The sequence below is a fragment of the Lysinibacillus sp. RC46 genome (assembly GCF_041262385.1).
Classification (GTDB): Bacteria; Bacillota; Bacilli; order Bacillales_A; family Planococcaceae; genus Lysinibacillus.
In genome coordinates, this window is record NZ_JBGCCF010000001.1 from 230,686 (window position 1) to 346,028 (window position 115,343).

Consider the following 115,343-nt stretch of genomic DNA (forward strand, 5'->3'; position numbering starts at 1 on the left):
TAATCTCTTGTAACCTTACATTTTCTTTTTTAGCTGTTTTTATAGGTAAAGCTGCAGGTGCTGGAGCCGCATTACCTGGCTCCATTGAATCAATCCCTGCAACAACCTCAAAACTTTTCTTTTTAATGATTCCAAAAAACTTTTTTGTCACTACTACTTTCGAATTCAAAATGACAGCGTCCTCACCTAATTCAGCACGCACAAGCTTCATCGCTTCTGGTATGGAGGATGCATAATATTTTTTCATTTTCATTCAACATTCACCACCCCAACACTTTGAATTTCAACCGTAGCATCAAGTTCATTGTATGATAGAACTGGAATTTGCGGGAAATAACGCTCCGTTAGTTGACGTAAATACATACGAACTGCTGGAGAGCATAAGATAATAGCAGATTGTTCCATAAAGGAAACCCGTTCTACTTCTGCAGCAATAGTCTCCAAGACAGTTTGAGAATCTTGTGGATCCATCGCTAAATAATTTCCGTGATCAGTTTGTTGAATACTATCAGCAATCATTTTCTCTACTTTACCCGAAACAGTTATAACCTTTAGTGACGAGCTGTCTCCTACGTATTGAGAAGTAATCTGACGTGCTAATGCTTGACGTACATACTCAGTTAATATATCGGTATCGCTCGTTAACTTTGCATAGTCTGCTAGCGCCTCAAAAATAATTGGTAAGTTTCGGACTGAAACATTTTCTCGTAGGAGTTTACCCAGTACTTTTTGAATTTCTCCAGTCGATAACGGTGTAGGCGTCAGCTCTTCGACTAAAATTGGATGTGTTTCACGTAAATGATCAATTAACTGCTTCGTCTCTTGACGACCAAGTAATTCATAAGCATTTGCACGAATCATTTCGGTTAAGTGAGTCGACACTACGCTCGGTGGGTCAACAACTGTGTAGCCGAACATTTCTGCATCCTCTTTCACTTGCTCAGTAATCCATTTTGCAGGTAAGCCAAATGACGGTTCAACTGTGTCAATTCCTTCGATGGAATCATCATCTCCTGGACTCATTGCTAAATAATGATCAAGTAGAAGTTCACCACGCGCCATTTCGTTACCCTTTATTTTAATTCGATATTCATTTGGTTGTAATTGAATATTATCGCGAATACGGACAACCGGAATGACAATCCCTAATTCTAATGCTAACTGTCGACGTATCATAATGACTCTATCTAATAAATCGCCGCCTTGAGTAGCATCTACTAACGGTATTAAACCATAGCCAAATTCAAACTCGATTGGGTCCACATTTAATAAATTCACAACGTTTTCAGGGCTCTTCATGCCGTCAGTTGCCACTTCTTCCTCAATTTCAAGTAATTCTTCTTCATCCTCTGGTTTTTTATGATCCATCATATAAGCACCAGCAATTAGTGAACCACCAATTGGGATTGTTATCCAGATAGGGATAGGTGTGAAAAATCCAAGTAAAAGTATTGTTCCACCCGCTACATAAAGCAGTTTTGCTTGAGCAAATAACTGACCTGTAATGTCTTCACCAAGACTACCTTTAGAGGATGCACGTGTTACGACAATCCCTGTCGCTGTAGAGATCAGTAGCGCGGGAATTTGTGAGACAATACCATCTCCTACTGTTAACTTAGAAAAATGATTTGCTGCCTCTGCAAATGGAAGCTTCATCTGCACAACACCGATGATGATACCAAATAATAAGTTGATAATAACCATGACCATTGAGGCAATGGCATCCCCTTTTACGAATTTTGTGGCACCATCCATCGCTCCGTAGAAGTCCGCTTCACCCGCTACTTTCTCGCGCCGTTCACGTGCTTCCCTTTCAGAAATAACTCCTGCATTTAAATCAGCATCAATACTCATTTGTTTACCCGGCATCGCATCCAGTGTGAAACGTGCTGCTACTTCAGCTACACGCTCCGCTCCTTTTGTAATAACGATAAACTGAATTAACACAAGAATTAAGAATACAACTAAACCAACTAGTACATTCCCGCCGACTACAAAATCACCAAACGTTTCAACAACCGCACCAGCATCACCTTTGGCTAAAATGGCACGTGTTGTAGAAACGCTCAGTCCGAGTCGGAACAAAGTTAACAATAAAATAACTGAAGGGAAAATAGAAAAGTCTAATGCTTCCTTCATACTCATTGCTGTTAACAGTACTATTAATCCTAATGTAATATTAATGACGATTAAGAAACTTAACATCCACGGAGGAAGAGGAATGATGAGCATCGCAACGATTAAAATAACCGCACCTAAAACCCCTATATCGCGAACTTTCATTTGTGTCCCTCCTACAAAAAGCTTTAAATTTTCCGCTTAATTCGATAAACATAAGCAAGCACTTCGGCTATTGCTTTGAAAAACTCTTCTGGTACTTGATCGCCAATTTCTACTTGATCGTACATTGCTCGTGCTAATGGCCTATTTTCAACCATAATCACATCATGTTCTTTCGCAATCAGTTTAATCTTTTGAGCGATAAAGTCTGTACCCTTAGCAACGATGCGTGGGGCATCCATACTTTCCTCATCATATTTGATGGCAATCGCATAGTGAGTTGGGTTTGTTATGACAACATCGGCGTTTGGAATCTCTGACATCATTCGACGCATCGCCATTTCGCGTTGGCGTTGTTTGATTTTCGATTTTATCAGTGGATCGCCCTCACTATTTTTATATTCATCTTTAATATCTTGCTTAGACATTTTAAGATTTTTTTCGTAATCATGTTTTTGATACATCCAGTCTAAAAGGGATACACATAGTAAGACGAGCGAAGCAGCAATCCCCATGATACCAACAAGCTTACCCACTGTAATAAGAGTTATCCATGGGCTTTTAAAGGATAACGCCAAAACTTCCGGCAAATTCGTCCAAACTATAATTGTCGTAACGCCACCGATGAAGCCAATCTTTAATACCGATTTGAGAAGCTCTATAATGGCTTTAACAGAAAATATCTTTTTTAACCCTTTAATCGGGTCCATTTTTTTTAAATCAAACTTCATCGGCTCTAATGTAAATAGGAAACCGAACTGTAGGAAGTTACCTGCCAATGCTCCAACAAATGCAATTCCCATTATTGGGACAATAATAAAAGCCATTTGCACTAATGTTTCTGTAAATAAGCTCATCACACTATCAATCGTTAGTGTTTCTACGCGTATGTTATGAATAAAAGTTTGCCTGAAAAAAGCTAAAAGATCGTCTCGCATCGAACCTGCAAAGAAGAATAAAAAGATAAATACCATGAGCATGACAATCGCACTGGAAATATCCTGACTTTTGACGACCTGACCTTTTTTTCGAGCATCTTGTCGTTTTTTGGGCGTCGCCTTTTCCGTTTTTTCTCCCGCAAAATACTGTAAATCTAAATCCAGCAGTAGCAACATTTTATCCACCACCTAAAATAGCCATTAAATCACGCATCGCATATATCATAATTGTAATAAGCTTTTGTATCACTTGAACCATTACAGTCATCATTGTGAATAACACTAGAAAACTAACACCAATTTTAATAGGAAAACCAACAACAAAAATATTTAATTGTGGTACAGTTTTCGCCGTGATTCCTAGCGCCAAGTCGACTAAAAATAAAGTTGCTACAACAGGAGCAGCCATTTGAAAGGCAATCGCAAAAACAGCTGTAAATGTTGTGATGATAAACTCTATATAATTGGCATTTGCGAAATTTGGAAATCCTTGATCCATCGGTAAGAATTGATAACTATAATAAATTCCATCGAGAATCATATGATGTCCATTTATAGCTAGTAGAAAAAGTAATGCTAGCGTATTAAAAAATTGTCCTATCAATGGACTTTGTGCACCTGTTTGCGGGTCAATAATATTGGCAATGGCAAAACCCATTTGAAAATCTATAAAGCTTCCGGCAATTTGAATTGCCGACATGATGATATAAGCAACTAGACCGAGCAACAGTCCAATGAGCGCTTCTTTCATCACTAAAAGTATGTAATCACCATTAAATACAAATGGTTCAACGTCAATTGTGTAATACATCATCCAAGCTAAAACTAATGCGAGCGTTATTTTAACTTGTGGCGGAATCGTTCTGTACGAGAAAAAAGGCACAGTGACAAAAAATGCCGATACGCGCACAAGCACTAATAAGAAAACCGTAAAATGCGGGATTAATTCATTCATCTACTCACCCTATATAACGCGCTAAATTCTCAAAAATATCTCTCGCATAGCTAGTCACTTGTGATAACATCCAAGGACCGAAAAATACGATGGCTGCTAATACAGCGATGATTTTTGGAACGAATGCTAAAGTTTGCTCTTGAATCGATGTTGTTGCCTGAAAAATACTTACCGCTAAACCAGTGATTAAAGCAACTAATAATAGCGGACCGCTTGTTAGAAGGATAACCATAATGGCACGCTCTGCAATTGAAATAACCAATTCACCTGTCATACTGTATCATCCCCTAAAAACTTTGTAGTAATGATTTCATCACAAGGTACCAACCATCAACGAGTACAAATAATAAAATCTTAAACGGCAATGAAATCATAACCGGTGGTAACATCATCATCCCCATCGACATTAGAGTACTTGCAACAATCATGTCGATTACTAGGAATGGAATAAATATCATAAAGCCAATTTGAAACGCTGTTTTAATCTCACTCAATGCGAAAGCAGGTACGAGCATTGTAAGGGGAATTTCTTCTACTGATGCTGGCTTTTCTGCTTTATTATAGGTTAAAAATAAATCAAGATCCTTTTGCCTTGTATGCTTACTCATAAACTCTTTAAACGGCACACTGGCACGATCATACGCTTCTTCAATTCCAATTTTCTCAGAAAATAGTGGCTGCAATGCCTCTTTATTGACCTCTTGAAATGTTGGGGCCATGATAAAGAAAGTTAAAAACAAGGCAAGGCCCACAATGACCTGGTTCGGTGGCATTTGCTGTGTCGCTAACGCAGTACGAACAAACGATAATACGATAACTATTCGTGTAAATGATGTCATTAAAATTAAAATACTTGGTGCCAGTGAAAGAACTGTTAACAACAAAAGAAGCTTAACAGCGCTAGAGACATTTGTCGGGTCGCCGTTGGAAAAAACACTGATTACATCATTCATTTATCATCATTCTCCTTTTGCTTCCATTTCTCCAGTTCTTCACTACGCTCCTGTTTAATTTCGGAAATCTTTTTTTCAAATAGCTCACCAAAAGAGCCTTGTTTTTGCTGCGCTGGTGAACTTTCATTACTTTTTCTCTTAAACTTAGATAATACTTCTGCAATATACGGTGATGTTACTGCAAGTTCTTGTCGTTCATTATATAGTGCTAAAAGTGTTGCAACTTCATCAGGATCAGTAATTTCACGTAATAGCTGGACATCCTCACCGACCCCAACTAAATAGAGTGTTTTACCTACTTGTAATAGTTGTACCGACTTTTGAGCACCTAAAGATAAACCGCCTAAATTTTGTACTAATTGATTACGTTGAAAGTTCAAATTTCTTTTATTTAAAAACTTCATTAATCCATAAAATAAAGCTATAACAAAAATAAGCGCCAACACCATTTTTATGTATTCCCACGCAGATACGTCTCCAGCCGCTTGTAAATCTGAATCTTTCTCAGCAGCTGGAGTACTATCTTCTTTGCAATCTCCTTTTTTATTAATGCAGTCGTCGACAAATTTTGTGTTAGATTCTGCATACACAGGAGTTGTTGTAGGGTACAAAAACAGGAAGGATACAAGAAATGCGAAAATCATCGTTAGACGAAATGATTTTAACATTTGCATTCAATCATCCTAGAGCTTTTTGAATCGCTTCAATTACACGATCAGCTTGGAAAGGTTTAACAATAAAGTCTTTCGCACCAGCTTGAATTGCATCGATTACCATTGCTTGTTGTCCCATTGCCGAACACATAATTACAGTTGCATTTGGATCTGAACCTTTAATTGCTTTAAGAGCAGCAATACCGTCCATTTCTGGCATCGTAATATCCATTGTTACTAAATCTGGCTTTAATTCGTTGTACTTTTCAACAGCCTGTAAACCATCAGCAGCCTCTCCAACAACTTCAAACCCATTTTTCGATAAAATATCCTTGATCATCATGCGCATGAATGCGGCATCGTCTACAATCAAAATTCTTTTAGACATGGTTAACTCCTCCAATTGAAACTATCTTAAATTATTTAAACGCTCTGCTTGACTTAAAACATCTGTAATGCGGACACCGAAGTTTTCATCAATAACAACGACTTCACCTTTAGCGATTAAACGGCTATTTACTAAAATATCAACTGGTTCACCAGCCAATTTATCTAGTTCAATAATCGAACCACTAGATAGTTCTAATATCTCTTTTACAGAACGCTTTGTACGTCCTAACTCTACAGTAACTTGCAATGGAATATCAAGTAGCATATTTAAATTTCTAGCTTCAGATTGCGAGATAACATTTGGATCAAAACTAGCAAACTGTGCTTGTTGAACATTGACCGGTTGAACAGGTCTTGTTGCTTGCATCGGAATCTGTTGTTGCTCTTGATACATTGGTTGCTGCACAGGCGCTGCTTGCTGTTGATATACTGGCTGTGCAGGCGGTGGTGTTACAGGTGCTTGTGGTTGCATAGACGCCTGTGGTTGTACAGGTGTCGGTGCTACTGGCGCTTCAGGCGCTATAGTTGCAGCCACAGGTTCCTCGATCGATTCCGTTTCTCCTAATAGAGATTTTACAATGTTTTGGCTAAATTTCAGCGGTAATAATTGCATTAGATTCGAATCAATTAAATTACCAATTTTCAATCTGAAAGATACTTTTACGAGTAAATCATCTTCAGGAATATTTTCTCGTCCTTCGTTCTGAGAAATATTCATTAAATCAATAGTAGGTGGAGAAATATCCACTTTTTTATTAAATACTGTCGACATTGAAGTAGCCGCAGAACCCATCATTTGATTCATAGCTTCTTGCACGGCACTTAGCTGAATTTCACCTAAATCTGGTTTCGGATTTAAGCCATCTCCACCTAACATTAAATCAGCAATAATCGCTGCATCGGATTGCTTAATGACAAGTAAATTCATTCCTGTCAATCCGATTGTATATTCAACCTGTACGGCTACATAAGGATGAGGAAATTCCTCTTCTAATTTATTTCGGTTAATCATTGAAATACTTGGGGTAGTAATATCTACTTTTTGACCTAATAACGCTGACAGCGCTGTAGCAGAGCTACCAAAAGATATATTTCCTACCTCACCTAATGCATCTTGGGCAAACGAATCGAGGTAATCCTCTACTTTTAAATCATTAATTTCCTCATTTGTAGAAGCTTCAGTGCCGCTGTTTTTATCTTCCAACGTTTCGCCCCTTAATAACGCTTCAATTTCTTCTTGGGAGAGCATTTCATCACTCATCTTCGTCTCCTCCTTTCAAAGGGTCGATAATCTGGATTGCTAATTTTTTGCCTTGTTTTCCTGGTTGAACTGTAAATTTCGGTAATGTCCCTACTTTTAACAGTAGTGGATCTTCAATTTTTTGTTCTAATTGAATAACATCTCCAACTTGCATTGTGAGGAAATCCTCAATGGTAATGTCTGTAATACCTAGTTCAACGGAAACAGGTAGTTGTGCTTGTTTCACACGTGTTTCAAGCATTTTTGTTTGCTCTGGAGACATCTCTTTTGTATTCGTCTGCATCCAGTAACGAACAGAAAGATTTGGAACAATTGGCTCCAATACAACATGCGGGATACAAATATTAATCATACCGCTTGTCTCACCGATGATCGTGTTTAAGGAAATAACGACAACTGTTTCATTTGGTGAAATCATTTGTAAAAATTGAGGGTTGACCTCAAGCTCTACTAAGATTGGATCAATTTCCGCAACATTTTCCCATGCCTCGCGTAAATTGTCGAATGAACGTTCAAAAAGGTTTGTCATAATTTTAGTTTCTATTTCTGTTAAGTTATCTACATTACTATGACTCGCCCCACTACCGCCCATTAAACGATCTAACATCGAGTAGGCAATGTTTGGGTTTATTTCCATCAATATATTACCATCTAATGGCGGCACTTCAAACACATTAATGAGTGTCATATTCGGAATCGAACGTACAAACTCTTCAAATGGTATTTGGTCCACTGATGCAACAGTAATCTGCACATAGCTTCTCAGCTGTGCAGAAAAGAAGGTTGTCAGCAATCGTGCAAAATTTTCATGTATTCGGGTCAAACTTCGGATTTGATCTTTTGAGAAACGAAGTGCTCGTTTAAAGTCATAAACTTTAACCTTGCGCCCCTCGTCCTCTTTTTTTATGTCGTCCGCTGACATTTCCCCAGTTGATATTGCGGAAAGCAGCGCATCTATCTCAGATTGAGATAACACATCTCCTGCCATTTGCCCACCTCCATTTCAAGCAGTTTCTTTATTATTGGGTGATGAAGGAGGTAAAATAAACTTCCTGAATTTCTCCCTCTTGCATCAATTCATTAATTTTTGTTTTTAATGATTTTTGGAAAACTTGTTTCCCTTGCTTACCTTCTAAATCTTTTTGCTCCATTTCTGAAAGCTCTTGAATAACAATATTTTTCACTTGGAAATCACGTTTCGTTAATTCAGCAGCAGCATCTTTATTTGATGTTTGAATTTTTAACGAAAAGCGTACAATTTTGTTATCAGCTAGATTTGTAGTAATCTCCGGAATTTCAACAGAAGCTTCTACGATTTCATCAATAGTTGGCTCAAGAGACTTTGCCGGCTTATTAAATTGGGTAAATAATACAAAGCAAATACCCCCGATAAGTATGATTGCTACTAGTACGATGATAATCATCGTTAACACTTTGTTATTCTTCATCTTCTTCACCTCGTAGATGCGGGTTTGATAGTATTTGTATATTTTTATAAAAGGCTGTTACCTTTTGTCGCACCTCATCTTGACTCTGTAAAACAATGATTTTGGTTCCAGTCGTTAATGTAATGGTCGTATCCGGAAAAGATTCGACCGTTTCTATGTATAAAGCATTCAATGAAAATGCTTTGCCATTTAAACGTGTTAGTTCAATCATTGAAATAGGGCCGGGTCTAGCATGAGAGCCGGCCCGACCCTCCCTCATATGAAATTATGTTTTTAGTTTTGAGCACTTTGTAATCTTAACCGGTATTTTCTTTACCTACATATTAAGTATAAACCTCATACTAAAATCTAGCGTTTTAGATTCACAAGCTCTTGAAGAATTTCATCAGAAGTTGTGATAATACGTGTATTTGATTGGAAACCACGTTGCGCTACAATCATTTCAGTAAACTCCTCTGAAAGGTCGACATTGGACATTTCTAGGTAGCCAGCTTCAACGGTACCAATCCCTCCTACCGATCCAACTTGAGCGTATGGTTGTCCAGAGTTCGCTGAGGTTTGGTAGTAGTTACCACCCACTTTTTCAAGGCCACCAGCATTTGGGAACTTTGCAAGTATAAGTTGACCAGCATATTGTTTGTCACCTTTATAGTCTACATACATAACTGTACCATCTTTACCAATAGACATTGATTGCGCTGTTGTAGGGATACGAATCGGTGAAATTTCAGTTGCGAAATCCATACCCTCTGCGATATTACCTTCTATATCAGCTAGTCCATTATCTGCTTTTTGTTCGTCAGCTGCAGAACCATCGATTGAATCACCATCAGCAGAAATCGATAACTCATCACTTGCATGACCGACTAAATATTTACCATCGGCGTTCACTAAATATCCATTTCTATCCATATAGAAGTTACCAGCACGTGTATAGAGAATATTGCTGTAACCCTCAGCATCAAGGTTCCCATCTTCATCAGGTGCACCATTTGCATCACCTACCATGAAGAATCCATCACCAGATATAGCTAAGTCTAACTCACGAAACGTTGTTTGCATTGAACCTGTACCGTGAATTGTATCGATTGCAGCTAGTTGTGAACCTAAACCGATTTGTTTAGCGTTAACACCACCACGAGTTTGTGTAGGTGAAGAGGCACCTGCTGACGTTTGAGACATTAAATCTTTAAATACTACACGTCCTTTTTTAAAGCCGTAAGTATTAACATTAGCAATATTATTCCCAATTACATCCAGCTTTGTTTGGAAGTTTTTTAAACCTGAAATACCAGAATACATAGAACGTAACATAATGTCGTTCTCCCTTCGTCTATTAATTGTATGCTTCTATCAATCAGCACACCTAGGCCTCCTATTACAGGTCCAGCCTTTACAGCACGATTGTGCCATCAATATTTGTAAATATTTGCTGTTTCGCTTCCGTGCGGTCCATCGCGGTAATGACAGTTGCGTTTTTAGCGCTGACAATTAAAGCTGCTTGATCCATCAAGACTAATGGTTGTTTGACACCTTTTGAGTGTGCTTCAAATACCTTTTCTGATACAGCCTGCCATTCTTGTTCAGTAATCGCAATATTACGCTGGATTATACGTTCATGCGCATGCTTGCTCACTTTTAATTCTTGTTGCTTGGTAGCTTCCTGTAAATGAGCTTTAAACGATTGCTGTGTTTTTATTGGCGTTGGTTGTGTCTGGCGAATAGATGGATGTAATGGTACACGATGTATTGAAAACTGATCCATCATTCTTCTCCACCTCTATTCGCTTATTTCGGTAAATTCTTTTTGTGTTAATTTTTTGTCATTGTCTAATACGTAATAAATAACGCCATCTTTACTCGAAACAGAAACAATACGCCCTTGTAGTTCTTGCTCGCCGTCTTTATAGGTAACTTTTTTACCAATGAGCTTGCTTGCTTGTACAAGAGGAGATTCTTTTTCAGTATTGTTTTCACTCGAATTCGTTCCTGAACCACCTAAAATAGCTGAAATATTGCCAGGCGTTATTTCCTTACCATCAGCTAATACGAATACTACATCTCCGTCTACAAATTTCACCGATTCAATAATGCCTGTTCCTTCATTGATAATAGGTTTCTTGTCTTCATCCAACTCATCTGTTATCTCATGCCATTTTACTTCTTTACCAACAAATGTTGTATAACTCATAAGCTGTGTTTGTTGCTGTGAAGCTAGTAATGAATTCATCGCTTTTGTCATATTTTGCATTTGTTCTAAAGAAGAGAATTGTGCCAGTTGAGAAATGAATTCTCGGTCGTCCATAGGATTTGTTGGATCCTGATGTTTTAATTGTGCAATTAATAATTGAAGAAAAGAATCCTTACCAAGTTCTTGATTACCTGTTTCCCTAACTGGCTTCTTGTAATTCTGATAGTAAAAGTCATCCGTTATCTTTCCAGTCATTTTATCAGTCTTTGTATCTGCCATATTTACACCTCCTCACTTATTAGATAGTCATTAAAGGACTTGCCTTCATCGTCATTGTCGCTTTTTTGCTCTTCTTCTTCTTGCTGTTGTTGCTTAAAGAAATTATTGAAGAAGCTTTGATCGCGTTGTTGACGATCTGCATCTTGTAAGGATTGGGCAATATCAAGACGATCAACTTGAATATTTTGCTGTACAAAGGCTTGCTTTAATTGATGTGCCGTACTATCAAGTAATTCACGACCTTGAGCTGTTGAAGCGAGTAGACGGGCTGTGAGGACACCGTCATTTTGCACAAGTTCGATACGAATTGCTCCTAGATTTTCGGGATACAATTTCAATGTTAAGCGCGTAATACCCTGTGCATTAGAGATTTGGGCTCTGTTGATAATTGCTTGCATCTCTTTCAAAAATGCCTCAGACTGTGCTGGTTTTGCAGCCGGGAGTGTTACTTGGAACGTATCTGCTTTTGTTTGGACTGTATTGGAAGTTACCATCTCATTAGAACTAGTGTCTGTCTGTTTTGTAACTTGAACTTGTTGAACTACTTTCTGAAAGCCTTGTAACGGCAGTGTTACTGTTGTTTTCGTTGTTACTTGCTGTTCAGATAAAGTCGTCTCTACTTGTGTTTGCATCGTTGTCAGAAGACTCTTGATGTTAGTTAGCACGTTTTCTTGTGAAGCTGTTAAGTCTGTTTTTTGTCCAACTAGCTGTGCTAACTTTAACACTTGAAGTAATGGCGCTGTTTCCTTTGGAGTCACTTGTCCTTCGCCTTGTAAAGCTGCTACGATTTGCGTTTGAAGCATTGGTGCCTGAGCGTCTACTATTGCTAAAAGCTCCCATACATCTTTTGCTTCTTTATCTTCTCCTAGCAACTGTTGTACTAATTGTTGAAGTTGCTCGGTATCAATCCCCAATGCATCCATTAGGTTATCCAGATTTAACATTTCATCAATTGCAACAGCTTTGCCTTCATCACCAATTTGAAGCATTAACAAGCCATCGTCGTGTGGAATACCCAGTAAGTCTAGTACGTCTTCTATAGATTCAGCATTTAAAACTGCTGTCAAATCAGATGTATCTTTTATGTCTGTTGACTGTGTAGGCTGCTGTATTTGATTTGAAGAAGAAATAATCTGTCCAAAAACAGACCCAAACTTGTTCGACGGTCCATTTGCATTCACATTGGAATCACCTGATGTTGTAGGTTTTGTAGCTGCTGTTTTAGCTGGTATAGCCTTAGACATCATTTGCATCATTGCCACATCCATTTTTTCACCCCCCTTCAGATTTCCTTATTGTTTAGCCATCATTTCTGTATATTTAGCAGCATTTTGTGGATCCATTTTTTCTAAAATCGCAGCTAATTTATCTGGTTTTAAGTTTGTTAAAATACGAAGTGCTTCAGTATCGCTCATTTTAATAAGAACTGGCGCTGCTGCTTTAGGGGACATTTTATCAAATGTTTTTAAAATATCAGTAAAGTCACGCTTTACATCACTTTGCTCCCTATTTAATTTTTCAATTTCAAATTTTAACTGTTCATTTTCTGTCGTTAACTTTTCTTTTTCAGTTGTTGCCGTATCCATCTTTTTTTGAAGCTGTACGATTTCCGCTTCTTTTTCTTGTATTTCGGCCTGTAACTTTACAACTTTTGAATCATTATTAACGACAGCATCTTTTGCTTGTTGTTCTTCTGAAGGAACGAATGGTAAGCTTTGAACTGCCTTTTTCCCTAAATCAAAAACATTCGTATTCATTAGGGTTGCAACAACAAGTAGAACTGCCGCTACAAACATAATAGGTATTACAAACCACGTAAAAAACTTTCGCAAGCCTCCTGATTTACGTTTAGGCGGTTGTTCTACTAATTCTGCTTTAAGTCGATTGTCTGTTTTCGCCATGAAATCACCTGATTTCTCTCTTGTTATACGTAAGCAATGAAATCTCATCTAAAAAAATGCCTTCGATACGATCCTGTTCCTGCTGAAACACTTTAAAATCTTTCTCTCGCATTTTTTCAAATTTACGTACTTCCAAGTTTTTTTCTAATAATTTTTCTTCGTGCCAATTCATTTTTGCACGAGCTTGAACAACTTTTTGCTGTACATCAGTAATTGTTTTTTCGAGGCTATCAATAAACCGTGCATAGTGATGAACTTCTTCTATTGATGAACCTACAGCTAAACGCTCCTGCTGAAACTCTATTAAATCTTCTTTCTTTTTTAACAACTCATATAGCTTAGTTGCAATTTCTTCAAAAGAACGTACAGATTCTTTATAGGCAATTTCTGTTTCATTTTTTTCTTGCTCTCGAATGGTTAACACTTTTTCAAAACGATATATATAGCTTACCACCCTATTTTCCACCACCAATCGATAATGAAATTAACTCATTCTTACTTTCCTCTAGGGTCACCTTATCTAAATAGCCTTGCTTTAAATAAGCGGTAATGAGAGGTTCATAGTAAATGGCTTCATCAATTTCTTTTGATGTTCCTGTCTTATAGGCACCGATATTAATTAAATCCTCTGACTTGTCATATGTATAATAGAGCTCCCTTAATCGTTCTGCAGCCTTTTTGTGCTCTGGCTCTGCCACATGATTCATCAAACGGCTGACACTTTTTAATACATTAATAGCTGGATATTGACCTTTATTAGCAAGGTTTCGATCAAGGACTATATGACCATCTAAAATCCCTCGCACCGTATCTGCAATTGGCTCATTCATATCATCACCATCTACTAACACTGTATAAAAGGCAGTAATAGAGCCTTTCTCATTAGTACCTGTGCGTTCTAATAGTTTAGGTAAAATCGCAAATACAGATGGTGTATAACCTTTTTGAGCTGGTGGTTCACCTGTCGCAAGACCGATTTCACGCTGCGCCATAGCAACACGAGTCACAGAGTCCATCATCAACATGACATTTAAGCCGCGATTTCTAAAATATTCAGCAATCGCTGTTGCGGTAAAGGCCCCTTTAATTCGCATTAGTGCAGGCTGATCAGAGGTAGCAGCTACTACTATCGATCGACTTAAACCCTCTGGTCCTAAATCACGCTCTATAAACTCACGAACCTCACGACCACGTTCCCCAATTAGCGCGATTACGTTTAAATCTGCTTGGGTATTTCGCGCAATCATACCGAGCAATGTACTTTTCCCGACCCCAGAACCAGCGAAAATACCAACACGTTGTCCATTACCCACTGTTAGCATGCCATCAATTGCTTTAACACCTACTTCAAGTCTTTCATTTATCGGCGGGCGCGTTAGTGGATTGGGTGGGTCCTGCTCTGTCGGAACTGTCATTAATCCTTTCGGTAATACAGTTCCATCTATTGGATTCCCCATAGAATCAAGTACCTTACCGATTAGCTCAGGGCCCACTTTTACCTCAAGCGGTGCCCCTGTACCTTCGACTAGGCAGCCAATTGATATTTCTCGAAGCGAAGTAAAAGGCATTAAGACGACAATTTCATCTTTGAAGCCTACAACCTCTGCTAAGATGATTTGATGGCCGTTTTTAGAAGTTTCCACATGAATTTTACAGACATCACCAATAGAACTATCTGGACCTTGTGACTCAATCATCAAGCCGACAACTCTAGTTACTCTACCAAATTTTTTAAAGGTTGGTATTTGAGGAATTTGTTCGATTAATTGAGCCGTTTTCATCTAGATCATTCCTTACTTTCTAATATTTCATGTAGCTTCAATCTTAGTTCGTTCAATTGCTCATCAATACTTACAACAATACGGCCATGATTTGTTTCAATATAACAATCTGTTTCATTTTCTAACTCCTCATTTACAAAAATCATAAATGGTACGTCAGTTGGGAACATTTCAGCTAGTTCATCCCGATTAGCAGTAATTAGAGCATAGTAGGTAGGCGAAACATAAATTTTTATTTCTTTCATTTCTCTCGCTTCTTTAAGTCCTCTATGAACGATTGAAACAAATAATTCGTTGTCTCGCTCTAAAGATGCATCAATAATTCGCTCTGCTGTAGTTAAGCCTAGCTCTAAAATAATCGATTCCTGATCTTCAATATATTTCCGAGCATTTTCCCCTGCATGAATGATTATTTCATTGGCCGTTTGGAGAGATTGCGCCATCGCTTCATTAGCTTTGTTTATCCCGTCCTCATAGCCTTGACCAAATCCTTCATCATAAGCTTCTTGCACTCGATTAGGTCGTTCTTCTTCCCAACCTTGCTTTAAATGTTCAATTTCCTGAAAGAACATTTGCTTTTCTTGTTCAAAAGCCTCACGTTCAGCTTGTAAAGTAGCTCTAGCCTCTGCAAATAAACGTTCGCGCTCTTCTAGCACTTCTTCGATAGTAATTTGTTTTTGAGGTGGAACTTCTCCGTTCTCTACCTCTTGCATCTCAAACATGTCACGAATTTGAATTTTTTTGACATGATCGCCATTGGACTGTGTATATACAGAACGGATGATTCTAGACAATGACGTCATCTCCTCCACCACGTGCAATAATAATCTCACCAGCATCCTCTAAGCGACGAATGACAGCAACAATTCGAGATTGTGCCTCCTCTACATCACGCAGACGTACAGGTCCCATAATTTCCATTTCTTCCTTAAATGTCTCAGCCATACGTTGTGACATATTGCGGAAAATAATATCTTTTACTTCTTCGCTTGAAACTTTCATTGAAAGCAGTAAGTCTTCATTTTCACAATCACGAATAACACGTTGAATTGAGCGGTTGTCGAGCGTAACAATATCCTCGAATACAAACATACGTTTTTTGATTTCTTCAGCAAGCTCTGGATCTTGAATTTCGAGTGCATCGAGAATCGTTTTTTCCGTTTGTCGGTCTACACCATTTAACACTTCAACAACTGCGTCAATGCCACCCGTTTCCGTGTAATCCTGTGTAACGGTTGATGATAATTTACGCTCTAATACAGATTCAATTTCACTAATAACTTCTGGAGAAGTTGATTCCATTACGGCTATACGTTTAGCAATATCAGCTTGTACTTCCTGTGGTAATGAAGATAAAATAACACCCGCTTGCCCTGCCTCTAAATAAGATAGAATAAGGGCAATTGTTTGTGGATGTTCATTTTGAATAAAGTTAAAAATCTGTGCTGGATCAGCTCTACGCGCAAAGTCAAATGGACGCACTTGCAAAGAAGATGTTAGACGATTAATAATTGTTTGCGCCTGTTCTACACCAAGTGCTTTTTCCAATACTGTCTTCGCGTAACCAATACCACCCTGTGTAATATAGTCTTGCGCAAGTGCAATATTGTGAAATTCTTCAATAATTTCTTCTTTAACGTTTGCTTCTACTTTTTTAACGCTTGAAATCTCTAATGTTAAGCGTTCAATTTCCTCTTCTGTTAAATGTTTGTAAACAGAAGCTGAAACCTCAGGCCCTAATGAAATTAACAAGAGCGCGGCCTTTTGTTTTCCAGTTAATTCTTTATCTTTCTTGGACACAGTCGAACCTCCTAGTTAGTCTTCCGCAATCCAACTACGCAGTAACTTCGCAAAATCGTCTGGCTTATCTTTTGCCATTTTTTCAAGCTGCTTACGACGCATTGTAGCTTCCGTTTCAATTTCTTCATTAATATCTTCAATCATTAATTCTTCTTGTTCATCTAGGATACTAAGTTCTTCTTCTTCTTCCGCACGTTTACGTGAACGGATAATGAAGAATGCAAGCAATAATATTACAGCTAGTAATATGCCGCCGATTACCCAAACCCACCATGGAATAACAGATTTTTCACTAGCTGTCTCTGTTGCTTTACCATTTAAAGGATGCACTGAAACAGCTACTTTTTCATCGATTTGATCTTGAGTAAGTTCTGCTGCTACATCTTTAGAAATCGTCGTACGAACAATAGTACTTAAAATTTTCTGGATATCCTCTTGAACCCCATTTGGTAACGTTCCTGCGTCAGCTCCTGTCGGTGGTTCAACAATTACTTGGATACCTATATCTTGAACTTTATATGGTGCCTCTTGGATCTCTTTGCGTATACGGTTTACGTCATAATTAATTGTTTCTTCGGTATGCTCGGAATCCCCGTTACCCATGGTACCTTCGTTATAAGTGGTAAAGTTATCTGTTGTCGTTTCAGCTTCAGGTGTACCAGTAGCCGCAGCTGTACCAGAATATTGATCCGAAATACGTTGAGCACTAATTTCTATTCCTGCCATATTCTCTTCGTCAACCGGTGTAACTAGGTTTTCTTCACGATTTTCTTTTTTGAAATCAATGTCTGTTGTCACAGAAACTACTACTTTGTCTTGTCCCATAAGCGTACCTAGCATACTTTGAACTTGTCGCTGTAGGTCGCGCTCAACCAATTTCTTCGCTTGTAGCTGACCTTCAGCTGTCGTTGTTGAAGTTCCATCAGCAGTTGCAGCATGCAGATCAAAGTACTCGGAGAATTGGTTAGAAATAACAATGTTATCCGTGTTTAAATTCGGAACACTTTTTGCTACTAAATTGTACATAGTGGCAATTTGTTGCTCTGTAAATTTATAGCCAGGGTCTGTATTTAAAACAATAGATGCTGTCGCTTCATCTTTAACATCCTTTAAGAAAACGCCCTCTTCTGGAACGTTGATCATTACCTTTGCATCTTTTACACCATCTAGATTTTTAATGAGCTTTGCAACTTCTGTTTCAGTTGCTGCTTTTTTTAAGAGGTTAAACTCATTATCTGTCATACCAAATCCAGAGCCCTTTGCAAAAGAGTAATCAATCGACCCTGTTTGCGGATATCCGTCCGATGCCAACTGCACTAGCAATGAATCTACTTGGTCTTCAGGGACTGAAATCGATGTCCCTCCCGGTTCAATTTCATACTTTACACCTTGAGTGTCTAGCGCTTCCTTCACTTGTCCGATTTCTCTTGTCGATAAATCCTTATAAAGTGGTACATATGTAGTTTTTGTAGCAAAAATTGTAATAACTATAGCAAGTGCTACAACCCCTACTAAAGAACCAATCATCACAATTTTTTGTTTTTTACTACGACTTGTCCAAAATTGGCTGGTGTCGTTTTTTATTTTCGTCAATCGTTCATTCATTATGATCCTCCGGTTATAGTGAATAACCTATCCATCTAATAATTCGCGAAAACAGTGGTATCCCATAACATTCAATCAATATCATCACCATAACGGGTTGATTTCCGTTTCGATTAGTCTTTTTCCTAGGAGCGTCCGATGAGCCACACTTGTGGCAATCAGGATGTTGGTCAAGGCATTATCTCAAGACTTGATGCTTTTAACCTTCGCCACTTCTGTCTCCAGGGTATTATCTGTAACGTAATCCTTAAGGAGTCGTCAATCCTCTACATCAATCATTCATTTAAAAAAGTATAAATTATGGGATATATTCTTTACTTCAATAGTGAATGTAATCACTTGTTCAAATAAAGTTAGACACTCATTCGCATTATTTCTTGGTAAGCTTCAATCACCTTATTGCGAACTTCAATTGTTGCATTTAATGTAATGCTCGCTTTTTGTGATGCAATCATCACTTCGTGCAACTCTACATCTCCTCCATTAATTAACTTTTGAGTAAGATTGTCAGAAGTAATTTGTTGATCATTTACTTTCGATATTGCTTCTTTTAACGAGTTCGCAAAGCTCTGTTGTGCTTCATAAGGTGTCGTTTTAAGTTTATTTGTTTCATTTACAACCTGCATAGGTGTCATTTGTGAAACGGACGAAATTGTCATTATGTATCTTCCTTTCTTCTTATTTATCTTCCAATCTCTAAAGCCTTTGTCAGCATGGATTTATTTGCATTCAATACAGTTACGTTTGCCTCGTAGGAACGAGTAGCTGACATTAAATCTACCATTTCTTTTAATGGATCTACATTTGGCATATTTACATAGCCATCTGCATTTGCATCGGGATGAGTTGGATCATACACAAGTTTGAAAGGTGTTTCTGTATCCTCTTTTATTTGTGTAACTTTTACGCCGTTACCAACGCCACTTTTTGCGTTTTTACCAAGTGCTACATTAAAGAAATTTGAAAACTGTCCCTCTTGTGCTGTAAATGTCACAGACTTTCGACGGTATGGTTCCCACTCCCCATTCACTTGTTTAGATCGCGTTGAATCCATGTTTGCCATATTTGAAGAAATGACATCCATTCGTAAACGCTGTGCTGTTAAAGCTGAGGCAGTGGTATTCATTCCATGAAAAATAGACATCTATTACTTACCTCCTTTTATTACAGTATTTAGAGTATTTAACTTACCGTTCATACGTTCAATTAATGCGTTGTAATAAATTTGATTTTCCGCTAGTTTCGCCTGTTCAGCATCCATATCTACGGCATTACCGTTATTTCGATAACGTAAGCCATCAACATTATTCACTCCAGGCGTTGATTGTCGAATCTCGAAATCATAATGTCTACTATCAGTACGATATGCCGACAGTGACATTTGTTGTTCTTTCTCCAACATATCTTTAAAACTTACACTTTTCGCCTTATAGTTCGGCGTATCGACATTCGCAATGTTATTAGCGATCGTTTTATGATTCAAAGTTGCATAGGAAAGTCCGTTTTCCAAACTACTAATAGTTCCTCCAAACAAATCCAAAACACTCACCTCATTTATGTATTTCATTTTTTATCCAATAACACAATTGTAATTAAGATGATACCTAGTGTCTATTGTCTTTTGTCCCTTTTTAATAGTATATCAGACCTATTTTTATTCGCAAATAACCAGGACAATACTTCCGCACCCCTTGCTACTACAGGCTTCACAGGACACAACACATATCTAGTTAATTTACACTACTCAGACAGTGTTTACGGTTTTAGGATTGATTTTTTTCCTTTTTTTAACAAAATATCAGTAGACACAATGTCTATATTAGAGTTCCTTTTTACTATTTAAGTACAAGTTGTAAAAAATACTTAAAATTCAGAATAGTTATTCTAGACTGTCTTATAAGTATCAATTGGAGCATCTATTTTTTTCATTTATGCAAAAAGTAATGCATACTCAAAAAATCTAATTTAGGGAGAAAGCAATGATAATTGCGTCTATAAGGGTTGAAAACATACCTATAGGAGATGAGGAAAAGAATTAAAACATAGATTATTTCTCCCCCCTATTTAGTACTATAACATAGTTCGACTTAATTAGAGCATTGTAAATCAGCTGAAATTTTCGTCGATTTCTTGTCGAAATACGGAAAAGTTCAAAAAGGCATCTGGAACACAATTATTCCTGATGCCTTCATGTTACTAATGAATTTTAAGTGTCATATTAAATCTTTATGCAAAACGAGGGGGGTGATTTCTGTACCGACTTGGGGCGTCCAATGAGCTGCTTTTGTTTATCTGCGCAAAAAAGGAAGCATAGGACAGTTTCAGGTGTTTGGACACCTATAGAAAAGTAACTTAAATCCACATTTATCTCACCATCTATAGTGGTGGAAGACTTCTGTACCTGTCGTTTCACTAACGTTAAAAAAAGATATGAGAGAAGTTAAAAGGCATCTGGAAAATCCATTCCAGATGCCTGACATCGTTCCTAAAGAACGTTTTATTATTTCATTTTAATTTCAGCTAATGCATTTAAGAATTTACCGTTTAGTACTTTAATGTAAGTACCTTTCATACCTAGAGAGCGAGATTCGATTACACCTGCAGATTCTAGTTTACGTAATGCGTTTACGATTACTGAACGTGTAATGCCAACTCGGTCTGCAATTTTTGAAGCAACAAGTAGACCTTCATGGCCGTCAAGCTCTTCAAAGATATGTTCAATAGCTTCTAACTCACTGTATGAAAGAGAATTAATTGCCATTTGTACAACAGCTTTGCTACGAGCTTCCTCTTCAATTTCCTCAGATTTTTCACGTAAAATTTCCATACCAACTACTGTTGCACCATACTCAGCTAAAATTAAATCATCATCCTCGAATTGTGAAGATAAACGAGCAAGAATTAATGTACCTAGACGCTCACCACCACCAACAATCGGAACAATCGTTGTTAATGCATTTTGGAATAGCTCTTTGTTTTCAACTGGGAAAGCAGTATGTTCGTCATTAATATCTAGGTTTGAAGATGTTCCAGAAATTGTAAACAAGCTATGTGTATACGCTTCTGGGAATTGACGCTCTTCGAACATCTTTTTCATACGTTCGTTTTCAATTTGTTGATGAATTGAAATGCCTAAAAGCTTCCCTTTACGGCTCACAATATAAACATTACTGTCAATAATATCTCCTAATGTATCTGCCATTTCTTTAAAGTTTACCGGCTTACCAGCAGATGCTTGGAGCATCGAGTTAATTTTACGTGTTTTTTCTAATAAATTCATTATATGTTCCTCCTATAAATAATCCGAAGAGTATTTACTTAATATTCTAAAGTTTTTTATAACTGAATGAAACTATTCAGCCTTAGCTTACAATATAAACTGTGACAAATCTTTGTTTTTTACTATACCCGCAAGTTTTTGATCTACATATGCAGCATTAATTGGAATATTCGCAGGCGCAATTTCTGCAGCTTCAAACGATAATTCTTCCAATAAACGTTCTAAAATTGTGTGTAAACGTCGAGCTCCAATATTATCTGTCGCTTGATTGACCTCGGTTGCAATTTCTGCAATTCGTTCAATCGCGTCTTCCGTAAAGTTTATTTCCACGCCTTCTGTTTCTAATAATGCCTTGTATTGCAAAATAAGTGATTGGTCTGGCTCTTTCAAAATACGTACAAAATCTTGTTTCGTTAATTTTTCAAGCTCTACTCGAATCGGGAATCGTCCCTGCAATTCAGGAATTAGATCTGATGGCTTTGACATATGAAATGCTCCAGCAGCAATGAACAACATAAAGTCTGTTTTGACAGCACCGTACTTCGTCGTTACAGTAGAACCTTCAACGATTGGCAGAATATCACGTTGCACACCCTCACGTGATACATTCGCAGAGGAGTTACCATCCTTACTAGCGATTTTATCAATCTCATCAATAAAAATAATACCTGACTGTTCAGCTCTTGAAATAGCTTCTTGGGCAACTTCATCTGCATCTATAAGCTTATTTGCTTCCTCTATTGTTAGAATACGGCGCGCGTCTTTCACTTGTACACGGCGTTTCTTCTGCTTTTTAGGCATCAAATTAGATAACATATCCTGCATGCCACTGTTAGCTGACATATCCATGCCAGTTCCTTGTAACGCATCGAAAATAGAAGAATTTTGTTCCGTTACTTCAACTGTAACCCATTCATTTTCTAATTTACCATTGCGTAAATCGATAGCGATTTGCGCACGTTTGGAGCGTACTTCAGTTTCTTCAGAGGAATCGTCATTGGCTTGCGGTTCTTTCCCACCAAATAACATTTCAAATGGATTTTGCATAGACTGTTTTTTTCGTAAGGAAGGAACCAATAGCTTAACGATGGCTTCGTTTGCTAATTCTTCTGCTTGGTCCTTTACAGACTCCGTCATTTCTTCTTTTACAAGACGATGAGAAGCTTCTACTACATCACGTACCATTGACTCTACGTCGCGTCCAACGTACCCTACTTCTGTAAACTTTGTTGCTTCTACCTTCACAAATGGTGCATTCGTTAGCTTTGCAATTCTTCGTGCAATTTCTGTTTTTCCGACACCTGTAGGTCCAATCATCAAAATATTTTTTGGAATTACCTCAGCCTTCATCTCATCACTTAACAGTGAGCGACGATATCGATTACGTAACGCAATAGCTACCGCTCGCTTCGCTTCATTTTGTCCAACGATATAACGATCCAAATGCTCAGTAATTTGTCTTGGCGTTAAATTATTTTTTGTCATTAGTTAAGCGCCTCCACGATAATATTATGATTCGTAAACACACAGATTTCAGCAGCAGTTTCTAATGCCGCTTCTGCAATTTCGCGAGCAGACATTGTATCACCCGCATATTTTTTCAGAGCACGACCTGCTGATAATGCATAGTTTCCCCCAGAACCAATTGCCAAAACCCCATCATCCGGTTCAATTACCTCTCCCGTACCTGAAACAAGAAGGAGCGTACTTTTATCCATTACAAGCAGCATGGCCTCTAATTGACGTAGCATTTTATCACCGCGCCATTGCTTAGCTACTTCAACCGCTGCACGTTGTAAGTTGCCATTGTATTCATTTAACTTTCCTTCAAACATTTCAAAAAGTGTAAAAGCATCGGCAACCGATCCGGCAAATCCGGCAAGTACCTGCCCATTAAACAGACGTCTGACCTTCCTTGCTGTACCCTTCATTACAACCGCATTCCCTAGGGTTACTTGACCATCACCTGCCATAGCGCAAGCTCCATTATGATGAACCGCAAATATCGTTGTCGCATGAATTTGTCCCATTTGCCTTCCTCCTTAGCTTATTATGCCCTTGGATGAGCATTCATATATGTTTGACGAAGATGCTCTTTTGTTACATGTGTGTAAACTTGTGTAGAAGTTAAATGAGCGTGGCCTAATAACTCCTGCACCGTACGTAAATCTGCGCCATTATTCAATAAATGTGTGGCAAAAGTATGGCGAAGCATATGTGGATATATTTTCGTATGGAGCGAGGCCTTGTCAATCATTTCAGTTAAAATATGACGTACACCTCGAGGAGTAAGTTCCCCACCGCGCATGTTGACAAACAATTGCTGATGACTTGTGTTTTTCATCAATCGTGGACGAGCTTGCTCTATGTAATCCTGCATAGCTAAACTCGCAAATTGCCCGAATGGAATAATACGTTCTTTTCGCCCTTTTCCCATTACCCTAATAATTGAATAATGGAAATCAACATCTTCTACTTGAATAGATGTGAGCTCACTTACACGAATACCTGTCGCATATAACAGCTCTAATATAGCCGTATTTCTTAATGATTTCAAATCATCGCCAACATTCGCATCAAATAACTGCTTCAACTCTTCTTCATAGAAAAAACTAGGTAAGCGTGATTCTTTTTTAGGATGATAAAGTGATCGAAATGCCCCATCATCTAATCCGTACTGTCTATTTAGAAAGCGATAGAAGGAGCGTATTGAGGAGATTTTCCTTGATACCGATGATCTTGCTCTCTTTTCATCGTACAACTTCGTCACATAAAGACGTGCATGTATATACTCAACACTAGCTAAATCATTTACGCCCTCCGCCTGCAAAAACGCTAAAAAATCTAGTAGATCCGATTCATACTCTCGCACTGTATGAACAGAGAAGTTTTTTTCAATTTGGATATAAAGCATAAACTGCTCAAGTGCATCTTGGGACGAAACTAACATTAAAAGATTCACCACCAATGGATTTATTGATAATCTTCTCAAATTATGGGTCATCACCATAACGTGGGGTTGATTTCCGTTCCGGCTGGGCGCTTTGTAGCTGACGCTTCGCTTTCGCGCAGAGCTTCCTGGGGGCGTCCGTTGAGCCGCTTGGGACAACAGATGTTTTTTGCGCGAAAGCGTAGTGCTAACGAAGCGTCAGCAGCAGGATGTTGGTCACGAAGGCGTTATCACAGGACGTGATGTTTTTAGCCTTCGTTCCTCTATCGCTGATCCCCAAGGAGTCGCCCAGCCTCCACTCCAATCAACTTATATACATGGCATACGTTTTTTACAAATGCAATTCAACGTTGGCTGATGAGCCTAAAGTGCTTTCACTTGCCATTAAAAGAATGTCAATTTTCGATGATCCTCTTTAGTTTGTCACTTTGGGTATCGTTAATGTAGAAAACATACATATTGACACTATACCTATCTTCATCATATAGCAAGTGGAAATGTTTATATTTTGAGAAAATCTCCATACAAAATAATAAAATTCGTGTAAATTAGCATTTTGCCTACAAAAAAGAAAAAGCCTCTAAGAGTATATCAACTTTTAGAGGCTTTTTGCAATCAAATTGTTTGTGAATTCACAAAATTACGAATTGTGTTTATTGCACGTGTAGCATGCATCTCTGCACGCTCTGGTTTTGAACGACGTCCTGGTGGTAGTTCAGGGAAAATTCCAAAGTTGACGTTCATTGGCTGGAAGTTTTTAGATTGTGCTTCTGTTATATAACGCGCCATACTTCCTAACGCCGTTTCGAATGGGAAGATAAGTTGTTCTTGTCCTAATGCTAATCGAGCTGCATTTATACCAGCAATTAATCCACTACCAGCAGATTCAACATATCCTTCGACACCTGTCATTTGGCCAGCAAAGAAAATATTTTTTCGCTCGCGAAGCTGATAAGTTTTCTCTAGAACCTTTGGTGAATTAATGAATGTATTTCTATGCATAACTCCATAACGAACGATTTCAACATTCTCTAATCCCGGAATTAATTGCAATACTTCTTTCTGTGGTCCCCATTTTAAATGTGTTTGGAAGCCAACTATATTGTAAAGAGTTCCTGCTGCATCATCCTGACGTAATTGAACAACAGCATAAGGTCGTTTCCCTGTTTTTGGATCTTCTAGACCTACTGGCTTCATTGGTCCAAATAACATTGTTTTCTCCCCGCGAGTAGCCATTACTTCGATTGGCATACAGCCTTCAAAGTAAATTTCCTTTTCAAATTCCTTTAATGGCACAACCTCTGCTTCGATTAACGCTTGACGGAAACGATCAAATTCTTCCTTTGTCATAGGACAGTTTAAATAAGCTGCTTCCCCTTTATCATAACGAGATTTTAAATAAACTTTCTCCATATCGATGCTGTCTTTTTCAATAATTGGTGCTGCTGCATCATAGAAATATAAATAATCTAAACCTGTTAAGCTCTGAATTTTTTCAGCTAAAGCTTTCGATGTTAGTGGTCCTGTAGCGATCACAGTAATGCCTTCTGGAATTTCCGTGACTTCTTCATGAATTACTTCGACAAGAGGATGATTTTTCACCGAGTCTGTCACATAGCCCGCAAATTCATGACGATCCACTGCTAAGGCACCGCCTGCTGGTACTGAACATGCATCTGCTGCCTTCATAATAACAGAATCTAAAATACGCATCTCTTCTTTAATCACACCTACGGCATTTGTTAATCCATTTGCACGTAGTGAGTTTGAACAAACAAGCTCTGCAAATTTATCAGTATGGTGGGCTGGTGTTTGCTTTACTGGACGCATTTCATAAAGTCTAACTTTCACACCACGTTGAGCAATTTGCCAAGCAGCCTCACTGCCCGCAAGACCTGCGCCTATTACATTTACTACTTGTTCAGTCATGTTCTTACCATCTTTCTATCATTGAGTAGGTGTCTCTTCATAGTCACATTTCGTACACTGAATTTGCACACCTTTTTTAATTTTTTTCTCTACCAATAATGCACTGCATTTCGGGCATGGTCTACTAATTGGCTTGTCCCAAGAAACAAATTCACACTCAGGGTACTGATTGCAGCCATAGAATAAACGCTTTGTTTTACTCTTTCGTTCTACAATTTCGCCTGTTTCACAGGATGGGCATTTTACGCCAATAGGTTTCATAATAGCTTTTGTATTGCGGCAATCTGGGAAGTTTGAACAAGCCATAAATTTCCCATATCGTCCAAGCTTAAAGACCATTGGAGATCCACAAAGCTCACAATCCTCGCCGGCCGGTTCATCTTTTATAACAACCTTTTCCATAGCCTCATCTGCATGCTTTACATGGACCTCAAAATCCTTATAAAACTCACGGACAATTTCTTTCCACTGACGACTACCTTCTTCAATATCATCCAAATCTTGCTCCATTTGTGCTGTGAATTCGATATTTATTTCATCAGGGAAAAACTCTAATACGAGTTGGTGCACGATTTCTCCCAGCTCAGTCGGCATAAATCGTTTTGCATCTAATACGACATAGCCACGGCGCTGAATTGTATCGAGGGTCGGTGCATATGTGGACGGGCGCCCTATACCTAACTCTTCCATTGTCTTTACAAGACGCGCCTCTGAATAGCGTGGTGGTGGCTGTGTAAAATGTTGCTTTGGCTCAATTTCAAGAGATTTTACTTGATCGCCAACTTCCATTTCAGGTAGAAGCTTTGTTGTTTCTTCAGTTTGATCATCCGTACCCTCAATATATAACTTCATAAAGCCAGCAAATTTAACTTGTGAGCCGTTTGCACGGAATAAAACATCCCCATTTTGTAAATCAACAGCAACTGTATCAAGTACAGCCGGCGCCATCTGACTAGCGATAAAGCGCTCCCAAATTAAACGATATAAGCGCAATTGGTCGCGACTAAGCACTGCTTTTAATTCATCTGGAGTTCGTATCGTACTAGTTGGACGAATGGCCTCATGGGCATCTTGTGCATTGGATGCTTTTTTAGCCTGCTTCGATTCTGTGGAGATGAATTCTTTGCCGTATTTAGATTCAATGTAGGCAATTGCCTCTGTTTTTGCTGTATCCGAAATACGTGTTGAGTCGGTACGCATATAAGTGATTAAACCGACTGTTCCCTCTTTTTTACCCACATCGATACCTTCATATAATTGTTGCGCAAGCATCATCGTTTTCTTAGCACGGAAATTCAACTTACGTGCGGCCTCTTGCTGTAAAGAAGATGTTGTAAAAGCAGGTGCTGCATTTCGTTTACGTTCTTTTTTAGATACATTGACAACTTCAAAACTTGTACCTTTAACATTTTTTAAAATAGATTTTACTTGTTCTTCATTTGTTAATTTAATTTTTTCTTTGCCATTACCATAATAAAGCGCATCGAACGTTTTCTTACCTTTTTCAAAAGAACCTTCAATTGTCCAATATTCTTCCGGTTGGAAGTTTTTAATTTCATTTTCACGATCAATAATCATGCGTAGTGCTACAGATTGAACTCGTCCTGCTGATAATCCTTTTTTAACTTTTTTCCAAAGAATCGGGCTAATGTTATAACCAACAAGTCTGTCCAATATACGACGTGTTTGCTGTGCATCTACTAAATCCATATTAATAGGACGTGGATTTTTAAAAGATTCTACAATCGCATCTTTTGTAATTTCATTAAAAACGACACGACAATCTGAATGAATATCAATATTTAACGCAGTCGCAAGGTGCCAAGCAATCGCTTCTCCCTCGCGGTCTGGATCGGCCGCTAGAAAGACTTTCTTCACTTTTTTAGCTGCTGACTTTAAGTCCTGTAAAACAGGACCTTTACCACGAATAGTAATATATTTAGGTTCAAAATCATTTTCAGGACCAACACCCATTTGGCTACGTGGTAGATCACGAACATGCCCGATTGACGCTTTCACTTTATATTTTTTCCCTAAATATCGTTCAATTGTTTTTGCTTTTGCTGGTGATTCTACAATCACTAAATAATCCGCCATCTATGTCTCCCCCTTAGAGAGGTCTATTGCTAATTTTTTAAGTTACCTGTTGCAAAATGTATAACAGATTTTAAGATAATGCAACTTTTTTTCAATTTTTGTTAGAAAAGAGAGTAAGTGTTTCAACGATTTCGTGACCATTGCACACCGGAATAGCTCCTTCTAATAGTAGTTTATTTGTGCCTTTTGATTGCTCCGCATTAATTGGACCCGGCACAACAAATACATCTTTTCCTTGCTCTAATGCATAATCTGTTGTAATAAGCGTTCCACTTCTTAATGCTGCTTCGGTTACAACTAAAGCTTTGGACAATCCGCTAATTATTCGATTACGCATTGGAAAATGCCATTTCTCAGGCTTCATATACGGAGGATACTCTGTGACAAGTAACTGATGCTCCGCCATATGCTCAGCGAGAGGCTGGTTTTCCATAGGGTATAAATAATTAAACCCGTGACCAAGCACTGCAATTGTGGAACCACCAACCTTTATGGTTGTCTCATGAGCGATCGTATCTGCCCCTCTTGCAAGCCCGCTTACGACAGTATATCCGTGTTCAACAAGTGGTGGGACGATTAGATCCATCGCAATCTTTGTATAAGTTGTAGCCTTTCTAGAGCCTATAATGGCTACTTGTTTTTCGTCCGTTAATAGAGAATACCGACCTTTCACATACAATACAGTAGGTGGACTTGATATTTCAAATAATTGCGCCGGGTAAAAAGGATGATGAAAAGGAATAGGGGAAATATTGGCCCGTTCATAAGCTTCCCTAAAAGGGAATGTCATAATTTGTCGAAAACTCCGGGATATTTCCAATGCTCTTTGAGATGGTAGTTGCAGTGCTTTTGCAATCTCGTAAGGGGGCGCGTCTTCAAAATAACTTAGTATATCCACCGGGGACAGTAATTGCTGAAGTTTTTGAAGTGGTAATGGGTATATATAATGTAAAGCTAGTAATCTCTGTGTATCGACTGAAAAAATCATTTAAAAACCTCCTTTTAAATAGAAGAAATTAAATGACCGCATCTTTAATGACACAGCTTTTTTTAGGAAAGGTTCTTAAAAGTAAGTAGGAAGTGGGAAGTTCTTGAACACAATTCCGTTAGAAGCATATTAAAGCCGTGTCTACATAAAGTAAAAGATGTAGCCACAGTGTGCTACATCTTCCATTTTAATGGGTTTTACACTTTTCGTATAGCCCTTTTTCTTTGATTACTTTAATAAGTGTGTCACCAATGACAGATGGCGTTTCCGCTACTTCAATACCAGCAGCATTCATTGCCTTAATTTTCTCTGCTGCTGTTCCTTTACCACCTGAGATAATAGCACCAGCGTGACCCATACGTTTTCCTGGAGGTGCTGTTTGTCCACCGATAAAGCCAACGACAGGTTTCGTCATATTTTCTTTAATCCACTCAGCCGCTTCTTCTTCAGCTGTACCCCCAATTTCCCCGATCATTACAACTGCATATGTTTCTGGATCGTTGTTAAACGCTTCCAAAACATCGATAAAGTTTGTACCATTGACAGGGTCTCCACCGATACCTACAGCTGTAGTTTGGCCAATACCAGCTTGTGTTAATTGGTGTACAGCCTCGTATGTTAACGTACCAGAGCGAGAAACAACTCCTACATGCCCTTTTGTATGGATATACCCTGGCATAATACCAATCTTACATTCATCTGCCGTAATAACACCTGGACAGTTTGGACCTACTAGACGTGTCTTTTTACCTTCCATATAACGTTTAACCTTAACCATATCAAGGACAGGAATATGTTCAGTAATACAGATTGTTAATTCTAATTCAGCATCAACTGCCTCTAAAATAGCATCTGCCGCGAATGGAGCAGGTACATAAATAACTGAAGTTGTCGCACCTGTTGCAGCTACAGCTTCCACTACAGTGTTAAATACAGGCACTCCTTCGATTTCAAGACCACCTTTACCTGGTGTTACACCAGCTACAATTTTAGTACCATACTCAAGCATTTGCTTCGTATGGAAAAGCGCTGTTTCGCCCGTAATCCCTTGTACAATTACCTTCGTATCTTTATCAATAAATACAGCCATTGTTCTCCCTGCCTTCCTTAGCCTACTAGTCCCACAATTTTTTGTGCACCGTCAGCCATTGAATCCGCTGCAACGATGTTCAAACCAGATGCATTTAAAATTTCTTTTCCAAGTTCTACATTTGTACCTTCTAAACGTACAACTAACGGCACAGCTAGTCCAATTTCTTTGGCAGCTGCTACAACACCCTCAGCGATAATGTCACATTTCATAATTCCGCCAAAAATGTTTACAAAGATGCCTTTTACATGTGAATCAGAAAGGATGATTTTGAAAGCTTCTGTTACTTTTTCTGCCGTAGCGCCGCCACCTACATCTAAGAAGTTAGCGGGGCTTCCGCCATAATAGCTAATTGTGTCCATTGTAGCCATCGCAAGACCAGCTCCATTAACCATACAGCCAATATTGCCATCTAACGAAATATAGCTAAGGTCATATTTTGATGCTTCGATTTCCTTTGGATCTTCTTCATCAAAATCACGTAATTCGACAATATCTTTATGACGATACAACGCATTTGCATCGAAATTAAATTTAGCATCTAATGCCAAAACTTCTCCTTGCCCAGTTATAACAAGTGGATTAATTTCTACAATAGAAGCATCTTTGTCGATAAATGCTTGATATAAGCCTAACATTAATTTAACAGCTTTCCCTACTAGGTTAGCTGGAATATTCATATTGAACGCCATGCGACGTGCCTGGAAACCTGTTAATCCCACAACAGGATCCACAACTTCTTTGAAGATTTTTTCTGGATGTGATTCCGCTACTTCCTCAATATCCATGCCGCCCTCTTCTGATCCCATCACTGTTACACGGGATGTTGCGCGGTCTAATACTAAACTTAAATAGTATTCTTTTTGAATATCAGAACCCTCTTCAATATATAAGCGTTTTATTTCTTTTCCTTCAGGACCTGTTTGATGAGTTACTAAAATTTTGCCTAGTAATTCTTTTGCATATGTACGCACCTCGTCAAGGTTTTTAGCGATTTTTACGCCACCTGCTTTACCGCGTCCACCTGCATGAATTTGCGCCTTGACTACTGTCACATTAGAGCCAAGTTCCTTTGCTACTTTCACTGCTTCATCAGGGGAAAAAGCAACTTTTCCGTTCGGTACAGCTACACCATATTTTCTAAGAATCTCTTTCCCTTGATATTCATGGATATTCATAATACATCCTCCCATCAAACATTTGCATAAAATTGTTTTACTAACATAATCTATTCTAACGAAAGATTCTGATAAAGTCTACACTTTGTCTTTTATTCATTTTTTATCTTTTAATATGACGTTTTCTTCTGTTTAGTGTACTAAAACAGAGTTTTATGAAAATCAGAATTCTTCGTTTTTTCTGTATTTTTGCGCATATTGTTGATCTAATCGATATATAAATGCAAATACCTCAGCGACAGCTTCGTACAATTCTTCTGGAATTGACTCATTTAAATCTAATTGTCCAAGTAATTGAACAAGGTTAGGATCCTCATAAACCGGGACATCGTGCTCGTTCGCGCGTGCTAATATATTTTCCGCTATTTTCCCTTTTCCTTTTGCTACGACTGTTGGACTATCAAAACGTCCTAACTTATACGTGAGAGCGATAGCCTCTTTTCGAGTAAATTTTTCTTCACTCATATGCGAAAATCCACCCCACTATGTTCCTCCTGCTGTTCTACTACAGGGGTTATTTCAGGTTGGGCTTTTTCAAATTGTTTAATAAAAACGCCTGAAAGTTGATACTCTTTTTCAGCTAGTCCTTTTTTTAATGCTGCTTTTAGTGGTTCTGCAAGCGGAATAATATCATTATTTTCATTAAATACTGTCACAGAAACTACACGATTTTGAACCTGCATATCAATAACCGTCTCTTTCATAGATTCCATTTGTAAATAAAATAATATACGCGCATAATTGGCATCAATTTTACCATCTTCCTTCATGCGTCCATTCCACTGTAATGTTGCATCCATTTTCTTGCCGAAGAATTCCAATGGTACTTGCATAATAAGCTGGTGCTGATGGCCATTCTCTCCTGATGCTAGCTGCATGCCGTTCATACGTGCCATTAACATTTCCGCAGCTTCCTTCAGCTGCGGAGTAACATGTGTTTCCTGCAATAATGTATGTAGCTGCGGTTTTAATTGATGGGCAATCTGCTGTAAATCTGCTGACTTATTACTAAGTGTCGCTTCATAGCTAACTCCTAGATTTTTTAATACCGTTTTAAGTGCATGTTCCATTGCTTTACTGTCCATAGAATTTTGTACATGGGCATCTGCCTGCGTAACGATCTGTTGAATCATTGATTGCGGGGATTCAACACTATTTTTCATAAGACTTCGCATGAATGCTTCATTTTGTAGTGGAGTAGTAGCTTCATGCTTTAAAAGCGATAATAAATGGTCCTTTACTGAAAGAACATTGGCGTCTTGTGTAAATAAACGCTCCGAAGAATTTTCTGCAAACGCTTTTATAAGCTGTTCTTGCATCTGTTTTGCGAAAATCTCTAGCGTTTGTTTAGTTGCTGGTAGCTGATTAAATCGATCGATAAGTTGATTTAATGACTGCTTTTGTTCATTGGTAAGCAAACTTTGATTTGCTGTCCAAGATTTAAGCTGGTCAACAAGATGATTTATATTGTCAGATTTTGTCGTTAAAATGGTTTGAATAACTTCTCCAGCTTGTTGGAACTGATTTGACTGTATAGACTTTATATCGCTAAGACTTGACCAGTTTTGCAAAGTTGCCTGCTGAGGAAGTATCCCTGCCTCTTTTAAGATATTCATGGCTTGAATCTTTTCACTCATAGAAGCAGCATTATTCGTTAATATTTGTATGGACTTGGCAAGTACTAAACTACCTGTTTCTACTTCAAAAGGCTTTGCAATAGCCTGTACTTGTTGCATTAGATTTTGCTTAAGGTTTTCTGGTAAAGCTATATCCTTCGTTAAAAGTTGCGTAAAGTTTTCCATTACGGAAATCATGCCATTCGTTTTTTGTCCACTAATAAGAGCTTGAAAAACATCATTTGTCATCGGCATTTTAAGCTCCACCATTTTTTGAATGGCTTGCAGGGCATCCATCTTAGTAACACCCTCTGGTAATGCCTTTAACCACACTTCCGCCTGCATCAGCTGCTCTTTTGAAATCGGTAGCTGCGCTTTCATAAAATGAGCTAGAATTTGCTGCATCTCAGCTGTTTTGGGCAAATTCATTGATTCAAGTAACTGATTAATTTGTTGACTTTGAGAAGCCGTTTGCTCCATAGGGCCGGTAACAACTTTTAGTTCTGTTTGTGGGCTTGTACCAGTTACTTGGAAGAAGTGGGCATCACCTGCTTTTAGCGGCACTTCGAGTTTAGCAATAAATTTCTGCTGACCAACTTGTATTTCTGCCATTTGATCTGGATATAATTGTTTGATTGTTCCTTGAAATACTTGTCCTTGTTTTAAAGTAAGTGGCTGATTAGTTGGGGTTAAAGCAGTTTGTTGCATTTGAATCGGATTAAAAGATGTGGCTGTCATATACATACTCCTTTCATCAACTACTCCTTGGCGTAATTGGCGTCCTTTTTTAACGTGGGGACGATCTCTACTCCGACTGAACGCTTTCCTAGGGGGGCGCAGGCGTAGCTCAAATCAACTTATCCACATGATATACGTTTTAACAAATGTCATTTCTAATTTTCGCTTGGTGTGCCTGTTAAATGACATCCGCCGGAACATTAACTTATTTCAGCGGATGTTTGTACAATAAATATTTGTAGCTGTCGCTTTGCTTTCGCTACATAAAACATCTGTAGCTGTCGCTTTGCTTTCACTACATAAAACATCTGTAGCTGTCGCTTTGCTTTCACTACATAAAACATCTGTAGCTGTCGCTTTGCTTTCGCTACATAAAACATCTGTAGCTGTCGCTCCGCTTTCGCTACATAAAACATTGCTGAAACAAGTTAAAGCATTGACTTTATCGGCTCAAATGATTTGCGATGATGAATAGTTGGACCAAATTCTTCAAGGGCTATTAAATGCTGTTTTGTTCCATATCCTGCATGTTGAGCAAAACCATACATAGGAAATTCCTCGTCCAATTGATCCATATAATCATCTCGAGCCGTTTTTGCCAATATGGATGCAGCTGCAATAGCTAAGCTTTTCGCATCCCCTTTAATTATTGAATCCTGTGGAAAAGAGATTGGTAGCGTCATAGCATCGACTAGCACATAATTAGGTTTAATAGATAATGATTCTACACTTGTCTTCATCGATTGCTTCGTCGCTTCGTAAATATTTAATTCATCAATTTGTTGTGCTGATTGGAAATGGATAAAATAACATAATGCATGCTCTTTTACTAAAGCAGCATACGCATTGCGTTTATCTTTTGATAATTGCTTTGAATCATTTAATCCGACTAGAGCCTCACAGTTTACAGGTAAAATAACAGCAGCAGTTACTACTGGTCCAGCTAACGGTCCACGCCCTGCTTCATCTACCCCTGCAATTAAGGTATTTTCTCCTCCGTAGCTTCGATCGAAATCAATTTTCGCTTGATGTTCCTTCAATATCTGTTCCTTTTTCTCTTGACGCTTTTGCCAGCTTTGCCAAGCCTTTTGCACGCCTGCACGTTCATCGGTTGCTACCCCCGTCATCCAGTCCTGCCATTCCTCCGCTTCCTTCAATGCTGTAGTAATTTCTTTAATCGTTTTCATATATATACTCCCTTTTTGTCTACATCAACAGTTTAAAACATTTTGCGCTGATTGTTATCGAACATTCTACTAATATCAGCCATTTTTTCACTAGAAGGTAGTGGATTCTCTCAAAATATGGATCATCACCATAACGTGTGGTTGATTTCCGTTCCGGCTGGGCGCTTTGTTGCTGCCGCCGCTTTCGCACAGATAAAACATTTGCCGCTGACGCTTCGCTTTCGCGCAGAGCAAAGCTTCCTGGGGGCGTCCGATGAGCCGCTTCACTCGCACTGCTCGCTGCAGGGTCTCATCTGTGACGCTGATCCCCAAGGAGTCGCCCAGCCTCCACTCCAATCAACTTATATATAGCATATGTTTTAATAAAAGACATCCTCAACTTTTGGTGATAAACCAAAAATATGTATTCCCTTTTTTCTATATCAATAATAATATAATTTCTTTTTCTCGCTCTATATCATTTATCGGCAAAAAGAAGTATTCCTAAAAGAAAAACTGTCACGCTCACGATTTAAGGCGTGAGTATGACAGTTTTACGTTCGTTATCCCGCATTAACGGGCAGTAATTTATTTGTATCGAAAGCAAAGATTTTAGGTGAGGGATTCACTGCTCGTAAATGCCCGATTGGTGAAGACTAATAATCAGCGGAGATGAAAAACGCCCACTAATTAAAGTTTCGTATTATTACTGCTCTGTTTCATTTTCAAGTTGTTCGGCAACAAAGTCAAATGTTAGTTTGCCTAATTGTAACCCACGAATATCGCGAACGATTAGTTGAGCTACTTGATCATAATCGATTTCTCCTCCAGGACCGAAAACACGACGAAGTTTACCGATATGATCGAAGGTATCCACTAAATCTTCATGGATAAACTGGAAGCCATAGCGTTCTTCCATTCGTGCCGGATAATGAACGGATAAAAAGCGTAGACCATATACAGCTAAATCCTCCATATTCGTTATTGTATCCTTTATAGCACCTGTTAAGGCTAATTTAAAGCCTACTTCTTGATCTTCGAATTTCGGCCATAAAATACCTGGTGTATCGAGTAATTCTAGCTCCTTGCCTACCTTTATCCATTGTTGAGCCTTAGTTACCCCTGGAGTATTCCCCGTTTTTGCTATATTTTTCTTTGCTAGACGATTAATGAGCGTCGATTTCCCTACGTTAGGAATTCCAACAATCATTGCACGAATAGCTCTTGGCTTCATCCCACGTGACTTCATACGGTCAAATTTTTCTTTTAATATTTCTTGAGCAGCCTTTGTAACCTGCTGTAATCCTTTGCCTTCAAGGGAATTGATTGCTACTGCTTTATGGCCACGTTGTGCAAAATATTCAACCCATTTACGTGTTTCGTGCTCATCTGCCATATCTTGTTTATTTAAGATAAGGAGACGCGGTTTTTGATTAATCACTTCGTCTATCATCGGATTTCGGGAAGATAGCGGTAAACGTGCATCTATTAATTCAAATATAATATCAACTAGCTTTAATTTTTCTGTTACTTCTCTACGGGCCTTTGCCATATGCCCCGGAAACCATTGTATAGTCATATCTATACCTCCTAAACTAAAAGAAAAAGGGAGTGTTTAGCCCTCCCTTTCAAGAATTACTTTACAATTTTAATATCACTGAACGGCCAGAAAATCAGACTTGTATTACCAATAATCTCTTTCTGATCGACGACTCCAATAATACGACTGTCCTTACTGTATCGACGATTATCTCCCATAACGAAAACATAGCCTTCTGGAATTACATTATCTTTTAGGTTTACATCAATGTCTTTTAATGTAAAATCCTCGGTTAAAGTACCTTCTGTAATTTTTGATTTGTAAGCATCTAAATAAGGCTCATTTATCGGTTCACCGTTAATGTATAATTGGTCATTTTTATATTCCAATGTCTCTCCCGGAAGCCCAATAACACGTTTAATATAGTTTTTCTTCTCAGGAGCATGGAATACAACAATATCAAAGCGTTTTGGTTCACCTATTTTATAACCAATTTTATTCACAATCATACGGTCGCCATCTTCAAGGGTTGGCATCATGGATTGGCCATCTACTGCAATGGGTGTAAATAAAAAATAACGAATAATCGCTGCAATCGCAAATGCAATTAGAAGTGCCTTTGTCCATTCCCATAATTCATTCTTTTCCTTTATCTGTTTCTCCATCGAGATTTGCCCCCTTGTCTATCCTCATTTTAGTTGATAGCTATTTAAGATGACAAGCAAAAAGAAAAGGGGCTTGTTACACAAGCCCCTCACTTTTAAGTCATAATTATCGAATTTCTTTAATACGAGCAGCTTTACCACGTAGGTTACGTAGGTAGTAAAGTTTAGCACGACGTACTTTACCACGACGTACAACTTCTAAGTTAGCGATTTTTGGTGTGTGTACAGGGAATGTACGTTCAACACCTACACCGTAAGAAATTTTACGAACTGTGAAAGTTTCGCTAATACCGCCACCACGACGTTTAATTACTACACCTTCGTATACTTGGACACGTTCACGAGTACCCTCTACTACTTTCACGTGTACCTTAACAGTATCACCTGGACGGAAAGTTGGTAGATCAGTGCGAAGTTGAGCTTTTGTAATCTCTGTAATAATGTTTGACATTGTTTTTCTCTCCTTAGACAGATGCTCTTGCACGCAATCTATGCCACAGCGGAACACCGTAATTCAGTACTTCACATAGAAGTACAGATTAGATGTTATCATAAATATAGATAGCAATCAAGCATCTTTATCGTTGTTTTTAAGTTTTTCTAAATACAATTTTTGCTTGTCTGTTAATGGATAATTCTCGAGTAAATCAGGACGACGCTCGAATGTTCTTTTCAAAGACTCTTCCGTACGCCATTGCTCAATCTTTGCGTGATTGCCCGATAGTAAAACATCAGGTACTTTCATTCCGCGAAATTCAGCAGGGCGTGTATAATGTGGGTGCTCTAGAAGGCCCGTTGAGAACGAATCTTGTATGTGGGAATCCTCTTGTCCTAAAACCCCCGGCAGAAGTCGTACAACGCTATCTATAACCGTCATAGCCCCTAGCTCGCCACCAGTTAATACGAAATCTCCAATTGAAATCTCGTCTGTGACAAGATGCTGACGAATGCGTTCATCATAACCTTCATAATGCCCACATAAAAATACTAGTTCTTTTTCTTGCGCTAGCTCTTCTGCCTTTTTTTGAGTAAAGCGTTCACCTTGCGGACACATCAAAATGATACGAGGATTTTTCCCTTCTGTAATAGCCTCTACAGCGCTAAACATCGGCTCTGGTTTTAATACCATTCCCGCACCACCACCATACGGATAATCGTCTACTTGATTATGCTTGTTACCTGAAAATCCACGGAGATCAGTTACTTCCAGATTTACAGCACCTTTTTCCTGTGCTTTCTTTAATATGGATGCTCCAAAAACACCTGTAAACATATCCGGAAATAAACTTAACACATGAATATTCATCATAGAAGACCTTCCATTACATGTATCACTATTTTCTTCTCATTAACATCAATTTCCTTGACGATATCCTCGATATATGGGATGTAATGCTCTTTTTTAGTGCCCTTGACTACCCATACATCGTTAGCGCCTGTTTGAAGAATGTCAGTCACTGCCCCGATTGTTTCGCCTTCTTCAGATACAATTGTACAGCCAATTATTTCGTGGAAGAAATATTCATTTTCCTTTAATAAATCATCTGTCATTTGATCTTTCGTAATTTTGAGCATTCCTTCTTTGAAAGGCTCAACCAAGTTGATGTTATTCATTCCCTCAAAGGTTAACAAAATAAAGTTTTTATGACGACGCATTGATTCAATTGTTACCCACGTTGGCTTTTTATCGTCTTTTTTAAACGCCGCAAGCTTTATTCCTACTGCGAAGCGCTCTTCCTCAAAATCTGTTGTTGATAACACACGCACCTCACCGCGAATACCGTGTGTATTGACAATACGACCTACATTAAACCATTCCATTCAAATCTCACCTCATATCAATTACGCCTTGGCGGAATTGCGTCCGGATTTTGAATTGTGCCCGCACAATTCATTCCTTTAAAAATCCGTGACATCCGCCGGAGGCTTTATCTTCATTCAGCGGGTGTTTGACACCCACTGAAAAGGAATCACATCCTCATTCATCTCACCACCTAAGAGATGGGAGTCTTATGCTGAATGAAGATAAAAATGCTAAACATGCTCATCCCCGTCAAGCTCCTTGCTAATCAGATCAAAAAGCAACCTTCTCTCACGTTTCACCTACAAAAGCAGTTTAACTTTTGGTGGACGGTGTTATAGCTTAGACGTTGACCAGTCTTCCTCAATGTCATTATGTTCAATTATCTCTCAATGTAACTACGATAATAAAAAAAGGAAGGAACCGGCAAGCTCCTTCCTTTTAAGTCCAGATTTTACGCTTTACCTCAAGGCCACTTCGAATTCCTAAGCGCATGTAAACATACCTGTCAGGACTCTCCAGTGCTTGTTGCATGTAAAAGAGCGTGAAAATCTTTTCTTTCAATCCAATATATCGACGTAGGTCTTTTTTTGATGGTAACTACCCGCCGCTGAATAAACAATTGTACGAATCGCTTTCGCTACTCGCCCTTGCTTGCCTATGACTTTCCCTCGATCCTCTGGATGAACAAAAAGTTTATAAACAATTCGATTTGCATTTTCATCCGTCTCTATACGAACTTCTTCTGGATAATCGACTAACGGTAAAACGATTGCTTCAATCAGCTGCTTCAAAGACCTCGCCCCCGATTATTTACTGAATTTTTGGTTATGGTATTTTTCCATGATACCTTGTTCTGAGAACAAGTTACGCACTGTATCTGATGGTTTTGCACCGTCAGTTAACCATTTAAGAGCTTTCTCTTCATCAATGTTTACAGTAGCTGGTTTAGTTAGTGGGTTGTAAGTACCAACTGTTTCGATTGAACGACCGTCACGTGGTGAACGAGCGTCTGCAACTACGATACGATAGAAAGGAGATTTTTTAGCTCCCATACGTTTTAAGCGAATTTTAACTGCCATTTTAATAGCACCTCCGAATAAGTTTCACACAAGATAGTATATTATCAATGTTTAGGTTGTTTGTAAAGTGTTTTTTCTTAACACCTATAAAATATTATTTAAACAATGAATCGAAGCCTGGTAGTTTCATCTTTTTCTTTCCTTTGCCACTCGCCATGCCTGTCATTTGCTTCATCATTTTTTTCATTTCTTCAAATTGCTTCAATAGACGATTTACCTCTTGAATTGATGTCCCAGAACCCTTCGCTATACGCTTTTTACGGCTACCGTTAATAATTTCTGGATTCGTCTTTTCAGCAGGTGTCATCGAATAAATAATCGCTTCTACACGTCCCATTTGCTTATCATCAACTTTAACATTGTCTAAGCCTTTGATTTTCCCAGCACCTGGTAACATTTTTAAAATTTCGTCAATTGGTCCCATTTTCTTTACTTGCTGCAATTGTTCAACAAAATCATCGAACGTAAAAGACTGAGTTTTAAATTTTTCCTCTAGTTCTTTAGCCTTTGCTTCGTCAACATTTGCCTGAGCTTTTTCAATAAGCGATAGAACGTCACCCATTCCTAATATACGAGATGCCATACGCTCTGGATGGAATGGTTCAAGCGCATCCATCTTCTCACCCATACCGACAAACTTAATGGGCTTCTGTGTAACGGAACGAATTGATAGCGCCGCACCACCACGTGTATCACCATCTAGCTTTGTTAAAACAACTCCTGTAATACCGACCGCTTCATTAAAGCTTTCTGCCACGTTTACAGCATCCTGACCTGTCATAGCATCTACAACTAGGAATACTTCATCCGGCTCTTTTAACGCACGAATATCTTTTAATTCTTGCATTAAATCTTCATCGATATGCAAGCGACCAGCTGTATCGATAATAACGACATCATGATGTTCTTCTTTTGCCAATTCAATTGCCTGACGTGCAATTTCTACTGGAGATACATCGGTTCCTAATGCAAACACAGGTAGGGATAACTGCTTTCCTAATGTTTGTAACTGCTGAACAGCCGCTGGACGATAAACGTCTGCAGCAACTAGTAATGGCTTACGATTATATTTTTTACGTAACACATTTGCCAATTTACCTGTAGTTGTCGTTTTACCTGCACCTTGTAAGCCGACCATCATAATAACAGTTGGTGGCTTTGTATTAAATTTAATTGGGCTTTGCTCGCCACCCATTAATTCTGTTAATTCTTCTTGTACGATTTTAATAACTTGCTGACCTGGTGTTAAGCTTTGCATAACATCTACACCGACAGCACGTTCACTGACCTTTTTAACGAATTCTTTGACTACTTTTAAGTTAACATCCGCCTCGATTAAAGCAAATCGGACTTCCCGCATCATTTCTTTAACGTCTTGTTCCGATACTTTACCTTTACCTTTAATCTTTTGGATCGTTCCTTGGAGTCGTTCCGCTAATCCTTCAAAAGCCATTGCTTTCGCCTCCTAATCCCATTCTTTCAACTGTTCTATAAGCGTTAGCTGCTCTTCAATTGTCATACTTTGTTCTGTAATCCCTGTTGTTAGCTGCGCAAGCATTTGTGTACGTTGTTGAAATTTTTCAAGTAAACATAGTTTTTCTTCATATTCTTCAAGCATCGCTTCTGTTCGACGAATATTATCATAAACAGCTTGGCGCGAAACCCCATACGATTCAGCGATTTCTCCAAGTGAGTGATCATCTAAATAATAGAGCTCCATATAACTTCGTTGCTTATCTGTTAATAATGCTTGATAAAAGTCGAAGAGAAAGTTCATGCGTGTTGTTTTTTCAAGTAGCATCGAATGTTTCTCCTCCCGTTATTAGTCATTTGTATCATAACGAAAAGCGCCCGTCTGTGTCAAGGTAATCTCCTTGTCTAAAAGCTTTAATTAACTGCTTTTCAGGCGTTTTTCACCTATAGCCAGTATTTCCCTTTTAAACAATGCGATTCACCTGCACAGACGAGCGCAATTACAAATTTACTTACTTAAATGTTAATCCTCGGATCATCACCAAGCGTGTGGTTGATTTCCGTTCCGACTGGGCGCTTTGTTGTTGCTGTCGCTACGCTTTCGCACAGATAAAACAATTGCTGACGCTTCGCTTTCGCACAGAGCAAAGCTTCCTGGGGGCGTCCGATGAGCCGCTCGGGCCAACACGATGTTGGTCACGAAGGCGTTATCGCAGGACGTGATGTTCTTAGCCTTCGTTCCTCTATCGCTAATCCCCAAGGAGTCGCCCAGCCTCCACTCCAATCAACTTATTTACATAGTATACGTTTTAACAAAAGTCATCCACATCGGTGATGAACCTAGTCCTCACTATTTTGTAATTCTTTATCTAAACCTTCAGCAAATAAGCCATACACATAACGCTCTGCATCAAATGGTTGTAAATCATCCATTTTTTCACCAAGACCAACAAACTTCACAGGAATGTGTAATTTATTACGAATAGCAAGAACAATACCACCTTTTGCAGTGCCGTCAAGCTTCGTTAAAACGATCCCCGTTACATTTGTAGCTTCCTTAAATGTTTGTGCTTGAACAAGTGCATTTTGACCTGTTGTTGCATCTAATGCTAATAGTACTTCATGCGGAGCATTCGGTACCTCACGTGAGATTACTCGATGAACTTTTTCAAGCTCATTCATTAAGTTTACTTTGTTTTGTAAGCGCCCTGCTGTATCACAAATTAACACATCTGCATTACGGTTTTTCGCTGCACGAATTGCATCATACATAACCGCTGCTGGATCTGAACCTTCCGATTGTTTAATCACTTCACAGCCTACACGATCTCCCCAAACTTGTAATTGATCGATGGCACCAGCACGGAAAGTATCACCTGCTGCTAAAACAACTGTTTTACCTTGTGATTTCAGACGATGCGCAAGTTTACCGATTGTCGTCGTTTTCCCAACACCGTTTACCCCTACGAATAAAATTACCGTAAGCTCACCTTTAGGTTGCATATTAAGCTCGATTAAATCCTCTTCTCCTTGCTCATAAATTTCCACAAGTTTTTCAGAAATAATCGTTTGAATACCGTCCGTATCTTTTATATTTTTACGCTGAACCTCAAAGCGTAATTTGTCCATTAGCTCCATTACTGTTTCAAAGCCAACGTCTGCCTGTAATAATAAATCTTCTAATTCTTCAAAGAAATCTTCATCCACTTTTCGATAACGAGCAACTAGGTCGTTTACTTTAGAAGTAAATGAATTACGCGTTTTTTCAAGGCCAGCCTTGAACTTTTGTGTAATAGACCATGCAGAAGGTTTTTTCTCCTGTACAGGTTCTTCTACTACTGCGACCTCTTGCACCTCTTGTTGCTCTTGATCTTCAATTGCTACAGGAGTCTCTGTTTCAATTGAGGTTTCCGTTACAGAAAGATCCTCGGCTTTTTCCATTTCATCTACAGTTGCTTCAATTTGAGCAGGCTTTGTTGCTTCGTCTTGCTTCTGTTCAGCAGCTTCTTCTTCATTGATTGCTACTACTTTTTCTTCCTCGATGGGATTGCCTGTCAATTTATCTTTTAAACGTTTAAAAAAACTCATGCTTGTTCGCTCCTTTGCTCCGCAAGTACGGGTTCATCTTCCAATTTTACTGATACAAGTTTAGATACGCCAGATTCCTGCATTGTAATACCATACAACACATCCGCTCCCTCCATCGTTCCTTTACGATGTGTGATCACAATAAATTGCGTATTACGGCTAAATTTCTTCAAATATTGACTATATCGAACGACATTTGCCTCATCTAAAGCCGCCTCTACCTCATCGAGAATACAAAATGGTACAGGTCGAATATTTAGGATGGAGAATAATAAAGCGATTGCGGTTAGTGCACGTTCGCCACCTGAAAGCAAGCTTAGATTTTGTAATTTTTTACCTGGGGGTTGTGCTACAATTTCTATACCTGTTTCTAGCAGATTCTGAGGGTCCAATAACACTAAATCCGCCTGTCCTCCACCAAATAATTCACGGAATACGAGTTTAAATTGCTCTCGAATGGCATAGAAGGTTTCACTAAATCGTAGCGTCATTTCTTCATCCATTTCTTTTATAGCCTCATGTAATGTTTCCTGTGCAGCAAGTAAATCCTCACGCTGCTCTGTTAAAAATGAATGGCGTTCAAGTACGCGATCGTATTCCTCAATGGCGCTCAAATTAACAGGACCTAGCTCTTCTATAGATTTCTTCAGTAATTTCACTCGACGTCGCATATGCTCTTCATCTTCAATTGCAAGGGCTAACTCTTCAGCTTCCTCATATGATAGCTGATAGTTTTCTTCTAGCTGTTCATTGAAATTATTGATTTCAAACTCTACGCGACTTCGCTTCAATTCATTTGCACGTATTGCTTCAAGGTAGCCTTTATGTGTACGTTGCAATTCCTTCAGCTGTTCTTCTAAAGTAGTAAGCTCTTGTTGTTGTGCTACTTTTTCATCTTTTTTCTGTGAAATAGTGTCTTGCAACGAATCTCTTCTCGTTTTCCACGTAGCAACTTGCTCATCCACTTCTTCATCGCTTAAAAGTTTTGTCGATTCATCAGATTGAAGCCAGATTATTTCCTGAGAAATATTTTCGACTTTTTGACGAGCTTTGTTTAATTGTAGAGCTAACTCTGCTGTAGCAATTTGCACTTGTGACATTTGCTCCTGCATTACCGCTAACTGCGAGCGTTTTTCCGCTGACTGCTCACGAAGTAAATCTTTCTCCGATTCACTTTGTAGCTTCACCTTACTTAGTTGCTCCACTGTTTCATTTATCTCTAACAGTTCTGTTGCTAATGCCGTTAAACGCTCCGTAGCCGCTTCCTTTTGAGCTAACAATGCTTCTTCGCGTGTTTTTACATCTTGTGTCTCATTAGAAGCAAAAGATACACGTGCAGACAAGCTTTTCTCACCAACCTCTAGCTCGCGTATACGACTCGCCTGTTGCATTTCATCTTTTCGAAGTTGCTCACCGTCAAGTTTCAATTGTTCTACTTTGTCTCGCAGTGTTGAAAGCTTCTCTTTCTCAACTGAGACAGACTGTTCAGCACTATAAATAGATGCTTCCAACGATTCTAGCTTTACTATTAAACCATCTAATTCCGCTTTTCTTGTAAAGAGTGAAGATTGTTGCTTCATTGCACCACCAGTTAATGAACCACCTGCATTGACGATATCACCTTCAAGTGTTACAACACGATACCTAAACCCACATAAACGAGCAATTTGGCTTGCACCTTCTAAACTTGATGCAACGATAACATTACCAAGGAGGTTCTCGACAATTGTGCGGTTGTTTTCTTCGAACGTTACAAGTGCATCAGCCATTTGGACAAATGCTGGGTGCTCAGTGGCTAGCTGAATCATAGATAGATTGATCTTCCGTGACTTGATAACAGTTTTAGGTAAAAAAGTTGCGCGTCCAGCTCTCTTTTGTTTTAACCAATGAATTGCCTGTTGAGCAAATTGTTCATTGGTTGTCACAATATGTTGAGAGGCTGCTCCTAATGCTGTTTCGATAGCCTGAGAATATTTCCCGTCGACTTGAATTAACTCTGCCACGGCTCCTTCGATCCCAGCTAATTCACCTTTATCACGTGCTAATAATACTTCTTTTACTCCATGGAAGAACCCGGAGAAATCTGCTTCAAGCTCAGCAAGCGTATCTTTTCTAGCTTTCAGTTGCTGCTGATGCTGATAAGCTTTATAAAGCATATCCTGCTTTTCATTAAATGATGCATTGACGTTTTTAAGCTGTATTTGCAATGTTTCATATTGCTCAAGTTTTTCCTGCAATTCTTTAGTTGTTGTGGTATGAGCAACAACTAGCTTCTCTTTTTCAGCTAGAATTTGCGCAAGCTCTTGCCCGATTTCATCAGTTTGGTCTAACATTCGTGTCGCCATCGCTTTTTGCTGCGCTAACTGTTGTTCAATATTTTTCAATTCATTTTTAACTGTTGCTTCTTCATTTAAAGAGTCGATATAGCGGTTTTTTTGTTCTTCAATTTCTTCTTCAATTTCAGAAACTGAGCGATTCAAAGATTGTTCTAATTGCTTAATGCTTTGTTTCAGCGCTGCAACCTCTTGCTGTTTTTCAGTGAACAATTCTTTTTTCTCTTGCTCTTGAGCTATAAGTGCCTCAGCCTCATCTTTTGCTTCCTGTAATGCCGTATTCAATTGAAGTAGTTGATTAGAAGCATTTTGTCGCTTTTCAGCCATTAACGCTTTACGACCATCCCAACGCTCTACCTCCATCGTTGCATTAACAAACTCAGCCTGAGTCGTATCTAGATAATCATCTAACTCTTTTAAAAGCTTACGAATACTTGCAGTTTGCTTTTCTATCGAAGAAATATGATGAGCTTGTTTTTGCTCCGTTTCATATAGCTCCGTATACTCAGCTTTCAGAGCATGCAAAGATTGTGCACAATTTTTTAAATCGTGCACAAGGATAGCAATATCAAAATCCTTTAACTCTGTTGACATTTGCACATAATCTCTTGCACTTGATGCCTGAATTTCTAACGGCTCCAGACGACTGTCTAGCTCATGTAATATATCTAAAACACGATACAAATTTTCATCTGTTTCAACAAGCTTATGCTCTGCCTTTTTCTTTCTTAGTTTATACTTTAATACGCCAGCTGCCTCTTCAAAAATAGAACGACGGTCATCAGGTCGGCTATTTAAAATTTCATCGACACGGCCTTGCGAAATAATGGAAAAGGCCTCTTTCCCAAGTCCTGAGTCCATAAACAAGTCCGTAATATCCTTCAGGCGACACTGCTGGTTATTTAGTAAATATTCACTATCACCTGAACGGTATACGCGTCTTGTTACGCTAACTTCTGTATAAGAAAAAGCTAGTTGTTCATCTGTGTTATCTAAAATTAATGTTACCTCTGCAAAGTTTAGTGGCTTTCGTGAGTCACTTCCTGCAAAAATAACATCCTCCATCTTTGCCCCACGTAACGACTTTGCCGATTGCTCCCCAAGTACCCAACGAATAGCATCAATGACATTACTTTTACCACTACCATTTGGTCCGACCACCGCTGTAACACCAGGTACAAAATCAACTCCAATGCGTTCCGCAAAAGATTTAAAGCCAATCACTTCGAGTCGTTTTAGGAACATCTATTAAGCCTCCTCTTTTGCAGTTTGCTCACGCATTGAACGCATCGCACATTGCGCAGCTTGCTGCTCGGCTTCTTTTTTTGATTTCCCACGACCAATACCAAGCTCTTGCCCATTTAATAGTACGCTCGATACAAAGGTACGGTTATGTGCAGGACCCTTTTCATCAATAATTTCATAATGAAGAAGACCGTTATTTGTTTGCTGTACCATTTCTTGCAATTGGCTTTTGAAATCCATCACATGCGAAAAAGCACCGACTTCTACTTTCGGGAATACGATTCGTTCTAAAAAGCACACAACCGTTTGTAAGCCTTGATCTAAATAAAGGGCACCTACAAATGACTCAAATACATCTGCAAGTAACGCTGGGCGTTCCCGTCCACCTGTTAATTCCTCACCTTTTCCAAGTAATACAAAGCGACCAAAGCCTAATTCATTTGCAAAGATAACAAGTGAAGGCTCACATACTATGGATGCTCGTAGCTTCGTCAGTTCACCCTCACTCATATGAGAGTATTTCTCAAAAAGGTATTTAGAAACAGACAGTTCAAGTACTGCGTCTCCTAAAAATTCAAGACGCTCATTATCCGTAAACAATTTACGGCGATGCTCATTCACATAAGATGAATGTGTGAATGCTTGATACAATAAATTTTTATTAATAAATGTGATATTTAATTCATGCTGTAACAGCTCGAATTGATTGCGTACTTTTTCAGGAAGCACGCCAGATTTCTGCATAGTTCCTTTTCTTTTCATAGCCATTGAACAATCTGCCTTCCTAATAGTTTCTACCGTTTAAGTGTACCTTTTTCAAGGCATTTATGCAAAAGTATTTCGGCTTAAATACAATGTTTTGGAAATTATTTTTTTCAAGGCCCTTTTCACCTTGGCGTAATTGCCGCTGACGCTTCGCTTTCGCGCAGGAAACATTTGCCGCTGACGCTTCGCTTTCGCGCAGATAAACAATGCGTCCGATGGCTTTAGGCCAACGTGATGTTGGTTACTCAGTCGTCGCCACAGGACGTGGCGTTCTTAGACTGAGTTCCTTAATATCAGTAGGTGTTAGGACACTCACTAAAAAGGAACGACTATTGTATTCTTCTTACCACCTTCACAAGTGAGTGTCTTCTACTGAATAAAGATAAAAAAGAGGACGATCATGGTTCGCTAAACGAACCATTTCGTCCCCTTTTTAAATACACCTCAGCATAGTATCTGCTCTTCCACTGAAGTAAAGCATGAGTAACTTCTGCTAAAGGCTTTAACTTTATTTAATCATAAACATTTATTGTATAATGACCGCATTCATGTCAACACCGATAGAGGTGATTAATTTCTGCTCAATAAAGTTAAACGGATTAGTTTAATTTACTTTCGATGTATGAAATTGCAGAACCAACTGTTGAGATTTTCTCAGCATCTTCATCAGAAATTTCCATATCGAATTCGTCTTCAAGCTCCATTACAAGCTCAACTACGTCTAATGAGTCAGCACCTAAATCATCACGGAAAGAAGCTTCTAGTGTAACTTCACTTTCTTCAACACCTAAACGGTCCACGATTACTTTTGTTACGCGTTCTAATACTGTAGACAAAACATTCACCTCCCCTCAATGATTATACAAAAAATCATTATCTATGACTAATTGAAATTACATTACCATACCGCCATCTATATGTAACGTTTGACCTGTCATATAGTTAGCATCATCTGAAGCTAGAAAAGCTACGGCCTTTGCAATATCCTCAGGCTGCCCAAGTTTTGCTAGAGGAATTTGCGTAAGCATACCTTGCTTTATATCTTCTGGTAGTTGCTCAGTCATTTCAGTTTCTATAAAGCCTGGTGCAATTGCATTTACTAAAATATTACGTGATGCTAATTCCTTTGCAGTTGTTTTAGTTAACCCAATAACACCGGCTTTTGCAGCTACATAGTTAGCTTGCCCTGCATTACCAGCTACACCGACAATCGATGAAATATTGATGATACGGCCTGCACGTTGCTTCATCATTTGACGTGTTACTGCTTTCGTACAAAGGAAAACACCTTTTAAGTTCGTATCTAGCACAGCGTCCCATTCATCTTCTTTCATACGCATTAACAAGTTATCACGCGTAATGCCCGCATTATTGACTAAAATATCAAGCGAGCCGAATGTTTTCACCGCTACATCCATTAATGCTGAAACTTCCTCTGTTTTTGAAACACTCGCTTGTACGGCTATTGCCTCGCCGCCATTCTCTTGAATCGCCGCGACAACTTCCTCTGCCTTCGCCTGTGAACCGCTGTAGTTAACGACAACTTTAGCACCCTCGTCAGCAAGCTTTAATGCAATAGATCTTCCTATTCCACGTGAAGCACCCGTTACAACAGCTACTTTACCCTCTAATTTACGCATTAATTGTCCACTCCTTCGCCGCTTCTAGTACAGCCTCTAATGATGCTTCATCATAAACGCAGTATGTTGCAACAGATCGGTCGATTTTTTTCACTAATCCACTTAATACTTTGCCTGGTCCACACTCAATAAAGACATCCACACCTTGCGCAATCATTTCACCCACAGATGCTTCCCATTGCACAGCGCTATATACTTGTTCTACTAATTCATGCTGAACAGCTGGAACATCCTCTAATCCTTTCGCCATTACATTGCCGATTACAGGAATTTGTGGAGCTGATAATGATATATCAGCCAACGCTGCTTTTAATTTTTCAGATGATGGTCGCATTAGCTCTGAATGGAATGGACCACTAACAACTAAAGGAATTGCTCGTTTTGCACCAGCTTCTTTTGCCGCTAAAGAAGCCTTTTCAACGCCTTCTTTTGTACCAGAAATAACGATTTGCCCTGGACAGTTTACATTCGCTACCTGAACTGGCTCACCTGCTGCAGATACTTTTTCAGTTACTTCATGCAGTGCCTCAAGCTCCATCCCCAGAATAGCTGCCATAGCACCTTGCCCTGCAGGTACAGCTTCATTCATATAAAGCCCCCGCTTATGCACAACAGAAACTGCATCCTCGAACGAGAGCACACCAGCGATTACTAATGCACCATATTCTCCAAGTGAATGTCCAGCTGCAAAATTTGGTGTTATACCTGCCGCACGTAATTTTTCTGCAACCATTACACCAGTAGTTAAGAGTGCCGGCTGTGCATGGTAAGTCAATGTGAGCTCCTCAGCTGGTCCCTCTAACATCAGCTTAGATAGCTCAAAGCCAAGCGATTGATTTGCACGCTCATAAAATGCTTTACTTTCTGCCGCATTCTCAATAAACTCTTGCCCCATCCCAACTACTTGAGAACCTTGTCCTGGAAAAATAAATGCTATTTTCGTCATTTTTTATTAATCCCCTTTTTAATCAATTATGCCTCGGCCTAATTTGCGTCCGCCGGAGGCTTTAGGCCAACATGATGTTGGTCACTCAGTCGTGTGTTGTTGCTGACGCTGCGCTTTCGCACAGATAAAACCCTATTGCTGTCGCTTCGCTTTCGCACACATAAATTGCCACAGGACGTGGCGTTCTTAGACTGAGTTCCTCTATTTCAGTGGGTGTTTGGACACCCGCTGAAATAAGTTAATCAATTTCTAAGTGACGTACTGTATCTGTAATCGTCGAGATGACTGTATGCTCAACCATCGTATTTGCTTGGCGAATTGCACTGTATATTGCTTTGGCATTGGATGAGCCGTGCGCCTTAATGACAGGTGCTTGCAAACCAAACAAGCCTGCACCACCGTATTCTGTGTAATCCATTTTATTTTTTAGGTCACGTAAATTATTTTTCATAAGTGCTGCCGAAATTTTCGTTTTTGTTGAAGACATAAACGCTTCTTTTAGCATTGAAAATAACGCGCCAGCAGTACCTTCGATCGATTTCAGCACCATATTACCTGTAAAGCCATCTGTTACAACAACATCCGCTACCCCTTCAAGTAAATCTCGAGCTTCAACATTACCAATAAAATTTAAATCAGCTTCTTTTAATAAGCCAAAAGCTGCCTTCGTTAATTCATTCCCTTTTTTATCTTCAGTACCGATATTCAATAAGCCGATACGTGGCTTTTGTAAGCCACCTACCTTTTTCGCATAAATATCGCCCATAATCGCATATTGCAATAAATGCTCAGGTCGTGCGTCCGCATTTGCCCCTAAATCGAGCATTAAAAAGCCCTTACCATCTAAAGTAGGAAGTGTAGTGGCTAGAGCAGGTCTAGCAATCCCTTCAATACGTCCTACTTTAAATAAGCCTCCTGCCATTAAAGCACCTGTATTACCCGCTGAAAGACAAGCATCCGCCTTTCCTTCTTCAACCGCATCCATCATGCGTGCCATGGATGAATCCTTTTTACGACGAACAGCACGTGCTGGATCGTCTGTTCCTTCGACAACTTCATCACACTGTACTACAGTTAATCGATCATGTATTTTTAAAAATGGTTCAAGCTTTTGCTGCTGACCATATAATTGAATTTCTAAATCTGGAATTTGTTCTAATGCTAATAACGCACCTTCAACAACTGATTTTGGTGCGTTGTCTCCACCCATTCCATCAAGCGCTAATTTCATTGTTGTTCACCTTTACCTTTCGTGCGGTACATATCAAATTCACCAACAAAAACTGTTTCACCGTTAACAGTGGACGTTAACTCTACTTTTGTACGATGATTTTTTTCATCACGTCCGATAACGATCGCTTTTGTAATAACACGATCTCCAGCTCTAACAGGTTTCACAAAGGTAATGTTAGAATGTACTGTTAATGCTAGTTCGTCGTCAATTACTGCTACCGCTAATGAGTTTGCCTGTGCAAACAAATGATGTCCACGTGCGATGCCATTGCGCTGAAAAACATGTTCTTCTTTTACGTCAAAAATAGATAATGCACGATTATCCAATTCAATATCAATTATTTCTCCGATCACTTCATCAATCGGTAGTGATTTAACTTCATTTTCATAGGTTTTCGAAGCAACATCTTTAATTCGTTCTCGTAATTCCGGAATAGATAATTCCATACGATCTAAACGAATTGTTTGGACACTAACCTGAAACTGTGTTGCTAGCTGTTCATCTGTGACGAATGGATTATCAGCTATCGTTTCGGATAATTGTCGCTGTCGCTCTTTTTTCGTTCGTCTCAACATCATTCGCCACCTTTTTAGTTGTTATTAGCACTTGGTACTAATATCAGTATATAGAGTATAAAAAAAGAATGCAAGACTTGTTTTTAAAACAAGCGCTCACATTCCTAATTGAACATCAAAGATTCAGTTAATCGAAGCGGTCCCCTTGTAAAACACCTGAATTTTCAAGCATTTCACGCAAATATTTGTACTCATCATCATGCCAAAAAGCATCCGTCTCAAGCATATCCGTTGCATCTTTTCTCGCAGTTTCTAGTATGCGATAATCGTGCACTAAATCCGCTACTTTAAAATCAGGCAAACCACTTTGTTTACGCCCAAAGAAATCACCTGGACCACGTAATTCCAAATCCTTTTCAGCTAGGCGGAAGCCGTCATTCGTTTCCGTCATCGACTGCATTCGCTCTTTACCTTCATCGGATTTTGGATCTGCTAGTAACACACAATATGACTGATGTTCACCACGCCCAACACGCCCACGCAGCTGATGCAACTGTGCTAAGCCGAAGCGTTCAGCGTCATAAATAATCATAAAAGTTGCATTCGGTACGTTAACTCCTACCTCGACAACAGTTGTAGACACGAGCACATGAATAGTTCCCTCACTAAAGGCTCGCATGACAGCGTCTTTTTCATCCGCTGATAGGCGACCATGCATTAATCCGACATTGTAACGCCCATTAAAATATGTTGCAAGTTGCTCATAGATTTCTACAGCATTTTGTACATCCAGCTTGTCTGATTCCTCGATTAGTGGACAAATAGCATAAGCCTGTCTACCTGCAGCAAGCTCTAATTCTAGCTTTGACATAACAGAGCCAAATTGCTCTTTTTTCATCCAATGCGTTTCAATTTGCTTACGCCCCGCTGGCATTTCATCAATCATTGAAACATCCATTTCTCCAAATGCTGTAATCGCGAGTGTACGCGGGATTGGTGTCGCCGTCATAAAGAGTACATCTGGATTTTCCCCTTTATCACGCAATATTCTACGCTGCTCTACACCAAAACGATGCTGTTCATCTGTTATAACAAAACCAAGTTTGTAAAAAACAACATCAGGCTGAATTAGCGCATGTGTACCAATTAAAATATCTATGTCTCCGTTTGCCAGTTCTTCTAAAAGTAAACGACGCTCCTTTGCTTTCGTCGATCCTGATAGTAAAGCTACACGTACGCCAAACGGCTCAAACCATTCCTTTAAATTTTCAGCATGCTGCTCAGCTAAAATTTCCGTTGGCGCCATTAACGCCCCTTGAAAACCAGCAGTTACAGCAGCATATAAACATATTGCCGCAACAACTGTTTTCCCCGACCCTACATCACCTTGAAGTAAGCGGTTCATACGATGTGGCTCTTTCAAATCTTTACAAATTTCATTGACAACGCGTTTTTGCGCACCTGTTAATTCATAGGGTAATGACGCGATAAAAGCACGTAACTTTTGCAAATCAAACTGTATAACTGTACCGCGCTCACTATCTTTCCTAATTTTACGTAACGCTTGAATACGTACTTGAAAGTTTAGTAACTCTTCATAGGCAAAACGTCTTCTAGCCTGTTTCGCATGCCCAGCATCAACAGGGAAATGAATTCCCTCAAGCCCTTCACGCATTGTAGCAAGCTTATAATCGGCTTGTAAATGCTGCGGAACAGCATCCGGTATCTCTGCACCAAACTCATCTAACGCTTGTCGCATATATTTACGAAAACGCTTTTGTGGAATCAAACCTTTTAGACTATAAACAGGTTCAAAGTCAACTTGATCTGTCTTAGGGCCAAACGTTACAGACGTTCCATTGATTACTTGTCTGCCACGGTCCCATTTTCCCGTAACGGTTATAATAGCTCCCGGTACAAGCTTTTGCTTCAAATAGCCTTGATTAAAAAAAACAACCTTAACTAAATGTCGACCTGCCAGCACCGTGACTTGTAATCGTGATTTATTGCGACCTAAAAACAGTACTGTCGGTTCACGTTCAACTTTACACTCAACTGTGACACGTTCATTATGTGGTGTTTGTGCTAAATCCTTTAAACGAAAATCCTCATGTCGATGCGGAAATGTCCATAACAAATCCGCAATCGTCTCGATGCCCAATGCCTCTAAATGCCCTGCTGTTTCTTTCCCGATTCCCTTTAATTCAGTAACGGGATTCGTTAGATCAGTCACCTTGCACGACAGCTCCTCCAAAGTTTTTCACCACAAGTACTTTACCTATAGTCATTCGTATAACCATACTATTTTTCAGCATATGAGTTTTCCCCTTTCTTACGATTACTCTTAGCTTTCATAATAATGTTGTTTGCATTTAACACTTTTGAATAAAACATACTAAGCATTTTATATATTCAATATCATTATATAACTTTTCATTTTCAGTAAGATAGCAATTCAGTTGATTAATAGTTAATTATATCGCATGAATAATCACTTTTTCATCCCAATACATTTTCTTGGTGATACTCCATATTCTTGACTCATCACCATAAAGCGTGGTTGATTTCCGTTCCGGCTGGGCGCTTTCCTGGGGGCGTCCGATGAGCCGCTTCGCTTCGCTGCAGGGTCTCATCTGTGACGCTAATCCCCAAGGAGTCGCCCAGCCTCCACTCCAATCAACTTATATACACGGCGTTCGTTTTAACTTCTATCAGTGAATGTTTATTGTATCGAAAGCATAGTGACAGGTACAAATCTTTTATGTAATGTAAGTGAAACGGCAGTTACAAAAGTCTCCTACCTCTATAAGTGGTGAGATGAATGCGGGTAAGTTACTTTTTAGAAAGTGTCCAAATTTTAATGCAACATCAATTAAAAAATGACCCAATTTCAATTATGAAGAGGGTTATTAATTGTTGTAAATCGCAAACTAGAACAAATGAACATTGTTGGCAAAACTCTCTTTGTCAAAACTACCCTCCCGAACTATTTCACCATTATGCCTTACATTTTCACCTACACCATGTAGAACCTCAAAAAAACACGCCTTCCACTTAGGAAAAGCGTGTTGAATATTTTTATTTTTGAAGTGACTTGATACTTTCTAAATTGCCATTATCAAAAATGGCTCTGCTAATAGCTTTGCCTGTTGGTGTTGCAGCAAGTCCTCCACGTGCAGTTTCTTTTAAATTCGGACTCATAGATTGTCCAATTCGGTACATCGCACCAATCACTTCGTCACACGGGATGCGACTTGTGACCCCTGCAAGTGCCATATCCGCTGCCACAAGGGAATTTGCCGCTCCCATAGCATTTCGCTTAACACAAGGAACCTCTACTAATCCCGCTACCGGGTCACAAACAAGCCCTAGCATATTTTTCAATGTAATAGCAAATGCTTCTGAACATTGCTGAGGCGTACCACCAGCCATCTCTACAATCGCAGCCGCTGCCATACCAGCAGCTGAGCCAACCTCTGCTTGACAGCCTCCAGCGGCACCTGAAATCGAAGCATTATTAGCAACAACGAAGCCGAAAGCACCCGATGTGAATAAATAACGAATCATTTGCTCACGCGTCGGATTTAGCTTGTTCTTTACCGCGAACAATGTCCCTGGTACAACCCCAGCAGAACCCGCAGTTGGAGTAGCACAAATTGTACCCATAGCTGCATTAACTTCGTTTGTTGCAACAGCCTTACTCACCGCGTCTAGTAATAAATCCCCCGACAGTGATTTGCCTTGCGCAATATAATTTTGAAGCAATACTGCGTCACCGCCCGTTAAGCCTGTTACAGATTTTACACCCTTCAAGCCTCTTTCAACAGCTTCTTCCATCACCGTTAAATTATTGTCCATTTGCTGTATAATTTCATCTCTTGAGCGTCCAGTTATTAACATTTCTTGCTCAATCATAATTTCAGAAATTAGCTTTCCTTCTTGCTCCGCTCGTTCAACTAGTTCACGAACATTATGAAACAATACGTCCATATTGGGGCACCTCCTTAGTTATTAATTTTAGAAACCTTCGAAATATGTGGTATTAAAGAAATTTGTTGTAATATTTTATCCTCAATGTTTTGGTCGACTTCTATCACCATAAGGGCCGTTAAACCACGTTCTATACGTGAAACCTCCATATGTCCAATGTTGACTGTATGCATCGCTAAACAATTTGCCACATTGGCAATACAGCCAGCACGATCATCATGAACAACAAGGATTGCTGGCATACCACCTGTTAGACGTAGTTTGAAGCCATTAACCTCACTCACTTCAATTTTACCGCCACCGATAGAAATACCAACAACGGACATCTCTCCTTCATCATCGCCAATTACAAGGCGAGCTGTATTCGGATGCTCCATATTTGCTGTTTCTGGGATAAACTCATAATCTAACCCTGCCTTTTCTGCATCGGCAAAAGCTGTTTTGATCCGCTCATCGAATGTATCGTAATTTAATAGGCCCCCTACCAAAGCTACATCTGTTCCATGTCCTTTATACGTTTCAGCAAACGAACCATATAAGTGGATTTTCGCCCATTTTGGTTGTCTTCCAAATAAATCTCTGGCAACGCGTCCAATTCGTGCGGCACCTGCTGTATGAGAAGAAGAAGGCCCAATCATCACTGGTCCAATAATATCAAATACTGAAGTAAACTTCATAATAACATCCCTCTATTCTATCCTTATAATAATATCGATTTTTTATTTATATCATGCTTGATAGTTACTATAAAAGTAAAGCACTTCTTTATCAACTTTCAGAAAATTTACACGACTATAATTTACACAACGGAAATATAGATTAACTTTTGTCTACTCCGTATACACAATAATTTCAAAATGCTGATATTCCAGTATTTCCAAGTTCAGTGTCTACTGGATGCATACATCAAATCATTTATTTTTAGCTAATTTAGCTCGTTTATTATCCCCTATTCTCCTTGTACCATAAACAAAAGCAGTACACGGCTTGTGCACTGCTTTGTCTACTTATGCGCAAAGTAGAGTGAATTATTCTACTGAAATAATATATGGATATAATCCTTGTTTACCATTAAATAACTCTACTTCAACCTCTGGATAATTCTCTTCAATGAATTTCACTAATTCTGAGGCATTTTCTTCGGTTGTATCCTCACCATAGATGACTGTTACAATTTCTGCATCTTCATCCACCAAATCAGTAATCACCTTCTCAGCAGCATCTTTTAATGCTGGAGTAGATAATACAATTTTCCCTTCTGCAAGAGCCATGAAATCATCCTTATGAATTTCCACACCATCAATAGATGTATCTCGAACTGCATAAGTTACTTGGCCAGTTTTAACATTTGCGAAGGCTTCTGTCATTGTTGCTTGGTTCATTTCAACTGCCGCTTCTGGATTAAACGATAAAATTGCTGCCATACCTTGAGGGATTGTTTTCGTTGGAACTACAGCCGCTTCTATATCTAAAAGCTCTACTGCTTGTTCTGCTGCCATCACGATATTTTTGTTATTTGGTAAAATCAATACTTTTTCAGCACCAATTTCTTGTACTGCCTTCACAATATCTTCAGTTGAAGGGTTCATTGTTTGACCGCCTTCAATAACATAAGAGGCACCAATTGAACGAAGTAATTCAGCAACTCCCTCGCCCATTGCAATCGTTACAATTGCATATGGGTGCTTTTCTGCTTTTTTAGCTGAAGAAGGAGCTTTATGATCCTCACCAACAATGGCAGAATGCTGTTCACGCATATTATCGACTTTAATTTTAATAAGACTACCATATTTTTGACCCATTGCTAAAACAGCGCCTGGTTGTTCAGAATGAATATGCACTTTTGCAATTTCTTCATCTGAAATAACGAGTAAAGAATCACCTAGAGGATTTAATTCATTGCGGAATTGTTCTTCGCTAAATGGCTCTTTTCCTTCTTCAAAACGTACCATGATTTCTGTACAATAACCAAATTCAATATCCACAGTATTCATGAAATCTTGTGCTCTATGATGTTCTGCATTAATTAAATCATCTAAAGTTGCTTCATTTTTCACCGGTAATGGCTCGCCCTTTAAAGATGCTAAAAATCCTTCATACACAAATAGAAGACCCTGACCGCCACTATCTACAACACCGACTTCTTTTAGAACAGGAAGAAGTTCAGGCGTACGTTGCAACGAAGCCTGTGCTTCAGCAGTAAATGCTTCCATCACTGCAATGATATCGGTTTCAGTTTCTGCCACTTCTACACCTTTTTTCGCCGCTTCACGTGCAACCGTTAAAATCGTTCCTTCAACTGGCTTCATTACTGCTTTATAAGCAGTTTCTACGCCTGCTTGGAAGGCACCGGCAAAGCCCATGGCATCAATTGTCGCTTCTTTTTCGATCGATTTACCAAAGCCACGGAATAACTGCGATAAAATAACGCCTGAATTTCCGCGTGCTCCCATAAGTAAACCTTTTGATAAAGCTTGAGCTGTTTTGCCGATATGTTCTGACGCATACTGCTCCGTTTCCTTTGCCCCAGATGTCATCGATAAGTTCATATTCGTTCCTGTATCACCATCTGGTACTGGAAATACATTTAATGAATCAACATAATTTGCATTTTGGAATAGGTGATGAGCACCCATTTGCACCATTTCTGCAAACTTTATTCCGTCTAAAGACTGCATTAGAATTAGTTCCTCCTCTTAATCATTCGCTACACGAACGCCCTGCACAAAGATATTGACAGATTTCACGCTCATACCTAATGTTTTATCCACTGTATATTTCACTTTCGATTGTACTTGATAAGCAACTTCCGAAATTTTTGTCCCGTAACTAACAATAATGTACATATCAATATGTAAATCGTCGTTCTGTTTTCGAATAACAACACCTTTTGCAAAATTTTCTTTACGTAAAATATCAGTTAGACCATCACGAATTTGATGTTTAGATGCCATGCCAACAATACCGTAGCATTCTACAGCAGCGCCACCAGCTATTTGTGCAAGTACATCTGTTGAAATATCAATTTGGCCGAATTCATTGTTTAATTCAATTGACATAGAAATGCCCCCTTGGCTCTTTTTGACTAAATGATATTGTAACACTTTCGTTATGCATTAAGCAACCTTAGAAGGCATGAAAGCGCATTGTATCAACGTTTTACTGACATTAAAAAGGTAAACATACATCTTCATCGAAATTTCCACTTTTGCAGTAAAAGTTATTACGACCGTTTTGTTTTGCTGTGTATAGTGCTTGATCAGCTAATTCACAGCATATTTTCAGTTGCTCGCTATTTGAAATTTTGGCATGACACATCCCGATGCTGACTGTTACAATATCAGCTACTTCCGAACGTTCATGACGAATATTTAAGTTGCGTACTTCCTCTAGAATTTCCTCACAAACATGCTCTGAAAACTTTGCGGCATGCTGACTAACGATTACAAACTCTTCGCCTCCCCACCGCGCTGCAAATGCATTATACTTTTCTGCAATTTCATCTAATAGAGCAGCCACCTTTATCAATGCTTCGTCACCCTGTAAATGACCGTAATAATCATTTAAATTTTTAAAGAAATCAATATCAATCATCATGACCGATAAAGATGTTGGTTTACTAAGTTGTTGCCCTATTTGTGTCAATTTATTATTAAAGGCTCGTCGATTAGGCAAATTTGTCAACGTGTCCCGAAGCACTTGTTCTGATAGTTCATTATTTTTCTCAGCTAATAATTTTGACAAATTGTTAGATTTTTTCATTTCTTCTTGTAATAAAATATGTTGCTTCGTAATTTTACTTTGAACTTTATAAGTATGACGCTGAATCATTAGCCCTATGGGAATAATAAGAGACATCGGTAAAAATATTTTAATGCTTTCACCTGATATTCCAACACTCAAATAAGCACTTATTAAAATTGGCGACACTGTTATTAACATAATCCAAAAAATTTTCAGGAAAGGGATAGCAAAAACAGTGCAAATCAATAAAAACAGCACCTCATAAAGAGCAGTATGTTTAAAGAAATAAACGTCCATTACGGTTATGACAGAAATTAATAACAATATTGTATAGATGTAAGCAAGTAAGATCGTTTCGTATTTTCGTAAATTAAGGGATGTAACCTTAAGTTTCTTTTCTTTCACAAATAATAACACCGCTAGATCTAGATAAAACAATATAGTGTGGATGGCTATATAAGCTGGCACCATCGCTCTTTCTGTTTTCACAAAGAAGACCTCGCCATAATGAATAATTGTAATAATGGCTGATATATACATCAATATCCATGCTACTGTTCGCATGCGTTTTAAGTTAAATTGAATCATTTCTTTTTGTATAGAGAGAGCTAGCTCTTCTTGATTTCCCATAACTTCTTCCGCCCCTAATAAACAATCTTGCAATAATTTGTCCTTTATTTATCGTCTAAATAATGAAAAATACAAGTAGTCTTTGCAAAATCGTTGAAAATTGAACAAGATTAGCTCGACCTTTAAAAAAGCTCAAAAAACCTACCATATTGCTAGGCAGGTTTCATGTAGTCAAAAACAAAACTTTATAGCAGGCATTTCACTTCGCTGCATAAAATATTCTCAAAAAAAATAAAAAAGCTGATGCTTTATTTCAAAAATCAACTTCCATGTTTTTTGTAAAACTATTGTTTCAATGAAATGAAAATGTTATGTAAAAAAATGATTCTTCGGCAAAGCAAGGGGTTGATTTTCGTTCCGGCTGGGCGTTTTCCGGGGGCGTCAGGGCAACAACTGGGTTTTGTCTGTGCGAAAGCGAAATGTAACGTAGCGGAAGCAATCAATGTTTTCTGCGAAAATGAAGTGTCATCGTACTGTTACGGCAGAAGTGGCTCGACGCTCACCATCAAGAAATAGAGTAGCACGGAGCGGAATTTTTCCTTACTGAACAACATTCTAGGCATCTATATATTCATAAAATGTTTAAAAAATATTAAAGTCATTAAAGATAATAAAGATTTTAAAGGTGGCGTAGAAATTTTATTTTCATACCCTCTTTCTGATTTCCTTATATAATAAAAGTATTGATAAATATTTCAATATTTATATACATAAGGAAATGGTGGTGTGCTAAGTTGTATTCTCATAAGCCAAAAAATTATGAGTGTCCATTTTGTCGGATTGTATCAGGGAAAGAAAAACAAAATAATGGTACAAAACAAAAAGACATTATTTATCAAAACAAACATGTAACAGCATTTATTGCGAGTAAATGGTGGCCGAACAATAAAGGACATGTTCTAGTTGTTCCGAACGAACATTTTGAAAATATATATGAACTTCCAGCAGAAATGGCTACTGAAATCCATCGTGTTGCTCAATTAACAGCATTTGCAATGAAAAATACATACGGTTGTGATGGGATTTCTACTCGGCAGCATAATGAACCTGCGGGAAATCAAGATGTGTGGCATTATCATCTTCATGTATATCCAAGATATGAAGGTGACAATCTTTACATGACGAAAGGTTACTACACAGATCCTGACGAACGACCTTTCTACGCTGAAAAGTTACGTTCATGGATACACCAAAATATTTAGGTCATTTAGTTTTAATTCAAACAAAGGGATTGGGTATGCTTTTCGTCTTCAAAAAAATATATAAATTTTTTATTCATAGAAGTTCAAAATAAACATAAAGACCACTTAAGTACCCATCTATCCATTATGCTGATAGGTGGGTACTTTAATTCAACGAGCCTAATTAAAAAACTATTTTATTTTTATATATTACATACAAATCGGGCGTGCAGTTAGTGCGGGTTAAAATCGAGCTACTATATACCAGGAATTGTAACACCTAGAAATCAACAACCATTATTTAACAAGTACTTTTTGTCTGTAAAGGTTTTTTTCTTGAAAGGTTATGTGAAAACTATTGCACTGAACGTCATCGTATGTTAAATTATTATGGTATGTGAAATACCGAACTGAAATAATAATCTTTCAGCATTAACAGTAAGGAGGGAATACAACATGCCAAAACAATGTGTAATCACTGGGCGTAAAGCTCGTACTGGTAACAACCGTTCCCACGCTATGAACGCTAGCAAACGTTCTTGGGGTGCTAACCTTCAAAAAGTTCGTATCTTAGTAGACGGTAAACCAAAACGTGTATGGGTTTCTACTCGTGCATTAAAATCAGGTAAAATCGAGCGCGTTTAATCGTCGCTTCCAAAAAATCGATTTTCGCATTTGGCGCAAAATCGATTTTTTTCTGTCTCAATAACTAGGCAAACTACCAACCGCCTTTGTGAATATTTATATAATAAAATGACTATGCCGCTAGAAATTACTTCTCATAGTAATTCCTAGCGGCTTTCATTACATATAGCAGCAACAATCTGCAGAAATTAACAATCTTCATCTTTTATCAATTTTATGCATGTCAAAAATGAACGGTATAGCTACTCACCTTATTTGAACAGAGTAACTACTAACAGTGATGTGATTGTCCATTTGTTGTTGCTGTCGCATGCTATGTGAAGTTGTTGATTGGAGTGGAGACTGGGCGACTCCTTGGGGATCAGCAATAGAGGAACGAAGGCTAAAACCATCACGTCCTGTGATAACACCTTCGTGACCAACCTCGTGTTGGCCCGAGACCCTGGAGCGAGCAACGCGAGTGAAGCGGCTCATCGGACGCCCCCAGGAAAGCGCCCAGTCGGAACGGAAATCAACCCCTCGCTTTGCTGAAGCACCATTTTTTTTACATGCTACATTAATTTCGCAGATACATTTATTTCCCAAAAAGTAAAAATCCGACTAGTGTTAGTCGGATTTTTTTACTTTCTTTTCTTTTTTAAAAATGTTGATACATGTACGCGTAATACTACTTACAAATTTCGGCAGCTGGAACGTATATACTTTCAGGACTCTCTCCCCCTTACGCTAATCTATGCTTCTTATCATTAAACATATGCCTTGCGAGAAAGATATAGACCCTGAATTCCCTATTATTTCATTACTTGTAAAGCGAGATGTACCAAGAGAGATTTCTTCATTTGTTGTTTCATATTTTACATGCCTTAATGTCACATCTTTAATCGGCTCTTCATGTGCAAAGAAAGATAAATAACGGTATTGTTCGTCTGCTTCAATGAAGTGCTTGCCCGGCATTAAAAATTGCAACATATTTGCATGATTAATAATCTTCAATACTACCTGCGGATGCTCTTTTTGTAACCGATAAATCGAACGAACCGCTGCCTCATAATGATCTAAACGACCACCTGTAACACCTGTAAGTACAATTTCTTGCGGTGTATAGGTCAAAGCTTTTAATAACGCTAAGTCCGTATCCGTTTCATCTTTTTCTTCCTGGAATCGTTGTCTATCATTTGTATGTGCCATCACCAGCTTGTATTCCTCTTGCGATAGTGAGTCAAAATCTCCTACTGTGGCATGCGGTGTGATTCCTTGCTCGATTAAATATAGCGCTCCTCGGTCTGCTCCGATAAATAACACATCACTTTGTTCTTTATACGGGCTAAATGAACAGAGTTCCGCTCTTGGCCCACCTGCACAAACAACGACTACTGTCATCCTTGAATCGCAGCCTCACCAGCAGCTAAAATTTCCTGTAGGGCCGCGGTACGATCTTCTTTACTATAAATAGCGGAACCAGCTACAAAAATTGTTGCTCCTGCTTTGGCACAAGGAATAATAGTCTCTGCATTAATACCACCGTCAATCTCTATAGCAATATCGAGATTACGTTCTTTAATAATAGCTGCTAATGCTTCAATTTTTGGCACAACAGAATGAATGAATTTTTGCCCACCAAACCCTGGATTCACTGTCATGAACAACACCATATCAATATCTTCTAAAATGTGTTGAATAGATTCTATTGGTGTATGTGGATTTAATACAACACCAGGTTTGACTCCATACGAGCGAATTAATTGAATTGTACGGTGTAAATGGCGGCAAGCTTCTACATGCACCGTAATATAGTCTGCTCCTGCATTGGCGAATTGTTCAATATATTGATCAGGATTTTCGATCATCAAATGAACGTCTAATGGTAAATCAGTTAAAGGACGAATGGCGTCTAATACAATAGAGCCAAAAGAAATATTTGGCACAAAATGACCATCCATAACATCGATATGAATAAGCTGTGCCCCTGCCTTTTCTACTTCTTTAACTTCCTCTCCTAATTTAGCAAAGTTCGCTGCTAAAATTGATGGTGCTATTTGTATCATCATTAATACCTCGGCTTTCGATCCATAATTTCTTGCATAAATTGTTTGTAGTGTTTATAACGATAGTCACGAATTTCTCCCGCCTCAACAGCTACCTTTACTGCACATTTTGGCTCCTTTAAGTGTAAACAGCCTCTAAATTTACAATCATCTGCCATACGGGCCATTTCAGGGAAGCATGCGCCTAATTCTTCTTTTTCTATTTCATCAAAATCAAACGAACTAAATCCTGGAGTATCTGCTAATAAGCCGTCACATACCTCGATTAATTCGACATGGCGAGTCGTATGTTTTCCTCGCCCTAAGCTTTGTGAAATAATTCCGGTTTTCAAATTTAAATCTGGAATCAATGTATTAAGTAGTGTAGATTTCCCAACTCCAGATTGCCCTGCTAACACGGAACTTTTTCCCTTTAAAATAGGTTGTAGACGATCAACTAATTCTTCCTCACCTTTATAGGTTTGTAGCACTGTATAATCCATGCTTTCATAATCTGCTATATAGCTTTGCAATTCCTCGCGTTCATGATCTTCTAGCAAATCCATCTTTGTTAAACAAATAATCGGATGAACATGAAATGACTCTAAAACAACTAAGAAACGATCCAGTAAAATTGTATTAAAATTAGGTTCCTTTACAGAAAACACCAAAATCCCTTGATCAATATTGGCAATTGGAGGACGTACTAATTCATTTTGGCGTTCCATAATTTTTTGAATAGTACCGTCTGATCCCTCTGTTTCCAGAGTGTATTCTACATTGTCGCCAACGAGTGGGGATTCCCCGCGATTGCGAAAAACCCCACGTCCTCGACATTGTATTAGTTGTTCTCCATCATATACATAGTAATAACCGCTTAATGCTTTACGTATTTGGCCTTGCGCCATCCAATTCCCCCTTATTTAACATCATCAATTATTGAAACTTTCTTCAGAAATAATTTGCGAGTCACGTATAATTCTATATGAGCCTACTTTGCCCTCTTCAATGACAAGCTGTATTTTATACGGTTTATTAGCCGTAATAGTAAATTCATCGGCAGCTGTTGACATTGTATGGTCTTTATCTTCAATTTCAATACGAATAGATTGCTCCATACCTTCCTCTGTTGGTTCATATGGTATTTCCACATGCACAGTTTTCACCATAGTTTTTACAGGTTTTTCGGCAGGGCCTTTACTTATAACAACAGCTATTGTAGAGCCTGGTTCAACTTCAGTCCCAGCTCTTGTCAATTGGGAAATAACACTTCCGGCAGCTATTGTATTATGATAGTCTTCACGGGCAATACTCCATTTTAAGCCTTTACTTCTTACATAGTCATCCATTTCAGCCTTCGTGTAATTCACAACATTACCTATGGTAACCATTTGTATACCTGCGCTTACTTTAAATTTCATCTTTGTATCTTTAGCGATTACCTCTTCTTGAGGTTTAGGCTCTTGATCAATAATTGTTCCTTCTCGCTCTGTTGAATGCACCCAACTTATATCCGGGTCTAAAAATTTACCACCCTTTAACATTGATTGAACTTGGCTGATTTGCTGTCCTCTATAATCTTCCACTTTCGTCGTTTCTACTCCAAGACTGACGGTTAAGTCTATTTCCGTACCTTTTACACGCTCTGTACCCTCCGCAGGGTCTGTTTCAATAACTTTACCCTTTTCAACGTCCTCATCATAACGCTCCTGAGGTTCTTTACCAACAGTAAAACCTTCAGCCACTAATTTCTTCGTAGCTTCCTCAACTGTCAAATTAGCCACACTAGGTACAGGCGTCTTTTTAGGAATAAATAGATCTGTGCCAAAATAAAGGGATAGGAAGATGGCGATAGCCGCTATTATTAGTCCAGCAACATATATTGGCCATTTTATCTTTTTCTTTACAGGTGCTGTCTTTTCCACAGGCTTCTTAGCCTCGGGTTTCGGCTTTGCTTGTGTAATTGGTTCGATTACTCTGGTCTTCGTTAAATCTTCGTCTTTACGTATAATTGGCTCTTTTATAATCGGGATAGCCTTTGTCACATCATTATCTTCCGGTATGACAAACTTTGGTTCATTGATTCGATTTGGCGATAAAATTGTTTCTAAATCTGCCTGCATTTCTTCTACAGTTGAATAACGATGAGAAGCATCTTTCGCTGTAGCTTTTAGCACAACATTTTCAACGCTTTGAGGTATTGTAGCATCGAATGCACGAACGGACGGTGTCTCGGATTGTAAATGTTTAAGCGCGATTGAAACAGCTGACTCGCCTGAAAACGGCAATTCCCCTGTTAATAATTCATATAAAACAATGCCAAGTGCATAAATATCAGATTTGTTTGTTGCCGTACCACCACGAGCCTGCTCTGGTGATAAATAATGCACCGTTCCTAGTACGGAGTTCGTTTGTGTAAATGACGTTGCACTAAGCGTCATCGCTATGCCAAAATCAGTTATTTTCACATTTCCTTCAGCGTCCATTAAAATATTTTGAGGTTTAATGTCACGATGGATAATATGATTTTCATGAGCATTGGCAATTGCTGATGTTAACTGCTTCATAATATGCACACTTCTAGCAGGAGAAATTGGTGCAAATTCCTGTATGTACTGCTTTAATGTTTTTCCTTGGACATACTCCATCACAATATAATGTAGATCACCATCATCACCTACATCATAAACACTAACGATATTTGGATGTGTAAGGCTTGTAGCAGAAAGTGCTTCACGTTGAAAACGGCGATGCAATTCATCCTCATTGGTAAAATCATAGCGTAATATTTTGATCGCTACATCACGGTTTAAAATCATGTCATGTGCTAAATAAACATTGGACATACCACCGCCACCAATTAGCCCTATAATTTTATAGCGATCACTAATTCGTTTACCTACAAGCATACTTACACCTCCTCATCTAGCCTTGTGAGTAGCACGAGGGAGATATTGTCCTCTCCCCCGCTTGCATTTGCTAATTCCACAAGTTTTCGTCCTTTTTCTTCTATTGAATCCGGATACGTAATAATTGATGCCATTTCATACACTGTAAGTTTATTGCTTAAACCGTCAGAGCAAATGAGTAAATACGATTCTGATGCTAAATCAACTTCATAAAAGTCAGGTTCGATCGATTCTTCTGTACCAACTGCTTTTAAGATGAAATTTTTCTTCGGATGCGTCAACGCTTCCTCTTCACTAATTTCACCATTTTCAACCAGAACATTTACATAGGAGTGATCTCTTGTTATTTGTTGTGCACCATCATCAAAGAAATAATACACACGACTATCACCAACATGTGCGATAAAGCAATGATTTTTTTCAATTAACACTGCAATAAACGTCGTGCCCATTCCTTTACAGTCTTCGTGTGATAAAGAATAGTCGTATATACTTTTATTCAATTGCTTGACCGCTTGTAATAACCACTCTTTTTTTGATGTTGTTGATGCAAAATGATGTGCCTCTGCCTGTAAAAAAACGGATTCTATCCGCTTCATCGCCATATCACTCGCTACATCGCCAGCATTATGACCACCCATGCCGTCTGCTACAAGTGCTAGTGCAAGCCCGTCTGGACGTTTAAAAAATGCCGCACGGTCTTCATTAATTGCTCGTTTTAACCCAATATCACTTTCGACTGTGTATTTCAACACTGGTCACCTCGTCTCTTCAGATCTCTCTTGCGCACGTAATTGACCACACGCAGCAGCAATATCAGAACCTTGCTCTCGGCGGATCGTTACGTTAATACCATTCTTCTTTAAAGTTTTTTCAAAGGCAAAAATTTGACTACGGGATGTGCGAACATAATCACGTTCTGGTACGTAGTTTACAGGAATTAAGTTCACGTGGCATTTAAGTCCTTTTATTAATGCAGATAATTCTTCTGCAATTTCAACAGAATCATTTTCACCAGACATTAAACCATACTCAAAAGTAACACGTCGGCCAGTTTTTTTAGTATAGTAACGAACGGCTTCCATTAATTCATCTAATTTATAAGCACGTGCAATTGGCATCAGTTTTTGACGATCCTCTTGGTTTGGTGCGTGCAAGGATACTGCAAAGTTAATTTGTAGTTGTTCATCAGCGAATTCGTAAATTTTAGGAACAATTCCTGATGTTGAGACAGTGATGTGACGAGCACCAATATTTAACCCTTTTTCATGGTTGATGACTTTTAAGAAGTTCATCATCGCTTCATAATTATCGAAAGGTTCTCCAATACCCATAATGACGATATGTGACACACGTTCGTCCAATTCATCTAAAGTTTGTTGTACTTTGACAACTTGCTCCACGATTTCCCCTGCTAATAAGTGACGTTTTAATCCACCTAAAGTTGACGCACAAAACGTACAGCCAATTCGGCAGCCTACTTGTGTCGTCACACAAACAGAGTTCCCATATTCATGACGCATTAATACAGTTTCAATAGAATAGCCGTCTTGTAGTTGGAATAAAAACTTGATCGTACCATCTTTAGATTCCTGTTTAATAATTGTTGACAATGTCGTTAAAGAAAAACTTGCTTCTAGCTTTTCACGTAATCCTTTTGAAAGGTTAGACATCTCTTCAAATGTTTTTACACGTTTATTATAAAGCCAATCAAAAATTTGTGCTGCACGGAATGGTTTTTCACCATTTTCCTTTAACCATTCTTCTAATTGGTCCGGCTGTAATGAGTATACCGATTCCTTTAAAGTTGGTTTTTCTTTTTTCGCGCGTCGAACAGGCTTGTCTTCCGCTTCTTCAACTAAGTCGTTAATGCGCTCATTAAATTTCTCTTGATCCACCATCAGTTGGATCCTCCTTTTTTACGAAAGGCGGCAACGAAGAAACCGTCACTACCAAAGTCTTGTGGAAAGACTTGAAGCATGCCATTTGCTTGCTTTTCCGCTAATTTTGTTGGTAAAGATTCTAGTTGTATAGCTTCCATTTCTGGATGCGTTGTTAAAAAGGCTTCTACAGTACCTTCGTTTTCCCTTTTATCTACTGTACATGTACTGTACACAAGCTTGCCATCTATTTTCAATACTTTTGTTGCAGCATCTAATAGTGCCAATTGTATTTTTTGGAGGCTTTCTAAATCTTCTTCTCGCTTTGTATATTTAATATCTGGCTTACGGCGCATAACACCTAAACCACTACAAGGTGCATCGACTAAAATAGCATCGAATGATTCTGGTTGTAGAAAATCCGGTGCCTTACGTCCATCAATCGGAGCAGTCTCTACGATATCAATCCCTAGACGATCCGTATTATGGTCGATTAAATCTAATTTATGAGGGTGAAGGTCAGTCGCTAAAATTGAACCTTCATTTTTCATAATCTCAGCTATATGTGTTGTCTTTCCTCCCGGAGCTGCACACATATCTAAGACGCGCATGCCAGGTGATGGATGCAAAACATTTGCTGGAATCATTGAGCTTTCATCCTGAATAGTAATAAGCCCTTCTTGGAATGCCTTTGTTCGAGCTGGCTGACCATTTGTTACATGTAAACATTCAGGCATTAGCTCGCTTCTCTTCGCTGCTAAACCTTCCTCTTCTATACTGGCAATCGCTTGCTCAACGCTTGCTTTCGTCGTATTTACACGTACAGTCTGCACTGGAGGTACATTATTTTCATGTAGCATTTCAGCCGCTACTTCAATACCGTAGTTATCTACAAAGCGTTGCACTAACCATTCGGGATGACTCGTTTCAATAGCAAGACGCTCAATTGGATCTTTAATGTCATCAGTAGAAGCTACACCCTGACGTAAAATAGAACGTAAAATACCGTTGACCATTGAAGCTATCCCTTTGTGACCTCGACGCTTAGCAATTTCTACAGCCTCATTTACCGCTGCATGTGGTGGGATACGTGTTAAATAATGCATTTGATATAAAGATAAACGTAAAAGCCAGCGCACCCAATGATCCACTGAGCCACAGATAAATGGCTCTAAATAGTAATCGAGTGTCATTTTATATTGTAAAGTACCATACGTAATTTCTGTTAAAAGCGCACGATCCTTAGCTTCAATTTTATGTCGCTTGATTGTTTCATTTAAAAGCAAATTACTATAGGCTTGATTTTTATCTACTGCTAACAGAATAGAAAGTGCAGCATCGCGCACATTTCCATCCCAAATTACTACGCTTTTTTTACTCATTTAAATTGGTCCCCGATCTGTAATTTAGAACCTGTACCACGCAAATATTCCTCTGCTGTCATGCGTTTTTTACCAGCTGGTTGTACATCATACAAGGCAAGTGTTGTACCATTTCCTGCTGCAACTTCAAAATAATCCTTTGAAATCGCAACAACCTCACCTGGTAAAGTATCATGCTTTGTGTTACCAACTTGTGCCCACCAAATTTTAAAGTTGCCATCTTCAAATGTTGTATAGGCAACTGGCCACGGATGAAGACCACGCACTTGATTGTATAAAGTTGTAGCATCCTTTGTCCAATCGATACGTTCTTGCTCACGTGAAATATTGCTTGCAAAGGTTACTTGTGCTTCATCCTGCACGGTACGATTATTCGTTCCATTAATAATAGAAGGAAGTGTAGCTTTTAATAAATCAGAGCCTACAGCACTTAGCTTATCAAATAGTCCACCTGTATGATCTTCCTCTTCAATTGGGATAGCCTTTTGAGATATGATATCACCTGCATCAAGCTTTTCCACCATATACATGATCGTTACACCCGTCTCTTTTTCACCATCAATAATTGCTTGGTGAATAGGTGCTCCTCCACGATACTTTGGTAAAAGTGACGCATGGACGTTAATGGAACCAAGCGGTGGTGCATCTAGCAATTCTTTCGGCAAAATTTGTCCAAAAGCAGCTGTTACGACTAGGTCAGGCTGTAAATCAATAATTTGCTGTAATTCCTCAGAACCACGTAGCTTTTCAGGCTGAATAACAGGTAAACCTAACTCCATCGCTGCTACCTTAACAGGTTGTGGTGTTAGCACACGCTTACGCCCAACTGGACGATCTGGTTGTGTAACTACAGCTTTAATATCATAACCTTCATGATGTAGCATACGCAAAATTGGCGCTGAGAAATCAGGTGTTCCCATAAAAATTATTGAAGTCATATTATTCCTCCTCTTCAGCGTACATTGCTTCAAGCTCTTCTTCAGTTAAAATGCGTTTGATTTTTGAATCAAATAGCACGCCATCTAAATGATCGATTTCATGTAAAATTGCTCGTGCATCAAAGCCTCCCGCTTCTAACTCATATACACGTCCTTCACGGTCACATGCTTCAATTTTCACATAGTCAGGTCGTTCAACCTCACCGTATAATCCTGGGAAGCTTAAGCATCCTTCAATATCTACTTCAGCGCCATCTGTTTCAATGACAGTCGGATTAATCATTTCTAAAATATCTCGTTCCTCGCCAAGCTCGACAATGGCAACACGTAATCCTACATTTATTTGTGGTGCAGCAATACCAACGCCATCGTATTCAACCATTGTGTCATATAAATCATCTAGTAATGTAATAATTTCTTCATTAATTTCTTTTACTTCCGCGCACGGCGTTGATAGTACCTTTGCTGGATGTTCAACAACTTTTTTAATTGCCATCTTATGTTCCTCATTTCTATATTTAAGGTCAAGTGTGTTGATTAGTTATTTTTAACCACTCAAATTATTTAGAAGGCTCTGATTTCCGCTACGGGCTACTCGCTTTCCTGCGGGCGAGCGTCGAGCCGCTTCCTCCGCTGCGCTCCGTGCAGGGTCTCGTCTGTCTCGCTTTCCCGCGGGAGTCGAGTAGCCCTCCGCTACAATCAGTAAAAAACGGGAAAATATTAGCAAGATAGCAACAAAAAAATCTTTCTATCAGCCAATAACAAACCTATATTTACCTAATCAACACGCCTGATTTAAAGTTATACCTTATTTAATTGGACTCCATATCACTAGCTACGACTCTGTCAGCATTTAATATGCTCAGCATCATAACTCGTAGTTGATTTCCGTTCCGATTGGGCGCTTTCCTGGGGCGTTGGGGCAACAAATGTTTTATATGTGCGAAAGCACCGATTTTGGTCACGAAGGCGTTATCACAGGATGTGATGGTTTTAGCCTTCGTTCCTCTATTGCTAATCCCCAAGGAGTCGCCCAATCTCCACTCCAATCAACTTATCCTCATGACATCAGTTTTAACAAAATGTCATCCCAAACTTTGAGTGATGAATCATTTTATATAGTTGACGGATCTAAATCTACCGTCATTAATATTCCCTGTTTAATCCATTCCCCTCGATACATCGCTAAAAGGCGCTGTAATACAGGAATGAGATTTGGTTCAATTTTATATTTTATCAAACATTGATAACGATATCTATTTTGGAGACGACTAATACTTGCAGTTGTTGGTCCAATAATTGCTACCTTGTTTGATAAGTTTTCCCTTAGCCAATCCGCTGCCCTTCCAGCATACTCTGCTGCCATCATGACATCCTCATGAGATATTTGAACAAGCGCTACATAATAATACGGTGGATAGCTAGAGCGGCGACGTAAAAACATTTCACGTTCGTAAAATGGCTCGTAATCTTGTATTTTGGCCAATTCAATTGCATAATGCTCTGGTGTATACGATTGAACAATAACCTCACCATGCTTTTCATGACGTCCAGCTCTACCACTAACCTGCGTTAATAATTGGAATGTACGCTCCGCTGCACGGTAGTCAGGTAGGTGCAGAGATGTATCAGCACTAAGTACACCAACAAGCGTAATATTAGGAAAATCAAGACCTTTAGCAATCATTTGCGTCCCTAGCAAAATATTTGCCTGTCCTTCTCCAAATGCTTGCAAAATTTCTTCATGTGCACCCTTTTGCTTTGTGGTATCAACATCCATTCGGAGAACCCTTGCCTCAGGAAATAGCTTATAAATTTCTTCCTCGACTTTTTGTGTTCCCGTACCGAAATAACGAATATGCTCACTCTGGCATTGTGGACATATTTGAGGAACACGCTCCTCATAACCGCAATAATGACATTTTAATTTCTCGGTTGTCCGATGATACGTTAATGAGATGTCACAGTTCGGACATTGTACAACCGTCCCACAATCACGACAAAGCACAAAAGAAGAATAGCCACGACGATTTAAAAACAGCACCATCTGTTCTTTTTTCTCAAGCCTTATACGTATAGCATCAATAAGCTGCTCCGAAAACATAGAACGATTCCCTTTTTGAAGTTCTTCTCGCATATCGGCAATAAAAACAGTTGGTAGCGGTTGGTGCAAAGCACGTTGCTTTAAGGATAGCAAACTATATACGCCCTTCTTTGCTCTCGCAAATGATTCAAGTGCAGGCGTTGCACTACCTAATATAACAGGACATTTGTAAAATTCACTTCGCCAAATCGCTACATCTCTAGCATGATAACGAGGTGAATCTTCTTGCTTGTAGGTTGATTCATGCTCTTCATCTAAAATAATGAGGCCTAAATTTGTAAAAGGTGCGAAAATGGCTGAACGAGCTCCAACAACAACACTTACTTTTCCTTGCTGAATTTTACGCCATTCATCATACTTTTCACCGACAGATAAGCCACTATGCATCACAGCAACCATCTCACCAAAACGACTACGAAAACGCTCTGTCATTTGTGGTGTTAATGATATTTCAGGCACTAGCATAATGGCTTCCTTACCTTCATCTAACACCTTTTGTATCGCTTGCAAATATATTTCAGTTTTACCGCTTCCCGTGACGCCGTGTAGTAAAAAAGTTTGCGCCGTCTGTTCTTCCATCGACCCGTTAATAGCCTTAAGTGCAATGTGCTGCTCTTCCGTCAATTGTAAAGATTGCGTACGGGAAACCTCCTTCGTAAAGGGGTCACGATACACCTCTTCTTGTATAAAATGGGCGGCCCCTTTGTCAATAACCGACTGTAATACCGCGGGAGATGCACCTGTTTCCTCATAGATTTTCTGTGGCAAAAGGACCTCTCCTAGATGACTGCCCATCCATTCAATCAGCTGGCGTTGTTTAGCTGCTCTCACTGCACCTTCCATTGCTTTGTGGATATCTTGCTGATGATCGGAAATTTTGACCATCCGTATTTCTTTCACATTGCCTTGCTGCTTCACAACATTTTCTATTTTTACAATTTTATTAGTAATAAGCTGTTTTAATAAAGGAAGTAATTCTGCACGCTCGAATTCTTTGAAATTAGCCTGTTGTCGCTTACCAAAAATAGCTTGCGCCTCATCTGGCAAAGCATCTTTCTCCTCTAATAGCGTTATGATTTTTTCATACTTCGCTCGAAGCGCTGATGGGAGCATGACCTGTAAGGCATCAATTTCATAACAAATCGTTTCGTTTTTCAACCACTTCGCCATTAACAGCATTTCTTCGGTTAATACAGGCTCTATATCTAAAATTTGCGCAATAGACTTTAATTTATTAGATGGTACTTCTGTTTCATTTTTTAATCCGACCACAAAGCCTAGAACATTTCTTGGCCCAAACGGTACTTTTACACGACAGCCCATCTCGATAATATGTGCCCATTCTGTAGGCACTTCATAGTCAAATGGACGATCTACATGGTATGTTGAAACATCCACTATAACCTCTGCAATCAACAAACTCATTGCTTCTCACCTTGTAATAAATATGTCCAAAATGCTTGCGCAAACTGCATGGCATTTGTCGTATCCCATATTTGACCTTTTACTTCTGCCGTGTCACTAAAGTCAATCCACGTGTCAGACGTAATTGTTAACATTGGCTTTCCAATAACCTTTTGCCCAAAAGTTATTACGGTCATGCCTTCTACGGATAGTATCGGTGCCCCTTCAATTGTAGGCGTATTTGCTGCATGGATAAAAAATGCAGATGGATATTGCTTTTTATAATCTTCAAGCTGCTCAAAGAGTTTATGCACGCTTGTTTCGTCCTCATCTATGAGGATTACATTTGCCCCAAGTGTTTTTGCCTCTTTTGCTATTGCCTGACCAATTCTACTATTCGCCTGCGTACTAATTACATGGTGCTCGTCCATTGGAACATAAGACGCCCCAGCTGTAACCACTACCGTTTTACCAGCTAATAGCTTAAGCTTCTCTGAAAAAAATTCTTGCACAATCGCCGTAATTTTTTCTGGCTCCTCTAAACGACCTTTGCCAACATAGCCACATGCCAAAAATCCTTCCGAAGGCTCAATAAATTGATAGCCATCAGATTGTAACTGAGCCAAATTTCGTTTTACCGCTGGATGGTCATACATATGTACATTCATCGCTGGTGCAAGCCATACAGGGACAGTAGTTGCAAGCAAGGTCGTCGTTACCATATCGTCTGCAATTCCATTCGCCAGTTTACCTATGACATTTGCGGTAGCTGGTGCAACTAAAATTAAATCTGCCCAATCCGCCAAATCAATATGGGCAATAACACTCGAATCCTTTTCATCAAAAGTATCGAAAAAAACATCATTTTTGGACATAACTTGAAAGCTCAGCGGATTCACAAATTGTCTTGCTGATGCTGTCATGATAACCTTTACATTTGCTCCTGCCTGAGATAGCTTGCTAACTAGAGCGACAGCCTTATAAACTGCTATGCCACCTGAAACACAAAGTAAAATATTTTTATTCATGCACAATCGTCCTTTCAAATGATAAGCTCCCAAAGGAACATTCCCCGGGAGCTCTCGACATTCTGTATAATCAAAAATCCACTGCAGACTTTAACATTAATTTGGCAAAAGCTTATTTATCAATGTTAGATTTCGTCTTCATACACAGTTGACTCATCCTGTGATACTTTCGTAAGTACACCTGCCGCTACTTCTTCAAGCGCTTTCCCTACGTATTTATGGGAAACATACTTGTGTAAACGTTCAGTGTCTTGTTCCTCTTGCATTTGACGAGCACGTTTAGATGCTAGACTTACTAAAGAGTATTTTGAATCGATTTCTTTTTTTAATGTATCTACTGATGGGTATAACATAGGTTTATTCTCCTCTCAACATTGACAAATATCTTTTTTCAACACGTTCTCTACGACAATGCTCTGCTTTAATAATCGCATTTATACGATCACAAGCATTTGTCACTTCATCATTTTCAACTACATAATCATAAAGGCTCATCATTTCGAGCTCTTCGCTTGCAGTTGCAATACGCTTCGCAATAACGTCTGCTGTTTCCGTCCCTCGACCAACTAAACGGTCTTTTAATTCCGTTAAGCTTGGTGGGGCTAAGAAAATAAATAATGCATCTGGTGCCTTTTTGCGGATTTGTGCAGCACCTTGCACTTCAATTTCTAAAAACACATCACGTCCTGCATCAAGTGTTTCATTTACGTAGGCTAACGGCGTTCCGTAATAATTCCCTACAAATTCAGCATGCTCCAATAAGCCACCCTGTTCAATCAACGCTTCAAATTCTTCACGTGTCTTGAAAAAATAGTCTACACCATCTACTTCACCTTCGCGAGGATTTCGTGTTGTCATCGAGATGGAATACTCATAATTCGTATTCGGCTGAGAAAATAATTCTTTTCGCACTGTCCCTTTACCTACACCAGATGGGCCAGACAGAACAATTAATAATCCACGTTCTTTTATCATTTATTCTCTATATCTCCCTTAATTTATAACAGATACAAAGCAAGCTATTCGATATTTTGAACTTGCTCGCGCATCTTTTCTAAAATTGTTTTCGCCTGAACTACTGCAACGGCCGCCTCTGTTGATTGATTTTTTGAACCAATCGTATTGATCTCGCGGTGTATTTCCTGCATTAAAAAGTCTAATTTACGGCCAACTGAAATCGTTTCTTGTAATGTTTCTTCCAGTTGATTAAAATGACTATCTAATCGGTCCAATTCTTCAGTGATGTCCACACGTTCTGCGAATATCGCTACTTCGGCAAGTAGACGATCTTCTAACAACGCTCCATCCGCCAGTTGAGAAATTCTTTCCGATAATCGTGTACGATATTTTTCTACAGCAAGAGAGGCACATGAACGAATGTGGTTCACTTGTTCCACTAACTGTTCTTTATATTGTACAACAACATCATGCAATTCTTGCCCTTCACGCTCACGCATTTGAATGAGCTGTTCAAGTGCTTGTGAAATAGCCTTTTCAACAGCACAGAGTAAATCCTCAGGTGTAAGCTGTGGCTTTTCCTGTACAAGCGCTTGTTCAAGCGATAGTAGCTCTTGCATTGTCCATTTTTCTTCTAGTGGTACTTTACTTGCTAATTGCTCTTTTGCCTTACGATACGCTTCAATTAATGACCAATTAATTTCAATAGATTGCTCGACGTTCTCTAAATCCTTAACATAAACCATCACATCAATTTTGCCACGTGACAAAGCTTGCGAAATTAATTTCTTTGCAAAAATTTCTGCTTCAAGCCATTCTTTCGGGAATTTTGCATTAATTTCTAAAAATCGATGGTTGACCGAGCGCATTTCTACGGTTAATTGAAAGTCTGTTGTTGTTGTGACACCTCTGCCAAAACCAGTCATACTACGCACCAAGGTTCGTCACACCTTTCTTTGCATACTGGGATTATTATAACATAAGCTCTGTCATTTATGACGTGTCTCTCCGTAAAAAATTAGATCAATTTCGCCTTGGCGTAATCGCGTCCGGAGGCTCTATCTTCATTCAGTAGGTGGATAAACACCTGCTGAATGAAGATAGAGCAAAAGTTAATTCTACCACATATGAAGCTATATTTTAATATTCACCTAAAAAATGCTATGATAAACATAAGAAAAAACTCATCACCAAAAGAAGAGCTGAACTTTGGTAAAATTTATGCCATGTCCAGAAGTTGATTGAAGTGGAGACTGGGCGACTCCTCGGGGATCAGCAATAGAGAAACGAAGGCTAAAACCATCACTTCCTGTGATAACGCCTTCGTGACCAGCATCGTGCTGGCCCGAGACCCTGCAGCGAAGCGAAGCGGCTCATCGGACGCCCCCAGGAAGCTTTGCTCTGTGCGATAGCGTAGCGACAGCAACAACAAATGTTTTATCTGCGCGAAAGCGAAGCGTCAACAACAAAGCGCCCAGCCGTAACGAAAATCAACCACAAACTATGGTGATGAGCATATAAATGGATTTAACTATAAGGTGTGTTGATTAAGAAAACCTTGTTATGCTATCGAGCGATTTTTTGTTGATATTTTGCTTAAATGTGCCCATTTTTAGCAGATTGTAGTGAAGGGCTACTTGACTCCCGCGGGAAAGCGAGACAGACGAGACCCTGCACGGAGCGAAGCGGAGGAAGCGGCTCGACGCTCGCCCGCAGGAAAGCAAGTAGCCCGTAACGGAAATCTGCACCTTTTATGTAATTTGCAATAGAAATGGTTAATCAATACACCTGTTAAAATATAAAATACGAAAGTACCAAGGATGCTTATATCGTTGGAAAGAGGAATTCATATGGCATTTGATGGCTTATTTACTTATTCAATGACAGCCGACTTACAACAATTAGTAACAGGTCGGATCACTAAAATACATCAACCAAACGCTCAGGAAGTTGTTCTACATATCCGTGCGAACGGAAGCAATCATAAATTACTTTATTCGATTCATCCTTCTTACGCACGTGTTCACCTTACCGAGCAATCTATAGAAAATCCAGCAGAACCCCCTATGTTTTGTATGCTGTTGAGAAAGCATATAGAGGGTGGTTTTATTTCTTCTATTAAACAGCACGATTTTGATCGAATTATAATAGTAGAAATTGAAAGTAAAAATGAAATAGGCGACCCTATTGTAAGGGAGTTACATGCTGAAATTATGGGCCGTCACAGTAACCTGTTATTAATAGATAAGGAACAGGGAAAAATAGTCGACAGCTTAAAGCATTTGTCACCTTCCGTGAATAGTTTCCGTACAGTTTTACCTGGTCAGCCTTATATCGCACCGCCCGCACAGAATAAATGGCACCCTCTAGCAGTAACCGACGAACAGCTTACACTGTTTTTCTCTGAACCAAAAACGGCTAAGGAAGTAGTTTCGCAATTTATTGGTTTCTCTCCTATACATGCTGAGGAATTATTATTCCGATTAGCAGATACAGATAATCGTGTAAATTGCTTTAAAAATTTTATAGCTTCCTTTAATAATGGTGGAACAAAGCCGATGTATGTAATCGCAAATAATAAAACGTACTTCTCACCAATCGCGCTTACACATTTACAAGGAGATGTAACGATTTATCCAAATGTCCATGAGCTACTTGACCGTGTATTCTTCGCTCGAGCTGAGCGTGATCGTGTTAAACAGCAGGCTGGTGATTTGGAGCGATGGCTACAAAATGAAATTGACAAGCTTATATTAAAAACTAAAAAGTTAAATAAAGACTACGAACGCGCATCTAAGCTAGATCAGTTTCAATTATTTGGAGAATTACTGATGGCGAATGTTTACGCGTTTGAAAAAGGTGTAAAGGAAGTAACTGTCACTAACTATTATAGTGAAACTGGGGATGAAGAAATCACCATTCCAGTGAGTGAACGTAAAACACCTGTTGAAAATGCTCAAAGCTATTACACAAAATACACAAAAGCAAAAAATGCCCTTATTATGGTTCAAGAACAGTTAGAAAAAACGAAAGAAGAAATTGCCTATTTCGAAATGCTTGCTCAGCAGGTACAACAAGCTGCTCCTGGAGATATTGAAGAAATTCGCGAAGAATTAGCAGAACAAGGTTATTTGAAATTACGCCATGCACGAAAAAAGAAAAAACAAGCGAAGCCTGAGCCTGAACGTTATGTCTCTTCAACAGGTGTAGCGATCTCTGTAGGAAAAAATAACAAACAAAATGACATGCTTACATTTAAAATTGCTAAACGCACAGATATTTGGTTGCATACGAAGGATATTCCAGGCTCACATGTTGTCATCCATACAAGTGAACCTGACGAAACAACATTACGAGAAGCTGCAACACTTGCTGCCTATTTTTCAAAAGCAAGAGACTCTTCCTCTGTTCCTGTAGATTACACAGAAATACGTCAGGTAAAAAAACCAAATGGCTCTAAACCTGGTTTTGTTATTTACTTTGAACAAAAGACTTTATACATCGACCCTGATGAAACTGTCATTTTACAGTTAAAAAAACAATCTTAAAGGTTGAGGCTAGGACATAACTGGATAAAACCTTAAAAAGCGCGAGAAATCAATTTTAGAAATGTTGATTTCTCACGCTTTTCTTATGTAATTTTTTTGGTTGCTAAAGTTATATAGCGATTTAATCGTTAAACTCCATATTCAGTATTTTGTGGGGAGCTTCAATACGTCTCGTCATCTCCATGGGGAGCTTACCTCAATGATGAAATGTATCGTATTCAATTTTTATGACAATGACCACGAAATCTGTACTATACGACTATTAAATTCCCCTTTATCTTGATTGATTTTTGTATCTATTGTTCCTTATTATAATAACCCTAAAAAAACTGATGAATATTCCGTACTGTTTATTCCGAGGTTATTGACTTCCCCCCTTCTAAATGGCTAAATTTAAATAAAAAGTAAATAGCATTCCAGAAAGGACGTATCTTTATGTCTGTAGGCAAAAAATTAAGCTTTGGTTTTTTAACCATCATTCTGACCTTAATTATTTCATTAGTCATTATGTTTATTCAATTCTCAAACATTGATAAGAAGGTAGAAAATGCACTAGAAAACCGTGTAACGCTAGTAGAATTAGCTAATAATATTCAAACTGAACGAGCAATGCAAGGTCTTTACATTCGGGCAATACTCCTTGAAGACTCAGCAGCTAATAAAGATAACTTTACAAAGCATGCTAGAATGCTAGATGCGCATGTAAAAGAGATCAATGAAAAATCTGATTCATCCGAAATGGAGACCTATGCAAAGGATCTAAATACATATAATGAAGCTTTTAACAAAGCAGCTGAAGAAGCATTAGCACTTCATGATGCTGGAAAATTAGAAGAAGCGATACAAAAAGTTAATGGCGATGTTCAAAAAGCAAATACAGATTTGTTAGCAGTATCAGAGAAAATTGTAAGTTATCAAAAAAATCAACTTGATACTGTCACGAAAGAATCTAAACAAGCAGTATCAAATTCTCAAACAATCTCAATCATTGCTATCATTATTGGTGTAATACTTGGGGTATCTCTGATGTATTATGTACAGCGTACAATTTCACGACCTTTGAAATCCGTTGTTATGGCTGCCAATAATATTGCTAATGGTGAATTATATCATCAAGATCTTTCTCATCAATCTAAAGATGAAATCGGTCAGCTTTCTACAGCCTTTAACATAATGAAAAGTAGCTTACGAGGTTTATTAACACATATCCAAGGCAATGCGGAACATTTATCAGCTTCTGCTGAAGAGCTATCCGCCTCTATCGAAGAAATTTCTGCTTCTGCTGATGAGATTACTGAACGCATTAACGAGACAGCGAATGCAGCATCTACTGCTACAATTGCTTCCAATGAGAGTGCACATGCAATGGATGAAACAGCACTAGGTGTACAACGTATAGCAGAAGCAACTCAACAACTTCACCAAAGCGCAGTAACAACAACTGAATTGGCGAATAACGGTAATAGTACAGTTGATGAAGCTCAACAACAAATGAACGTGATTTATGATTCTACTCAAACGATTAACAAGCTCGTTCAAAAGTTAAGTAAGCAATCAGAAGAAATAGGCAATATAACTACAGTAATTACAGCCATCACAGATCAAACGAATTTATTAGCGCTCAACGCTGCAATCGAAGCTGCACGTGCAGGTGAACACGGTAAAGGCTTCGCTGTTGTAGCAGATGAAGTTCGTAAGCTAGCAGAAGAATCAAAGCAATCAGCCAATCAAATCGTTACGTTAACACAAGAAATCCAAGAAGATACACAAAATGTAGAGAAGGCTGTCGAAGATGGGCTACATTCTGTCACAGATGGTGTGAGAATTATTGACGATGCTGGCAACTCTTTCGAAGCAATCGCAAAAGCGATCACTACAATGACAGATCAAATAGAAGACATTTCATCTACTACTGAAGAAATCTCTGCAAGCGCTGAACAAGTAGCAGCCTCTGTTGCAGAAATTGCTCAGGGCGCTTCTTCTAGTGAAGCCAATACACAGCTCATTGCTGAAGCTAGTAAGGAACAAGCAGCAACAATGCAACAAGTAAATCATGTTGCTACAGATTTAAGTGAAAAATCCTCGGACTTACAAACCCAAATTAATCAATTTAAGCTTTAACTTCTTTCAGCATTTATTTCCTGTAGCGAAAGCAAAGTGACAGGTACAGAAGTCTCCCACCTCTATAGGTGGTGAGATGAATGCGGATTTAAGTTACTTTTCAGCGGGTGTCCAAACATCTGTGCCTGGCGCTACGCTTTCGGTACAAAAGACATCTGCTGAAAGAAGTTAAAGCCTCCGGCGGATGTCACGGCATAATTGATACATTTAAGCAGAGTATTTCTATAATCGAAATGCTCTGCTTTATTAATGTTTACCTACATTCCCGATATCGAAAGCGCGAGTGCAACGGAGCTACCATAGTTAAGGAGACTAACAACATATACGCTAATAATCCTTCGCTCGCCTAAGGAAACGTTCACCTTTAACTACCGTTAACCGTACTTTACTGTTTATTTTTAGGAAGACTACCATTTAACTTAGTAAATATGGTAAAATAGACCATACAAAGAAATGCAGTAATTTTCTACTCATCAAGTTCTACCTACACAATGTTTAGTAACTTTATGTAGGAGCTTTCCTCATAAGCGAGACAATTGGATTTCTCCATAAAACAATACCAAAAACATATGCATTTTTCCATTTATCGCATGTCCAATCCTACATTCATATAATTGATTCAATACACTGTTTTTTATACATCATTGTATATTCAAGTAACGTGTAAATTATTTCAAAAAAACATTTTTTACTAAAATACCCGATATTTATTCTTTAAGAGAGGCACATTTTACTCTAATTTTTCTTTCTTCTCTTTTATACTGGTTAATCTAAGAAAAATACAAAACAAGTTTCTTATATATCATTAATAGATAAAAATATTCATTCTTCGAGAATGTAAATTACAAAAAATTCCTACTCAGGAATATAAATCACTCAGTTTTACAACGATTTTCTACAAATCTACATAAATATCTTACATATCACACGCATGACTTTTGATTCATTTTACAGATAATAATATTATTATCTGAAGAATACGAATTTTCGATATAGTGAGTTATTTTTTAATTTTTATTCTATTTTTGATATATACAATAAATAAACATCATTTTTTTATCATGAAAGCGCTTTCTCTATTTAATGTGATAAATCGAAAAAAATTACTATCTTCAAAAATGTCAGATAATACTATATAAATTCGAATATTTTTTATTTTGTGCACAATGATTTTTTTGGTATATTAAATAAGAGCTTCATAGAAGGCTTAAAATTGTATAAGGGGGATTTACATGATTAAAAACAAAAAGTTTTTATTATTAACAGTCCTTGCAGTATTCTCATTAGTACTAGCTGCATGTGGCTTCGGTGGTGAAAAGTCTGATAATTCTTCATCTTCAGACGGTACAAAAGATTCTGGTTCAAAAGCTAAAGAGCTTAACTTAGCAGTTGCTTCAGAACCACCATCTTTACACCCAGGACTTGCAGAAGATACTACATCTAGTGCAATCTTAATTAACATTTTTGAGGGTCTAACTGTTTCAGACGCTAATGGTGATCCTACTCCAGGCATGGCTGAGAAGTGGGAAATCAGTCCTGATAAAAAGACTTATACTTTCCACTTACGTGATGCAAAATGGTCAAATGGTGATGCAGTTGTAGCAGGTGACTTCGAATATGCTTGGAAATGGGCGTTAAATCCAGAAAACCTTTCTGCGTATTCTTCTATTTTCTACCCAATTAAAGGGGCTCAAGCTTACAACGAAGGAAAAGGATCTGCTGATGGCGTTGGTATCAAAGCTGAAGATGACAAAACTTTAGTCGTAACTTTAGAAAACCCAACTCCCTATTTCCTAGAATTAACAGGATTTAAAACGTATTTACCAATTAACCCAAAAGTGACTGAAGCTAATAAAGAATGGTACGCAGACGCAGGTAAAGATTACGTAACAAATGGTCCTTATAAATTAAGCGATTGGAAACATAGCGATTCTATCGTTCTTACAAAAAATGAAGATTATTGGGATGCATCAAATGTAGATGTTAATACTGTAAATGTTGCTATGATTGAAAAAGAGCCAACTGTTGCTACTAACTTTAAAAGTGGCAAGCTTGACTATATCGGTAAACCATTCCAAACAATAGATCTTAATGTAATTGATGAATTCAAAAAAGATGGTTCTTTAACAATCAAGGACGAAGCAAGTATCTATTGGTATAAATTCAATACAAAAGATAAAATTATGAAAAATGCAAATATCCGTAAAGCTCTTACTTTAGCAATCGATCGTAAAACATTAATTGACAATGTAACTAAAGGTGAACAAAAACCGGCTACAGGTATGGTTCCTATAGTAATCCCTGGATTTGAAAATGACCGTGGTTACATGAAAGATAATGATGTTGATGGAGCAAAAGCTGCTCTTGAAGCTGGGATGAAAGAACTTGGTATTAAAGACCCTAAAGATCTTAAAGTTAACATTTCATTTAACACTTCTGAAGGGCATGCAGCAATCGCTCAATATATTCAAGAAGAATGGAGCAAAAAACTTGGTATTTCATCTCAGTTAGATAACTCAGAATGGCAAGTTTATATTGATAAATTAAAAACTGGTGATTATCAAATTGGTCGTATGGGCTGGGTAGCTGACTTTAAAGATCCATATACATTCCTTGAACAGTTCGATACGGCTAAAAACGGTAACAACCAAACAGGCTGGGAAAATGCTCAATACAAAGATTTATTGAAAAAAGCAGTTGCTGAAGTAGACGAAGCTAAACGTATTGAATATTTAAAACAAGCAGAAGCAATTATTATGACAGAATTCCCAGTTGCGCCTATTTACTACTACACTAACTTATCAGTAGTTAAAAAAGGCATTGAAAACTTAAATCCAAATCCAACTGGTGATATTCACCTTAAATACGTAAAGATGAAATAATAATTTCTTTTAAGCTCTAAGCGAAGAGCTGCCTCGTAGCCACTGCGGTGCGAGTCAGCTCTTTTTAAAATACGAAGGCACTTATTTGTCAGATAATTGACAAATTGAAGGAGGAGTTTTATGTGATTAAATATATTTTGAAAAGGCTGATGTATATACTTCTCGCGCTTTTCGTCATCGTAACGGCTACGTTTTTCCTATTACGTCTTGCTCCTGGTAACCCATTTGCATCTGAACGTAATTTCCCTCCTCAAATAGAGGCAAAGTTAAACGAAACGTATGGATTAAATAACCCTTGGTATATTCAGTACAAAGATTATTTAATCGATGCGGCCACTTTTAATTTCGGTGAATCTATGAAATATAAAGCGCGTTCTACGAATGATATGATTGCAGAAGGCTTCCCTGTATCGTTAACTTTAGGAATTGAAGCGATGCTGCTAGCGATTGGATTTGGTGTATTAATCGGCGTAATTGCTGCGCTTTATCATAATAGGTGGCCAGATTATTTGGCAACGACCTTTGCGGTGCTTGGAATTTCCGTTCCATCCTTTATATTAGCTGGACTCATGCAATATTTCCTTGCATATAAACTTCAGCTATTCCCCATTAGTGGATGGAAAGGCTTTAGTTATAGTATATTGCCAGCCTTTGCTATTGCATTAACGCATATGGGCTTTATTGCTAAACTGATACGATCAAGTATGCTTGAACAAAATAATAGTGATTACGTAAAAATGGCTCGTGCAAAAGGTATAGGCAAATGGACAATTGTCTTCCGCCATACTTTACGTAACGCCCTCTTACCAGTTGTTACTTATTTAGGTCCATTAACTGCTGCTGTTGTTACAGGTAGCTTCATCGTAGAGCAAATTTTTGCGGTTCCTGGATTAGGTAAACACTTTGTGCAAAGTATTACGAACCGTGATTATACAGTTATTATGGGGACAACGGTGTTCTACTCAATCATTCTTTTATTTGCGGTATTCATCGTAGATATTTTATACAGCGTGATCGATCCGCGAATTAGATTGAAAGGAGCGAAAAAGTAATGACACAGCAACAAATCGAAAAAGATAAGTTTAAAATTGTTGGCGGAAATCACGAAGCCACTGAAAAATTAGCAGATAAATCTGTCTCCTTTTGGAAGGAAGTATTTATTCGTTTTTCCCATAATAAAATGGCGATTTTTGGTTTAATTGCGTTAATAATTATTTTTTTAATGGCTATATTAGTGCCGATGTTTTCACAATACCACTATAGTGATCAATTAGGTGCTTTTAATGCTCCACCATCATCAGAATTTTGGTTTGGTACAGATGATTTAGGTCGAGATATTTTCGTTCGCGTATGGGCTGGCGCTCGCATTTCTTTATTCATCGGCTTTGCTGCGGCAATCATAGACTTGATCATTGGCGTATTATGGGGAAGTATTTCTGGTTTAGCAGGCGGTCGTGTTGACAATATTATGATGCGTATTGCCGATGTTTTAACAGCTGTTCCTTACCTATTAGTTGTAATCGTCCTTTTAGTAGTATTAGAACAAGGTATTATACCAATGATTATCGCACTATCGATTACAGGTTGGATCAATATGGCCCGTATTGTACGTGGTGAAGTATTATCTATTAAAAATCAAGAGTATGTTTTAGCAGCTCGTACTCTTGGCGCAAGAACAGGACATTTAATTTTAAAACATTTAGTGCCAAATGCACTTGGTGCAATTTTAGTAACAATGACATTAACAGTGCCATCTGCTATTTTTACAGAGTCTTTCCTTAGTTATCTAGGACTTGGGGTTCCTGCTCCACAAGCCTCTTGGGGAACAATGGCTTCTGATGGAAATGGTGCGATTACAAATGCTCCTTGGCGTTTAATATTCCCTGCACTGTTCATTTCACTAACAATCTTTGCGTTTAACGCAGTTGGTGACGGCTTACGTGATGCATTAGATCCAAAACTACGTAAATAAGGAGGTGGTCAAAATGAGTAAAACAATTCTAGAAGTAAAAGATTTAAAAATAAACTTTAAAACTTATGCAGGGCTTGTTCGTGCTGTTCGTGGTGTAAACTTTGACTTAAAAGAAGGTGAAACACTCGCAATCGTTGGTGAATCCGGTTCTGGTAAGAGTGTTACGAGTAACGCATTAATGAAACTAATTCCACAGCCACCTGGTATTTATGAGTCCGGGCAAATATTATTTAATGGCCGTGATTTAGTGACTTTAAGCGATAAAGAAATGTCAAAAGTACGCGGAAATGAAATTGCAATGATTTTCCAAGATCCTATGACAAGCTTAAACCCGACTATGAAGGTCGGACGTCAAATAACTGAAGTAATTTTACAACATAAAAAAGTATCAAAAGCTGATGCTAAAAAACGTGCAATCGAACTTTTAACGCAGGTAGGTATCCCCTTCCCTGAAAAACGTTATAACCAATACCCGCATGAATTTTCAGGCGGTATGCGTCAACGTGTTGTTATTGCCATCGCACTTGCAGCTGATCCTAAGCTTCTAATTGCCGATGAACCAACAACAGCATTAGACGTTACTATTCAAGCGCAAATTTTAGAGCTAATGAAAGAAATCCAAAAAACTTCGAAAACATCGATCATTTTCATTACCCACGATTTAGGTGTCGTGGCAAACGTTGCCGACCGTGTTGCAGTTATGTATGCAGGTCAAATCGTTGAATATGGTACTGTTAATGATGTTTTCTATAATCCTAAGCATCCTTATACGTGGGGTTTGCTTGGTTCAATGCCAGACTTAGATAATGATACTGATGAGCTATTACGTACAATTCCTGGTTCACCACCAGATCTTACAAACCCTCCAAAGGGCGATGCGTTTGCCGCTCGTAATGAATTTGCAATGGCTATTGACTACGAGCAAGAGCCACCGATGTTCCAAGTAAGCGAAACACACTTTGCCAAAACTTGGTTGATGCATCCTGATGCACCAAAAATTCCGCTTCCAGATGCGGTTGCTAAACGTATTGAAGGATATTTAGCAAAGGAGGCACAATCAAATGACTAAAACGGGCGCAAAGAAAATTTTAGAAATTAAAAATTTAAAGCAGCATTTCGGTTCAGCAAATAACCCTATTAAAGCTGTTGACGGTATTAGCTTCGATGTATACGAAGGTGAAACACTCGGTCTTGTAGGAGAATCCGGCTGTGGTAAATCAACAACGGGTCGTTCTATTATACGCCTGTACGACATTACCGATGGGGAAATTACTTTCGATGGCGAGAACGTCCATGGGAAAAAATCTAAAAATGACTTAAAGAAATTCAATCGTCAAATGCAAATGATTTTCCAAGATCCATACGCTTCATTAAATCCGCGTATGACAGCCGGAGAAATCATTAGTGAAGGCTTTACTATTCACGGTCTTTACAAAGATAAAAAAGAGCGTCGTGAAAAAGTTAATCAACTGTTAGAGGCTGTTGGCTTAAATAAAGAGCACGCAAACCGTTATGCACACGAATTCTCGGGCGGTCAACGTCAACGTATTGGAATTGCTCGTGCGCTAAGCTTAGATCCTAAATTTATTATCGCCGATGAACCTATTTCTGCACTTGACGTTTCAATTCAAGCGCAAGTTGTTAATTTATTAAAAGAACTGCAAAAAGAACGTGGCTTAACATATCTTTTCATTGCCCATGACCTATCAATGGTTAAGTATATTAGTGACCGTATCGCTGTTATGTACCGTGGTAAAATATTGGAAATCGGTAAAGCAGATGATATTTATAATCACCCTGTTCATCCGTATACAAAATCATTATTATCAGCAATTCCACTTCCTGACCCTATGTCAGAAAAACGCCGTCAACGTATTCCGTACAAGCATACGGAAGTTGACGATAGCGCAGCATACCACGAAGTTGGCAATCAGCATTACGTTTATGGTACTGCAGATCTTGTGAAAACTTGGGTTGCTAATCGATAAAACACTAACTCCCGTCTACAGTATAAACACTGTGATGGGAGTTAGTATTTTCATTATTGTATCTGAAAATATTTGAAAATCTTGTGATATAACTAAACTTATCACGCCAATCAGAAAGACTAATTTGTTCAGAAGAAAATGAATTAAGTTTCAATTCCCCTTCGTTTTAAAATTAACTTTTCAAAAAAATCCAATCCATATTTTCCCTTTCGTTTAACAAAATAGATAATATTACTATGTATACACTTATAGTTCCGTCTAAAATCCCCTCCTTGTATTCAATATAGTTTTCTTCTAACGAGCGATCCGGAAATGAATTGAAATTATTAAAATCTGAATTGTCATGTAATATAGTTAGTAACTTTAAAATGTGTTCAATAAATTTAATATTTCCAGATTCTTTATATATCAAGAAGGTTTCATAAATTATCCCTGAAACACCGTGGCAAAATACGGTAGAAACCTTTCCTTTCTCTAAATTTAAAGAGTTGAGGAACATGTTGTAATTATTAATATATTTTTCTTTAAGTAACATATCATCTATTGCCTTAGATGCTAAAATCATTGATCTAGTAATCCCAGTTAGACCGTAACACCAAGAGGAATTAATATATTTTTTATGTCTAGGTGTATTTATAAAAGGTAAGCGTTCAGGGAAAGTAAGTACACCTAATGTTTTGAATGTATTTTTTTCAAAAAACGCTACTAGATTAACTATAGTTAGATTCAATTTTTCAACTTCAAATTTTTCTAGTTTGACTATTGATAAAATTGATAAGATGCCTGATAAACCATGTGCGGTTCCCAGGTTAACAGAATCATTTTTATTTGCAAAATCACCAGAAAGTTTATCCATTTCAGATTCTGCAAATACTATTATCTTACTAACTAGTTCATTTATTAACTGATTAATATTATTATTTTCTTTAAAAAATAGCATATATCTAACTACACCTGATATTCCAGAAATAACATCATATATTGAGACGTCAGATTCTGAAGGGAATTCATTTAGTAATTTTCTAATTCGATTTTCTAAAACTTCATTTAATGATTTTAAGTATTGTTGGTATCTACCCTCTTTTGCTAAAGATAAAACTGATGCCCCAATTCCACTTATTCCACGGTAAAGTGATACATCTATAATATTAAAATCTATCTTTTTATTTAATATTTCTAAATGCCTGTGTGCATAATAGTCCCAATTATTTTTCGGATACAACTTATCTAAACTTGCATAAAAAATACAAAGTCCCGGAATCCCATGACTAAGAGTATGAATACTTTGATCTTCAAAATTTGTTTTCAAAGTATTGTTAGCAAAGTTTTTCAGATGTTCTTCAAAAAGTATTGAACATTGTTTTTGAAGCTCTAAAGAAGAAGTATGCATTGGTTTTACCCCCAGATACAATTTATAAAAATCACAAAAAATGTAATATGATGTAAGAAGAACTTGAAGTTTATTTAATTTTTCTCAAGAAATTTTAATACACTATACATTAGTTGATTTTCTTTTTCTCTATATATAATCATTAATCTATTTACATTCATATGAATTACTGATAGGACAATATCATTCATATCAAATCCTTCTAATTGAGCAATTTCTAACTCTTTAGAGAATTGTTTAAGCACACATGCTCTAAATTTTGAAACTTCTTCAGATTCGAAATTAGAATCATCTATCCCTGAATTTTCTAAAATATAATCTTTGAAACTTAATTTCAATATTTTTTTATTTAACCTATGTAGGTCTAAATATTGATTTATAAGTTTAATCTGCTTATCTTTTTCGAAACCAATATCCTGTAATAAACACTTTACCGAAAAAATAATTATTTTCTCAATAGGTTCCCCAATTTTATTGTTTAGATTTAATAACTCTAAACAATATTGGCTGTCTGCAAAAAATACTTCATGAAATCGTTCTTCTAATCGTTGCCCACCATATCTCATATATTCTGGATAATACGTATCAATACTTAAACTATCTATAAAATTCTCTTCAATATATTTTTTTATCCAATCATACATAAATGAAAATACAAAATTAAAATTTGTTGAGTCTACTTTTATCCTCAGCCTAATATGAGGACGAGAATCAATATATCTTACATAGAAATAAGAATATATCTTATTTTCTTTCAATAATTTATTCATAGATGGTAATACAGACTTTATTAATAGCTCATCTTGATAATCTTCTTTAATATAAAGTTTATAATAAATCCAATCATCACCAGGAATAATCTTCCTTTTGATTTCTGGATTATTATGCATTGTATTAAATTTCTTTTTAATACTCCTTTTATTCAATATAGATACTGTTAATTCTTCTTTAAATTGATTTTCTTTAATAGAATTAATATCAATTCCATAGTCTACTTCAGTAAAAATAAGCTTATTTAATTTAGAAAATTCTTTTCTTAAAATTTTTAAATGCAATGAATTTTCTAAATTAAAATAAATTGTCGAATCTAAATTTTTCATTTCCACTATTCTTGGAACTTTGTACGTTTCTCTCCATTTAGAAATTGCATATTCCCAATCCTCATATTTGAACTGCTTTTCTAACTGCAGAATATACATGTCAATTCTCCATTGTTTTTTAGACAAAACAATATTTTTATACCTGATTCTAGGAGTAAATACAAATTTATTATAAAAAATCGGAAAGAAAGTTTGAAAAGGAATCTCCCCCTCTTTTCCTACGTCTAATAAAAATTTATATACCTCAGGAAAATAATTTACACCATTTAACATATTTGTTGTTTTAGGAACAATTAAGTTGTTTGTGTCAGAATTTTTCAAATATAATTCTCCATAATCATTAATTCCAGAAAGAATCGAACCAATTTTTATATTATTTTTTAATTTAGAAAAACCTGAAAGAATAGGTAATTCATGATCCCTAGGATTTATAGTTGAACTTATATTAGAAGCTCTTCCGTAAACACTTTGACAACCAACTTCAGCTATCTCATAATTATCTCCATAAATACTCTTTTCAAAATCATTTAATATTTCAATTTCCTTTATATATTTATCACTTAACAAAGGAAAAAATCTTCCTATTAATTGTCCAGCATTGTCAGAAAAATTATCATTATTAACTGTCAAATAAACAAGATCATTATTTTTGACTATTGAGAATAGCATATCAAATGACTCATTTACATAGGAGAAGTCTATTTTTTGATACTGTTTAAACTTTATTATTTCGTTATCAGTTATCTCCAATTCTTCAAACCCTTGAAATAAAGCATTAGTGATTAAGCTTTCCATATAATTATAAATTGTATGATCCTCTACCTCATCTAAAGTTCTTGTCGTTATATTCTTTGTCGTATAATCAGTAATTTCAAGAGAATATAGTAATTCAACTAATTTTATTTCTGTATTGTAGCCATACTTTTCTATAAATACTTTTTTAAAGGTTTCTAAACTTTGATTGTGATTATGATTGCGATGAATTAAAAAAAGACTTAGTATATCAATTGCTTTCTTTATATCCTCATTACAGTTTCTTGGAAGCTCATAATCACTTTCAAATTTTAAATCTATATGTAAATAATCTTTACATTTATATAAATCCTCCATTTTCACTTTTATTTCATTCAATAACTCAATACTTTCAAACTTACCTAATTCCAAATCGGAATATTCTGAAATACATTCTTGTATTTTATAAAGCAATTGACACATTGGCTGATCTGCTAAATTATTTCTTTTAAAAAATAATAGTAAATCATCTAGACTATTTGCATTTGTTAAATTTGGACGCAAATTTGTATGTAATATTTCAAGGGATATTAATTGTTTCAAATAAGATTTAATTTCAGTCACATTAAAATCCGTATAAATATTTTTCAGCTCAAATAACAAAACAGAAAGTGGGATAAAGTCAGTTGCAATTAACCTTATTTTATTAATTAGCTCGCTATTCCGAATGGAAAAACCATTTTTTTCACCTTGTTCTTTATATCTATCAAATTGTCCGTACATCGTTTTGTACGGGAAAAATATCCTATCTCCCTCAAATAAATACATATCCACAAATTTAACATTTATAAAATCCCACAATTGTTCCTGAACTTCAATTTTTTCTATTACACCTAGTAACCACATCGAATCTACTCTTATATATTTATTATTTTTTTTTTCTGTTTGATTATTTAAAGAGGTATATGAAGTATTTTTTTGCGAAACTTCTTGAACTCCTGAAAAAAGTCCAAAAGGAGTTGATTTTGTAGAAATTCTTGCAAGGTATTTATATAAAGAGGTTATAATATTTCTTTTTTTCTTATCACTTTTATTGTTATATTTTTTTAATTCATTTAAGAGATTTGGATTAGCAAAATATATTGCTTCTTTAATAACTTGATTATTCAGAACTAAATTTATAATATTTTCTGGATTTGTTTCTAAGGATAATTTACTTATATAAAATGAAAGTGGGAATAATGGGGTTCTCACAACACTTAAATCCAATATACTCCAGTCTTTTTTCATAATTTAACCTCCCTATTCTATTAAAATTTCGGATTTAGCAAAAATATAAAGCGGCGAAAAGAAATAACTTTTCACCGCATTTATAGTTATGGTCTTATTGGACAAGGTGGCTTAAAAGAAAGGTTAGCGTTAGCATCTTTAGAACTTGGTAGTTCTTGTTCTGGATGCGATATCTGTGGGCTTACTTCTGATACTTTTAAATCTAAATCAAAAATATCTCTTTTCATTTACCAATTCACCTCCTTCGAAAACACAATATTACAAAACTATAACTTAATTGTAATAAAAAGTAAGAGATTCATCAAGTTATTTTTTAGAATATACAGAAAATTGATTCTTATGAAAAATATCTTTAATTAATACTCAACTCTAGCATCCTGAAATGCCTAGACATTACTTGAAACAACTAGGTAGAGACGCCAGTCATTTTTTCATTTGGCTGTCAGGAATCGATGTCTCTTATGTCTTCACGTTCATTAAACAGATTGCCAAATGTTTTGGAATCCACTCTTTTCACATTTGCCATGCGGTGAAAATATAGCGCGTAAAAACAATTATCGTATAACTGATGAGCAAGTCATAAGAACGTCCTTGGCCGAGTTTTAAAAAGCTGAATAGCTGATAACACAACAGGTTTATAAGGATTTTCTTGCTATGAAAGTTTAGTAACTAATATTACTTTTTATGGTGTCCTATTTTCTTGAGCTAGGTGGCAACAATATGCACCAATTACCTTCTTGATTTTGGATTTAAAGCATCTTTTAATCCTTCTCCAATAAAGTTGATCGACAAAATAACTAGAGTAATAGCCGTTGCAGGTGGTACCCACATCCAAAGCATATTTTTCAGTACCTCTGAGTTTCTAGCCTCAAATAGCATATTGCCCCAGCTCGGAGTATCAGCTGGTACACCAAGTCCTAAAAAGCTTAAACTAGATTCTGCAACAATTGTTATCGCCATCAATAATGTTGCTTGTACAATAATCGTCGATGCAACGTTAGGCAATAAATGCTTAATAATTATTTTTGAAGGTTTACAACCAATTGACTGAGCAGCTAATATATACTCATTTTCCTTTTCAGTTAAAACCCTACTTCGAACTATCCTTGCAACGGTTCCCCACATTAAAAGTGAAATGACAATTATTAATGTCCATAAACCGGATATTTTTCCTGAAAGTATAGTATTTAAAACAATACAGAAAACTAAAAACGGAAACATTAATACGAAGTCAGTAAATCGCATTAACATTTGATCTATTTTTCCTCCAAAATACCCTGAAATAGCGCCAACAGCTGTTCCGATTATTACAATAAAAATCATACAGCCTAATCCAACTGTTAAAGATGATCTACCAGCGTAGAGCATTCTAGTAAAAACATCTCGTCCATTCGTATCTGTTCCTAACCAATGCTCACTTGATGGAGGTAGACTAATTTTCATAAAGTCGACACGTACAATGTCTTTTGTTGTAATATAGGGAGCTAAAAAAGATAAAACGATAACTAGTAGTAAAAAAATTAGACTAATCATAGCTAATTTATTTTTTACAAACTTTCGTCTCGCTATCACCCATGGCGAGGGGCTTTTTTTCGGTGTCTTTGGAGTTAAAACTTCTTGATCAGTTACCAATGTCATAATTTCCCCTCCTTAATCTAGTCTAATACGCGGATCTACCACACCATATAATATATCCGCCACTAAATTTCCAAAAAGCGTTAAAAACGAAAGTAACATTGTTATCGACATCATGACCGCATAATCTCTACGTCCAACAGATTCTAAGAAGAGTGCGCCTACACCTGGATAAGTAAAGATAGTTTCTGTTATTACCGCACCACTAATTAATGTTGCAATATCAAAACCTAGATACGTAATTATTGGAATAATAGAATTTCGTAAAATATGTTTGTTATATATTTTCGACTCTTTTGTTCCCTTTGCTCTCGCTGTTCTTACAAAATCTTTCCTACTATTTTCAATAATGTCATTTCGTAAAAATTGTGTGTAGGACGCCGTTCCCATTAATCCTAAAATAAGTGCCGGTAATAAAACATGGTGCATCCTACTCATGTAGTACTCCCAAGTTCCCTCCCCTATGCCTACACCTACGGAACCACTAAAAGGAAACCATCCTAGCTTAAAGGAAAAGAAATAAATAGCAACAATTCCTGCAACAAACGATGGAATGGCTAAAGCTAAATAATTATAAGTTGCAATTAAATTATCTCCGAGTGTATAAGGCTTTCTTCCTGCATACATTCCCATAAGAAATGCAAAAAAGTACGTGAAAACTAATGATGTTAACGCTAAAAATATTGTATTTGGTATTCGCTGAGCAATAATCTCTGCAGCCGGTTTTTTATAAACAGTAGATTTCCCGAAATCCCCTTGTATAAATTTACCGACCCATCTACCATATTGCACGATAATCGGGTCATTATAGCCTAATTTTTCTCTCATTTCTTCGATGTATTGTGGATTCGTATTAGAAGGATTGATTTCACCAGCAAATGGATCCCCTGGCATCATTTTCGCTAAAAAGAACACCACCACAGAAATAAGGAGTAACAATGGAATCATGCCAAGAAATCTTCGAAGTGTGTATTGAAGCATGTGACGTCTCCTTATATAGAAATTTACTAACTAGGCCCAATTCATGAAGTGGACCTAGTTAGTAGGCTTAATAATTCTTTGTAAGTTTACAATTTATTCCTCGATATACCATTTATAAACATCTGTTTGGAAACCAACAGCGTTAATATGAACACCTTGTAGTCGATTATTAATGCCATATAAATCTAAGCCTTCCCATAATGGTAGGGCTGGTAATTCTTCATTGAAGTATTTTTGCCATTCCACATAAGTTTGCTTACGCTTATCTTTGTCAAATGCCTCTTCACTTAAGGCTTTATCCAATAATTTTTGGTTTTTCGCATCTACGTATCTACCGAAGTTCCATTCTGCATCGTTCCCCCATAATCCAGTTGGGTCAGGATCTGCCCCTGTACTCCAAGAACCGAAGAATGCTTCTAATGCAGCATCATCATTATCTTTCATATCGTTATATAAGTTAAATTCGATTAAAGTACCAGTTGCTTGTTCTGTTTTCACTCCAATATCATTCCAAGCTTGAATAATCGCTTGTGAACGACCCTCAAAGGCAGCAGGACCAGCATAGTGGCCAAATGAAATTTTAAATGGCTTACCTTTAGGATCTTCTACAAAGCCATCACCATCAATATCTACATAACCTGCAGACTTAAGAAGCTCTTTAGCCTTTTCTGGATTGTATGCATATTGATTTAAGTCAGATTCCTCTGCAGCAGTCCAGAAGGCACTTGGAACCACAGTATTTGCAACTTTAGCTTTTCCTTCTAAGAAAGCATCGATCATTGCTGGACGGTTAATTGCGTATAATAGTGCTTGGCGCAATTCTTTTGATTTAAACTTATCAAAATCTGCTACATTTTTAAGAGTAGCTTTATCACGATGACCAAAACGAAGACCGATATACGAGTAAACTACACCATTCGTTTCTTCAATACGTACATTTTTCAATGCTGACAATTCTTTCACAGATTGTGGTCTAATATCCATGATGTCAATTTCTCCGTTTTGGAACGCACCAGCTGCCAATGATGGGTCAATTACTTTTACAATCACCCCATCAAGCTGCGGCTTGCCCTTCCAGTAATCATCAAAACGCTCTAATTCAGAATATTCGCCGTCTACAACCTTTTTCACTTTAAACGGTCCTACGCCAACAGGATTTGCACGAACTTGTTTCGACTCGCTTAAATCTTTAACAGCAATACCTTCATAATGTTTCTTTGGCATAGGATACTGCCAAAGGTTTTCTAGGTTATTAACTTTCACTTTTTCAAAATTAATTTTCACAGTATATGGATCAACGACTTCGATCCCTGCGATTTTGTCAGCTTTCCCTTCTTTTTTTGCTTTTGCGCCTTTAATATTTTCAACATAATTGAATCGTGGGCCATCGTAATCTTTATCAGCTAGTGTCTCTAATGCAAATACCCAATCATCAACTGTTAACTCCTCACCATTGTGCCATTTTACACCTTTCTTAAATGTAAACGTATAAGTTAATTTATCCTCACTAATTTCCCAAGTTGCTAAATTAGGAACATATTCTAAGTTATCATTTACATCATAAATACCATCCATTGTGAAATTTTGGATATAACTATCTACAACACTTCCATTAAATGCTGGGTCAAATACACCTTCAGGCGCTTGGTCGGTACCGAAAGTTACAACCTTATTTTTTGCTGTTTCACTAGTCTTTGTGGAATCACCTTTATCTTTTTCCTTATCCTTGTCAGTTGTCGAGTTGTCGCTATTACACGCTGCTAAAAGCAAAGCTGTTACTAGCATTAGCATGAAAGCCCATAATGCTGACTTTTTCATTGTTTATCCCCCCGTGAATTTTATTTTGAAAATAATTAACACACTATTTTCTTATTATTTTTTAATATAAGTGGCATGCAACTCTATGCCCCCGCTTCACCTCCTTTAAGGTTGGTTTAGATAATGAACACTCTACCATCGCCTTCGGACAACGTGGATGGAAAGGGCACCCCTTAGGAGGATTAGCCGGACTAGGGATATCCCCCTCTAATACGATACGGCTACTCTTTTTCCTTGGATCAGGTACCGGGATTGCAGAGATTAACGCTTGTGTATAAGGATGAAGTGGTTCATCATAAATATGTTCTTTATCTGCAATTTCCACAATGTTTCCTAAATACATAACACCGATTCGATCACTCATATGTTTTACAACACTTAAATCATGAGCAATAAATAAAAATGTTAAGTCAAACTCATCCTGCAACTCTTTTAGCAGATTAAGAACCTGAGATTGCACAGAGACATCTAATGCTGAAACTGGTTCATCCGCTATAATTAGTTTTGGTTTAAGTGCAAGTGCTCTAGCAATACCAATCCGCTGACGCTGTCCACCTGAAAATTCATGCGCATATTTGTAATATGCATCTTCGGGTAAGCCAACTTTTTGTAAAAGCTCTAAAACTTCATTTTTTAAGGATTTAAGTGATTTTTTATAGTAATTCATGATTGGTTCAGCTATGATACTACCTACCATTTGCATAGGATTTAATGATGCATAAGGATCTTGAAACACCATTTGGATATCTTTCCTTATTTCTCTTAATGATTTTCCTTGCAATTTTGTAATATCATGTCCATTAAAAATAACTTTTCCTTCCGTTGCGTCTAACAATCTTAAAATCGTACGACCTGTTGTTGACTTTCCACAGCCAGATTCGCCTACTAACCCTAATGTTTCACCATTTTTTATGGCAAAAGAAATATTATCAACTGCTTTAACATGTCCAATCGTATGTTTGAATAATCCACCTTTAATCGGGTAATAGGTTTTTAAATTAATTAGCTCCAATAAATTTTCTTTATTATTTAAAGTTTGATTCATATTGTTTGCTCACACCCTTTCTAGAATTACAGCCTTCATAAAGTAAACAAGAGACTTCATGATTGTCATCTACGAAGGTAAGTTGCGGCATAACACTGCTACATTCAGGCATCGCCGATGGACATCTATCAACAAAACGACAGCCTACTTGAGGCATATTTTTTAAAGAAGGTACAATGCCTTTAATAGTAGCTAACTCATTTACTTCTGTATCTATTCTCGGAATAGATTCCATTAAGAGTTTCGTATATGGGTGTTTGGGATTGTAAAACAAGTTATCAACAGTTGTTCGTTCTACGATCTTTCCAGCATACATAATAATTACTTCATCACATATTTCCGCGACTACACCTAAATCGTGAGTGATCAGTACAATAGACATGTTATTTTCCCCCTGAATACTTTTCAATAAATCTAGTATTTGGGCTTGAACTGTTACATCAAGTGCAGTAGTTGGTTCATCCGCTATTAAAAGTCTAGGCTGACAAGCAATAGCGATAGCAATCATTACTCTTTGCCTCATACCACCTGACAATTGATGAGGGTATTCATTTACAATTTTTTCAGCTCTTGGAATGCCAACCTGTTTTAATAAATCAATCGCATTACTTCTAGCCTCAGCTTTAGACATTTTACTATGATTAAGCATAATCTCTTCAATTTGTGAGCCTATAGTAAAAACAGGATTTAAGGATGTCATAGGTTCCTGGAAAATCATACTAATATCATTTCCTCTAATTTTATTCATCTCGTCGTTCGAATAGTTCTCTATGTTTTTCCCGTGGAATCTTATTTCACCTCCAGTGATTTTACCAACTCCTTTGGGAAGTAATTGCATAATAGAAAGAGACATTACACTTTTTCCACAGCCTGATTCACCAACCACTCCAATGATCTGACCAGATTTAACTGAAAATGAAACATCATCAACTGCATGATATAGCTCCCCGTCTATATCAAAACCAGCTTTAAGGTTTTTCACTTCTAACATTAAGCTCATTTTATATCACACCTTTTAAGAGTTTTTACTTAACTACTGTTGCCAATGTATTGAGTTAGATGCTGCATGTTAAGCACTATCTTTTTTACATAAAAATTACATTTAGATATTAAGTTCATCAAAAATAATTTATTTCAAAATCATTTCAAAGTATAAAATCATCAATTTAAAAGAATATCAATCTCAACTCCACAAACAATTTTCGCGCAAATCCCAAATGAAATAATATTCTGATAATTAAGTGTATTATCATTTTAGCTAGAAATAATACATTTAATCAAGTGAATTTTTACATTTCTTATATTCTTATATACAAATTAATCCATACAACTATTCCAATTTCACTCAATAAATTTGTTTTTTTCTTCAATGAGTATTTTGTTGACTTCCCACTTTATCGGTTTAAAGTATTACTTTTTTATTATGACAATATAGCAAATATTCATTTATTCCTTATACTTTTCCTCATAAATTCTACATTTATTCGGATTAGGTTTTTAGATGAATTTTAGCTGAAACCGTAACGTGTGATTGATTTCCATTCCGACCGGGTGCTTTGCTGAGGTTGTCCGATTGCACTACAGGGTCTCACCTATGACGCTGATCCCGTTTTTTTACATTTCACCATTTTCACATCTTTTCCCTAATAACTATTAATAAATAATTTTTTCTATTAACACATCAACGCCTTAAAGCTAGAATTATTACGGAAGACAAATAATTTAATTCAACTATTTGTTACGGACTTCTCCTTATTTTTTTGTAAAAAATAAATTAATTTCTCGACGGACATTTGAAGTTACACAAACGTAAAAAAGCTGTAGAAATTCCTTTTAAGGAAATTACCTACAGCTTTACACTTTCACACTTAACTATGTGCTATTTAGTTTTTTAATGGAGCATCAGCAGTTAACTCGATATCTTGATATTGAGTTTCATCTGCATAGTCAACATTAAAGTTTTTAACACGTTTATTAACTGGAATGATCTCAGTCATTGCTACAGTTGGAATTGTTGTAGCCTGTTCAAACATATACTCTTCAAACTTACGGAATGCTTCTTTCCGATGATTTACATCTAAAGATTCTTTAGAATCGATATCATCTAACATTGCAGTTAATTCAGGTGATACAAAACGTGAGTAGTTGAATAATGCGCCCTCACCATATAAACCTTTTGGAGATGGATTTGTTCCTGTACCCCAAGCACCAAAGAACATTTCAATCTCTGGATCATCTTTTTTAAGTTTATCACTAAATGAGTTAAACTCCATTAGACGGCCAGAAGCTAATTCAACATTGATGCCTACCTCTTTCCAGTTTTGGCGGTAGTATTCAATCGTAGATTCTAGAACCTCAGTACCACCTTGTGCACCTAATTTAATTGTAAATGGCTTACCATCTTTGTCTTCACGAATACCATCGCCATCAACATCTTTATAGCCTGCTTCATCTAATAATTGTTTTGCCTTTTTAGCATCATATGTGAAGCCTGGCATATCTTTTGTATGGAATGATGCAAATGCTGGTGGAATTAACGTTGTCGCACGTGTATGAATACCATTACTTAATTTTTCGTTAACGCCTTCTACATCGATAGCATAGACTAATGCTTGACGTAATTTTGGATCATTTAATTTTGCATTTTTATCTGTTATGTTAATTCCTTTTGCTTTATCAAATTTACCTAGCTTGAAACTCAAATAGCTATAAGCTAATTGTGGACGTGATAGGATTGCTAAGTTCTTTGAATTTTCTATTTGTGTAATTTTTGATCCTGGGAAACCATTAATCGCTAAGTCATAGCTTCCTGAATTTAATGCTTTCGGTAATGTTTCTGGCGAAACTACTTTTATTACTACACCATCGAGTTTAGCTTCACCCTTCCAATAGTGTTCGTTTTTAACAAGTTTAACAGACTCACCGTTTACAATTTTATCGTACTTGAAAGCCCCTAAAGTTGCTGGGTTTACACGAACAGCATCTGAACTTACCATTTCTTTCACTGGAATATCTTTTAATTGATGTTTTGGTGCAGCTGAACTCCATAATCCATCACCACCACTGTAAATTGCTGGTGAAATTGATTTAAATGAAATTTCTAATGTATAATCATCTACTCGTTTTAAACCTGAAATTGTATCAGCTTTCCCATCATGATACTCTTTAGCACCAATAATATTTTGGAAATCATCATCATAACGTACACCTTCATAATCAGGGTTACCGATAATTTCATAAGGGAAAATAACATCGTCGATTGTAAAAGGCTCTCCATCTGACCATTTTACATTTTCGCGTATTTTTACAGTTGCTTTATTTGCATCTGCGTCGACCTTCAGAGTTGCAAGTCCTTTATCTGTTACTTGGAAGTCACCGTCATTCTCAAAAAGAATGTTACTTGCAAACTTCATAATCGCTGAGTCATTATTATCTGAGTAAAGTTCTTGTAAGAAAATACCTTTGAACGGTGATGTACTTGGTAAAGCTACTTGTAAAACGCCACCTTTAATTGGTTCTCCTTCATTCTCTACTTCCATTGGAAAACTACGAGATGATTCAGTTTTCTTTCCAGAATCATTACCACCTTTTGAATCAGAATCCTTTGAAGATTCTTTGCCTCCTCCACTACATGCCGCTAGTGCTAAAACTAGTGTCAATAGTAAAGTTAAAAGAAAATAACTTTTTTTCTTCATTTACCCTTCCTCCTTAACCTAATCGTTGTCTTGAGTCAGCCGCACGTCGTAACGCTTGACCAACATAATTTATACCAAGCATCATTACTAAAATAAATAATGCTGCGGGTAACCAAATCCACCATTTATCTACTAAAATCTCAGGATCTCTTGCATAGCTTACTAGAGTACCTAAACTTGGTGTTGAAGGTGGTAAGCCATACCCTAAAAATGAAAGCCCTGTTTCAGCACCCATATTACCAGCTAAACTTAATGTTAAGTTAACAATAATAATGGAGCTTAAATTTGGTAGAACTTCTCTAAACATAATCTTGAAATCACTTGTACCCATCGTTTTTGAAGCACTTACATAATCTCGACGAGCCTCAGTTAATGTTTTACTACGTATTAATCTTGCCTTCCCAATCCAAGCAAATATACTTAATAATATAACGATGTGTACTGGTGAATAATTATCTAGCGTTGAAACAATGGCAATCGTAATCATAAAATTAGGTAAAATCATAATGAAATCCATAATTCGCATAATAACAAGATCAACTTTACCCGCATAATAGCCAGTGATTAAACCCATAATAATACCGATAACTGCTGCAATAAGCGTAATACTTACAGCAATAATTAAAGAGTTTTTAGCTCCGATAATTAATTGTCCAAAAATATCGCGCCCTGCGTCATCTGCACCTAAAATATATCCATCAACACCCGGCTCCGCAAAGCGACCTAGTAATTTAACTTTCATTATTTCGTCTACATCAATAATAAAACTAGCAATAAACACTGCCGCTATTAATAATATTAAAAATATTAATGAAAACATCGCTAATTTATCTTTTTTAAACTCACGCCAAACGACTTGGAAACCTACTGCTGGGCGATGTTGTTCTTCTAATTTTTTCTCTTCTGTTTTATCCATGTAAAGTCACCTCTATTCTTTGCAAGTTAGTCGATACGTATTCGTGGGTCTACGATGCTTAAAATAATATCTGATAACATACTTCCAAGTAACCCCAAGAAACCATACAACACGATAAGTGCTGTAATTACACTATAGTCACGACTCGCAATTGAAGACATGAATAGTTCTCCCATACCTGGATAACTAAAGATTGTTTCAATAAAGATTGTTCCGCCTAGTAAACCTGTAATAGTGAACCCAAGACCCGCCGCAATCGGAATTAATGAATTACGGAAAATGTGTCGTGTATATACTTTATTCATTGGTAAACCTTTACTGCGCGCTGTTTTAACATAGTCTTGGTTTTTAGAATCAATAATTTCTGAACGTAAATATTGAATGATTGTATACGTACCCAAAACCGCCATCGTAATAGCAGGTGTAATAATATGATACAATTTATCCCAATAGTAAGATAAAGTACCTTTTTCAGTTAATACATTTACTGAACCTGATGTTGGAACCCAGCCTAATATATAGCCGAATACATAAATTAAAATTAAACCAAAGACGAACGGAGGTATTGCCATACTTAAAAAGTTATAAAACACAATTCCTCGGTCTAATCGAGAATCTTGATAACGACCTGCTAGAAGCCCTAATGGAATTGCAATTAAATACGTTAGGATCATTGCAACTAATGATAAGTAGAAAGTATTGAGTGCACGTTCACCAATAAGTGATGTTACACTACGTTGATATGTGTAGCTTTTACCTAAGTCGCCATGTACTGCATTTGACACCCATCTAGCATATTGTTGATACCATGGGTCGTTTAAGCCTGCTGCTTCGCGTAATTCTTCAATACGGTTAGGATCTGTCTCTGGTCCCATTAAACCTGTAAATGGATCGCCTGGCATTAGCTTAGCAATGATAAACACTAACATACTTAAAATAATAATTTGTGGAACCATGATGATGACTCTTCGAAGAACCGTTTTCCACATAATCACATTCCTCCTTCAATCGACGCCAATGCTACGGCATGTGTATCTGAAATTGATTGTAAAGGATAAACTTTTCCGTCTTTATCAAAAAATTTATGTTGATTTTCTTTATAATACTGACTTACTTTTAAACGCTCTTGCTTACGTTCTACACGAGTTTCAGGCTCAATATCTGGAATTGCAGATAATAAACGATGTGTATAAATATGACGTGGATCATTATATATATCTTCTCTTTGTCCTTTTTCTACAAAACGTCCTCGGTACATAATATTGATTTCATCACACATATGCTTTACAACACCTAAGTCATGTGAAATGAATAAGTACGTTACGCCAAATTCCTCTTGTATATCTTGCATAAAGTTTAAAACCTGCGCTTGTACAGATAAATCAAGAGCAGAAACAGGTTCATCTGCAATTATTAATTTGGGGCGACATGCCAAAGCACGTGCAATACCCAATCGTTGCTTTTGACCACCAGAAAATTCATGAGGATATTTATATTGGGCATCCTCTTGCATTCCAACAATCGCCAAAAGCTCGTTAACTCGTTTCCGTTCTTCCTCTTCACTTAAACGCAGGAAATTTCGAATAGGCTCTGCAATAACATCACGTATACGTTTTCTTGGATTCATACTTGAATGAGAATCTTGGAAAATCATTTGTACGTCTCGATTAAATCCTGAATTACCGCTACGACGCATTTTCGTTACATCTTGTCCTTCATAGATTATTTGACCTGATGTTACTTTTTCCAAGCCAATAATTGCCTTACCTGTTGTCGATTTACCACATCCTGATTCTCCAACAAGACCATACGTTTTTCCTCTTTCAAACTCCATACTAATGCCATCTACCGCATAAACATGATCTACAATGGTATTGAAAAAACCACCACGGATAGGATAATGCACGCATAAATCTTTAATTTGCATAAAGCTCATATTATTTTCCCTCATCCTTCTTAAAGTGAAAGTCTTTCCAACACGTACAACGAACAAAATGTTCTGGTCCAACCTCATGTAATATTGGATTTTCCTCATGGGCGCTTTCGTCAATCCATGGAACACGCGGTGCAAATCGACAACCTCCACGTGGTAAATTAAATAATGAAGGAACCATACCATGAATAACCTCTAACTTTTCATTTACCTTATGAGATTGAGGAATAGAGTTAAGTAACGAACGTGTATATGGATGTTTAGGATTTCTAAATAATTCAATAACCGGTGCTTCTTCGACAATTTGTCCAGCATACATTACTGCAACACGATCTGCTACTTCAGCTACTACACCTAAGTCATGGGTAATTAACAAAATGCCTGACTCAGTTTCTATTTGTAATTCTTTTAATAAATCTAGTATTTGCGCTTGAATCGTTACATCTAATGCCGTTGTTGGTTCATCTGCAATAATAAGAGGTGGCTTACATGCAATCGCTGTCGCTATCATTACGCGTTGTCGCATACCACCTGATAATTCATGCGGATATTGCTTATAAATACGTTCTGGGTTATGTATACCTACTTGCTGTAATAACTCCATTGCACGCTCTCGACGTTGTGCTTCATTTAAATCCGTATGGTATATAAGCGGTTCTTCAATTTGGAAACCGATTCTCTTTAACGGATTCAGTGCTGCCAGCGGATCTTGGAAAATAAAACCGAAATCACTTCCGCGTAACTCGGTATATTGCTGCTCCGTTATATCTACCAAATTTTTACCTTTATATAATATTTCACCTTCAATTTTTGTGTTGATAGGATTATGTAACCCAACAATTGATGTAGCTAAAGTACTTTTACCACAACCTGACTCACCTACAATTGCAAGCACCTCATTTTTTCGAATGCGCAAATCAACACCATCTACTGCAGCGAAATATTCATCTGCTCGCCGAAAGCTTGTACGTAAATTATTAATCTCAATAATCATTTCATGATTATTAGTCACACGATTACCTCCCTATCAAATCAAAAGAAAAAACCAACTTTTTAAGAACCACATTCAATTTAAATGAATTTGCTTTTGTTTACTTAATGTTATCACCACTGTGCATTTCAATTTTCAGAAAAATTAAAACAGTTTCATCCTTGAATATAATAAGCATCTTAATTTCATATAAATTGTTGTCATTAATAATCACTCTCATTCTCAAAATATTATTCCAACAAAAGAATTATCTGACAATTAATTGTACCATCATTTTATCTAGAATTAATATATTAAATCAAGTACATTTTTAAATTATTGTAAAAATAAATATAATTTAGACTTTACATCATAATCAAAATCATTAGAAATCTAGTTCATAATTATTTATTATTTATTATTTCATTTCTCAACACTCTATTATTTTATTAAAACAATTAATGTCAGATAATAGTTAATTATTCACAAAAAACTATTTTTATTCCCTAAAAAAACAACATAATAACATTAATAATAAATATTTATTACTTGTTAAAAAATTCATATCATAAAATAAACGTGTTTCGTTTTATTAAAATAATATTATCCCTCTTTTTTTCTTCAACAAAGATATACATACCTCTTAATATTTAATTGTAATTTTTTTTATATTAGTTTCTCAATTTAATTATTTTATTATTGTGAATATTTCAAATATTCAATACCTTCTAATGGAAAATATTACGCTTAATGAATTGTTTATTATTATTTTCCGTTAAGTTGATTTATCATTTGGGAGAAGTATAATTGAGAAAATTTAACTTCTTTCAGCAATATTTTCTGTAGCGAAAGCGAAGCGTCAGCTACAACAATTATGCCGAGGTATAATTGCTCTAAATGTTTTAAAATGATCAATATTAAAGATTTTTGATTTACAGTAGAGGCAGCATTTTGCGATTTAGCGATATTGATTTGGTCATTACTAACAATATCCGTTAGCGTGGAAGTGTCTATATTGTAAATAAAAAGAAAACAATTTATCATAAAACTATTAAAGTACTACTTCGTCTTATAAAAAAATAAAAAAGAATAGGTGAAAATGTATACATATGAAAAATCGCGTAGTCCAATTACTATTTGTATTTACAATTGCGGCAATTATGCTCGGAGTCTTAAATAAGTCCTTTATTTCCTTATATACCTTAATAGGCATACTATTGCCTATCACAATTATAGGAATTTCCTTCGTTATTTTTATTGAAAACCGTTCCCCACAAAGTACATTGGCTTGGTTTTTAGTATTAGCCATTCTCCCTGTTATCGGTTTACTTCTGTACTTACTATTCGGAAGAAGTCGCTGGAGAAGAAAGAAACATTTACATCGTTCAGAAGAAAAAAGGAAGTTATTCCGTGGAATTTTAGAAGGAAGAAGTTTTAATTTAGAACTCTCTTCCCCTTTAAATGAACGATCCACCTACTTGACACAAGTTATCCAAAAATTTGGCGGTGGTCCTGTTGCAAATGAAACAGCAACAAAACTCTTAACAAATGGTGATGAAACGTTTACTGAAATCCTACAAGCAATTGAAAATGCTACACATCATATTCATATTCAATACTATATTTATCGATCAGACGAAATCGGTACAACGATTCGAGACGCCTTAATAAAAAAAGCAAAATCTGGCGTGATCGTACGCTTTCTTTTCGATGGACTCGGCAGTAGTAAATTACGTAGACGTTTCTTACAACCAATGAAAGAAGCAGGAATTGAAGTAGTTGAATTTGATTCTATTCTTTCACCTTGGCTATTAGAAACCGTAAATTATCGTAACCATCGGAAAATTGTAATTGTAGATGGGACGATTGGTTTTACAGGTGGGCTTAATGTCGGAGATGAATATCTTGGTCGTTCGAAGAAGTTTCCTATTTGGCGTGATAGTCATTTAAAAATAGAAGGAAAAGCATTATATAAACTGCAAGCCATTTTCCTAGAAGATTTTCTCTATGCCACTAGTAGTTTAAATACCGAATCTTGGAATCAATTTATGGATAGCACATACTTTCCAAGTCAAGGGATTCATCAGGCAGAAGGTGCCGTACAAATCGTTGCAAGTGGACCTAGCTCAGATGATACAAATATTCGGAATGCTTTATTGAAAATTATGGGTTCTGCAAAAAAGTCAATTTGGATTGCCACTCCATACTTCATTCCTGATCAGGAAACATTAACATTATTACGTTTGAGTGCACTTTCTGGAGTAGATGTCCGCATTTTATATCCAGGAAAAGGCGATAGCATCATTAGTGATCAAGCATCCCAATCATACTTTACACCGCTTCTGAAAGCGGGTGTCTCCATTTACCGCGTGAAAGATGCTTTTATGCATGCTAAGATTATACTTGTCGATGATGAAATTGCATCAATTGGTACAGCAAATATGGATATTCGTAGTTTTGAGCTTAATTATGAAATCATTGCGGTCCTTTATGAATCTAAAACAGTTCTGGATATAAAAGATGATTTTGAACAAGATTTTAAAGAATCTATAGAAATTACATGGGCGTCATTTCAAAAGCGAAGTATTCAAAAGCGCATGCTTGAATCACTTATGCGACTCATTTCTCCTTTACTGTAAGTTACTAAAAAATAAAAAAGGCTGTAAACATACCCGATATTGTACGGGTATGTTTACCGTCTGAAATGGTCAAGGAAATCTTTGTGAATGTTGATGTGCTTGAAATGAGGATGATTTCCATTCCAACCTACCGCTTTACTACAGGTGCGATTCATGATGCTATCGGCGGTTCTCATGTTGTTATCAGCGATTCTTGGCACTTTATCAGCGGTTTTCTCGATTTTATCAGCGATTCTCGGCACTTTTATCAGCGATTGGCATTTTGGAGCATCGGACGCCCCCTGGAAAGCGCCCAGCCGGAACGGAAATCAACCCCTCGTTTTGCCGGAGAGCCATACTTTATTTAATTTGACACAATGAAAGGGTGGTATGAAAAAATTCATACCACCCTTTATTAAATCAATTATGCCTCGGCATAATTGCGTTCGGAATCGACTTTGTGCTTAGGTCTGCGTGAGGGCCGACACGATGTCGGTGGTTTCGGTAATGCCACAGGACGTGGCGTTTTTACCGATGCAGGTCAGTTAGCCGTTATCGCATGGATGCGATGATTTTAGACTAACATCCTTTATTAACTCCTTTTCGATTCCGTGACATCCGCCGGAGGCTTAAATTCTTTCAGCGGGTGTTTGAACACCCGCTGAAGGAATTTAAAGCTCTCCTGCTTTTAATTTCCCATGCCAGTCTTTTAAGAATGGAATATCTTCCTCTTTAATAGTGCCTGATTCATTAGCTGCTTCAATTAAATAATCGAAATTTGTTAGAGATACATATTTTATGCCTGCCTCTTCAAATGCTTGTTCAGCGCGTGGAAGGTTGTATGTGTAGACGCAAATAACGCCTAGTACTTCACAACCTGCTGCGCGTAAAGCTTCAACAGCTGTAATGGATGAGCCGCCTGTAGAAACGATGTCTTCTACTACTACGACTTTTTGACCTGCTGCGTATTTTCCTTCTATTTGGTTACCACGGCCATGCTCTTTTGCTTTAGAGCGTACATACACCATTGGTAATTCTAAAATATCACTTACCCAAGCAGCATGTGGAATGCCTGCTGTTGCTGTACCTGCTACGATTTCTGTTGTACCAAAGTTTTCTTTAATAAGAGATGCTAGACCATTTGCTAATTGCTTACGAATTACAGGGTCAGAAATTGTCAGACGTGTATCACAGTAGATTGGGGATTTAATGCCTGATGCCCATGTGAATAGTTCTGTTGGATTTAATTCTACTGCACCTACTTTTAACATAGCGTGTGCGATTTCATTTTGTAATGTCATAGTTATGCCTCCCATAATTCACTTACGATTTTATATGCTGCTACTGGATCTTGTGCACCTGTAACGGCACGTCCAACGACGATTAATGAAGAACCGTCACGTTTTGCGCCGTCTGGTGTTGCAATGCGCTTTTGGTCATGTGCGTCGCCACCTGCTAATCGGATACCAGGTGTCACACGCAAGAAATCTTCACCGCATGCTTCAGCAATAGCTTTTGCCTCATGTACGGAGCAGACAACACCATTTAAACCAGCTTGTTTTGTTAAGCTTGCATAATGTAATACAGACTCCTGTAAAGATAAAGCAATTTTTTGCTCTGCGTGCATTTGCTCTTCTGTTGTAGACGTCAGCTGTGTTACAGCAATTAATGCCGCTCGTTCACGTCCTGCCGGAGTACCCGCTTCAAGCCCCTCAAGTGCTGCCTCCATCATCGGACGTCCGCCCGCAGCATGAACGTTGACTAAATCTACTCCTAATTTTGCTAGGCCTTTCATAGCAGAGCCCACTGTATTGGGAATATCATGTAATTTTAAATCTAGAAAAATATCATGACCTAGATCTTTTACTTTGCGTACAATATCCGGCCCTTCCTGCATATATAATTCCATACCGATTTTTACGAAAAGAGGCTCGTTAAAGTGCTTTAGAAAGTTGAATACTTCTGCTTCTCCAGGAAAATCTAGTGCAAGTATTGGTTTTGTATTCATAGACGATGGCTCCTTCCGATAATTTCTGAAATATCCTCTACTCCTAATTTATCGAGCTTTGCTGGTAGTTCATCAATAATAGTTGGACAAACGAAGTGATCGACAAAGTTTGCTGTTCCAACAGCAACTGCAGAAGCGCCAGCCGACATAAAGTCAATAACATCCTGCGCCTCTGTCACGCCACCCATCCCAATAATCGGAATATTGACAGCCTTATACACTTCATAAACCATGCGAATTGCTACTGGTTTTACAGCAGGACCAGATAATCCGCCTGTACCATTGGCAATCACTGGCTTACCTGTACGCTCGTCTAAACGCATACCAATTAGTGTATTAATCATTGTAATGCCATCTGCACCACCTGCTTCAACAGCTTGTGCAATTTCTACGATATTCGTTACGTTAGGAGACAATTTCACGTATACTGGCACTTCAGAAACAGCTTTGACAGCTTTAACTAACTCACGTGCAGTTGCAGGGTCTGTCCCAAATTGAATTCCGCCACATTTAACGTTCGGACAAGAAATGTTAAGCTCTAATGCTTTCACATTTCCTGCAGTTGAAATACGTCGTGCTACTTCCACGTAATCTTCTGTTTCCGTACCCGCAACATTTGCAATGATTGGCACATCATACTTTTCTAAAAACTTTAATTCTTCATTCATTACTTTTTCGATTCCGGGATTTTGTAAACCAATTGCATTCAACATCCCTGCTGCTGTTTCTGCTACGCGTGGGGTTGGATTGCCGGGACGTGTTTCCACAGTCGTAGCTTTAATCATAATAGCGCCAAGCTTTGATAAATCATAAAGCTGTGCATATTCACGTCCAAAGCCAAAGCAGCCGGATGCTGGCATTATTGGATTCTTCAAGTCTAAGCCTGGTAATTGAATGTTTAAACGACTCATAATGCCACCGTACCTTTCGGGAAAACTGGACCGTCAGAGCATACTTTTACATAGTCTTTTGCTACTTGGTCTGTTGTTTTACATACGCATGCAAAGCAAGCACCGATCCCACAGCCCATACGCTCCTCAAATGATAAATAACCTTCTTTTTCTGGATAAAAGCCTTCAAGTGCTTTTAACATTGGTAGCGGACCGCAAGAATAAAAGACATCGAATTCAGGTGCTCGTGACTCTAAAACATTTGTGACAAAGCCCTTTGTTCCTTTAGAACCGTCAACCGTTACATAATGTGTTTCACCAAGGGCACTGAATTCTTCCTCATAGAAGCATACATCTTCCGATTGGAAGCCTAGCACATGAATTGTTTTAACACCACGCGCGTTCAATTGCTTGGAAAGCTCATGTAATGGAGGTACTCCAATTCCCCCACCAACTAGTAGAGCTGTGCCTCCCTCTTTTACTGCTTCTACAGGGAACCCATTACCGATTGGACCAAGGACATTGACAAGCTGCCCTTCGCGATTTGTCGCTAACACTTGTGTTCCACGACCCTCCGCACGATAAATCATTGTAAATTCGTTGTTGTCTTTATCTATATTTGCAATACTAATAGGTCGACGTAAAAGCGGCTCCAATGAATCTGACACCTTTACATGGACAAACTGGCCAGGTGTCATATCCTGAACCAGTTCTCCACGAAGTGTCAATTCGAAAATGTTTGTCGCAATTTGCTTTTGAGAGACGACCGTCATTTTCTCTTGACGAATCATATTAATGTACTACCTCCGCTTTTGGCATTTGTTCTGCTGTGAATGTCATTGATTCAATAACTCGAACCATTGCTTCCGCTGTGTCTAATGAAGTTAAGCAAGGTACGCCATTTTCTACAGACTCACGACGAATTCTGAAGCCATCACGTGCCGGTTGCTTGCCTTTTGTTAAAGTGTTGACAACAAGCTGTGCCTCACCGTTTTGAATTAAATCGATTAATGTTTCACCTTTTGCACCGATTTTTCCAACTATATCTGTGCGTACGCCTGCATCTTCAAACGCTTTAGCTGTACCTTCAGTTGCGACAATACGATAGCCTACTGTTGAGAAGCGTTTTGCAAGTTCAATTGCTTCCTCTTTATCTTTATCGGATACAGTGAACAATACTGTTCCTTCTGTACGAATTTCCATACCTGCTGCAACTAAGCCTTTGTAAAGTGCTTTTTCTAATGTTGCATCTTTACCCATTACTTCACCTGTTGATTTCATTTCAGGCCCTAGTGTAATGTCAACACGACGTAATTTAGCGAAGGAGAATACTGGTACTTTTACGAAGACACCATTTTGCTCTGGCGCTAAGCCTGTTGGATAGCCTTGTTCTACGATTGATTTACCAAGAATCGCTTTCGTTGCAATATTTGCCATCGGAATGTTTGTAATTTTACTTAAGAACGGTACTGTACGAGATGAACGAGGGTTAACCTCGATAACGTATACTTCGCCCTGTGAAATTACATATTGAATGTTCATTAAGCCTATGATGCCAAGACCTTTTGCAAGGCGAGTTGTATAATCCACTAACGTATCTTTTTGTGCTTGTGTTAATTTTTGTGGCGGGTATACAGAGATCGAGTCGCCAGAGTGAACCCCTGCTCGCTCGATATGCTCCATAATACCTGGAATTAAGACATTTTCACCGTCACAAATGGCATCTACTTCGATTTCTTGACCCGTTAAGTAGCGGTCTACTAATACTGGATGATCTGGAGATGCTTCTACCGCGTTCTCCATATAATGTTGTAATTCCTCTTCGTTGTAGACAATTTCCATTGCGCGTCCACCTAGTACGTATGAAGGACGAACTAGTACCGGGAAGCCTAGACGTCCACTAATAGCAAGTGCTTCCTCCGTAGATACAGCTGTTTGACCTAGTGGCTGTGGAATGTTCAATTCACGTAATGCTTGCTCGAATTTATCTCGGTTTTCCGCACGGTCGATGTCTTCAAGAGTTGTTCCTAGGATTTTCACGCCATTGGCAGCTAATTTATCAGCTAGATTAATAGCTGTTTGACCACCGAATTGTACAACTACTCCAATTGGTTGCTCAAGGTCGATAATATGCATAACGTCTTCGATTGTTAATGGCTCAAAGTATAATTTATCTGAAACCGAGAAGTCAGTGGATACTG

The 115,343-nt window shown here is 37.7% G+C and carries 108 protein-coding genes and 1 pseudogene (2 of these 109 only partly in view); 13 read left to right on the top strand and 96 right to left on the bottom strand.

Annotation, left to right across the window (positions count from 1 at the left end; translation table 11 throughout):
- The 29 genes from flhF to xerC form a co-directional block, all read right to left on the bottom strand.
- A protein-coding gene (flhF, locus tag ABH966_RS01160) for a flagellar biosynthesis GTPase FlhF (RefSeq protein ID WP_370075214.1) crosses the window boundary here: on the bottom strand, window positions 1–253 show its 5' portion. The gene continues 944 nt to the left of window position 1, outside the view; only the first 253 of its 1,197 coding nucleotides appear in the window; it begins with the start codon at window positions 251–253; its stop codon lies off the left edge, out of view.
- Window positions 250–2,283, bottom strand: a complete 2,034-nt coding sequence (gene flhA, locus ABH966_RS01165) for a flagellar biosynthesis protein FlhA (RefSeq protein ID WP_370075215.1) — start codon at window positions 2,281–2,283, stop codon at window positions 250–252. Before flhA ends, flhF begins: the two co-directional genes overlap by 4 nt.
- 23 nt (window positions 2,284–2,306) lie before the next feature.
- Window positions 2,307–3,395 (bottom strand): flagellar biosynthesis protein FlhB, encoded by a 1,089-nt coding sequence (gene flhB, locus ABH966_RS01170; RefSeq protein WP_370075216.1) that lies wholly within the window; start codon window positions 3,393–3,395, stop codon window positions 2,307–2,309.
- A 1-nt stretch (window position 3,396) separates the two neighbouring features.
- Window positions 3,397–4,173: a flagellar biosynthetic protein FliR gene (gene fliR / locus ABH966_RS01175; protein ID WP_370075217.1), complete on the bottom strand. Its 777-nt coding sequence runs from the start codon at window positions 4,171–4,173 to the stop codon at window positions 3,397–3,399.
- Window positions 4,174–4,177: 4 nt separating this feature from the next.
- A complete protein-coding gene (fliQ, locus tag ABH966_RS01180) occupies window positions 4,178–4,447 on the bottom strand; it encodes a flagellar biosynthesis protein FliQ (RefSeq protein ID WP_370075218.1) in 270 nt (89 codons plus the stop codon).
- 13 nt (window positions 4,448–4,460) lie between these two features.
- Window positions 4,461–5,126, bottom strand: a complete 666-nt coding sequence (fliP, locus tag ABH966_RS01185) for a flagellar type III secretion system pore protein FliP (RefSeq protein ID WP_370075219.1) — start codon at window positions 5,124–5,126, stop codon at window positions 4,461–4,463.
- Window positions 5,123–5,800: a flagellar biosynthetic protein FliO gene (locus ABH966_RS01190; RefSeq protein ID WP_370075220.1), complete on the bottom strand. Its 678-nt coding sequence runs from the start codon at window positions 5,798–5,800 to the stop codon at window positions 5,123–5,125. The genes fliP and ABH966_RS01190 overlap by 4 nt, the downstream gene beginning before the upstream one ends.
- 4 nt (window positions 5,801–5,804) lie before the next feature.
- Window positions 5,805–6,167, bottom strand: a complete 363-nt coding sequence (locus ABH966_RS01195; RefSeq protein WP_049668450.1) for a response regulator — start codon at window positions 6,165–6,167, stop codon at window positions 5,805–5,807.
- A gap of 21 nt (window positions 6,168–6,188) precedes the next feature.
- Window positions 6,189–7,430, bottom strand: coding sequence for a flagellar motor switch phosphatase FliY (gene fliY, locus ABH966_RS01200; RefSeq protein WP_370075221.1), 1,242 nt, complete (start codon window positions 7,428–7,430; stop codon window positions 6,189–6,191).
- Window positions 7,423–8,418, bottom strand: coding sequence for a flagellar motor switch protein FliM (fliM, locus tag ABH966_RS01205; RefSeq protein ID WP_370042860.1), 996 nt, complete (start codon window positions 8,416–8,418; stop codon window positions 7,423–7,425). The genes fliY and fliM overlap by 8 nt, the downstream gene beginning before the upstream one ends.
- A gap of 31 nt (window positions 8,419–8,449) precedes the next feature.
- Complete coding sequence (fliL, locus tag ABH966_RS01210) at window positions 8,450–8,878, bottom strand: flagellar basal body-associated protein FliL (RefSeq protein ID WP_370075222.1); 429 nt, start codon at window positions 8,876–8,878, stop codon at window positions 8,450–8,452.
- On the bottom strand, window positions 8,868–9,089 hold the full coding sequence (locus ABH966_RS01215; protein WP_370075223.1) for a flagellar FlbD family protein: 222 nt from the start codon (window positions 9,087–9,089) through the stop codon (window positions 8,868–8,870). Before ABH966_RS01215 ends, fliL begins: the two co-directional genes overlap by 11 nt.
- 137 nt (window positions 9,090–9,226) lie before the next feature.
- The gene (locus ABH966_RS01220; RefSeq protein WP_370075224.1) at window positions 9,227–10,192 is read right to left on the bottom strand and encodes a flagellar hook-basal body complex protein; all 966 of its coding nucleotides are present in this window, start codon (window positions 10,190–10,192) and stop codon (window positions 9,227–9,229) included.
- 79 nt (window positions 10,193–10,271) lie between these two features.
- The gene (locus ABH966_RS01225) at window positions 10,272–10,643 is read right to left on the bottom strand and encodes a TIGR02530 family flagellar biosynthesis protein (protein ID WP_370075341.1); all 372 of its coding nucleotides are present in this window, start codon (window positions 10,641–10,643) and stop codon (window positions 10,272–10,274) included.
- A 15-nt stretch (window positions 10,644–10,658) separates the two neighbouring features.
- Window positions 10,659–11,348, bottom strand: coding sequence for a flagellar hook assembly protein FlgD (gene flgD / locus ABH966_RS01230; protein ID WP_370075225.1), 690 nt, complete (start codon window positions 11,346–11,348; stop codon window positions 10,659–10,661).
- A gap of 2 nt (window positions 11,349–11,350) precedes the next feature.
- Window positions 11,351–12,616, bottom strand: a complete 1,266-nt coding sequence (locus ABH966_RS01235) for a flagellar hook-length control protein FliK (RefSeq protein WP_370075226.1) — start codon at window positions 12,614–12,616, stop codon at window positions 11,351–11,353.
- Between the two features lie 24 nt (window positions 12,617–12,640).
- The gene (locus ABH966_RS01240) at window positions 12,641–13,249 is read right to left on the bottom strand and encodes a MotE family protein (protein WP_323652765.1); all 609 of its coding nucleotides are present in this window, start codon (window positions 13,247–13,249) and stop codon (window positions 12,641–12,643) included.
- Between the two features lie 4 nt (window positions 13,250–13,253).
- On the bottom strand, window positions 13,254–13,703 hold the full coding sequence (gene fliJ / locus ABH966_RS01245; protein ID WP_370075227.1) for a flagellar export protein FliJ: 450 nt from the start codon (window positions 13,701–13,703) through the stop codon (window positions 13,254–13,256).
- Window position 13,704: 1 nt separating this feature from the next.
- Window positions 13,705–15,030, bottom strand: coding sequence for a flagellar protein export ATPase FliI (gene fliI / locus ABH966_RS01250; protein ID WP_132357440.1), 1,326 nt, complete (start codon window positions 15,028–15,030; stop codon window positions 13,705–13,707).
- A 5-nt stretch (window positions 15,031–15,035) separates the two neighbouring features.
- The gene (gene fliH / locus ABH966_RS01255; protein WP_370075228.1) at window positions 15,036–15,824 is read right to left on the bottom strand and encodes a flagellar assembly protein FliH; all 789 of its coding nucleotides are present in this window, start codon (window positions 15,822–15,824) and stop codon (window positions 15,036–15,038) included.
- Window positions 15,817–16,830, bottom strand: a complete 1,014-nt coding sequence (gene fliG, locus ABH966_RS01260; protein WP_053594207.1) for a flagellar motor switch protein FliG — start codon at window positions 16,828–16,830, stop codon at window positions 15,817–15,819. The genes fliH and fliG overlap by 8 nt, the downstream gene beginning before the upstream one ends.
- A 15-nt stretch (window positions 16,831–16,845) precedes the next feature.
- Window positions 16,846–18,435: a flagellar basal-body MS-ring/collar protein FliF gene (gene fliF / locus ABH966_RS01265; protein ID WP_370075229.1), complete on the bottom strand. Its 1,590-nt coding sequence runs from the start codon at window positions 18,433–18,435 to the stop codon at window positions 16,846–16,848.
- A gap of 353 nt (window positions 18,436–18,788) precedes the next feature.
- On the bottom strand, window positions 18,789–19,094 hold the full coding sequence (gene fliE / locus ABH966_RS01270; protein ID WP_370075230.1) for a flagellar hook-basal body complex protein FliE: 306 nt from the start codon (window positions 19,092–19,094) through the stop codon (window positions 18,789–18,791).
- A 23-nt stretch (window positions 19,095–19,117) separates the two neighbouring features.
- A complete protein-coding gene (gene flgC / locus ABH966_RS01275; RefSeq protein ID WP_370075231.1) occupies window positions 19,118–19,579 on the bottom strand; it encodes a flagellar basal body rod protein FlgC in 462 nt (153 codons plus the stop codon).
- A gap of 3 nt (window positions 19,580–19,582) precedes the next feature.
- Window positions 19,583–19,975, bottom strand: coding sequence for a flagellar basal body rod protein FlgB (gene flgB / locus ABH966_RS01280; protein WP_370075232.1), 393 nt, complete (start codon window positions 19,973–19,975; stop codon window positions 19,583–19,585).
- A gap of 960 nt (window positions 19,976–20,935) precedes the next feature.
- On the bottom strand, window positions 20,936–21,715 hold the full coding sequence (gene codY, locus ABH966_RS01285) for a GTP-sensing pleiotropic transcriptional regulator CodY (protein WP_370075233.1): 780 nt from the start codon (window positions 21,713–21,715) through the stop codon (window positions 20,936–20,938).
- Between the two features lie 87 nt (window positions 21,716–21,802).
- Complete coding sequence (hslU, locus tag ABH966_RS01290; protein WP_370075234.1) at window positions 21,803–23,200, bottom strand: ATP-dependent protease ATPase subunit HslU; 1,398 nt, start codon at window positions 23,198–23,200, stop codon at window positions 21,803–21,805.
- Entirely contained in the window at window positions 23,200–23,745 is a 546-nt protein-coding gene (gene hslV, locus ABH966_RS01295) for an ATP-dependent protease subunit HslV (protein ID WP_132357448.1), read from the bottom strand. The genes hslU and hslV overlap by 1 nt, the downstream gene beginning before the upstream one ends.
- A gap of 20 nt (window positions 23,746–23,765) precedes the next feature.
- Window positions 23,766–24,665: a tyrosine recombinase XerC gene (gene xerC / locus ABH966_RS01300; protein WP_370075235.1), complete on the bottom strand. Its 900-nt coding sequence runs from the start codon at window positions 24,663–24,665 to the stop codon at window positions 23,766–23,768.
- A 169-nt stretch (window positions 24,666–24,834) separates the two neighbouring features.
- Here xerC and ABH966_RS01305 point away from each other — a divergent pair, with 169 nt between their 5' ends.
- Entirely contained in the window at window positions 24,835–25,023 is a 189-nt protein-coding gene (locus ABH966_RS01305; protein ID WP_370075236.1) for a hypothetical protein, read from the top strand.
- Window positions 25,024–25,280: 257 nt separating this feature from the next.
- On the opposite strand, the gene trmFO is transcribed toward ABH966_RS01305, so the two are convergent.
- The 18 genes from trmFO to ABH966_RS01395 all read right to left on the bottom strand — a co-directional run bounded on the left by trmFO (window position 25,281) and on the right by ABH966_RS01395 (window position 42,356).
- Window positions 25,281–26,594 carry an FADH(2)-oxidizing methylenetetrahydrofolate--tRNA-(uracil(54)-C(5))-methyltransferase TrmFO gene (gene trmFO / locus ABH966_RS01310; protein ID WP_370075237.1) on the bottom strand — a complete coding sequence of 438 codons (1,314 nt, stop codon included), beginning with the start codon at window positions 26,592–26,594 and terminating at the stop codon, window positions 25,281–25,283.
- Window positions 26,595–26,612: 18 nt separating this feature from the next.
- Window positions 26,613–28,691, bottom strand: a complete 2,079-nt coding sequence (gene topA / locus ABH966_RS01315; protein WP_370075238.1) for a type I DNA topoisomerase — start codon at window positions 28,689–28,691, stop codon at window positions 26,613–26,615.
- A gap of 91 nt (window positions 28,692–28,782) precedes the next feature.
- The gene (dprA, locus tag ABH966_RS01320; RefSeq protein ID WP_370075239.1) at window positions 28,783–29,679 is read right to left on the bottom strand and encodes a DNA-processing protein DprA; all 897 of its coding nucleotides are present in this window, start codon (window positions 29,677–29,679) and stop codon (window positions 28,783–28,785) included.
- Window positions 29,680–29,866: 187 nt separating this feature from the next.
- Window positions 29,867–30,769, bottom strand: coding sequence for a succinate--CoA ligase subunit alpha (gene sucD / locus ABH966_RS01325; protein WP_370075240.1), 903 nt, complete (start codon window positions 30,767–30,769; stop codon window positions 29,867–29,869).
- A 17-nt stretch (window positions 30,770–30,786) separates the two neighbouring features.
- Window positions 30,787–31,947 (bottom strand): ADP-forming succinate--CoA ligase subunit beta, encoded by a 1,161-nt coding sequence (gene sucC / locus ABH966_RS01330; RefSeq protein ID WP_370075241.1) that lies wholly within the window; start codon window positions 31,945–31,947, stop codon window positions 30,787–30,789.
- A gap of 162 nt (window positions 31,948–32,109) precedes the next feature.
- The gene (locus ABH966_RS01335; protein WP_370075242.1) at window positions 32,110–32,412 is read right to left on the bottom strand and encodes an EscU/YscU/HrcU family type III secretion system export apparatus switch protein; all 303 of its coding nucleotides are present in this window, start codon (window positions 32,410–32,412) and stop codon (window positions 32,110–32,112) included.
- Window positions 32,409–34,301: a hypothetical protein gene (locus ABH966_RS01340; protein WP_370075243.1), complete on the bottom strand. Its 1,893-nt coding sequence runs from the start codon at window positions 34,299–34,301 to the stop codon at window positions 32,409–32,411. The genes ABH966_RS01335 and ABH966_RS01340 overlap by 4 nt, the downstream gene beginning before the upstream one ends.
- Before the next feature lie 200 nt (window positions 34,302–34,501).
- Window positions 34,502–34,681 carry a hypothetical protein gene (locus ABH966_RS01345; RefSeq protein WP_370075244.1) on the bottom strand — a complete coding sequence of 60 codons (180 nt, stop codon included), beginning with the start codon at window positions 34,679–34,681 and terminating at the stop codon, window positions 34,502–34,504.
- Window positions 34,682–34,729: 48 nt separating this feature from the next.
- Entirely contained in the window at window positions 34,730–35,488 is a 759-nt protein-coding gene (locus tag ABH966_RS01350) for a ribonuclease HII (protein WP_370075245.1), read from the bottom strand.
- Between the two features lie 685 nt (window positions 35,489–36,173).
- Complete coding sequence (gene ylqF / locus ABH966_RS01355; protein WP_370075246.1) at window positions 36,174–37,046, bottom strand: ribosome biogenesis GTPase YlqF; 873 nt, start codon at window positions 37,044–37,046, stop codon at window positions 36,174–36,176.
- A 56-nt stretch (window positions 37,047–37,102) separates the two neighbouring features.
- Window positions 37,103–37,672 carry a signal peptidase I gene (gene lepB, locus ABH966_RS01360; RefSeq protein WP_370075247.1) on the bottom strand — a complete coding sequence of 190 codons (570 nt, stop codon included), beginning with the start codon at window positions 37,670–37,672 and terminating at the stop codon, window positions 37,103–37,105.
- A 106-nt stretch (window positions 37,673–37,778) separates the two neighbouring features.
- The gene (rplS, locus tag ABH966_RS01365; protein ID WP_049668419.1) at window positions 37,779–38,123 is read right to left on the bottom strand and encodes a 50S ribosomal protein L19; all 345 of its coding nucleotides are present in this window, start codon (window positions 38,121–38,123) and stop codon (window positions 37,779–37,781) included.
- 117 nt (window positions 38,124–38,240) lie between these two features.
- Window positions 38,241–38,978 carry a tRNA (guanosine(37)-N1)-methyltransferase TrmD gene (trmD, locus tag ABH966_RS01370; protein ID WP_370075342.1) on the bottom strand — a complete coding sequence of 246 codons (738 nt, stop codon included), beginning with the start codon at window positions 38,976–38,978 and terminating at the stop codon, window positions 38,241–38,243.
- Entirely contained in the window at window positions 38,978–39,493 is a 516-nt protein-coding gene (rimM, locus tag ABH966_RS01375) for a ribosome maturation factor RimM (protein ID WP_370075248.1), read from the bottom strand. Before rimM ends, trmD begins: the two co-directional genes overlap by 1 nt.
- A 540-nt stretch (window positions 39,494–40,033) precedes the next feature.
- Window positions 40,034–40,267: a KH domain-containing protein gene (locus ABH966_RS01380; RefSeq protein WP_370075249.1), complete on the bottom strand. Its 234-nt coding sequence runs from the start codon at window positions 40,265–40,267 to the stop codon at window positions 40,034–40,036.
- A 15-nt stretch (window positions 40,268–40,282) separates the two neighbouring features.
- Window positions 40,283–40,555 (bottom strand): 30S ribosomal protein S16, encoded by a 273-nt coding sequence (gene rpsP, locus ABH966_RS01385; RefSeq protein ID WP_142507488.1) that lies wholly within the window; start codon window positions 40,553–40,555, stop codon window positions 40,283–40,285.
- A 94-nt stretch (window positions 40,556–40,649) separates the two neighbouring features.
- Window positions 40,650–42,008, bottom strand: coding sequence for a signal recognition particle protein (ffh, locus tag ABH966_RS01390; RefSeq protein ID WP_370075250.1), 1,359 nt, complete (start codon window positions 42,006–42,008; stop codon window positions 40,650–40,652).
- Between the two features lie 12 nt (window positions 42,009–42,020).
- Complete coding sequence (locus ABH966_RS01395; protein WP_132357463.1) at window positions 42,021–42,356, bottom strand: putative DNA-binding protein; 336 nt, start codon at window positions 42,354–42,356, stop codon at window positions 42,021–42,023.
- Between the two features lie 339 nt (window positions 42,357–42,695).
- Between ABH966_RS01395 and ABH966_RS01400 the strand changes: the two genes are divergently transcribed.
- A complete protein-coding gene (locus ABH966_RS01400; protein WP_370075251.1) occupies window positions 42,696–42,863 on the top strand; it encodes a hypothetical protein in 168 nt (55 codons plus the stop codon).
- A 5-nt stretch (window positions 42,864–42,868) separates the two neighbouring features.
- Here the strand turns inward: ABH966_RS01400 and ftsY are convergent, their stop codons facing one another.
- The 14 genes from ftsY to ABH966_RS01470 all read right to left on the bottom strand — a co-directional run bounded on the left by ftsY (window position 42,869) and on the right by ABH966_RS01470 (window position 61,158).
- Complete coding sequence (gene ftsY, locus ABH966_RS01405; protein ID WP_370075252.1) at window positions 42,869–44,116, bottom strand: signal recognition particle-docking protein FtsY; 1,248 nt, start codon at window positions 44,114–44,116, stop codon at window positions 42,869–42,871.
- Window positions 44,113–47,694, bottom strand: a complete 3,582-nt coding sequence (smc, locus tag ABH966_RS01410; protein ID WP_370075253.1) for a chromosome segregation protein SMC — start codon at window positions 47,692–47,694, stop codon at window positions 44,113–44,115. Before smc ends, ftsY begins: the two co-directional genes overlap by 4 nt.
- Before the next feature lie 3 nt (window positions 47,695–47,697).
- Window positions 47,698–48,462 carry a ribonuclease III gene (rnc, locus tag ABH966_RS01415; RefSeq protein WP_370075254.1) on the bottom strand — a complete coding sequence of 255 codons (765 nt, stop codon included), beginning with the start codon at window positions 48,460–48,462 and terminating at the stop codon, window positions 47,698–47,700.
- Window positions 48,463–49,058: 596 nt separating this feature from the next.
- On the bottom strand, window positions 49,059–49,295 hold the full coding sequence (gene acpP / locus ABH966_RS01420; RefSeq protein ID WP_036124798.1) for an acyl carrier protein: 237 nt from the start codon (window positions 49,293–49,295) through the stop codon (window positions 49,059–49,061).
- A gap of 57 nt (window positions 49,296–49,352) precedes the next feature.
- Window positions 49,353–50,099, bottom strand: a complete 747-nt coding sequence (gene fabG / locus ABH966_RS01425; protein ID WP_370075255.1) for a 3-oxoacyl-[acyl-carrier-protein] reductase — start codon at window positions 50,097–50,099, stop codon at window positions 49,353–49,355.
- Entirely contained in the window at window positions 50,092–51,045 is a 954-nt protein-coding gene (gene fabD / locus ABH966_RS01430) for an ACP S-malonyltransferase (RefSeq protein ID WP_370075256.1), read from the bottom strand. Before fabD ends, fabG begins: the two co-directional genes overlap by 8 nt.
- A gap of 238 nt (window positions 51,046–51,283) precedes the next feature.
- Complete coding sequence (gene plsX / locus ABH966_RS01435) at window positions 51,284–52,276, bottom strand: phosphate acyltransferase PlsX (RefSeq protein WP_370075257.1); 993 nt, start codon at window positions 52,274–52,276, stop codon at window positions 51,284–51,286.
- Window positions 52,273–52,851 carry a transcription factor FapR gene (gene fapR, locus ABH966_RS01440; protein WP_132357884.1) on the bottom strand — a complete coding sequence of 193 codons (579 nt, stop codon included), beginning with the start codon at window positions 52,849–52,851 and terminating at the stop codon, window positions 52,273–52,275. Before fapR ends, plsX begins: the two co-directional genes overlap by 4 nt.
- Before the next feature lie 130 nt (window positions 52,852–52,981).
- Window positions 52,982–55,027, bottom strand: a complete 2,046-nt coding sequence (gene recG / locus ABH966_RS01445) for an ATP-dependent DNA helicase RecG (RefSeq protein WP_370075258.1) — start codon at window positions 55,025–55,027, stop codon at window positions 52,982–52,984.
- 845 nt (window positions 55,028–55,872) lie between these two features.
- Window positions 55,873–56,784: an L-serine ammonia-lyase, iron-sulfur-dependent, subunit alpha gene (gene sdaAA, locus ABH966_RS01450; protein WP_370075259.1), complete on the bottom strand. Its 912-nt coding sequence runs from the start codon at window positions 56,782–56,784 to the stop codon at window positions 55,873–55,875.
- A 14-nt stretch (window positions 56,785–56,798) separates the two neighbouring features.
- A complete protein-coding gene (sdaAB, locus tag ABH966_RS01455; RefSeq protein ID WP_370075260.1) occupies window positions 56,799–57,461 on the bottom strand; it encodes an L-serine ammonia-lyase, iron-sulfur-dependent subunit beta in 663 nt (220 codons plus the stop codon).
- 351 nt (window positions 57,462–57,812) lie between these two features.
- Window positions 57,813–59,462 (bottom strand): DAK2 domain-containing protein, encoded by a 1,650-nt coding sequence (locus tag ABH966_RS01460; protein WP_370075261.1) that lies wholly within the window; start codon window positions 59,460–59,462, stop codon window positions 57,813–57,815.
- 18 nt (window positions 59,463–59,480) lie between these two features.
- Window positions 59,481–59,843 (bottom strand): Asp23/Gls24 family envelope stress response protein, encoded by a 363-nt coding sequence (locus tag ABH966_RS01465; protein WP_132357473.1) that lies wholly within the window; start codon window positions 59,841–59,843, stop codon window positions 59,481–59,483.
- Between the two features lie 109 nt (window positions 59,844–59,952).
- Window positions 59,953–61,158 carry a GGDEF domain-containing protein gene (locus tag ABH966_RS01470; protein ID WP_370075262.1) on the bottom strand — a complete coding sequence of 402 codons (1,206 nt, stop codon included), beginning with the start codon at window positions 61,156–61,158 and terminating at the stop codon, window positions 59,953–59,955.
- Between the two features lie 734 nt (window positions 61,159–61,892).
- Between ABH966_RS01470 and ABH966_RS01475 the strand changes: the two genes are divergently transcribed.
- Together ABH966_RS01475 and rpmB are read left to right on the top strand one after the other, a co-directional pair.
- Window positions 61,893–62,360, top strand: a complete 468-nt coding sequence (locus tag ABH966_RS01475) for an HIT family protein (protein WP_370075263.1) — start codon at window positions 61,893–61,895, stop codon at window positions 62,358–62,360.
- 435 nt (window positions 62,361–62,795) lie between these two features.
- Entirely contained in the window at window positions 62,796–62,984 is a 189-nt protein-coding gene (gene rpmB, locus ABH966_RS01480; protein ID WP_370042904.1) for a 50S ribosomal protein L28, read from the top strand.
- A gap of 246 nt (window positions 62,985–63,230) precedes the next feature.
- Here the strand turns inward: rpmB and ABH966_RS01485 are convergent, their stop codons facing one another.
- From ABH966_RS01485 to ABH966_RS01560, 16 genes are all read right to left on the bottom strand, one after another.
- Window positions 63,231–63,458 (bottom strand): hypothetical protein, encoded by a 228-nt coding sequence (locus ABH966_RS01485; protein ID WP_370075264.1) that lies wholly within the window; start codon window positions 63,456–63,458, stop codon window positions 63,231–63,233.
- Between the two features lie 132 nt (window positions 63,459–63,590).
- Entirely contained in the window at window positions 63,591–63,692 is a 102-nt protein-coding gene (spoVM, locus tag ABH966_RS01490; RefSeq protein WP_100544041.1) for a stage V sporulation protein SpoVM, read from the bottom strand.
- An 18-nt stretch (window positions 63,693–63,710) separates the two neighbouring features.
- Window positions 63,711–64,364, bottom strand: coding sequence for a thiamine diphosphokinase (locus ABH966_RS01495; protein WP_370075265.1), 654 nt, complete (start codon window positions 64,362–64,364; stop codon window positions 63,711–63,713).
- On the bottom strand, window positions 64,361–65,029 hold the full coding sequence (gene rpe / locus ABH966_RS01500) for a ribulose-phosphate 3-epimerase (protein ID WP_370075343.1): 669 nt from the start codon (window positions 65,027–65,029) through the stop codon (window positions 64,361–64,363). The genes ABH966_RS01495 and rpe overlap by 4 nt, the downstream gene beginning before the upstream one ends.
- 2 nt (window positions 65,030–65,031) lie before the next feature.
- On the bottom strand, window positions 65,032–65,916 hold the full coding sequence (gene rsgA, locus ABH966_RS01505; RefSeq protein ID WP_370075266.1) for a ribosome small subunit-dependent GTPase A: 885 nt from the start codon (window positions 65,914–65,916) through the stop codon (window positions 65,032–65,034).
- Window positions 65,917–65,940: 24 nt separating this feature from the next.
- The gene (gene pknB, locus ABH966_RS01510) at window positions 65,941–67,917 is read right to left on the bottom strand and encodes a Stk1 family PASTA domain-containing Ser/Thr kinase (protein ID WP_370075267.1); all 1,977 of its coding nucleotides are present in this window, start codon (window positions 67,915–67,917) and stop codon (window positions 65,941–65,943) included.
- A gap of 2 nt (window positions 67,918–67,919) precedes the next feature.
- Window positions 67,920–68,669: a Stp1/IreP family PP2C-type Ser/Thr phosphatase gene (locus ABH966_RS01515; RefSeq protein ID WP_370075268.1), complete on the bottom strand. Its 750-nt coding sequence runs from the start codon at window positions 68,667–68,669 to the stop codon at window positions 67,920–67,922.
- A gap of 6 nt (window positions 68,670–68,675) precedes the next feature.
- Window positions 68,676–69,818, bottom strand: coding sequence for a dual-specificity RNA methyltransferase RlmN (gene rlmN, locus ABH966_RS01520; protein WP_370075269.1), 1,143 nt, complete (start codon window positions 69,816–69,818; stop codon window positions 68,676–68,678).
- Window positions 69,818–71,179 (bottom strand): 16S rRNA (cytosine(967)-C(5))-methyltransferase RsmB, encoded by a 1,362-nt coding sequence (gene rsmB / locus ABH966_RS01525; protein ID WP_370075270.1) that lies wholly within the window; start codon window positions 71,177–71,179, stop codon window positions 69,818–69,820. The genes rlmN and rsmB overlap by 1 nt, the downstream gene beginning before the upstream one ends.
- Entirely contained in the window at window positions 71,176–72,117 is a 942-nt protein-coding gene (gene fmt / locus ABH966_RS01530) for a methionyl-tRNA formyltransferase (protein WP_370075271.1), read from the bottom strand. The genes rsmB and fmt overlap by 4 nt, the downstream gene beginning before the upstream one ends.
- 1 nt (window position 72,118) lies before the next feature.
- On the bottom strand, window positions 72,119–72,613 hold the full coding sequence (def, locus tag ABH966_RS01535) for a peptide deformylase (protein WP_049668389.1): 495 nt from the start codon (window positions 72,611–72,613) through the stop codon (window positions 72,119–72,121).
- A gap of 618 nt (window positions 72,614–73,231) precedes the next feature.
- Window positions 73,232–75,646, bottom strand: a complete 2,415-nt coding sequence (priA, locus tag ABH966_RS01540) for a primosomal protein N' (RefSeq protein WP_370075272.1) — start codon at window positions 75,644–75,646, stop codon at window positions 73,232–73,234.
- Window positions 75,643–76,653, bottom strand: a complete 1,011-nt coding sequence (gene coaBC, locus ABH966_RS01545; RefSeq protein WP_370075273.1) for a bifunctional phosphopantothenoylcysteine decarboxylase/phosphopantothenate--cysteine ligase CoaBC — start codon at window positions 76,651–76,653, stop codon at window positions 75,643–75,645. The genes priA and coaBC overlap by 4 nt, the downstream gene beginning before the upstream one ends.
- A gap of 125 nt (window positions 76,654–76,778) precedes the next feature.
- The gene (gene rpoZ / locus ABH966_RS01550) at window positions 76,779–77,006 is read right to left on the bottom strand and encodes a DNA-directed RNA polymerase subunit omega (protein ID WP_053483349.1); all 228 of its coding nucleotides are present in this window, start codon (window positions 77,004–77,006) and stop codon (window positions 76,779–76,781) included.
- 4 nt (window positions 77,007–77,010) lie between these two features.
- A complete protein-coding gene (gene gmk / locus ABH966_RS01555; RefSeq protein WP_132357484.1) occupies window positions 77,011–77,628 on the bottom strand; it encodes a guanylate kinase in 618 nt (205 codons plus the stop codon).
- Window positions 77,629–77,672: 44 nt separating this feature from the next.
- Complete coding sequence (locus ABH966_RS01560; protein ID WP_370075274.1) at window positions 77,673–78,548, bottom strand: YicC/YloC family endoribonuclease; 876 nt, start codon at window positions 78,546–78,548, stop codon at window positions 77,673–77,675.
- A 912-nt stretch (window positions 78,549–79,460) separates the two neighbouring features.
- Here ABH966_RS01560 and ABH966_RS01565 point away from each other — a divergent pair.
- The 7 genes from ABH966_RS01565 (at window position 79,461) to ABH966_RS01595 (ending at window position 90,121) form a co-directional block, all read left to right on the top strand.
- A complete protein-coding gene (locus ABH966_RS01565) occupies window positions 79,461–81,158 on the top strand; it encodes an Rqc2 family fibronectin-binding protein (protein WP_370075275.1) in 1,698 nt (565 codons plus the stop codon).
- 435 nt (window positions 81,159–81,593) lie between these two features.
- Window positions 81,594–83,279, top strand: coding sequence for a methyl-accepting chemotaxis protein (locus tag ABH966_RS01570; RefSeq protein WP_370075276.1), 1,686 nt, complete (start codon window positions 81,594–81,596; stop codon window positions 83,277–83,279).
- Between the two features lie 1,232 nt (window positions 83,280–84,511).
- The gene (locus ABH966_RS01575) at window positions 84,512–86,161 is read left to right on the top strand and encodes a peptide ABC transporter substrate-binding protein (protein ID WP_370075277.1); all 1,650 of its coding nucleotides are present in this window, start codon (window positions 84,512–84,514) and stop codon (window positions 86,159–86,161) included.
- A gap of 122 nt (window positions 86,162–86,283) precedes the next feature.
- A complete protein-coding gene (locus ABH966_RS01580; RefSeq protein ID WP_370075278.1) occupies window positions 86,284–87,213 on the top strand; it encodes an ABC transporter permease in 930 nt (309 codons plus the stop codon).
- Window positions 87,213–88,133: an ABC transporter permease gene (locus ABH966_RS01585; RefSeq protein WP_370075279.1), complete on the top strand. Its 921-nt coding sequence runs from the start codon at window positions 87,213–87,215 to the stop codon at window positions 88,131–88,133. Before ABH966_RS01580 ends, ABH966_RS01585 begins: the two co-directional genes overlap by 1 nt.
- 13 nt (window positions 88,134–88,146) lie before the next feature.
- On the top strand, window positions 88,147–89,202 hold the full coding sequence (locus tag ABH966_RS01590; protein ID WP_370075280.1) for an ABC transporter ATP-binding protein: 1,056 nt from the start codon (window positions 88,147–88,149) through the stop codon (window positions 89,200–89,202).
- A complete protein-coding gene (locus ABH966_RS01595) occupies window positions 89,195–90,121 on the top strand; it encodes an ABC transporter ATP-binding protein (protein WP_370075281.1) in 927 nt (308 codons plus the stop codon). The genes ABH966_RS01590 and ABH966_RS01595 overlap by 8 nt, the downstream gene beginning before the upstream one ends.
- 172 nt (window positions 90,122–90,293) lie before the next feature.
- Here ABH966_RS01595 and ABH966_RS01600 read toward each other — a convergent pair whose 3' ends face one another.
- The 14 genes and pseudogenes from ABH966_RS01600 to ABH966_RS01660 all read right to left on the bottom strand — a co-directional run bounded on the left by ABH966_RS01600 (window position 90,294) and on the right by ABH966_RS01660 (window position 107,650).
- A complete protein-coding gene (locus tag ABH966_RS01600) occupies window positions 90,294–91,511 on the bottom strand; it encodes a lanthionine synthetase C family protein (RefSeq protein ID WP_370075282.1) in 1,218 nt (405 codons plus the stop codon).
- Between the two features lie 74 nt (window positions 91,512–91,585).
- Entirely contained in the window at window positions 91,586–94,633 is a 3,048-nt protein-coding gene (locus ABH966_RS01605; RefSeq protein WP_370075283.1) for a lantibiotic dehydratase, read from the bottom strand.
- A gap of 86 nt (window positions 94,634–94,719) precedes the next feature.
- Window positions 94,720–94,860, bottom strand: coding sequence for a hypothetical protein (locus ABH966_RS01610; RefSeq protein ID WP_370075284.1), 141 nt, complete (start codon window positions 94,858–94,860; stop codon window positions 94,720–94,722).
- Window positions 94,861–95,111: 251 nt separating this feature from the next.
- A pseudogene (locus ABH966_RS27060) lies at window positions 95,112–95,245 on the bottom strand (IS4 family transposase); the annotation flags it as partial.
- A 117-nt stretch (window positions 95,246–95,362) separates the two neighbouring features.
- On the bottom strand, window positions 95,363–96,271 hold the full coding sequence (gene opp4C, locus ABH966_RS01615) for an oligopeptide ABC transporter permease (protein WP_370075285.1): 909 nt from the start codon (window positions 96,269–96,271) through the stop codon (window positions 95,363–95,365).
- Between the two features lie 12 nt (window positions 96,272–96,283).
- On the bottom strand, window positions 96,284–97,249 hold the full coding sequence (gene opp4B / locus ABH966_RS01620) for an oligopeptide ABC transporter permease (RefSeq protein WP_370075286.1): 966 nt from the start codon (window positions 97,247–97,249) through the stop codon (window positions 96,284–96,286).
- 93 nt (window positions 97,250–97,342) lie between these two features.
- Window positions 97,343–99,067 carry an oligopeptide ABC transporter substrate-binding protein gene (opp4A, locus tag ABH966_RS01625; RefSeq protein ID WP_370075287.1) on the bottom strand — a complete coding sequence of 575 codons (1,725 nt, stop codon included), beginning with the start codon at window positions 99,065–99,067 and terminating at the stop codon, window positions 97,343–97,345.
- A 61-nt stretch (window positions 99,068–99,128) separates the two neighbouring features.
- Window positions 99,129–100,112, bottom strand: coding sequence for an ABC transporter ATP-binding protein (locus ABH966_RS01630; RefSeq protein ID WP_370075288.1), 984 nt, complete (start codon window positions 100,110–100,112; stop codon window positions 99,129–99,131).
- Complete coding sequence (locus tag ABH966_RS01635; protein ID WP_370075289.1) at window positions 100,093–101,112, bottom strand: ABC transporter ATP-binding protein; 1,020 nt, start codon at window positions 101,110–101,112, stop codon at window positions 100,093–100,095. The genes ABH966_RS01630 and ABH966_RS01635 overlap by 20 nt, the downstream gene beginning before the upstream one ends.
- 883 nt (window positions 101,113–101,995) lie before the next feature.
- Window positions 101,996–103,807: an oligopeptide ABC transporter substrate-binding protein gene (locus ABH966_RS01640; protein ID WP_370075290.1), complete on the bottom strand. Its 1,812-nt coding sequence runs from the start codon at window positions 103,805–103,807 to the stop codon at window positions 101,996–101,998.
- A 13-nt stretch (window positions 103,808–103,820) separates the two neighbouring features.
- A complete protein-coding gene (locus ABH966_RS01645; protein WP_370075291.1) occupies window positions 103,821–104,723 on the bottom strand; it encodes an ABC transporter permease in 903 nt (300 codons plus the stop codon).
- A 26-nt stretch (window positions 104,724–104,749) separates the two neighbouring features.
- Complete coding sequence (gene opp4B, locus ABH966_RS01650; RefSeq protein WP_132357499.1) at window positions 104,750–105,712, bottom strand: oligopeptide ABC transporter permease; 963 nt, start codon at window positions 105,710–105,712, stop codon at window positions 104,750–104,752.
- A 2-nt stretch (window positions 105,713–105,714) separates the two neighbouring features.
- Window positions 105,715–106,659, bottom strand: coding sequence for an ATP-binding cassette domain-containing protein (locus tag ABH966_RS01655; RefSeq protein ID WP_370075292.1), 945 nt, complete (start codon window positions 106,657–106,659; stop codon window positions 105,715–105,717).
- Between the two features lies 1 nt (window position 106,660).
- Window positions 106,661–107,650 (bottom strand): ABC transporter ATP-binding protein, encoded by a 990-nt coding sequence (locus ABH966_RS01660; protein ID WP_370075344.1) that lies wholly within the window; start codon window positions 107,648–107,650, stop codon window positions 106,661–106,663.
- A gap of 1,085 nt (window positions 107,651–108,735) precedes the next feature.
- Here ABH966_RS01660 and ABH966_RS01665 point away from each other — a divergent pair.
- Both ABH966_RS01665 and ABH966_RS01670 read left to right on the top strand, forming a co-directional pair.
- Window positions 108,736–110,265 (top strand): cardiolipin synthase, encoded by a 1,530-nt coding sequence (locus ABH966_RS01665; protein ID WP_370075293.1) that lies wholly within the window; start codon window positions 108,736–108,738, stop codon window positions 110,263–110,265.
- 83 nt (window positions 110,266–110,348) lie between these two features.
- The gene (locus ABH966_RS01670; RefSeq protein WP_370075294.1) at window positions 110,349–110,612 is read left to right on the top strand and encodes a hypothetical protein; all 264 of its coding nucleotides are present in this window, start codon (window positions 110,349–110,351) and stop codon (window positions 110,610–110,612) included.
- A gap of 303 nt (window positions 110,613–110,915) precedes the next feature.
- Here the strand turns inward: ABH966_RS01670 and pyrE are convergent, their stop codons facing one another.
- The 5 genes in view from pyrE to carB are tightly spaced (at most 2 nt apart) and all read right to left on the bottom strand, a layout consistent with a single transcriptional unit that may run on beyond the window.
- Window positions 110,916–111,545, bottom strand: a complete 630-nt coding sequence (gene pyrE, locus ABH966_RS01675) for an orotate phosphoribosyltransferase (protein ID WP_370075295.1) — start codon at window positions 111,543–111,545, stop codon at window positions 110,916–110,918.
- A gap of 2 nt (window positions 111,546–111,547) precedes the next feature.
- Entirely contained in the window at window positions 111,548–112,252 is a 705-nt protein-coding gene (gene pyrF / locus ABH966_RS01680) for an orotidine-5'-phosphate decarboxylase (RefSeq protein ID WP_370075296.1), read from the bottom strand.
- Window positions 112,249–113,163, bottom strand: a complete 915-nt coding sequence (locus tag ABH966_RS01685; RefSeq protein WP_370075297.1) for a dihydroorotate dehydrogenase — start codon at window positions 113,161–113,163, stop codon at window positions 112,249–112,251. The genes pyrF and ABH966_RS01685 overlap by 4 nt, the downstream gene beginning before the upstream one ends.
- Entirely contained in the window at window positions 113,160–113,933 is a 774-nt protein-coding gene (locus tag ABH966_RS01690) for a dihydroorotate dehydrogenase electron transfer subunit (RefSeq protein WP_100544005.1), read from the bottom strand. The genes ABH966_RS01685 and ABH966_RS01690 overlap by 4 nt, the downstream gene beginning before the upstream one ends.
- Window position 113,934: 1 nt before the next feature.
- Window positions 113,935–115,343: the end of a carbamoyl-phosphate synthase large subunit gene (carB, locus tag ABH966_RS01695; RefSeq protein WP_370075298.1), read on the bottom strand. The gene runs 1,789 nt beyond the window's last position; 1,409 of the gene's 3,198 nt are visible here — the last part of the coding sequence; the start codon falls outside the window, past its right edge — the gene reads right to left on this strand; it ends in the stop codon at window positions 113,935–113,937.

Bases quoted from the DNA above. Each gene is read 5' to 3' on its own strand.
- fliY (WP_370075221.1), bottom strand. From the start codon at position 7,430: ATGAGTGATGAAATGCTCTCCCAAGAAGAAATTGAAGCGTTATTAAGG.
- ftsY (WP_370075252.1), bottom strand. From the start codon at position 44,116: ATGAGTTTTTTTAAACGTTTAAAAGATAAATTGACAGGCAATCCCATC.
- sucD (WP_370075240.1), bottom strand. From the start codon at position 30,769: ATGGCTGTATTTATTGATAAAGATACGAAGGTAATTGTACAAGGGATT.
- hslV (WP_132357448.1), bottom strand. From the start codon at position 23,745: ATGGGACAAATTCATGCGACAACGATATTTGCGGTTCATCATAATGGA.
- ABH966_RS01395 (WP_132357463.1), bottom strand. From the start codon at position 42,356: ATGCTACTTGAAAAAACAACACGCATGAACTTTCTCTTCGACTTTTAT.
- ABH966_RS01335 (WP_370075242.1), bottom strand. From the start codon at position 32,412: ATGAGTGAAGAAAAATTTACTCGAAAAGAGGCTATCGCTCTCACGTAT.
- fliI (WP_132357440.1), bottom strand. From the start codon at position 15,030: ATGAAAACGGCTCAATTAATCGAACAAATTCCTCAAATACCAACCTTT.
- ABH966_RS01645 (WP_370075291.1), bottom strand. From the start codon at position 104,723: ATGGATAAAACAGAAGAGAAAAAATTAGAAGAACAACATCGCCCAGCA.
- smc (WP_370075253.1), bottom strand. From the start codon at position 47,694: ATGTTCCTAAAACGACTCGAAGTGATTGGCTTTAAATCTTTTGCGGAA.
- opp4B (WP_370075286.1), bottom strand. From the start codon at position 97,249: ATGCTTCAATACACACTTCGAAGATTTCTTGGCATGATTCCATTGTTA.
- ABH966_RS01235 (WP_370075226.1), bottom strand. From the start codon at position 12,616: ATGGATGTGGCAATGATGCAAATGATGTCTAAGGCTATACCAGCTAAA.
- def (WP_049668389.1), bottom strand. From the start codon at position 72,613: ATGGCAATTAAAAAAGTTGTTGAACATCCAGCAAAGGTACTATCAACG.
- ABH966_RS01460 (WP_370075261.1), bottom strand. From the start codon at position 59,462: ATGCAGTCTTTAGACGGAATAAAGTTTGCAGAAATGGTGCAAATGGGT.
- flhA (WP_370075215.1), bottom strand. From the start codon at position 2,283: ATGAAAGTTCGCGATATAGGGGTTTTAGGTGCGGTTATTTTAATCGTT.
- rpoZ (WP_053483349.1), bottom strand. From the start codon at position 77,006: ATGTTATACCCATCAGTAGATACATTAAAAAAAGAAATCGATTCAAAA.
- opp4C (WP_370075285.1), bottom strand. From the start codon at position 96,271: ATGACATTGGTAACTGATCAAGAAGTTTTAACTCCAAAGACACCGAAA.
- fliR (WP_370075217.1), bottom strand. From the start codon at position 4,173: ATGAATGAATTAATCCCGCATTTTACGGTTTTCTTATTAGTGCTTGTG.
- ABH966_RS01595 (WP_370075281.1), top strand. From the start codon at position 89,195: ATGACTAAAACGGGCGCAAAGAAAATTTTAGAAATTAAAAATTTAAAG.
- rlmN (WP_370075269.1), bottom strand. From the start codon at position 69,818: ATGGTGGATCAAGAGAAATTTAATGAGCGCATTAACGACTTAGTTGAA.
- flgD (WP_370075225.1), bottom strand. From the start codon at position 11,348: ATGGCAGATACAAAGACTGATAAAATGACTGGAAAGATAACGGATGAC.
- rplS (WP_049668419.1), bottom strand. From the start codon at position 38,123: ATGTCAAACATTATTACAGAGATTACAAAAGCTCAACTTCGCACTGAT.
- ABH966_RS01240 (WP_323652765.1), bottom strand. From the start codon at position 13,249: ATGGCGAAAACAGACAATCGACTTAAAGCAGAATTAGTAGAACAACCG.
- ABH966_RS01685 (WP_370075297.1), bottom strand. From the start codon at position 113,163: ATGAGTCGTTTAAACATTCAATTACCAGGCTTAGACTTGAAGAATCCA.
- ABH966_RS01600 (WP_370075282.1), bottom strand. From the start codon at position 91,511: ATGCATACTTCTTCTTTAGAGCTTCAAAAACAATGTTCAATACTTTTT.
- flgC (WP_370075231.1), bottom strand. From the start codon at position 19,579: ATGTCTATTTTTCATGGAATGAATACCACTGCCTCAGCTTTAACAGCA.
- ABH966_RS01565 (WP_370075275.1), top strand. From the start codon at position 79,461: ATGGCATTTGATGGCTTATTTACTTATTCAATGACAGCCGACTTACAA.
- opp4A (WP_370075287.1), bottom strand. From the start codon at position 99,067: ATGAAAAAGTCAGCATTATGGGCTTTCATGCTAATGCTAGTAACAGCT.
- fliP (WP_370075219.1), bottom strand. From the start codon at position 5,126: ATGAATGATGTAATCAGTGTTTTTTCCAACGGCGACCCGACAAATGTC.
- fliM (WP_370042860.1), bottom strand. From the start codon at position 8,418: ATGGCAGGAGATGTGTTATCTCAATCTGAGATAGATGCGCTGCTTTCC.
- ABH966_RS01605 (WP_370075283.1), bottom strand. From the start codon at position 94,633: ATGAAAAAAGACTGGAGTATATTGGATTTAAGTGTTGTGAGAACCCCA.
- ABH966_RS01225 (WP_370075341.1), bottom strand. From the start codon at position 10,643: ATGGATCAGTTTTCAATACATCGTGTACCATTACATCCATCTATTCGC.
- pknB (WP_370075267.1), bottom strand. From the start codon at position 67,917: ATGCTTGTAGGTAAACGAATTAGTGATCGCTATAAAATTATAGGGCTA.
- rpmB (WP_370042904.1), top strand. From the start codon at position 62,796: ATGCCAAAACAATGTGTAATCACTGGGCGTAAAGCTCGTACTGGTAAC.
- ffh (WP_370075250.1), bottom strand. From the start codon at position 42,008: ATGGCTTTTGAAGGATTAGCGGAACGACTCCAAGGAACGATCCAAAAG.
- priA (WP_370075272.1), bottom strand. From the start codon at position 75,646: ATGAGTTTGTTGATTGCAGAGGTTATAGTGGATGTTTCAACATACCAT.
- rnc (WP_370075254.1), bottom strand. From the start codon at position 48,462: ATGGCTATGAAAAGAAAAGGAACTATGCAGAAATCTGGCGTGCTTCCT.
- ABH966_RS01570 (WP_370075276.1), top strand. From the start codon at position 81,594: ATGTCTGTAGGCAAAAAATTAAGCTTTGGTTTTTTAACCATCATTCTG.
- ABH966_RS01630 (WP_370075288.1), bottom strand. From the start codon at position 100,112: ATGAATCAAACTTTAAATAATAAAGAAAATTTATTGGAGCTAATTAAT.
- fliL (WP_370075222.1), bottom strand. From the start codon at position 8,878: ATGAAGAATAACAAAGTGTTAACGATGATTATCATCGTACTAGTAGCA.
- rsmB (WP_370075270.1), bottom strand. From the start codon at position 71,179: ATGAGTAAAAAAAGCGTAGTAATTTGGGATGGAAATGTGCGCGATGCT.
- sdaAB (WP_370075260.1), bottom strand. From the start codon at position 57,461: ATGAAGTTTACTTCAGTATTTGATATTATTGGACCAGTGATGATTGGG.
- sucC (WP_370075241.1), bottom strand. From the start codon at position 31,947: ATGAATATCCATGAATATCAAGGGAAAGAGATTCTTAGAAAATATGGT.
- ABH966_RS01590 (WP_370075280.1), top strand. From the start codon at position 88,147: ATGAGTAAAACAATTCTAGAAGTAAAAGATTTAAAAATAAACTTTAAA.
- plsX (WP_370075257.1), bottom strand. From the start codon at position 52,276: ATGAAATTAGCGCTTGATGGAATGGGTGGAGACAACGCACCAAAATCA.
- ABH966_RS01665 (WP_370075293.1), top strand. From the start codon at position 108,736: ATGAAAAATCGCGTAGTCCAATTACTATTTGTATTTACAATTGCGGCA.
- fliQ (WP_370075218.1), bottom strand. From the start codon at position 4,447: ATGACAGGTGAATTGGTTATTTCAATTGCAGAGCGTGCCATTATGGTT.
- opp4B (WP_132357499.1), bottom strand. From the start codon at position 105,712: ATGTGGAAAACGGTTCTTCGAAGAGTCATCATCATGGTTCCACAAATT.
- rpsP (WP_142507488.1), bottom strand. From the start codon at position 40,555: ATGGCAGTTAAAATTCGCTTAAAACGTATGGGAGCTAAAAAATCTCCT.
- ABH966_RS01655 (WP_370075292.1), bottom strand. From the start codon at position 106,659: ATGAGCTTTATGCAAATTAAAGATTTATGCGTGCATTATCCTATCCGT.
- ABH966_RS01345 (WP_370075244.1), bottom strand. From the start codon at position 34,681: ATGTTTTATGTAGCGAAAGCAAAGCGACAGCTACAGATGTTTTATGTA.
- gmk (WP_132357484.1), bottom strand. From the start codon at position 77,628: ATGATAAAAGAACGTGGATTATTAATTGTTCTGTCTGGCCCATCTGGT.
- xerC (WP_370075235.1), bottom strand. From the start codon at position 24,665: ATGTTAGTTTCGTCCCAAGATGCACTTGAGCAGTTTATGCTTTATATC.
- ABH966_RS01220 (WP_370075224.1), bottom strand. From the start codon at position 10,192: ATGTTACGTTCTATGTATTCTGGTATTTCAGGTTTAAAAAACTTCCAA.
- lepB (WP_370075247.1), bottom strand. From the start codon at position 37,672: ATGGAGAAACAGATAAAGGAAAAGAATGAATTATGGGAATGGACAAAG.
- fabD (WP_370075256.1), bottom strand. From the start codon at position 51,045: ATGACGAAAATAGCATTTATTTTTCCAGGACAAGGTTCTCAAGTAGTT.
- ylqF (WP_370075246.1), bottom strand. From the start codon at position 37,046: ATGACTATACAATGGTTTCCGGGGCATATGGCAAAGGCCCGTAGAGAA.
- rpe (WP_370075343.1), bottom strand. From the start codon at position 65,029: ATGATACAAATAGCACCATCAATTTTAGCAGCGAACTTTGCTAAATTA.
- codY (WP_370075233.1), bottom strand. From the start codon at position 21,715: ATGAATTTATTAGAAAAAACACGTAAAATTAACTCGATGCTCCAAGCA.
- fabG (WP_370075255.1), bottom strand. From the start codon at position 50,099: ATGCGTAAATTAGAGGGTAAAGTAGCTGTTGTAACGGGTGCTTCACGT.
- rsgA (WP_370075266.1), bottom strand. From the start codon at position 65,916: ATGGCGCAAGGCCAAATACGTAAAGCATTAAGCGGTTATTACTATGTA.
- ABH966_RS01190 (WP_370075220.1), bottom strand. From the start codon at position 5,800: ATGCAAATGTTAAAATCATTTCGTCTAACGATGATTTTCGCATTTCTT.
- ABH966_RS01340 (WP_370075243.1), bottom strand. From the start codon at position 34,301: ATGACAGCCACATCTTTTAATCCGATTCAAATGCAACAAACTGCTTTA.
- ABH966_RS01215 (WP_370075223.1), bottom strand. From the start codon at position 9,089: ATGATTGAACTAACACGTTTAAATGGCAAAGCATTTTCATTGAATGCT.
- trmD (WP_370075342.1), bottom strand. From the start codon at position 38,978: ATGAATATTCATGTGTTAAGTTTATTTCCGGATATGTTTACAGGTGTT.
- pyrF (WP_370075296.1), bottom strand. From the start codon at position 112,252: ATGAATACAAAACCAATACTTGCACTAGATTTTCCTGGAGAAGCAGAA.
- ABH966_RS01690 (WP_100544005.1), bottom strand. From the start codon at position 113,933: ATGATTCGTCAAGAGAAAATGACGGTCGTCTCTCAAAAGCAAATTGCG.
- dprA (WP_370075239.1), bottom strand. From the start codon at position 29,679: ATGATTTTTTCAGTCGATACACAGAGATTACTAGCTTTACATTATATA.
- ABH966_RS01495 (WP_370075265.1), bottom strand. From the start codon at position 64,364: ATGACAGTAGTCGTTGTTTGTGCAGGTGGGCCAAGAGCGGAACTCTGT.
- coaBC (WP_370075273.1), bottom strand. From the start codon at position 76,653: ATGAATAAAAATATTTTACTTTGTGTTTCAGGTGGCATAGCAGTTTAT.
- pyrE (WP_370075295.1), bottom strand. From the start codon at position 111,545: ATGACATTACAAAATGAAATCGCACACGCTATGTTAAAAGTAGGTGCA.
- fliF (WP_370075229.1), bottom strand. From the start codon at position 18,435: ATGAATGAACGATTGACGAAAATAAAAAACGACACCAGCCAATTTTGG.
- ABH966_RS01610 (WP_370075284.1), bottom strand. From the start codon at position 94,860: ATGAAAAGAGATATTTTTGATTTAGATTTAAAAGTATCAGAAGTAAGC.
- flhB (WP_370075216.1), bottom strand. From the start codon at position 3,395: ATGTTGCTACTGCTGGATTTAGATTTACAGTATTTTGCGGGAGAAAAA.
- fliE (WP_370075230.1), bottom strand. From the start codon at position 19,094: ATGACAATTTCGTCCGTTTCACAAATGACACCTATGCAGGTTGTAAAT.
- ABH966_RS01470 (WP_370075262.1), bottom strand. From the start codon at position 61,158: ATGGGAAATCAAGAAGAGCTAGCTCTCTCTATACAAAAAGAAATGATT.
- trmFO (WP_370075237.1), bottom strand. From the start codon at position 26,594: ATGACTGAACAAGTAGTAAATGTAATAGGCGCAGGTCTTGCGGGCAGT.
- fmt (WP_370075271.1), bottom strand. From the start codon at position 72,117: ATGACTTCAATAATTTTTATGGGAACACCTGATTTCTCAGCGCCAATT.
- ABH966_RS01660 (WP_370075344.1), bottom strand. From the start codon at position 107,650: ATGATTATTGAGATTAATAATTTACGTACAAGCTTTCGGCGAGCAGAT.
- ABH966_RS01575 (WP_370075277.1), top strand. From the start codon at position 84,512: ATGATTAAAAACAAAAAGTTTTTATTATTAACAGTCCTTGCAGTATTC.
- topA (WP_370075238.1), bottom strand. From the start codon at position 28,691: ATGGCGGATTATTTAGTGATTGTAGAATCACCAGCAAAAGCAAAAACA.
- ABH966_RS01350 (WP_370075245.1), bottom strand. From the start codon at position 35,488: ATGAAAACGATTAAAGAAATTACTACAGCATTGAAGGAAGCGGAGGAA.
- ABH966_RS01585 (WP_370075279.1), top strand. From the start codon at position 87,213: ATGACACAGCAACAAATCGAAAAAGATAAGTTTAAAATTGTTGGCGGA.
- ABH966_RS01465 (WP_132357473.1), bottom strand. From the start codon at position 59,843: ATGTCAATTGAATTAAACAATGAATTCGGCCAAATTGATATTTCAACA.
- rimM (WP_370075248.1), bottom strand. From the start codon at position 39,493: ATGGAATGGTTTAATGTAGGTCGTATTGTCAATACACACGGTATTCGC.
- hslU (WP_370075234.1), bottom strand. From the start codon at position 23,200: ATGACAAAAAATAATTTAACGCCAAGACAAATTACTGAGCATTTGGAT.
- ABH966_RS01640 (WP_370075290.1), bottom strand. From the start codon at position 103,807: ATGAAGAAAAAAAGTTATTTTCTTTTAACTTTACTATTGACACTAGTT.
- ABH966_RS01400 (WP_370075251.1), top strand. From the start codon at position 42,696: ATGAGCCGCTCGGGCCAACACGATGTTGGTCACGAAGGCGTTATCGCA.
- ABH966_RS01635 (WP_370075289.1), bottom strand. From the start codon at position 101,112: ATGAGCTTAATGTTAGAAGTGAAAAACCTTAAAGCTGGTTTTGATATA.
- ABH966_RS01485 (WP_370075264.1), bottom strand. From the start codon at position 63,458: ATGAGCCGCTTCACTCGCGTTGCTCGCTCCAGGGTCTCGGGCCAACAC.
- ABH966_RS01195 (WP_049668450.1), bottom strand. From the start codon at position 6,167: ATGTCTAAAAGAATTTTGATTGTAGACGATGCCGCATTCATGCGCATG.
- sdaAA (WP_370075259.1), bottom strand. From the start codon at position 56,784: ATGGACGTATTGTTTCATAATGTTCGTGAACTAGTTGAACGAGCGGAG.